Source organism: Actinomadura rupiterrae (assembly GCF_024172125.1).
GTDB lineage: Bacteria > Actinomycetota > Actinomycetes > Streptosporangiales > Streptosporangiaceae > Spirillospora > Spirillospora rupiterrae.
This window is the reverse complement of sequence record NZ_JAMZEA010000013.1, coordinates 114220-223615: the sequence shown is the minus strand read 5'-3', so window position 1 is coordinate 223615 and position 109396 is coordinate 114220. Positions and strand designations below refer to the sequence as shown.

At 70.9% G+C, this 109396-nt stretch carries 126 protein-coding genes and 2 pseudogenes (1 of these 128 cut by a window edge); 68 read left to right on the top strand and 60 right to left on the bottom strand.

Features of this window, described 5'->3' with window-relative positions; all coding sequences use genetic code 11:
- From FHU30_RS37785 to FHU30_RS37750, 8 genes are all read left to right on the top strand, one after another.
- Window positions 1–421, top strand: partial view of a hypothetical protein gene (locus FHU30_RS37785; RefSeq protein WP_253882370.1) — the 3' portion only. The gene continues 398 nt to the left of window position 1, outside the view; the window shows 421 of its 819 coding nt (coding positions 399–819); its start codon lies off the left edge, out of view; the stop codon is at window positions 419–421.
- A 60-nt stretch (window positions 422–481) separates the two neighbouring features.
- Window positions 482–1432, top strand: a complete 951-nt coding sequence (locus FHU30_RS37780; RefSeq protein ID WP_253882369.1) for an alpha/beta hydrolase — start codon at window positions 482–484, stop codon at window positions 1430–1432.
- Window positions 1419–2117 carry a helix-turn-helix transcriptional regulator gene (locus FHU30_RS37775; RefSeq protein WP_253882368.1) on the top strand — a complete coding sequence of 233 codons (699 nt, stop codon included), beginning with the start codon at window positions 1419–1421 and terminating at the stop codon, window positions 2115–2117. Before FHU30_RS37780 ends, FHU30_RS37775 begins: the two co-directional genes overlap by 14 nt.
- An 88-nt stretch (window positions 2118–2205) precedes the next feature.
- A complete protein-coding gene (locus tag FHU30_RS37770; RefSeq protein WP_253882367.1) occupies window positions 2206–2691 on the top strand; it encodes a PaaI family thioesterase in 486 nt (161 codons plus the stop codon).
- 106 nt (window positions 2692–2797) lie between these two features.
- Window positions 2798–4324, top strand: a complete 1527-nt coding sequence (locus tag FHU30_RS37765; RefSeq protein ID WP_253882366.1) for an FAD/NAD(P)-binding protein — start codon at window positions 2798–2800, stop codon at window positions 4322–4324.
- Window positions 4325–4341: 17 nt separating this feature from the next.
- A complete protein-coding gene (locus FHU30_RS37760) occupies window positions 4342–4782 on the top strand; it encodes a hypothetical protein (protein ID WP_253882365.1) in 441 nt (146 codons plus the stop codon).
- On the top strand, window positions 4779–5987 hold the full coding sequence (locus tag FHU30_RS37755) for an FHA domain-containing protein (RefSeq protein ID WP_253882364.1): 1209 nt from the start codon (window positions 4779–4781) through the stop codon (window positions 5985–5987). Before FHU30_RS37760 ends, FHU30_RS37755 begins: the two co-directional genes overlap by 4 nt.
- A 142-nt stretch (window positions 5988–6129) precedes the next feature.
- Window positions 6130–7686 carry an MFS transporter gene (locus FHU30_RS37750; protein ID WP_253882363.1) on the top strand — a complete coding sequence of 519 codons (1557 nt, stop codon included), beginning with the start codon at window positions 6130–6132 and terminating at the stop codon, window positions 7684–7686.
- 40 nt (window positions 7687–7726) lie between these two features.
- Here the strand turns inward: FHU30_RS37750 and sigJ are convergent, their stop codons facing one another.
- A complete protein-coding gene (gene sigJ, locus FHU30_RS37745; protein ID WP_253882362.1) occupies window positions 7727–8758 on the bottom strand; it encodes an RNA polymerase sigma factor SigJ in 1032 nt (343 codons plus the stop codon).
- A 33-nt stretch (window positions 8759–8791) separates the two neighbouring features.
- A complete protein-coding gene (locus FHU30_RS37740) occupies window positions 8792–9802 on the bottom strand; it encodes an ArsR/SmtB family transcription factor (protein ID WP_253882361.1) in 1011 nt (336 codons plus the stop codon).
- A gap of 149 nt (window positions 9803–9951) precedes the next feature.
- On the opposite strand from FHU30_RS37740, the pseudogene FHU30_RS47825 reads away from it, so the two are divergent.
- From FHU30_RS47825 to FHU30_RS37725, 3 genes and pseudogenes are all read left to right on the top strand, one after another.
- A pseudogene (locus tag FHU30_RS47825) lies at window positions 9952–10404 on the top strand (MFS transporter); the annotation flags it as partial.
- Window positions 10405–10474: 70 nt separating this feature from the next.
- Window positions 10475–11131: an MFS transporter gene (locus tag FHU30_RS37730; protein ID WP_253882359.1), complete on the top strand. Its 657-nt coding sequence runs from the start codon at window positions 10475–10477 to the stop codon at window positions 11129–11131.
- A gap of 33 nt (window positions 11132–11164) precedes the next feature.
- Window positions 11165–12208 (top strand): aldo/keto reductase, encoded by a 1044-nt coding sequence (locus FHU30_RS37725; protein WP_253882358.1) that lies wholly within the window; start codon window positions 11165–11167, stop codon window positions 12206–12208.
- Here the strand turns inward: FHU30_RS37725 and FHU30_RS37720 are convergent.
- On the bottom strand, window positions 12205–12759 hold the full coding sequence (locus tag FHU30_RS37720; RefSeq protein ID WP_253882357.1) for a TetR/AcrR family transcriptional regulator: 555 nt from the start codon (window positions 12757–12759) through the stop codon (window positions 12205–12207). The two genes, FHU30_RS37725 and FHU30_RS37720, sit on opposite strands and share 4 nt — an antisense overlap.
- A 163-nt stretch (window positions 12760–12922) precedes the next feature.
- Between FHU30_RS37720 and FHU30_RS37715 the strand changes: the two genes are divergently transcribed.
- Window positions 12923–13894: a zinc-binding dehydrogenase gene (locus tag FHU30_RS37715; protein WP_253882356.1), complete on the top strand. Its 972-nt coding sequence runs from the start codon at window positions 12923–12925 to the stop codon at window positions 13892–13894.
- A 23-nt stretch (window positions 13895–13917) separates the two neighbouring features.
- Here the strand turns inward: FHU30_RS37715 and FHU30_RS37710 are convergent, their stop codons facing one another.
- The 11 genes from FHU30_RS37710 to FHU30_RS37660 all read right to left on the bottom strand — a co-directional run bounded on the left by FHU30_RS37710 (window position 13918) and on the right by FHU30_RS37660 (window position 22206).
- Complete coding sequence (locus FHU30_RS37710; protein WP_253882355.1) at window positions 13918–14535, bottom strand: ATP-binding protein; 618 nt, start codon at window positions 14533–14535, stop codon at window positions 13918–13920.
- Between the two features lie 295 nt (window positions 14536–14830).
- On the bottom strand, window positions 14831–16741 hold the full coding sequence (locus FHU30_RS37705) for a HEAT repeat domain-containing protein (protein WP_253882354.1): 1911 nt from the start codon (window positions 16739–16741) through the stop codon (window positions 14831–14833).
- Between the two features lie 54 nt (window positions 16742–16795).
- Complete coding sequence (locus tag FHU30_RS37700; RefSeq protein ID WP_253882353.1) at window positions 16796–17650, bottom strand: NAD(P)H-binding protein; 855 nt, start codon at window positions 17648–17650, stop codon at window positions 16796–16798.
- Between the two features lie 254 nt (window positions 17651–17904).
- On the bottom strand, window positions 17905–18096 hold the full coding sequence (locus tag FHU30_RS47410) for a MerR family transcriptional regulator (protein WP_308211476.1): 192 nt from the start codon (window positions 18094–18096) through the stop codon (window positions 17905–17907).
- A 16-nt stretch (window positions 18097–18112) separates the two neighbouring features.
- Entirely contained in the window at window positions 18113–18502 is a 390-nt protein-coding gene (locus FHU30_RS47405; RefSeq protein WP_253882351.1) for a hypothetical protein, read from the bottom strand.
- Window positions 18499–18879, bottom strand: a complete 381-nt coding sequence (locus tag FHU30_RS37685; RefSeq protein WP_253882350.1) for a hypothetical protein — start codon at window positions 18877–18879, stop codon at window positions 18499–18501. Before FHU30_RS37685 ends, FHU30_RS47405 begins: the two co-directional genes overlap by 4 nt.
- Window positions 18880–19007: 128 nt before the next feature.
- Window positions 19008–19388: a hypothetical protein gene (locus tag FHU30_RS37680; RefSeq protein WP_253882349.1), complete on the bottom strand. Its 381-nt coding sequence runs from the start codon at window positions 19386–19388 to the stop codon at window positions 19008–19010.
- Window positions 19389–19534: 146 nt separating this feature from the next.
- Window positions 19535–20698, bottom strand: coding sequence for an NAD(P)/FAD-dependent oxidoreductase (locus FHU30_RS37675; protein WP_253882348.1), 1164 nt, complete (start codon window positions 20696–20698; stop codon window positions 19535–19537).
- Window positions 20691–20873 (bottom strand): rubredoxin, encoded by a 183-nt coding sequence (locus FHU30_RS37670; protein WP_253882347.1) that lies wholly within the window; start codon window positions 20871–20873, stop codon window positions 20691–20693. The genes FHU30_RS37675 and FHU30_RS37670 overlap by 8 nt, the downstream gene beginning before the upstream one ends.
- Entirely contained in the window at window positions 20870–21037 is a 168-nt protein-coding gene (locus FHU30_RS47400) for a rubredoxin (RefSeq protein WP_253882346.1), read from the bottom strand. The genes FHU30_RS37670 and FHU30_RS47400 overlap by 4 nt, the downstream gene beginning before the upstream one ends.
- Entirely contained in the window at window positions 21034–22206 is a 1173-nt protein-coding gene (locus tag FHU30_RS37660) for an alkane 1-monooxygenase (RefSeq protein WP_253882345.1), read from the bottom strand. Before FHU30_RS37660 ends, FHU30_RS47400 begins: the two co-directional genes overlap by 4 nt.
- A gap of 103 nt (window positions 22207–22309) precedes the next feature.
- Between FHU30_RS37660 and FHU30_RS37655 the strand changes: the two genes are divergently transcribed.
- The 3 genes from FHU30_RS37655 to FHU30_RS37645 all read left to right on the top strand — a co-directional run bounded on the left by FHU30_RS37655 (window position 22310) and on the right by FHU30_RS37645 (window position 25422).
- Window positions 22310–22903 (top strand): TetR/AcrR family transcriptional regulator, encoded by a 594-nt coding sequence (locus FHU30_RS37655; RefSeq protein WP_253882344.1) that lies wholly within the window; start codon window positions 22310–22312, stop codon window positions 22901–22903.
- Between the two features lie 301 nt (window positions 22904–23204).
- Window positions 23205–23990, top strand: coding sequence for a transposase family protein (locus FHU30_RS37650; protein ID WP_253874741.1), 786 nt, complete (start codon window positions 23205–23207; stop codon window positions 23988–23990).
- Between the two features lies 1 nt (window position 23991).
- On the top strand, window positions 23992–25422 hold the full coding sequence (locus tag FHU30_RS37645) for a DUF6461 domain-containing protein (protein WP_253882343.1): 1431 nt from the start codon (window positions 23992–23994) through the stop codon (window positions 25420–25422).
- Here the strand turns inward: FHU30_RS37645 and FHU30_RS37640 are convergent.
- Entirely contained in the window at window positions 25403–25984 is a 582-nt protein-coding gene (locus FHU30_RS37640) for a carboxymuconolactone decarboxylase family protein (protein ID WP_253882342.1), read from the bottom strand. The genes FHU30_RS37645 and FHU30_RS37640 overlap by 20 nt on opposite strands.
- A complete protein-coding gene (locus FHU30_RS37635) occupies window positions 25974–26309 on the bottom strand; it encodes a hypothetical protein (protein ID WP_253882341.1) in 336 nt (111 codons plus the stop codon). The genes FHU30_RS37640 and FHU30_RS37635 overlap by 11 nt, the downstream gene beginning before the upstream one ends.
- Window positions 26310–26424: 115 nt before the next feature.
- Between FHU30_RS37635 and FHU30_RS37630 the strand changes: the two genes are divergently transcribed.
- The gene (locus tag FHU30_RS37630) at window positions 26425–27081 is read left to right on the top strand and encodes a TetR/AcrR family transcriptional regulator (RefSeq protein WP_253882340.1); all 657 of its coding nucleotides are present in this window, start codon (window positions 26425–26427) and stop codon (window positions 27079–27081) included.
- On the opposite strand, the gene FHU30_RS37625 is transcribed toward FHU30_RS37630, so the two are convergent.
- Window positions 27068–27973 (bottom strand): hypothetical protein, encoded by a 906-nt coding sequence (locus tag FHU30_RS37625; protein WP_253882339.1) that lies wholly within the window; start codon window positions 27971–27973, stop codon window positions 27068–27070. The two genes, FHU30_RS37630 and FHU30_RS37625, sit on opposite strands and share 14 nt — an antisense overlap.
- 132 nt (window positions 27974–28105) lie before the next feature.
- Complete coding sequence (locus FHU30_RS37620) at window positions 28106–29551, bottom strand: FUSC family protein (RefSeq protein ID WP_253882338.1); 1446 nt, start codon at window positions 29549–29551, stop codon at window positions 28106–28108.
- Window positions 29552–29651: 100 nt separating this feature from the next.
- On the opposite strand from FHU30_RS37620, the gene FHU30_RS37615 reads away from it, so the two are divergent.
- From FHU30_RS37615 to FHU30_RS37595, 5 genes are all read left to right on the top strand, one after another.
- Window positions 29652–30215, top strand: coding sequence for a MarR family winged helix-turn-helix transcriptional regulator (locus tag FHU30_RS37615; RefSeq protein WP_253882337.1), 564 nt, complete (start codon window positions 29652–29654; stop codon window positions 30213–30215).
- Between the two features lie 76 nt (window positions 30216–30291).
- Complete coding sequence (locus FHU30_RS37610; RefSeq protein ID WP_253882336.1) at window positions 30292–31251, top strand: hypothetical protein; 960 nt, start codon at window positions 30292–30294, stop codon at window positions 31249–31251.
- 239 nt (window positions 31252–31490) lie between these two features.
- Window positions 31491–32102, top strand: coding sequence for a TetR/AcrR family transcriptional regulator (locus FHU30_RS37605; protein WP_253882335.1), 612 nt, complete (start codon window positions 31491–31493; stop codon window positions 32100–32102).
- Window positions 32103–32198: 96 nt separating this feature from the next.
- A complete protein-coding gene (locus tag FHU30_RS37600) occupies window positions 32199–33374 on the top strand; it encodes an FAD-dependent monooxygenase (RefSeq protein WP_253882334.1) in 1176 nt (391 codons plus the stop codon).
- Window positions 33375–33642: 268 nt separating this feature from the next.
- Window positions 33643–33855, top strand: coding sequence for a phosphotransferase (locus tag FHU30_RS37595; protein ID WP_253882333.1), 213 nt, complete (start codon window positions 33643–33645; stop codon window positions 33853–33855).
- Between the two features lie 138 nt (window positions 33856–33993).
- Here FHU30_RS37595 and FHU30_RS37590 read toward each other — a convergent pair whose 3' ends face one another.
- Window positions 33994–34395, bottom strand: coding sequence for a DUF7144 family membrane protein (locus FHU30_RS37590; RefSeq protein WP_253882332.1), 402 nt, complete (start codon window positions 34393–34395; stop codon window positions 33994–33996).
- A gap of 152 nt (window positions 34396–34547) precedes the next feature.
- Between FHU30_RS37590 and FHU30_RS37585 the strand changes: the two genes are divergently transcribed.
- Window positions 34548–35039 carry an ATP-binding protein gene (locus FHU30_RS37585; RefSeq protein ID WP_253882331.1) on the top strand — a complete coding sequence of 164 codons (492 nt, stop codon included), beginning with the start codon at window positions 34548–34550 and terminating at the stop codon, window positions 35037–35039.
- Window positions 35040–35090: 51 nt separating this feature from the next.
- On the opposite strand, the gene FHU30_RS37580 is transcribed toward FHU30_RS37585, so the two are convergent.
- Both FHU30_RS37580 and FHU30_RS37575 read right to left on the bottom strand, forming a co-directional pair.
- Entirely contained in the window at window positions 35091–35411 is a 321-nt protein-coding gene (locus FHU30_RS37580; protein ID WP_253882330.1) for an STAS domain-containing protein, read from the bottom strand.
- 249 nt (window positions 35412–35660) lie between these two features.
- Window positions 35661–35855, bottom strand: a complete 195-nt coding sequence (locus FHU30_RS37575; protein WP_253882329.1) for a hypothetical protein — start codon at window positions 35853–35855, stop codon at window positions 35661–35663.
- On the opposite strand from FHU30_RS37575, the gene FHU30_RS37570 reads away from it, so the two are divergent.
- Window positions 35785–36846, top strand: a complete 1062-nt coding sequence (locus tag FHU30_RS37570) for a helix-turn-helix domain-containing protein (RefSeq protein ID WP_308211470.1) — start codon at window positions 35785–35787, stop codon at window positions 36844–36846. The genes FHU30_RS37575 and FHU30_RS37570 overlap by 71 nt on opposite strands.
- 62 nt (window positions 36847–36908) lie before the next feature.
- On the top strand, window positions 36909–37490 hold the full coding sequence (locus FHU30_RS37565; RefSeq protein ID WP_253882327.1) for a dihydrofolate reductase family protein: 582 nt from the start codon (window positions 36909–36911) through the stop codon (window positions 37488–37490).
- A 54-nt stretch (window positions 37491–37544) separates the two neighbouring features.
- Here FHU30_RS37565 and FHU30_RS37560 read toward each other — a convergent pair whose 3' ends face one another.
- A complete protein-coding gene (locus FHU30_RS37560; protein WP_253882326.1) occupies window positions 37545–38309 on the bottom strand; it encodes a TetR/AcrR family transcriptional regulator in 765 nt (254 codons plus the stop codon).
- Window positions 38310–38588: 279 nt separating this feature from the next.
- Between FHU30_RS37560 and FHU30_RS37555 the strand changes: the two genes are divergently transcribed.
- The 3 genes and pseudogenes from FHU30_RS37555 (at window position 38589) to FHU30_RS37545 (ending at window position 41908) form a co-directional block, all read left to right on the top strand.
- Window positions 38589–40088 carry a carboxylesterase/lipase family protein gene (locus FHU30_RS37555; protein ID WP_253882325.1) on the top strand — a complete coding sequence of 500 codons (1500 nt, stop codon included), beginning with the start codon at window positions 38589–38591 and terminating at the stop codon, window positions 40086–40088.
- 231 nt (window positions 40089–40319) lie between these two features.
- A pseudogene (locus tag FHU30_RS37550) lies at window positions 40320–41129 on the top strand (DUF4184 family protein).
- Window positions 41130–41284: 155 nt separating this feature from the next.
- A complete protein-coding gene (locus tag FHU30_RS37545) occupies window positions 41285–41908 on the top strand; it encodes a hypothetical protein (RefSeq protein ID WP_253882324.1) in 624 nt (207 codons plus the stop codon).
- Between the two features lie 127 nt (window positions 41909–42035).
- Here FHU30_RS37545 and FHU30_RS37540 read toward each other — a convergent pair whose 3' ends face one another.
- The 9 genes from FHU30_RS37540 to FHU30_RS37500 form a co-directional block, all read right to left on the bottom strand.
- On the bottom strand, window positions 42036–42578 hold the full coding sequence (locus tag FHU30_RS37540) for a hypothetical protein (RefSeq protein WP_253882323.1): 543 nt from the start codon (window positions 42576–42578) through the stop codon (window positions 42036–42038).
- Window positions 42579–42646: 68 nt separating this feature from the next.
- Window positions 42647–42970 (bottom strand): MerR family transcriptional regulator, encoded by a 324-nt coding sequence (locus tag FHU30_RS37535; protein ID WP_253882448.1) that lies wholly within the window; start codon window positions 42968–42970, stop codon window positions 42647–42649.
- A 112-nt stretch (window positions 42971–43082) separates the two neighbouring features.
- Complete coding sequence (locus tag FHU30_RS37530) at window positions 43083–43529, bottom strand: Hsp20/alpha crystallin family protein (RefSeq protein WP_253882322.1); 447 nt, start codon at window positions 43527–43529, stop codon at window positions 43083–43085.
- A 242-nt stretch (window positions 43530–43771) separates the two neighbouring features.
- Window positions 43772–45082 (bottom strand): vWA domain-containing protein, encoded by a 1311-nt coding sequence (locus FHU30_RS37525; RefSeq protein ID WP_253882321.1) that lies wholly within the window; start codon window positions 45080–45082, stop codon window positions 43772–43774.
- Window positions 45079–46374 (bottom strand): AAA family ATPase, encoded by a 1296-nt coding sequence (locus tag FHU30_RS37520; protein WP_253882320.1) that lies wholly within the window; start codon window positions 46372–46374, stop codon window positions 45079–45081. The genes FHU30_RS37525 and FHU30_RS37520 overlap by 4 nt, the downstream gene beginning before the upstream one ends.
- 171 nt (window positions 46375–46545) lie before the next feature.
- Entirely contained in the window at window positions 46546–48057 is a 1512-nt protein-coding gene (locus tag FHU30_RS37515) for a hypothetical protein (RefSeq protein WP_253882319.1), read from the bottom strand.
- Window positions 48058–48169: 112 nt separating this feature from the next.
- Window positions 48170–49288 (bottom strand): TIGR03364 family FAD-dependent oxidoreductase, encoded by a 1119-nt coding sequence (locus FHU30_RS37510; RefSeq protein WP_253882318.1) that lies wholly within the window; start codon window positions 49286–49288, stop codon window positions 48170–48172.
- Window positions 49289–49392: 104 nt separating this feature from the next.
- Window positions 49393–49887, bottom strand: a complete 495-nt coding sequence (locus FHU30_RS37505; RefSeq protein WP_253882317.1) for a hypothetical protein — start codon at window positions 49885–49887, stop codon at window positions 49393–49395.
- Window positions 49888–50022: 135 nt separating this feature from the next.
- A complete protein-coding gene (locus FHU30_RS37500) occupies window positions 50023–50988 on the bottom strand; it encodes an AraC-like ligand-binding domain-containing protein (RefSeq protein ID WP_253882316.1) in 966 nt (321 codons plus the stop codon).
- A gap of 271 nt (window positions 50989–51259) precedes the next feature.
- Between FHU30_RS37500 and FHU30_RS37495 the strand changes: the two genes are divergently transcribed.
- Together FHU30_RS37495 and FHU30_RS37490 are read left to right on the top strand one after the other, a co-directional pair.
- Window positions 51260–51715, top strand: coding sequence for a hypothetical protein (locus FHU30_RS37495; protein ID WP_253882315.1), 456 nt, complete (start codon window positions 51260–51262; stop codon window positions 51713–51715).
- Between the two features lie 110 nt (window positions 51716–51825).
- Complete coding sequence (locus FHU30_RS37490; RefSeq protein ID WP_253882314.1) at window positions 51826–52119, top strand: hypothetical protein; 294 nt, start codon at window positions 51826–51828, stop codon at window positions 52117–52119.
- 30 nt (window positions 52120–52149) lie between these two features.
- Here FHU30_RS37490 and FHU30_RS37485 read toward each other — a convergent pair whose 3' ends face one another.
- Window positions 52150–53169, bottom strand: a complete 1020-nt coding sequence (locus FHU30_RS37485) for an NADPH:quinone reductase (protein WP_253882313.1) — start codon at window positions 53167–53169, stop codon at window positions 52150–52152.
- Window positions 53166–54071, bottom strand: coding sequence for an aldo/keto reductase (locus tag FHU30_RS37480; RefSeq protein ID WP_253882312.1), 906 nt, complete (start codon window positions 54069–54071; stop codon window positions 53166–53168). Before FHU30_RS37480 ends, FHU30_RS37485 begins: the two co-directional genes overlap by 4 nt.
- 178 nt (window positions 54072–54249) lie before the next feature.
- Between FHU30_RS37480 and FHU30_RS37475 the strand changes: the two genes are divergently transcribed.
- Window positions 54250–54837, top strand: coding sequence for a TetR/AcrR family transcriptional regulator (locus FHU30_RS37475; protein WP_253882311.1), 588 nt, complete (start codon window positions 54250–54252; stop codon window positions 54835–54837).
- A gap of 66 nt (window positions 54838–54903) precedes the next feature.
- Here the strand turns inward: FHU30_RS37475 and FHU30_RS37470 are convergent, their stop codons facing one another.
- Window positions 54904–55509, bottom strand: a complete 606-nt coding sequence (locus FHU30_RS37470) for a cadmium resistance transporter (RefSeq protein ID WP_253882310.1) — start codon at window positions 55507–55509, stop codon at window positions 54904–54906.
- A gap of 125 nt (window positions 55510–55634) precedes the next feature.
- Between FHU30_RS37470 and FHU30_RS37465 the strand changes: the two genes are divergently transcribed.
- From FHU30_RS37465 to FHU30_RS37425, 9 genes are all read left to right on the top strand, one after another.
- A complete protein-coding gene (locus tag FHU30_RS37465) occupies window positions 55635–56093 on the top strand; it encodes a MarR family winged helix-turn-helix transcriptional regulator (RefSeq protein ID WP_253882309.1) in 459 nt (152 codons plus the stop codon).
- A 41-nt stretch (window positions 56094–56134) separates the two neighbouring features.
- A complete protein-coding gene (locus FHU30_RS37460) occupies window positions 56135–57517 on the top strand; it encodes an MFS transporter (protein ID WP_253882308.1) in 1383 nt (460 codons plus the stop codon).
- A gap of 33 nt (window positions 57518–57550) precedes the next feature.
- Window positions 57551–57844 carry a DUF1330 domain-containing protein gene (locus FHU30_RS37455; protein ID WP_253882307.1) on the top strand — a complete coding sequence of 98 codons (294 nt, stop codon included), beginning with the start codon at window positions 57551–57553 and terminating at the stop codon, window positions 57842–57844.
- A 156-nt stretch (window positions 57845–58000) separates the two neighbouring features.
- The gene (locus FHU30_RS37450) at window positions 58001–58513 is read left to right on the top strand and encodes a methylated-DNA--[protein]-cysteine S-methyltransferase (protein ID WP_253882306.1); all 513 of its coding nucleotides are present in this window, start codon (window positions 58001–58003) and stop codon (window positions 58511–58513) included.
- 47 nt (window positions 58514–58560) lie between these two features.
- Window positions 58561–59052 (top strand): RNA polymerase sigma factor, encoded by a 492-nt coding sequence (locus FHU30_RS37445; protein ID WP_253882305.1) that lies wholly within the window; start codon window positions 58561–58563, stop codon window positions 59050–59052.
- Window positions 59049–59663: a methylated-DNA--[protein]-cysteine S-methyltransferase gene (locus FHU30_RS37440; RefSeq protein WP_253882304.1), complete on the top strand. Its 615-nt coding sequence runs from the start codon at window positions 59049–59051 to the stop codon at window positions 59661–59663. The genes FHU30_RS37445 and FHU30_RS37440 overlap by 4 nt, the downstream gene beginning before the upstream one ends.
- Window positions 59660–60874: a 2OG-Fe(II) oxygenase gene (locus FHU30_RS37435; RefSeq protein ID WP_253882303.1), complete on the top strand. Its 1215-nt coding sequence runs from the start codon at window positions 59660–59662 to the stop codon at window positions 60872–60874. The genes FHU30_RS37440 and FHU30_RS37435 overlap by 4 nt, the downstream gene beginning before the upstream one ends.
- Before the next feature lie 70 nt (window positions 60875–60944).
- Complete coding sequence (locus FHU30_RS37430) at window positions 60945–61232, top strand: Ada metal-binding domain-containing protein (RefSeq protein ID WP_253882302.1); 288 nt, start codon at window positions 60945–60947, stop codon at window positions 61230–61232.
- Window positions 61220–61735: a type 1 periplasmic-binding domain-containing protein gene (locus FHU30_RS37425; protein WP_253882301.1), complete on the top strand. Its 516-nt coding sequence runs from the start codon at window positions 61220–61222 to the stop codon at window positions 61733–61735. The genes FHU30_RS37430 and FHU30_RS37425 overlap by 13 nt, the downstream gene beginning before the upstream one ends.
- Before the next feature lie 646 nt (window positions 61736–62381).
- Here the strand turns inward: FHU30_RS37425 and FHU30_RS37420 are convergent.
- The 3 genes from FHU30_RS37420 to FHU30_RS47820 all read right to left on the bottom strand — a co-directional run bounded on the left by FHU30_RS37420 (window position 62382) and on the right by FHU30_RS47820 (window position 63795).
- Window positions 62382–62570: a DUF397 domain-containing protein gene (locus tag FHU30_RS37420; protein ID WP_253882300.1), complete on the bottom strand. Its 189-nt coding sequence runs from the start codon at window positions 62568–62570 to the stop codon at window positions 62382–62384.
- Window positions 62571–62854: 284 nt separating this feature from the next.
- A complete protein-coding gene (locus FHU30_RS37415; protein ID WP_253882299.1) occupies window positions 62855–63223 on the bottom strand; it encodes a TraR/DksA family transcriptional regulator in 369 nt (122 codons plus the stop codon).
- A gap of 242 nt (window positions 63224–63465) precedes the next feature.
- Window positions 63466–63795 carry a pentapeptide repeat-containing protein gene (locus tag FHU30_RS47820; protein WP_372504029.1) on the bottom strand — a complete coding sequence of 110 codons (330 nt, stop codon included), beginning with the start codon at window positions 63793–63795 and terminating at the stop codon, window positions 63466–63468.
- A 300-nt stretch (window positions 63796–64095) separates the two neighbouring features.
- Between FHU30_RS47820 and FHU30_RS37410 the strand changes: the two genes are divergently transcribed.
- Both FHU30_RS37410 and FHU30_RS37405 read left to right on the top strand, forming a co-directional pair.
- On the top strand, window positions 64096–64611 hold the full coding sequence (locus FHU30_RS37410; RefSeq protein WP_253882298.1) for an NUDIX domain-containing protein: 516 nt from the start codon (window positions 64096–64098) through the stop codon (window positions 64609–64611).
- Between the two features lie 66 nt (window positions 64612–64677).
- A complete protein-coding gene (locus FHU30_RS37405; RefSeq protein WP_253882297.1) occupies window positions 64678–65484 on the top strand; it encodes a hypothetical protein in 807 nt (268 codons plus the stop codon).
- Between the two features lie 107 nt (window positions 65485–65591).
- Here FHU30_RS37405 and FHU30_RS37400 read toward each other — a convergent pair whose 3' ends face one another.
- Window positions 65592–65888, bottom strand: a complete 297-nt coding sequence (locus FHU30_RS37400) for a DUF4287 domain-containing protein (protein WP_253882296.1) — start codon at window positions 65886–65888, stop codon at window positions 65592–65594.
- Between the two features lie 109 nt (window positions 65889–65997).
- On the bottom strand, window positions 65998–66960 hold the full coding sequence (locus tag FHU30_RS37395) for an alpha/beta fold hydrolase (RefSeq protein WP_253882295.1): 963 nt from the start codon (window positions 66958–66960) through the stop codon (window positions 65998–66000).
- Window positions 66961–67284: 324 nt separating this feature from the next.
- On the opposite strand from FHU30_RS37395, the gene FHU30_RS37390 reads away from it, so the two are divergent.
- Window positions 67285–67905: a CAP domain-containing protein gene (locus FHU30_RS37390; RefSeq protein ID WP_253882294.1), complete on the top strand. Its 621-nt coding sequence runs from the start codon at window positions 67285–67287 to the stop codon at window positions 67903–67905.
- 78 nt (window positions 67906–67983) lie between these two features.
- On the opposite strand, the gene FHU30_RS37385 is transcribed toward FHU30_RS37390, so the two are convergent.
- A complete protein-coding gene (locus FHU30_RS37385; RefSeq protein WP_253882293.1) occupies window positions 67984–69447 on the bottom strand; it encodes a sigma-70 family RNA polymerase sigma factor in 1464 nt (487 codons plus the stop codon).
- 444 nt (window positions 69448–69891) lie between these two features.
- Between FHU30_RS37385 and FHU30_RS37380 the strand changes: the two genes are divergently transcribed.
- The 4 genes from FHU30_RS37380 (at window position 69892) to FHU30_RS37365 (ending at window position 74553) form a co-directional block, all read left to right on the top strand.
- Window positions 69892–70269 carry a hypothetical protein gene (locus FHU30_RS37380; RefSeq protein ID WP_253882292.1) on the top strand — a complete coding sequence of 126 codons (378 nt, stop codon included), beginning with the start codon at window positions 69892–69894 and terminating at the stop codon, window positions 70267–70269.
- Window positions 70270–70579: 310 nt separating this feature from the next.
- Window positions 70580–72337 (top strand): class I SAM-dependent methyltransferase, encoded by a 1758-nt coding sequence (locus FHU30_RS37375; protein WP_253882291.1) that lies wholly within the window; start codon window positions 70580–70582, stop codon window positions 72335–72337.
- A gap of 118 nt (window positions 72338–72455) precedes the next feature.
- Entirely contained in the window at window positions 72456–73550 is a 1095-nt protein-coding gene (locus FHU30_RS37370) for an alpha/beta hydrolase (RefSeq protein ID WP_253882290.1), read from the top strand.
- A gap of 139 nt (window positions 73551–73689) precedes the next feature.
- On the top strand, window positions 73690–74553 hold the full coding sequence (locus FHU30_RS37365; protein WP_253882289.1) for an NAD(+)/NADH kinase: 864 nt from the start codon (window positions 73690–73692) through the stop codon (window positions 74551–74553).
- Window positions 74554–74640: 87 nt separating this feature from the next.
- Here the strand turns inward: FHU30_RS37365 and FHU30_RS37360 are convergent, their stop codons facing one another.
- From FHU30_RS37360 to FHU30_RS37345, 4 genes are all read right to left on the bottom strand, one after another.
- The gene (locus FHU30_RS37360) at window positions 74641–74895 is read right to left on the bottom strand and encodes a hypothetical protein (protein WP_253882288.1); all 255 of its coding nucleotides are present in this window, start codon (window positions 74893–74895) and stop codon (window positions 74641–74643) included.
- 209 nt (window positions 74896–75104) lie between these two features.
- Entirely contained in the window at window positions 75105–75755 is a 651-nt protein-coding gene (locus FHU30_RS37355; protein ID WP_253882287.1) for a TetR/AcrR family transcriptional regulator, read from the bottom strand.
- Between the two features lie 115 nt (window positions 75756–75870).
- On the bottom strand, window positions 75871–76311 hold the full coding sequence (locus tag FHU30_RS37350) for a DUF2690 domain-containing protein (protein WP_253882286.1): 441 nt from the start codon (window positions 76309–76311) through the stop codon (window positions 75871–75873).
- A 214-nt stretch (window positions 76312–76525) separates the two neighbouring features.
- A complete protein-coding gene (locus tag FHU30_RS37345) occupies window positions 76526–77458 on the bottom strand; it encodes a phytanoyl-CoA dioxygenase family protein (RefSeq protein ID WP_253882285.1) in 933 nt (310 codons plus the stop codon).
- A 164-nt stretch (window positions 77459–77622) separates the two neighbouring features.
- Between FHU30_RS37345 and FHU30_RS37340 the strand changes: the two genes are divergently transcribed.
- The 4 genes from FHU30_RS37340 to FHU30_RS37325 all read left to right on the top strand — a co-directional run bounded on the left by FHU30_RS37340 (window position 77623) and on the right by FHU30_RS37325 (window position 82046).
- Window positions 77623–79470 carry a serine/threonine-protein kinase gene (locus FHU30_RS37340; protein WP_253882284.1) on the top strand — a complete coding sequence of 616 codons (1848 nt, stop codon included), beginning with the start codon at window positions 77623–77625 and terminating at the stop codon, window positions 79468–79470.
- A gap of 146 nt (window positions 79471–79616) precedes the next feature.
- Window positions 79617–80771: an NUDIX domain-containing protein gene (locus tag FHU30_RS37335; RefSeq protein WP_253882283.1), complete on the top strand. Its 1155-nt coding sequence runs from the start codon at window positions 79617–79619 to the stop codon at window positions 80769–80771.
- A gap of 40 nt (window positions 80772–80811) precedes the next feature.
- Window positions 80812–81102, top strand: a complete 291-nt coding sequence (locus FHU30_RS37330) for a DUF6228 family protein (protein WP_308211475.1) — start codon at window positions 80812–80814, stop codon at window positions 81100–81102.
- A gap of 47 nt (window positions 81103–81149) precedes the next feature.
- Window positions 81150–82046: a class I SAM-dependent methyltransferase gene (locus FHU30_RS37325; protein ID WP_253882282.1), complete on the top strand. Its 897-nt coding sequence runs from the start codon at window positions 81150–81152 to the stop codon at window positions 82044–82046.
- A gap of 108 nt (window positions 82047–82154) precedes the next feature.
- On the opposite strand, the gene FHU30_RS37320 is transcribed toward FHU30_RS37325, so the two are convergent.
- Window positions 82155–82700, bottom strand: a complete 546-nt coding sequence (locus FHU30_RS37320; protein WP_253882281.1) for a helix-turn-helix domain-containing protein — start codon at window positions 82698–82700, stop codon at window positions 82155–82157.
- 56 nt (window positions 82701–82756) lie between these two features.
- Here FHU30_RS37320 and FHU30_RS37315 point away from each other — a divergent pair, with 56 nt between their 5' ends.
- Window positions 82757–83914, top strand: coding sequence for a pyridoxal phosphate-dependent aminotransferase (locus FHU30_RS37315; protein WP_253882280.1), 1158 nt, complete (start codon window positions 82757–82759; stop codon window positions 83912–83914).
- A gap of 66 nt (window positions 83915–83980) precedes the next feature.
- Here the strand turns inward: FHU30_RS37315 and FHU30_RS37310 are convergent, their stop codons facing one another.
- Together FHU30_RS37310 and FHU30_RS37305 are read right to left on the bottom strand one after the other, a co-directional pair.
- Entirely contained in the window at window positions 83981–84157 is a 177-nt protein-coding gene (locus FHU30_RS37310) for an SbtR family transcriptional regulator (protein WP_372504033.1), read from the bottom strand.
- 246 nt (window positions 84158–84403) lie between these two features.
- The gene (locus FHU30_RS37305; protein ID WP_253882278.1) at window positions 84404–85435 is read right to left on the bottom strand and encodes a hypothetical protein; all 1032 of its coding nucleotides are present in this window, start codon (window positions 85433–85435) and stop codon (window positions 84404–84406) included.
- 104 nt (window positions 85436–85539) lie between these two features.
- On the opposite strand from FHU30_RS37305, the gene FHU30_RS37300 reads away from it, so the two are divergent.
- The 3 genes from FHU30_RS37300 to FHU30_RS37290 all read left to right on the top strand — a co-directional run bounded on the left by FHU30_RS37300 (window position 85540) and on the right by FHU30_RS37290 (window position 88309).
- Window positions 85540–86214 (top strand): response regulator transcription factor, encoded by a 675-nt coding sequence (locus FHU30_RS37300; RefSeq protein ID WP_253882277.1) that lies wholly within the window; start codon window positions 85540–85542, stop codon window positions 86212–86214.
- The gene (locus tag FHU30_RS37295) at window positions 86211–87503 is read left to right on the top strand and encodes a sensor histidine kinase (protein ID WP_253882276.1); all 1293 of its coding nucleotides are present in this window, start codon (window positions 86211–86213) and stop codon (window positions 87501–87503) included. The genes FHU30_RS37300 and FHU30_RS37295 overlap by 4 nt, the downstream gene beginning before the upstream one ends.
- Window positions 87504–87661: 158 nt before the next feature.
- A complete protein-coding gene (locus FHU30_RS37290; RefSeq protein ID WP_253882275.1) occupies window positions 87662–88309 on the top strand; it encodes a carbonic anhydrase in 648 nt (215 codons plus the stop codon).
- Between the two features lie 266 nt (window positions 88310–88575).
- Here FHU30_RS37290 and FHU30_RS37285 read toward each other — a convergent pair whose 3' ends face one another.
- Both FHU30_RS37285 and FHU30_RS37280 read right to left on the bottom strand, forming a co-directional pair.
- Window positions 88576–89133: a dihydrofolate reductase family protein gene (locus FHU30_RS37285; protein ID WP_253882274.1), complete on the bottom strand. Its 558-nt coding sequence runs from the start codon at window positions 89131–89133 to the stop codon at window positions 88576–88578.
- 473 nt (window positions 89134–89606) lie between these two features.
- A complete protein-coding gene (locus tag FHU30_RS37280; RefSeq protein ID WP_253882273.1) occupies window positions 89607–90515 on the bottom strand; it encodes an NmrA/HSCARG family protein in 909 nt (302 codons plus the stop codon).
- 103 nt (window positions 90516–90618) lie between these two features.
- Here FHU30_RS37280 and FHU30_RS37275 point away from each other — a divergent pair, with 103 nt between their 5' ends.
- Genes FHU30_RS37275 through FHU30_RS37265 form a run of 4 tightly spaced genes read left to right on the top strand, consistent with a single transcriptional unit; the run spans window position 90619 to window position 93171 of the window.
- On the top strand, window positions 90619–91179 hold the full coding sequence (locus FHU30_RS37275; protein ID WP_253882272.1) for a TetR/AcrR family transcriptional regulator: 561 nt from the start codon (window positions 90619–90621) through the stop codon (window positions 91177–91179).
- Between the two features lie 15 nt (window positions 91180–91194).
- Window positions 91195–91356 carry a winged helix-turn-helix transcriptional regulator gene (locus tag FHU30_RS47815; RefSeq protein ID WP_372504032.1) on the top strand — a complete coding sequence of 54 codons (162 nt, stop codon included), beginning with the start codon at window positions 91195–91197 and terminating at the stop codon, window positions 91354–91356.
- Between the two features lie 50 nt (window positions 91357–91406).
- Window positions 91407–92666, top strand: coding sequence for an SLC13 family permease (locus FHU30_RS37270; protein ID WP_253882271.1), 1260 nt, complete (start codon window positions 91407–91409; stop codon window positions 92664–92666).
- 16 nt (window positions 92667–92682) lie between these two features.
- Window positions 92683–93171: a universal stress protein gene (locus tag FHU30_RS37265; protein ID WP_253882270.1), complete on the top strand. Its 489-nt coding sequence runs from the start codon at window positions 92683–92685 to the stop codon at window positions 93169–93171.
- Window positions 93172–93174: 3 nt separating this feature from the next.
- On the opposite strand, the gene FHU30_RS37260 is transcribed toward FHU30_RS37265, so the two are convergent.
- Window positions 93175–93819: an FMN-dependent NADH-azoreductase gene (locus tag FHU30_RS37260; RefSeq protein WP_253882269.1), complete on the bottom strand. Its 645-nt coding sequence runs from the start codon at window positions 93817–93819 to the stop codon at window positions 93175–93177.
- A 139-nt stretch (window positions 93820–93958) separates the two neighbouring features.
- On the opposite strand from FHU30_RS37260, the gene FHU30_RS37255 reads away from it, so the two are divergent.
- Together FHU30_RS37255 and FHU30_RS37250 are read left to right on the top strand one after the other, a co-directional pair.
- The gene (locus FHU30_RS37255; RefSeq protein ID WP_253882268.1) at window positions 93959–94360 is read left to right on the top strand and encodes a winged helix-turn-helix transcriptional regulator; all 402 of its coding nucleotides are present in this window, start codon (window positions 93959–93961) and stop codon (window positions 94358–94360) included.
- Between the two features lie 133 nt (window positions 94361–94493).
- The gene (locus tag FHU30_RS37250) at window positions 94494–95012 is read left to right on the top strand and encodes a TetR/AcrR family transcriptional regulator (protein WP_253882267.1); all 519 of its coding nucleotides are present in this window, start codon (window positions 94494–94496) and stop codon (window positions 95010–95012) included.
- Between the two features lie 877 nt (window positions 95013–95889).
- On the opposite strand, the gene FHU30_RS37245 is transcribed toward FHU30_RS37250, so the two are convergent.
- Window positions 95890–96267, bottom strand: a complete 378-nt coding sequence (locus tag FHU30_RS37245; RefSeq protein ID WP_253882266.1) for a winged helix-turn-helix transcriptional regulator — start codon at window positions 96265–96267, stop codon at window positions 95890–95892.
- Window positions 96268–96373: 106 nt separating this feature from the next.
- On the opposite strand from FHU30_RS37245, the gene FHU30_RS37240 reads away from it, so the two are divergent.
- The gene (locus FHU30_RS37240; protein WP_253882265.1) at window positions 96374–96946 is read left to right on the top strand and encodes a carboxymuconolactone decarboxylase family protein; all 573 of its coding nucleotides are present in this window, start codon (window positions 96374–96376) and stop codon (window positions 96944–96946) included.
- A gap of 746 nt (window positions 96947–97692) precedes the next feature.
- Here FHU30_RS37240 and FHU30_RS37235 read toward each other — a convergent pair.
- Genes FHU30_RS37235 through FHU30_RS47395 form a run of 3 tightly spaced genes read right to left on the bottom strand, consistent with a single transcriptional unit; the run spans window position 97693 to window position 99022 of the window.
- Window positions 97693–98418: a trimeric intracellular cation channel family protein gene (locus tag FHU30_RS37235; protein WP_253882264.1), complete on the bottom strand. Its 726-nt coding sequence runs from the start codon at window positions 98416–98418 to the stop codon at window positions 97693–97695.
- Complete coding sequence (locus FHU30_RS37230) at window positions 98415–98816, bottom strand: isochorismatase family protein (RefSeq protein ID WP_308211473.1); 402 nt, start codon at window positions 98814–98816, stop codon at window positions 98415–98417. Before FHU30_RS37230 ends, FHU30_RS37235 begins: the two co-directional genes overlap by 4 nt.
- Entirely contained in the window at window positions 98777–99022 is a 246-nt protein-coding gene (locus FHU30_RS47395) for a cysteine hydrolase family protein (protein ID WP_308211477.1), read from the bottom strand. Before FHU30_RS47395 ends, FHU30_RS37230 begins: the two co-directional genes overlap by 40 nt.
- Window positions 99023–99152: 130 nt before the next feature.
- Between FHU30_RS47395 and FHU30_RS37225 the strand changes: the two genes are divergently transcribed.
- Window positions 99153–99989, top strand: coding sequence for a helix-turn-helix transcriptional regulator (locus tag FHU30_RS37225; protein WP_253882263.1), 837 nt, complete (start codon window positions 99153–99155; stop codon window positions 99987–99989).
- Between the two features lie 51 nt (window positions 99990–100040).
- Here the strand turns inward: FHU30_RS37225 and FHU30_RS37220 are convergent, their stop codons facing one another.
- Together FHU30_RS37220 and FHU30_RS37215 are read right to left on the bottom strand one after the other, a co-directional pair.
- Entirely contained in the window at window positions 100041–100511 is a 471-nt protein-coding gene (locus FHU30_RS37220) for a DUF6069 family protein (RefSeq protein ID WP_253882262.1), read from the bottom strand.
- 130 nt (window positions 100512–100641) lie between these two features.
- Window positions 100642–101214 carry a dihydrofolate reductase family protein gene (locus FHU30_RS37215; protein ID WP_253882261.1) on the bottom strand — a complete coding sequence of 191 codons (573 nt, stop codon included), beginning with the start codon at window positions 101212–101214 and terminating at the stop codon, window positions 100642–100644.
- Window positions 101215–101405: 191 nt separating this feature from the next.
- Between FHU30_RS37215 and FHU30_RS37210 the strand changes: the two genes are divergently transcribed.
- Window positions 101406–102086, top strand: a complete 681-nt coding sequence (locus FHU30_RS37210; RefSeq protein ID WP_253882260.1) for a TetR/AcrR family transcriptional regulator — start codon at window positions 101406–101408, stop codon at window positions 102084–102086.
- Window positions 102087–102132: 46 nt separating this feature from the next.
- Here the strand turns inward: FHU30_RS37210 and FHU30_RS37205 are convergent, their stop codons facing one another.
- On the bottom strand, window positions 102133–102924 hold the full coding sequence (locus FHU30_RS37205) for a hypothetical protein (protein ID WP_253882259.1): 792 nt from the start codon (window positions 102922–102924) through the stop codon (window positions 102133–102135).
- Between the two features lie 262 nt (window positions 102925–103186).
- A complete protein-coding gene (locus FHU30_RS37200; protein WP_253882258.1) occupies window positions 103187–103849 on the bottom strand; it encodes a TetR/AcrR family transcriptional regulator in 663 nt (220 codons plus the stop codon).
- A gap of 105 nt (window positions 103850–103954) precedes the next feature.
- Between FHU30_RS37200 and FHU30_RS37195 the strand changes: the two genes are divergently transcribed.
- Window positions 103955–105229, top strand: coding sequence for a lipase family protein (locus FHU30_RS37195; protein ID WP_253882257.1), 1275 nt, complete (start codon window positions 103955–103957; stop codon window positions 105227–105229).
- Window positions 105230–105452: 223 nt separating this feature from the next.
- Here the strand turns inward: FHU30_RS37195 and FHU30_RS37190 are convergent, their stop codons facing one another.
- Window positions 105453–105647 carry a CsbD family protein gene (locus tag FHU30_RS37190; RefSeq protein ID WP_253882256.1) on the bottom strand — a complete coding sequence of 65 codons (195 nt, stop codon included), beginning with the start codon at window positions 105645–105647 and terminating at the stop codon, window positions 105453–105455.
- 115 nt (window positions 105648–105762) lie between these two features.
- On the bottom strand, window positions 105763–106095 hold the full coding sequence (locus FHU30_RS37185; RefSeq protein WP_372504028.1) for a DUF6980 family protein: 333 nt from the start codon (window positions 106093–106095) through the stop codon (window positions 105763–105765).
- A 503-nt stretch (window positions 106096–106598) separates the two neighbouring features.
- Between FHU30_RS37185 and FHU30_RS37180 the strand changes: the two genes are divergently transcribed.
- The 4 genes from FHU30_RS37180 (at window position 106599) to FHU30_RS46575 (ending at window position 109357) form a co-directional block, all read left to right on the top strand.
- Window positions 106599–107117, top strand: a complete 519-nt coding sequence (locus FHU30_RS37180; protein WP_253882254.1) for an MgtC/SapB family protein — start codon at window positions 106599–106601, stop codon at window positions 107115–107117.
- Between the two features lie 346 nt (window positions 107118–107463).
- On the top strand, window positions 107464–108288 hold the full coding sequence (locus FHU30_RS37175) for an MbnB/TglH/ChrH family RiPP precursor modification enzyme (RefSeq protein WP_301324215.1): 825 nt from the start codon (window positions 107464–107466) through the stop codon (window positions 108286–108288).
- Window positions 108288–109055, top strand: coding sequence for a hypothetical protein (locus FHU30_RS37170; RefSeq protein WP_253882252.1), 768 nt, complete (start codon window positions 108288–108290; stop codon window positions 109053–109055). Before FHU30_RS37175 ends, FHU30_RS37170 begins: the two co-directional genes overlap by 1 nt.
- A 173-nt stretch (window positions 109056–109228) precedes the next feature.
- Window positions 109229–109357: a hypothetical protein gene (locus FHU30_RS46575; protein WP_301324214.1), complete on the top strand. Its 129-nt coding sequence runs from the start codon at window positions 109229–109231 to the stop codon at window positions 109355–109357.
- The last annotated feature ends 39 nt before the right edge of the window (window positions 109358–109396 follow it).

Here is a 109396-nt window from a genome sequence, read left to right as displayed (position 1 = left end):
CGAACTGCTGGACGCCTTCAGCGCAGGCGCGGTGACGGGGTGGACGGACGACCCGGAGGCCGAGCGGGAGTTCCGCGTGTTCGGCGTCACCGGCGACGGCGGCTCGGTCGCGTTCTGGCTCGTCCACCCGGACCGTCCGATGGAGGAGCAGCCGGTGGTGTGCCTGGGCGGGGAAGGCGACGTCGGCCCGGTCGCCAGCGACCTCTGCGACCTGCTCCACCTGCTGGCCGCCGGCGTCGGCCCCTTCGAAGCCGTCACCTACGGCCCGCCCTTCGACGACGCCGTCCCGAACCCCGCCATTGCCGACATCGCAACGGCCCACCTCGGCCCCCGCGACACCCGCACCGCCGAGGCGATCCTCGCCGATGCCACCAACCGCTACTCCGACATCAAGGACCGCCTCCGCAGCAGCCTCGGATGATGCGGATCACAGTGTGACGGTGACATAGGGGTGTCGCGGCGGGACGCCAAGGTCGTGGGCATGGCGAACACGATGGTCACGACCGGCGCGGACGTGGTGCACGAAACCCGCAAGTTCAACGAGGAATACGCAAAAGCGTTGCAGGGCCAGCCACGGCTGGACGAGATGGACGTCGCGGACGTCCGCGCGATGGCGCGCCGCTCAGCCCCGCCGCAGCTTTCGCACGCCCGCGTGCGGACGATCCAAGGCCGGGCCGGTGAGGTGCCCGTGCGCATCCTGGCCCCCGACCGCGTGGACGGGGTGGTGCTGCACTTTCACGGCGGCGGCTGGGTGGCCGGGGCGGCCGACGACCGCGACCCGCAGTTGTGGGAACTGGCCGAGACCGCGCGGGTCGCGGTGGTCAGCGTGGACTACCGGCTCGCGCCCGAGCATCCCTTCCCCGCAGCGGTCGACGATGCCGAGGACGCAGCTCGCTGGTTGACCGAGCACGCATTGGAGGAGTTCGGCACCGACCGGCTCGCGGTCGCCGGTGAGTCGGCGGGCGCCTACCTGGCGGTGGTGGCGTTGCTGCGGCTCGGAGACCAGGCTCGCGGCTTCTGCGCCGCGCAGCTGACCTACGGCTGCGGCTACGACCTGTCGCTGACGCCGAGCGCCAGGGCCGGAGCCGCCAAGCTGTTCATCCCGACACCGACGCTCCGGTGGTTCGTCGACTGCTTCACACCCGGACTGCCACCGGAGGCGCGGCGTGCCCCGGAGCTGTCGCCGCTGTATGCCGACCTGCGCGACCTGCCGCCCGCGCGGTTCGTGGTCGGCGCCGAGGACCCGCTGCTGGACGACACCCTGTTCCTGGAGGCGCGCTGGCGGGCCGCCGGGAACGCGACCGAACTGGAGATCGTGGCGGACGCCGTGCACGGCTTCGCGCGCTTCCCGCTGACCGTGGCCGAACGCGAGCGGGCGCGCCAGGCCCGCTTCATCCGGCGGGCGGTAACCTCGCGGCGTGAATCGCACTGACCGCCTGTATGCGCTGGTCGAGGAGCTGCGGGCGGTCGCGCCCCGGCCGCGGACGGTCCCGTGGCTCGCCGCCCGGTTCGAGGTGTCGGTGCGGACCGTCCAGCGGGATCTGCAGGCGCTCATGGGGACGAGCGTGCCGCTGCGCTGCGAGCCCGGCCCGCGCGGCGGCTGGTTCGTCGACCCGGCCATGACGCTGCCACCGGTCAACTTCACCGCGGACGAGGCGGTCGCGCTGGCCGTCGCCGTCGCGGGCGCCGAGAGCGGCGCGCCGTTCGCCGGGCCCGCCGGCGCCGCCATGCGCAAGCTGACCGCGGTCATGCCGCGCGAGGCGCTGGACTCGCTGCGGCTCATCGCCCGGCAGATCCGGCTCACCACCACACCGATCCCGTCCGGGGTGCGCGCTGCAGTGGAGGACGCGGTGTCCGGGCACCGCGTCCTCGCGTTGCGCTACGGCGACGCCGCCGGGACGGTGTCCGAACGCGAGGTCGAACCCGCCGGCCTGCTGTCGCGCCACGGCCAGTGGTACCTCATCGGCTGGTGCCGGACCCGCCGCGCCGTCCGCGCCTTCCGCCTGGACCGGATCCAGGACGCCCGGCTCACCTCCGAGTCGGCTCCGGCGCGCGATCTGGCCGGCCTGGCGGATGTGGCGACGGTGGCTCCGGCCTTCCTAGGCGGCATGGACTGAGCCGGGCGGACGCGTCCGCTAGAACCGGTTTCGGGGTGGTGTGGGGAGTGGTTGACTGGCGGCGCTGATCTTCGCGGAGGGGCATGCCTTGGACGACGAGCAGACGCAGGCACATCGGGCGCTGGCGGGTGCGGCGGAGCAGGTCAGTGCGGAGGTGGAGGCGCGGATCCGGGACAGTTTCGGGCGGCAGGGGTTGATGCGGCACCTCGGCGCGCGGCTGGCGCGCATCGCGCCCGGGTGCGTGCACATCGCGCTGCCCGCGCGCCCCGAGGTGACGCAGCAGCACGGCTACTTCCACGCGGGCGCGACCAGCGCGATCGCCGACAGCGCGGGCGGCTACGCGGCCTACACGCTGTTCCCGGACGACAGCTCGGTGCTGACCGTCGAGTACAAGATCAACCTGCTGTCGCCGGCCGAGGGCGACCGCATCGAGGCGGTCGGGACGGTGCTCAAACCGGGCCGGACGCTGACGGTGTGCCGGCTGGAGGTGTTCGGCGTGCGCGGCGAGCAGCGCAAGCTCGTCGCGGCGGGCCAGCAGACGCTCATCTGCCTGGCCGGACGTCCCGACCACTGAAGCGCTTCGGGCTCGACACACGCCCCGAAGTCCGCCGTTCGGCCCGCCCCTTGCTGTATAAAATGTCGCGACATTTCAGGGGTACCAGAGCGCCGGGGGACCACACTTGCAAGCCAGCCATGCCCATGGTGACCTGACCCCGCAGCTGATCGGCACGCCCATCTGGTACGACCAGGCGGTCGCGGCCGCCGGTATCCCGATCTACGACGTGCCGATGGTGTCGGTCGGCGGCGGCCTCGGCTCGTTCATCCTCACCGACGTGCTGCGCATCCAGGGCGCGCCTGCGTCGGCCATCAAGGTGGTGTCCAACAGCGAGACGCCGTGGCAGAGCTGGGAGTACCTGACGCGCGTGTCGCAGCTGCCCGCGCACGAGCGGATCCGCTCCGACGCCGGCGCGCGGCCCGACAACCTGTGGGGCTTCCCGTCCTACGCGCTGCACGAGGCGTGGCAGGACAAGTCGCTGGCGCTGGTCTGGCAGGTGCTGGTCGAGCCGGTCTTCGCCGACTTCTTCAGCCCCCGGGCCGGGACGGTCTTCGCGACCGTCCAGAAGGAGGCCCAGCGCATCGGCTACTGGGACATGCTCGCGTCCGGCCAGGTGCGGATGGTGCGGCGCCGCGCGGGCGGCGGCTACTTCACCCTGGTCACCCCGCCCGCCGGGACGACCCCGACCAAGCGGATCGCGATCCGCTCCCGCTACGTGCACCTCGCCGTCGGCTACCCGGGCTTGAAGTTCCTGCCCGACCTGCAGGAGTTCCGCGAGACCCACAACGACTACCACCGCGTCGTCAACGCCTACGAGCCGCACGAGCACGTGTACGAGTTCCTCAAGTCGCGTCCGGGCGCGGTGGTGGTGCGCGGCGCCGGGATCGTCGCCTCGCGCGTCCTGCAGCGGCTGATCGACGACCGGGAGCGGCTCGGCCTGCAGACCCAGATCGTGCAGGTGTTCCGCACCTACATCGCCGGGACGCACGGACCGGGCGTCTGGATGCGGCGCAAGGGCGGCGACGGCTGGGCCTACCAGGCGTTCACCTTCCCCAAGTCGGCGTTCGGCGGCCAGCTGAAGGCGCAGTTCCGCGCCGCGCAGGGAGACAAACGCAAGGAGCTGTCCAAGGCGGTCGGCGGCACCACCACGCCACGGCTGCGCCGCTGGCAGGGACAGTTGCAACGCGGCCGGCAGGGCGGCTGGTACCACGCCGTCCAGGCCATCGTGGAGAAGGTCGAACCCACGCGGGACGGACGCCTGCTCAGCCACATCCGCAGCGACAACGGGCAGCGGAACCAGATCGCCTCGGACTTCGTCATCGACTGCACCGGCCTGGAGGCCGACATGGCCGAGCACCGCGTGCTGGCCGACCTGCTGCAGAACGGCGGCGCGCGCCGCAACGGCGCCGGGCGGCTGGCGGTCGGCCCGAACTTCGAGGTGCTCGGCGCCGAGAGCGGCGACGGCGCGCTGTACGCGAGCGGCGCGGCGACCGGCGGCAACCACTTCCTGGCCGTCGACAGCTTCATGGGCATGCAGACCGCGGCCCTGGACATCGCCGCGGACCTGGCCCGGCGAGGCTTCGTCAGGCGGCTCGGGCCGGTGCGCTCGACGGGCCAGTGGGTGAAGTGGGCCCTGGGACGACCGGTCTAGAAGGAAGTGGACGAACCATGACCCCCACGCTTTTCGGCCGGATCCAGACCCGGCTGTTCACGCTCGGCACCATCGGCGTCGTGCTCACCGCGCTGATCGTCCCGGTCCTTCCGGGCACCACCGGCGGCCTCGGCGCCACCTACAAGACCGCCTACCTGATCCTGCTGGCGGTCGCGGTCGTCGGCGTCGGCTGGGAGCTGCTGTACCACCTGCTAATGCAGTTCCGCTGGGACAAGGACTGGCCGACGCTGTTCGGGCTGGTCACCATCCTGAACGAGGGCGCGCTGATGTTCCTGCTGCTGCGCGCCGGCGTCGTGCCGGGCATCGGCGGGAAGGTCGCGGTCTCGACGTTCGTGACGATGTTCGTGTTCGTGTGGATGGGCGTCTGGCTGGTGGCGAACGGGCCGCTGCGGGTGCCGTTCGTGCAGTGGCGGCTGCGCGGCGGACGGTTCCTGTGAGCGTTCCGGGAGCCGCGATCGTCCGTCCGCTGCCGGGGGACGGGCTGGTCGGCCGGGACGGCGGGCTGTCGCTGGCCTGCGCGCTGCCCGGACGCTCCGACACCGCCGCCGTGGACGGCCTGCTGACCGCGCTGGCCGAGGCCGCCGCCGCGGGGGAGAGCGGGCACGGTCTGGTGAGCCGGACGATCCGCGTCCTGGCGGGCGCGTCGGGCGAGGAGTGCCCGTCGGCGTGCGCGGTCGCCGGCCCCGCACCGGACGGCGCTGTCGCGGTGCTGGTCGCGGGCGCCGCCGAGGCGCGCGTGCTCACCGCCGACGGCCGGGAGATCACCATCACCGGGCCGTCCCGCGACGGCTGGACCGAACGCCTGATCAGCGGCCCCGTCGCCCGGCTCGACCTGCGGCTGCCGGGCGCGGGCGAGGTCGATCCGCGGCTGCGGCTGACCTCCGGCGTGGTCCGCGCCGGCGGCCTGCGCCAGATCACCCAGTCCCCCCGAAAGCCCGCTTCACCTGCCGCTTCGTCCTCCCCGTCGTCCTCGCGCCCGTCTGCGCCTGCGCGTGCGCCTGCGCCGTCGCCGTCGCCGTCGCCGTCCGATGCGGGCGGACGGGCCGGTTCGCCCGCCCAGCAGAACTTCGTCGTGCCCCTTCCCGCGACGCGAGCCGAACAGCTGCCCACCCCGCCCAAGCCGTCCACCTCGTCCGCGCCGTCCAAGCCGCGCGGCGCGCCTGAGCCGCAGCACGTCCTCGGCGTGAACTGCAAGAACCACCACTTCAACGACCCGCGCGCGCGGTACTGCGCGGTCTGCGGGATCTCGATGATGCAGGCGACGCTCGCGCCGTTCATGGCGCCGCGGCCGCCGCTGGGGGTGCTGCTGGTGGACGACGGGCAGACCGTCCCGCTGACGACCGACGTGCTGATCGGCCGCGACCCGCGGCAGGCGCCCGGGATCGCCGAGCGCACGGCGATCCCGATGCGGCTGACCGACGACGAGGGTTCGATCTCCCGCCGGCACACCCTGATCCAGCTGGACGGCTGGAAGGTCCGCCTGGTCGACCTGGGCTCGGTGAACGGCACCGCGATCAAGACGTCCGGTGCGCCGGACTTCGAGCGGATCGCGCCGGAGACCTCCGTGCCGCTGGCGCCCGGGACCGCCGTCCGCATCGGGGTGCAGCGGACTTTCCGGTTCGAATCGAACCGGGAAGCGTGAGATCGCGTCTGATGGACCGTTGCACATCGCCGTAACCGGCACCGAACCGCCTTGGAAGGACTACCCCCCAGTGCGATCCCGCTCTTCGAGCGCCCTCACCTACGCTCACCCCCTCTTCTTCTGGGGAGGCTTTCTCGCCTGCGTGGCCGGCGTGCTCCTGCACCTGCCGATGTACCTGCACGGCAAGTCGATGCACTACCACCTGAACGGCATGCCGATGGACACGCCGATGACGGTCGGCATGGTGCTGATCGTCCTCGGTCTGGCGGCGGTCGCCTACGGGCTGGTCACGCCCGAGCTGCTGCGGTCGCGCCCGGCGACCGAGGTCCGGGTGCGGGCCCTGGAGGACGCCCGGCTCCGCCCGGCCCACCTGGCGCTCATCGCCGTGCTGACCATCGCCGTCACCATCGACGCGATGAAGCCGATCTCGCTCGGCTTCGTCGCGCCGGGTGTGGCCAAGGAATACGGGCTGAAGTCGGCGATGAACCCGCACGGGCACCCGGCCGTGGCGCTGCTGCCGTTCTTCGGCCTCACCGGCACCGTGGTCGGCTCGTTCCTGTGGGGGTGGCTGGGCGACCGGATCGGCCGCCGCGCGTCCATCCTGTTCGCCGGTGTGCTGTTCGTGACCACCGCGACCTGCGGCGCGATGCCGTCGTTCAACTGGAACCTTGCGATGTGCTTCCTGATGGGCGCGGGCGCCGGCGGCATGCTCCCGATCACCTTCTCGCTGCTCGCCGAGACCATCCCGGCCCGCCACCGCGGCTGGATCATGGTGCTGATCGGCGGCACGGTCGCGCTCGCCTACGTCCTGACGAGCTGGCTGTCGTCCTCGCTGGTGCCGCACTACTCCTGGCGCATCCTGTGGCTGGTCGGCATGCCGTCCGGGGTGGCGCTGATCCTGCTCAACCGCTGGATCCCCGAGTCGCCGCGGTTCCTGCTGGCGCACGGCCGCGAGGACGAGGCGCGCTCCATCATGGCCCGCTACGGCGCGACCGCGGTGGAGGTCACCGATGAGGAGCCGGAGCCGGGGAGCGCCGAGGGCGCGGACGAGCGCGGCGGCTACTCGCGCCTCTTCCGTCCGCCATATGCGGGCCTGACCTCGGCGGTGGTGGTGCTCGGCCTCGGCATCGGCCTGGTCACCTACGGCTTCCAGCTGTGGATCCCGTCCAACCTGCAGAAGCTCGGCCTCGCCCAGGCCACCGCGGACCGCGCGCTGCGCGACTCGGCGCTGCTCGGCCTCCCGCTGGTGTTCATCGCCGCCGCCCTGTACGGGCTGTGGAGCGCCAAGAAGACCATCATCCTGTTCACCGCGCTGGTCGGCGCGGCGCTGGCCGTGCTGGTGTTCGCCGGTGACGACCTGGCCAAGCACCGCGACTGGCTGTACGTGCTGCTGGCGGGCCCGATCGTCGGGACGAGCACGATCGGCGCGATCCTGGCCGCCTACAGCTCCGAGATCTACCCGACCAGGATCCGCTCGCGCGGCTCGGGCCTGTCGGCGGGCGTCGGCAAGTTCGGCGGCGTCGCGGTGACGATCCTGCTCATCGCGGGGATCGCCGCGCCGTCCATCGGCGTCACCTCGCTGCTGGGGACCGTTCCGCTGATCCTCGCGGTGATCGCGGTCGCGCTGTTCGGCGTCGAGACCCGCCGGGCGGCGGCGCCGAAGCCGGTCGCGGCCGAGGTCGCCCCGGCGGAGGCGTAACCACCGGTCCGCTCGCGCGGCGCCGGCGCCCTGTGATCCGTCACGGACGCGCCGGCGCCGCCGCGTTTCCGGGAGTGGTTTCGGCGTCGTCGGTGTCGGCGTCGGTGCCGTCCCAGGGGCGGAGCTTGTCGGGGTTGCGGACGGCCCAGATGTGCCGGATCCGCCCGTCGGCGATGTCGAAGGCGTAGACGCCGGTGGTGTGCCCGTCCTGCCGGACCACCAGCCCCGGCTGGCCGTTCACCGCGCTCTGCCGGAGCGTCACGTCCTCGGTGAGGTGGGTGGTGAGGGCGAGCAGGTACCGCGCGACCCGGTCGCGGCCCTCGACCGGACGGGTCGTGGTGACCACCAGGCCGCCGCCGTCGGCGGTGAGGACGGCGTCGGGGTCGAGCAGGCCGACCAGGGCGGTGATGTCCCGGGCCTGCATGGCCGCCTTGAAGCCCTTGACCACCTCGTCCCTCGGGACGGCCGGAGCGGCCGCCTGCGGAGCGGCGGCGCGGGCGCGGCGCCGGGCCGCCGACGCCAGCTCGCGGCAGGCGCCCGGAGAGCGGCCGGTGACCTCGGCGATCTCGCTGAACGCGTAGCCGAACACGTCGTGCAGGATGAGCGCGACGCGCTGGGCGGGCGTCATCTCCTCCAGGACGACCAGGAACGCCATGCCGACCGACTCGTCCAGCGTGACGCGGTCGGCCGGATCGGCGGGGGCCGCGGTGGCGGCGGGCCGTCCGCTGATCCAGCCGGTCCGTTCGGGGACCGGCTCGGGGATCCACTCGCCGACGTAGCGCTCGCGGCGGGCGCGCGCCGAGCCGAGCAGGTCCAGGCAGACGCGCCCGGCGACGCGGGTCAGCCACGCGCCGGGATTGGCGATCCCGTCCTGCTCCTCGCGGGACAGGGCGTACCAGCGCGCGTAGGTCTCCTGCACGGCGTCCTCGGCCTCCGAGACCGAACCGAGCAGCCGGTAGGCCAGGCCCATCAACTGCCGCCGCTCACTGACGACCGCAGCCAACCCGGCATCGGGCTGTTCGCTGTCGGCCGCGCTCGGCGCTGCATCGGGCTGGTCGGTTTTCGGCGTCATGGCGGCGCAAGCTCCTTCGATCGTCCTCGGAGACTACGACGAGGTGGCGGCCGGAAATGTCAGGGGCGCCGCGTCCGGAAGGCGTCCGTTGAGGAGCGCGTCGCCGAGGGGGCTGCGGGCGTAGAGGACGAGGCGGCGGTCGCGGTGGGCCGTGACCAGGTGGGCGTCGCGGAGCGCGGTGAGGTGCTGGGACGCGCCGCCGGTGGTCATGCCCAGCCGTCCGGCCAGGTCGGTGGTGGTTGCGGGCGCGTCCAGCTCGGTGAGCAGGCGGGCGCGCGAGCGGCCGAGTACCTGTTCCAACGCGCGCGGGGAGGCGGTCGCGCGCGACTCCCACAGGGTGCCGGCGCCGCGCGCGGGGTAGATCAGCATCGGCTGCCAGGGCTGGGACGTCTGCGTGAAGATCCGCGGCCAGGCGAAGACGGACGGGACGAGCAGCAGGCCGAGCCCGCGTCCGGTGCGGGTGTGGGAGTAGGGGCGGTGGGACAGGTACAGCGTCCCGGGCCGCCATTCCACCTGCGCGTGCAGGTCGCGGAACAGCAGGTCGGCGCCGCCTTCGGCGATGCGCCGCGCGCGGTGCAGGATGTCGCCTTCCAGGACGGACCGTATCCGCGGCCAGTCCGGCGCGAGCGCCGTTTCCCAGTAGCGGACGATCTCGTCGGCGAGCCGTCCCAGGCCCGCCGCCGGATCGGCGTACAGCTCGGCGAGGGCGCGTGGACGCGGGCCGGTCATCCCGTCCAGATCGCGTCGTACCTGGTCAGGGGGTGTCGCGCGGAGCCGGTCCAGCTCGTCCGCCAGGTCGGGGAGCGGCGTGCCGGGCGGCGGGGTGACGAAGTCGGGCGTGCGGTCCGCGGCCGGGACGAGGCCGTCGAGCAGCCGCAGATCCGCCTCCGGCAGCCAGTCGCGGACGTTCTTGATCCACGGCAGGTGGAGGGCGTGGTGCGCCGGGTCCTTGAGCGCGCGGACGCTCATCACGGCCTCGTTCAGGGGCGAGCATGCCAGCCGCGTCTGGGCCACGTCCTGCGCCGAGAACGCCAGTTCGAGCATGGGAAACCCTATTCGACTTAGCTGGAGCTAAGCCAATGGTGTCCGGCGCATGACGGCAGCAGGGTGGCGGCGTGACTTCAGCTCAGACGCGCCTGCCGAGGGTGTTCTGGTTCCTGTTCGCGGGCCAGCTCGCCAACCGGGTCGGCAACATGGTCGTGGCGTTCCTGGCCTTCTACCTGGGCTCACGCGGGCTGTCGCCGGGGCGGACCGGGGTCGTCCTGACGGTCCTGGGCGCGGGCGGGGTGGTGAGCCAGCCGGTCGGCGGCGTCCTGGCCGACCGCGTGGGCTGCCGGTTCACGCTGGTGTTCGGCATGCTCGCTTCGGCCGGGTGCCTGGCGCTGCTCGGCGCCACCGGCGACTTCGCGGTGCTGGTGGTCGCCGCCGGGCTGCTCGGCGTGGTGGGCGATCTGTACCGTCCGGCGTCGGCGGCGGTGATCGCCGACGTCGTTCCCCGGGAGCGGCGCGCGCAGGCGTTCGGCCTGATCTTCTGGGCGATCAACCTCGGCTACCCGCTCGCGGGCGCGATGGCGGGCCTGCTCGCCGCGCACGGCTACTGGCTGCTGTTCACCCTCGACGCCGGAACCTGCGCGGCGTTCGCGCTCCTCGTAGCGCTCGGCGTCCCCCGCGACGTCGGCGCGCCGCGCGAGGCCGGCTCGTCCCGGACGGTGACGGGTGCGGGCTCGTCCCGTCCGGGGGCGGGGGGCGGGGTACCGGACGGCGCTGACCGACCGGCTGTTCGTCGCGCTCGTCGTCCTCGCGACCGCCTACGCGACGGTCTATGCGCAGGCGACGGTCGGCGTGCCGCTGGCGATGCGGGACGCGGGGCTCGCCCCGTCCGCCTACAGTGTGATCCCGGTGGTCAACGGGCTACTCATCGTGGCCGTCCAGCCGGTGGCGGCGCGGTGGCTGGCGCGGGTCGCGCCGCTGCGGGTGCTGGCGGTGTCGTGGGGGACGGTCGGGGTGGGCATGGCGCTGACCGGCCTCGCCGCGACACCGGCGCAGTACGCGGCGACGGCGGTCGTCTGGACGCTCGGCGAGATCGGCGTGGGCGGGTTCACCGCCTCGCTGGTCTCCGACCTGGCTCCGGCGTCCGCGCAGGCCCGCTACCAGGCGGTGTTCGGGTTCGGCTGGGGCCTGTCGAAGCTGGCGGCCGCCGCGGTGTGCGGCGGGGTGTCCGCCACGCTCGGGTGGGGCGCGCTGTGGTGGGGGTGCGCGGGGCTGGGCGCGGTGTGCGGCGGCACCGCGTGGCTGCTGGTCCCGGCGTCGGAGCGCCGCCGCGCCGCGGATCCGCACGCCGCCGTCGCCGATGCCGTCCCGTCCGGGGCCTGAGTTTTCGAGGAATGACGATTTCGAGGAATGACGATGAGGATGACCACGCTGGGCGGCACCGGGATCAAGGTCAGCCGGTACTGCCTGGGCACGATGAACTTCGACCGCTGCGAGGACCCCGGCGACCCGTCCCGCCTGGTGGACGCCGCGCTGGACGCCGGGATCAACTTCGTCGACACCGCCGACGCCTACGGCCGCGGCGAGGTCGAGCGGCTGGTCGGGCGGGCGCTGAAGGGACGCCGCGACGACGTCGTCCTGGCGACCAAGGTGTTCTTCCCGATGGGCGAGGACCCCAACATGGCGGGCGGTTCGCGCCGCTGGATCACCCGCGCCGTGGAGGACAGCCTGCGCCGCCTGGACACCGACTACATCGACCTCTACCAGCTGCACCGTCCCGATCCGGCGACCGACATCGACGAGACCTTGTCCGTCCTGTCCGATCTCGTCCGGGCGGGGAAGGTGCGCGCGATCGGCACGTCCACCTTCCCGGCCGAGCAGATCGTCGAGGCGCAGTGGGTTTCCGAACGCCGCAACCACGTGCGGTTCCGGTGCGAGCAGATGTCCTACTCGATGCTCGTCCGCGGGCCCGAGACGTCCGTGCTGCCGACCTGCCGGCGCTACGGCGTCGGGGCGATCGCGTGGAGCCCGCTCGCCGGCGGCTTCCTCACCGGCCGCTACCGCAAGCAACAGCCGATGGACCTCGGCACCGGACGCGCCGCTCGCTACCCGCAGCGCTTCGACCCGAGCCCGCCGGGCAACGCGCGCAAGCTGGAGGCCGTTGAGGAGCTGCTCGTCCTGGCGGAGCAAGCGGGCTGCTCGCTGACCCACCTGGCGATGGCGTTCGTCCTGGCGCACCCGGCGATCACCTCGGCGATCATCGGCCCGCGCACCCCCGCCCAGCTCGCCGACCTCCTGGACGGCGCCGACCTGCGCCTCGACGACGACGTCCTGGACCGCATCGACCAGATCATCGAGCCCGGCACCACCCTGAACCGCGCCGACGCCGGTTCGCAACTGCCCCCGTCCCTGACCGACGCGTCCCTGCGCCGCCACCCGTTCGCGCTCCGCGGCGCCTAGGCCCAGGCGCCGGCCTCGGCGATCACGGCCGAGGCCACACCGGCGGTCTGGGCGGCGATCTGGGCCGGGGGAGTGGGCCGGTCGTTCTCCAACCACCAGGTGACGGCCTGCACGAACATCGCCGCCACCAGCGTCGGGACCAGGGCCGGACGAGGCCCGGGGTTGTCGGGAAGGTGCTGCGCGGCCATGCCGGTGAGCGTGGCGCGCATGCGGTCGGCGAACCACGGACTGCCGTTCCTGCCCAGCAGCGCGCCGTACAGCCGGTGGTACTCGGCGATGTGCTCCCAGAACGAGGTCCAGCGCTCCTCGACCGGACGCTCCTGGTCGGCCATCTTGCCGACCAGCGCCGCGATCGCCTCGTCGAAGATCTGCTCCACCAGGTGGAACTTGTCGCGGTAGTTCCGGTAGAACGCGGCGCGGCTGACCATGGCGCGCCCGGTGATCTCGCCGACGGTCAGGCGGTCGAAGCCGCGTTCCTCGATGAGTTCCACCAGCGCCGTGCGCAGCAGCGTGCGCGTCCGCCGCACCCGCAGGTTCTCCGTCTGCGGCAATTCCGGCTCCTTGTCTCGATCGGGACAGCGCGGCCGGACTGCTGCTTGCCGCGCCCGCTGCCCGGCCACCAGACTCGATCGCGGACAGGCCGTCCAGATCGGGACATGCTGTCTCCTTCGGGAGGTGCTGTCAATCGTGCCCGCAACCCGAGGGAGCCGTCGTATGCGCATCGTCCGCGTCCATGGATTCGGGCCGCCGGAAGTCATGAAGGTCGAGGAGTCCGAGCCGCCGCGTCCGGCGTCCGGGCAGGTCGTGGTGGACGTCGAGCTCGCCGGGGCGCTGTTCGCCGAGACCATCGTCCGCTCGGGCCGCTACCCGTTCCCGCTGCCGTACGAGCCGGGCATTGAGGTCGCCGGACGCGTCACCGCCGCCGGCCCGGACGTCGACCCGTCCCTGGTCGGACGCCGCGTGGTCGCCACCACGGCCGGCAACACCGGCGGCTACGCCGAACAAGCCCTGGCCGAGGTCGGAAACGTCTACGAGGTGCCCTCCGGCCTGCCTCTGAACCGGGCCGTCCCGGTGTTCCAAGCGGGCGCGGTCGCCCTCAGCATCCTGTCGGCCATGCGCGTCCAGTCCGGCGAGACCGTCCTCATCACCGCCGCCGCCGGACGCATCGGATCCCTACTGGTCCAGCTCGCCACCGCGCAGGGCTTGCGCGTCATCGCCGCCGCGAGCACCGCCGGCAAGCTCGCGATCGCTGCCGACCTCGGCGCCGCCGTCACCGTCGACTACAGCGCGTCCGGCTGGGTGGACGAGGTCAAGGACGCCACGGGCGGACGCGGCGTCGATGTCGTCCTGGACGCGATCGGCGGAGACCTCGGCGAGCAGGCCGGCCAGACCGCCGCCGACGGCGCGGGCCGCATCGGCGTCTACGGTTTCGCCTCGGGCACCTGGCTGCCGCTGGACACCCTCCAGATCGTCCAACGCGGCCTGACCGTCGTCGGCCCGCTCGGCATCACCTTCGCCAAACCCCTCGCCGACCAGCGCGCCGACACCGAACAGGCCCTCGCCGCGGCCGCCGCCGGCGACCTCGTCCCGCGCGTCCACGCGACCTACCCGCTGGACCGGGCCGTCGACGCCCACCACGACCTGGAGCAGCGCCGCAACCACGGCGCCATCCTGCTCACCCCGTGACGCGTCAGCCGTCCCGCACCCCTTCACCCGCGCCGGTCGAGCACCTCGATCACCGTCTCAGACCCAGGCCGCCGCACATACTCCGGCTGATGCGGCAACCCCCGCAACCCCTCAACAAACGCCCCAACATCCCGCGGTATCTCGGCCCCAGGACGCAGCAGGCCGTCATTCAACCGATACGACACCCGCGTCCCCTGCCTTGTGGAGGCCTCCAACACCTCAAGCGCCCCCGCCTCACCCGTCCCATCCACACGCTGCCGGTAATGCCGCCCGTCCCACCACGTCTCGGCGACGACCTCGGTGCACAACGCGGCCACCGGCGCCATCCCCGTCCGATGCACGCTCGGCCGCCCGCACAACGTCGTGGTCAACAGCATCGTGAGCAGAGGCGGCCCGTCCCGATACCCCGGCTCAACCGGAATGCCGCCCCCGTCGTCCTCCACCGAAAACCGAAGCGCCCCCTCCACAACAACCCTGACCCGCCGCGCCCCGACCTCGGTCAGCGCATCCTGCACCGCCAGCGCCAGCGCCACCCCCGCCAACCCCGGATCGTCCAACGCCACCCCGAAGTACAAAAGCGGCCGCCCCCGAACAGCCTCAAACACCGAAACAACCCTCACCGCCGCCCCGTCGTACTCCACCCCCACCCTCCCTCCGGCCAGAGCGCAGATCCCTAGAAGATGCCACCCAGCGGATCGGCCGCCAACTCATGAAGCCTCCGGGCAACGGGATGCCGAAGGCCGGGATCGATCGCCCAACCGAGCGCCGCCAACTCCGCCGGCGCCACGCTTGTCCGGCCCGCCACCCCAAAGGCGCCACAAACCCCACCAGGCTCACCACATCGGTACACCCGTGCCTGCCCCTTCGACGCACCGCAAGACCCAATCGTTGCAACTGTGGGAGACCGCCCAGGGGCTTGGGGGCGGACGCCAGGGGTCAGGTGCGTGTTAGGCGGTGGGTGAGTTGGGCGCGGAGGTCTAGGTCTTGGTGGATGGCGGTGACGCCTCCCCAGCAGCTGTGGCGGCGGTCGTCGGCGAGGACGGCCCGGATGATGGCGAGGTAGCCGTCCGGCAGGTCGTCCACGCTGGCCAGGGCGCGGGCGGCGGACATCACGACGGGGTGCGGGCGGCCTTCCAGGAGGTCGCGGAGGGGACGGATCAGGATGTGGGTTCCCTCGTCCGGGTCGCCGGTGATCTTGATGAGGGCGTGGCCGGCCTCGTGGGCGGTCCAGGGGTGGGCGGCCTTGGCCAGCAGGCGCAGGGTGGGGACGTGGGCGGCGGCGTGCGGTCCGAGGTCGCCGAGGCGGTGGGAGACGTGAGGGTCCTCGCCGAGGCGCGGGCCGAGGACGCGCAGGGCGGGCTCGGGGTCGCCGGTCACCCGGAAATGCGCCCAGGCAGTGTCCACGGCCGCCGTGCGCTCGCTCGCGCCAAGCCGTTGTTCCAGCTCGGGGGCGGCCTCGGCGGCCTGCGGGCCGATCGCGCCGAGCGCGCTGGCGACCCAGCCGCGCGGGTCGTCCCCGAGGAGAGCGACCAGGTTCGGGACGACCCGTGCGACCTCGGTGGCCTGCGTATCGGCCCATGCGGTCAGGATCTCCAGCACCGACCGGCGGAGGTCGGCGTCGGGACGCAGGTGCGGAGCGAGCGCCGGGACCAGGGAAGCGGCCCAAGGCGCGCACGGCGTCAGCAGTTCGGCGAGCGAGGGCGCGCTGGGGAAGAAAACGAACTTGTCCGCGCGCCGCTCGTAGGGGAGGAAGCTCGACTCTTGCGGGGCGAGCAGTTCGAGAAGGCCGGGGACGGCTCGGTCGTCACCCGACCAGGCCAGGCCCCACAGCGCGACGTCCGCTGATGGTCCGTCCAGGTGGGCGGCCAGCAGGTTGGCGTCGCGGGCGTCCTCGGGACGGGCGTGGGCGGCGAGGATCTGCAGGACCGGCGCCGGGTCTGGAAGCTCGTCCACGCGTGCGCGCAAAGCGGCAGGCAGGCCGGGCGCTCGCGTGCGGACCAGCACCTGGCCCGCGGCTGAGACGGCCGCAATGTGCATGCGCCGCTCAGGGTGTTCGAGCAGCGCGATGCAGACGGCCTCGCCGCACTGCGGGTCGAGGTTGTGCAGGATGTCCCGTGCCGCGCGGTCGGGGTCGCAGGCGGCCAGGTTGCTGTGCTGCAGCGGGACGGGCCCGCCGGCCAGCCCCGCGACGATCGGGGCGACTGGGACCGGACGTCCCGGAAGCGCGGTGGCCAGCGCGAGCGTGGCATACATCGCGTGGTGCTCGTCCGGGCCGTCCATCTGGTCGCGCAGGAAGGTGAGCGTCTGCGGCAGGACGGCCACCGACAGCCGTCCGGCGAGGGCGCCGAGCGCGAGCAGCGTGTCGGTCCGGACCGACACGTCGGGGTCGGGCCACGCGGCGATCAGCGCTCGGGCGACGTCGTCGGGCGCGGCGACGTCCTTGCTGAGCGCCCAGATCGCGCCCGTCCGGACGGCCGGATCCGCATCTTGCAGCAGGGCGAGCAACCCGGGACGCGCCCGCTCCCACGCCTGCGGCCAGCCGGACGCCACCTGGCGCGCGGGAACCTTCGCAGCCGTCTCCGCCAGGCGCGCGACGATCTCCAGAACGTCCGGTCGGCGCGAGACGAGCGGCGACCCGGCGGCCTCCATCAAGAACGGGAGGGCCGCCGGGGCGGCCGTGCAGATGAACCCGCCCTGGTGGTACAGCTCGTTGAGCAACTCGTCGGCGGCTTCGAACGCCTCCTGCTCCACGAGCAGCGAACGCAGTAGGGCAGGCACATCGCAGCGTCCCGAATAGGCGTAACCGAGCGCGCCCCACGCGATGTCGTCGACACCCTCAAAGACCACAAAGCGACGATAACGGGCCCCGTGGGAGCCGGCCTGTCGGCTCCCACGGGGGGATCAGTTCTTCAGCGCGGCGGCGATCGAGTCGGCGATGGTGGTGGTCGGACGGCCGATGAGGCGCCGCAGGTCGCCGGTGACCGCGGCCAGCTCGCCGCGGGCGATGCCCAGGTCGGCGTCGGCGACGCTTTCGGCATCGCGTGCCGGGACACCGGCGTCCGTCATGATCTTGCTGTACTCGGCGGCCGGCAGATGCCGGTAGGCGATCGTCCGGCCGGTCTGCCGCGACACCTCGTCGGCCAGGTCGGCGAACGTCCAGGCCTGGTCGCCGCTCAGCTCGTACACCGTCTTGTCGCCTTCGCCGGTCAGGACGGCGGCCGCGGCGGCGGCGTAGTCGGCGCGCGAGGCCGAGGCGATGCGCCCCTCACCGGCGCTGCCCAGCACGACCCCCGACTTCAGGACGAACCCGAGGTTGCCCGAGTAGTTCTCGTTGTACCAACCGTTGCGCAGGAACACATACGGCAGACCGGACTCCAGGATGAGCTGCTCGGTCGCAGCATGGTGGGCGGCGATCCGGAACGTCGCCGCGCTGCCGCCCAGCACGCTGGTGTAGGCGAGCAGCGCCACGCCCGCCTTCGCGGCGGCGTCCACCACGGCGGCATGCTGGGCAGTGTTGTCCTCCATCGCGTTGCTGGAGATCAGCAGCACCCTGTCGCCCGCCTCGAACACGCCCTCAAGCGTCCGCGGCTCGGTGTAGTCGGCGACCCGGATCCGAACACCCAGCCCCGCAAGGTCGGCGGCCTTGGCCCGGTTGCGCACAACCGCCACGACCTCGCCCGCCGGAACGCGCTCCAGCAGTTCGTCCACGACCAGGCGGCCCAGCTGTCCGGTGGCTCCAGTGACGACGATGCTCATGACGATCGCTCCAATCGGGATGCGGGCCCTGGTGGGCCGTGCTGATGACCCCAACCTCCCGGACGGCCCTGACCACCCACGCACCACCCACGCACCACACCCCCGCCACCGAACAGCCCAAGACCGTCCCGGACGAATCGCCGGATACGAATAAGCGCGAAGAATCACGTCCTGCCGGACGCGCGTTCACTGCTCCCTGCTGACGTCTGCGACCACGCAGCAGGCGCGGACCTGACGGGCAAGCAGTCTCGGGCTCAAGCTCGCAGACCTCCTGGATGCGCCCCCAGCGGCATCCCGAGGCGACGGAGCCACGCCACCAGACGCGCGCGTTCGAGCTGCGCCGGGTCATAGAGCCAGTAACCGGTCCCCGGATCGACGCGCGCCGGCGTCAGCAGCCCAAACTCGTCGTACAGCCGCAGCACCTTGGGCGAGAGGCGAGACGCCAGAGCGAACGCCCGATCGTCAGCCTGCGGCGTGCAACGGCGTGTACAGCTCGCGTTCGAGGCCGTCGCGAAGATGTTCAGGCAGGTCGGCGTACTGCTCGGCCCATTCCCGCAGTCGGTTCTGCTCCACGGTCGCGTCCGTCCGGTCGAAGGCGCCTGGCGTGATCTGATCGCGCCAATATGGCCCGTGGCGGACGGGATCTGATCCCGGATCGCCTCCCGCGTAGTCGCAGCCGTACACCTCATGCTCGATGAGCATCGCGAGGACCTGCCGGTCTGCGACTGGGCCGGGCAGCCGGAAGTGCTGGACGTCCACCCACTGGAGAGTGCTGTTGTTGAAGTTGATGAAGACATGGCGCTGATGATCAAGGCGCTCGGCGGGGCCTCCTCCAACCTCCGGCACCTTCACGAGGCCGCTACACCCTCCCCAGCAAGCAGGACGCCGAGGCCTGGAAGGTCGGTGCCATTCAGGTACAGGCCGAGCCCTTCGGTAACGCCGCACGGCACGGCGTCGAAGCCGTCCAGGACCACGAAGGAGCCGCGCGGAGCGCCGACGGACTTCATGAACTGGGTCACGACGGACAGCGTCTGCTCTGGGAAGCCGGCGACTGCAATCTCGATGTCGCTGGACAGCGGTTCACGGTCTTTGCTCAGCAACGTTCCGCCTCCGTCGATCTGGGATCCAGGAGATCGCCGGTTCAGCACCTCTTGGAGCGCGGCTTCCAGACTGTGGCGGTGCTCGGGCTGATGACTGAACGCCAGGTGGACTCTCATGTGCTGCGACACCCCCGTGATCCTAGAGTCAAGTCACGGGCGGCCCCTGGCCGAACCTGCGCCGGAGCTGCCCGACCTCGCAGTTCACCCCAGAGCGTGGGGGCCAGGCGGACGCCCAGGTCACATACCCACGCGCCGCGCTACAGGCCTCGCGCATCACCGGAATCCTGCGGCGGATCCGGGAAATGCAGCTCACTGGACTGGGGGTCGTAGATCGCGAGTCCGAGTCGTCCGGCAAGGTTCCCGACGAGACGGAGCGCCGGATCGCTTTTCGCTGAGTGGGACATGTGCAGGATGACGTGGTCGATGCCGACGTTCAGCGGTACGGACATCCACGGCGACTCCTCGCTCAGCTTCCCGTGATCGGGAAACGCCGCGCGCAGCTCGTCGCCGAAGACCGCGATCCGCTGATCGATCTCTCCCTCTGGATGGCCGCCGCCACGACAGCGTTCCAGCATCGCCTGGGCCGACTCCAGCGTCTCACCGGGCGCCAGAGCAAGAACAGCAAGATCGAAACTCATGGCAGATGCTCCCACATCCGTAGGAAGAAGCCCTCAACGCATGCGAACCAGGTGCCGGACTTGGGTGGTCTGGGCGCGAGGTGAGGGCTTCTCGTCAGGGCGATCATCCCGCTTGCCGACTACGAATGCCCTCGGAACCTGTTGGGTTAGGCGGGGGTGGTGGTGGGGGTTAGGGAGGTTCGGAGTTTGCGGAAGGCGGCGGGGCGGCCGGCGGCGACTGCGGCGATGGGGTGGCCGTTGCGGTGGGCCAGGGCGGTGAAGTCGAAGGTGTGCGGGTCGCCGGTGATGTCCAGGTGGTCGGCGTCGGTGGGGTGGCCGCAGATCTGCACGGTGACGCCGTACTGTTTCGTCCAGCACCAGGGGACGGCGTTGTAGGGGCGATCGGCGCCGAGCATGTTCGCCGCTGCCAAGGCGCCGTGGTCTTGGGCGTGGTTCCAGTGTTCGCCGCGCAGCATCCCGCCGCCGGACGGGTCGGGGTAGCGGGCCACGTCGCCGGCGGCGAAGATGTCGGGTTCGGAGGTGCGGCCGTAGGCGTCGACGATGACGCCGTCGGAGACCAGGAGTCCGGCGCGTTCGGCCAGGCGGGTGCGGGGGCAGGTGCCGACCGCGATCAGGACGGCGTCGGCTTGCCGGGTCTGTCCTGATGCGGTGACCTCCACGCCGCTGTTCAGAGGGCGCAGCGCTTGCAGGTGCGTCGAGGTGAGGAGTTCGACGCCTTCGGAGCGGTGGAGGTCGGCGACGGCGTCGGCGAGGGCGGGCGGCAGGACGCGGGCCAGCGGACGGTCCATGGCCTCCAGGACGGTGACGCGGCAGCCGAGGCGGCGGGCAGTGGCGGCGACTTCCAGGCCGACGAGTCCGGCGCCGACGACGACCAGCGAGGCGTCCGGGACGAGGGCGGTGCGCAGCGCGGACGCGTCGGCCAGCGTGCGCAGGGTGTGGACGTGCGGCAGGCCCGAGGCCAGGGAGAGCGGGCGTGGCGCGCTGCCGGTCGCCAGCAGCAGCCGGTCGTAGCGCAGGGAGTTGCCGCCCGTGAAGGTGACGGCTCCGCCGCCGATGGAGTCGACCCGGGCGGAGACCATGAGGTCGATGTCCAGGTCGTCCCAGGTGGCGGCGGGTTTGAGGCTGATGCGCTCGGGCGTGGCCGTCCCGTCGAGCAGCTCCTTGGAGAGCGCGGGGCGGCGGTAGGGGAGTTCGGGGTCCTCGCCGGCCAGGACGATCTGCCCGTCGAAGCCGTCCTTGCGCAGGGTGAGGGCGGCGGTGGCACCGGCGACGCCGGTGCCGACCACGACGATGCGGCGGGGCTCAGGCACGCGCCGACTCGGCCATCTGGAAGTCGGACTTGGCCGCGCCGCAGTCCGGGCAGGACCAGTCGTCGGGGATGTCCTCCCAGCGGGTGCCGGGCGCGATGCCCTCGTCGGGCCAGCCTTCGGCCTCGTCGTAGACGAAGCCGCAGACCAGGCATTCCCAGACCTTGTACTCGTTCATTCGCTGACCTCCTCGAAATCGACCTTCTCCCGGACGCCGCAGTCGGGGCAGCACCAGTCGTCGGGCACGTCCTGCCAGGACGTCCCCGGCGGGAAGCCCTCGCGCGGCTCGCCGGCCTTCTCGTCGTAGACGTACTCGCACACCGGGCACTGATGGCGGCTCACGAGGCGGCTCCGTGGCGGGCGAGGATGCGCGCGCGGCGGCGCGGATGCAGGTTGGCGCGGGTGATGTCGCCGCCGTAGTGGGCGAGCACCCGCTTGTCCATGACGCGGCGCCACAGCGGCGGCACGTAGGCCAGGACGATCATCGTGGCGTAGCCGGACGGCAGCTCGGGCGCCTCGTCGAAGTGGCGCAGCGCCTGGTAGCGGCGGGTGGGGTTGGCGTGGTGGTCGCTGTGCCGCTGCAGGTGGTACAGGAGGACGTTGGAGGCGATGTTGTTGCTGTTCCAGCTGTGCTGCGGGGTGCAGCGCTCGTAGCGTCCGCTCGGGGTGCGCTGGCGGAGCAGGCCGTAGTGCTCCAGGTAGTTGACGGCCTCCAGCAGCGAGAAGCCGAACGCGGCCTGGACGAGCAGGTAGGGCAGCGCCTCGATGCCGAAGACCCCGACGAGGACGGCGAACAGGCCCGGCGTCATCGCCCAGGCGTTGATGACGTCGTTGCGCGGTGTCCACGGGCCCTTGCCGGAACGCTTGAGCCGGTTGCGCTCCAGTTCCCAGCCCGACCGCAGCCCGCCCCACACGCTTCGCGGCAGGAACCCCCAGAACGTCTCGCCCATGCGGGAGCTGGCCGGGTCCTCGGGTGTCGCCACCCGGACGTGGTGGCCGCGGTTGTGCTCGATGTAGAAGTGCCCGTACGCGGTCTGCGCGAGTGCGATCTTCGACAGCCAGCGCTCCAGCGAGTCCTTCTTGTGGCCGAGTTCGTGCGCGGTGTTGATGCCGATACCGCCGACCGCGCCGATGGTCAGCGCCAGCCCGATCTTGTCGACGACGCTCAGGCCGCCGGCGCGCGTCCACAGGACGCAGGCCAGGACGAGCCCGGCGTACTGCAGCGGCAGGAACAGGTAGGTGCACCAGCGGTAGTAGCGCTGCCCCTCCAGCCAGGCCAGCAGGCTCTCGGGCGGGTTCACCGCGTCCTTGCCGACCAGCTGGTCCAGGACGGGGAAGATGCCGAACAGCAGGACCAGCCCCGACCACCAGAAGATCCCCAGCCCGGTCGCCGCGGCGAGTCCCCAGGCCAGGAACGGGAAGGTCGGCACGAACAGGCCGAGCAGCCACAGGTACCGCTTGGGATCCCGCCAGGTCGCCTCCGCCCCGTCGGGCACGCTGATCGCTGTCATGCGGCACTCCTTACATTTTTCCGCCAACTGTCCAGAAACTAGACACTTCTGTTCAAAGCGTCAAGAGTCTGGACGTACAGTGATCGATATGCTGGGGAGTGCCATGACGCGTTACCGGGAGTCCGTCCGCTCGCTGCTGCGCGAGCGGCTGCTCGACGCCGCCTACGAGCGGGTCACCGACGGCGGCTGGGACGGCCTGCGCATCGCGCACATCGCCACCACCGCAGGAGTCAGCCGCCAGACCGTCTACACCGAGTTCGGCACCAAGGAGGCCATCGGCCAGGCCCTGGTCATGCGCGAGGTCGAGCGCTTCCTGCTCGGCGTCCAGGAGCAGCTGGACGCCCACCGCGACGACCCCGAGTCCGCCGCCGCGGCCGCCGTCCGCTTCACCCTGGCCACCGCCGCCGACAACCCGCTGGTCAAGAGCATCCTCACCAGCTCGCGCGGCGGCCCCGACGACCTGCTCACCCACCTCACCACCCGCTCCGAGCCGCTGCTCACCACCGCGACCGCCATGCTGGACGGCTACGCAGCCGAGGCCTGGCCGCAGATCGACGCCGAATCCCGCGCCCTCGCCATCGAGACCGTCGTCCGCCTGACCGTCAGCCACCTCGTCCAGCCGTCCCTCCCCCCCGACCTCACCGCCGCCCGCATAGCCCGCACCCTGGCCCGCATAGCCCTCCTCCCCGAAAACTGACCCTGTCGGCGCCGCCCGCTATGAAGGCGGTATGCCAAAGCCGAGGGACTGGCCGCGCATTCTGGGCGAGGCGGCTTGCGCGACCCTGGTCGAATCACCGGACGTCGAAGCCGTCGCCCGAGCCTTCGGCGCCCGCATGCCCCGCGCCCGCCGAGCGCCACTGAACCCATTTCATCCGCCGGTGAGGTCTCGCAGGTCACAGCATGATCGCGGGTTACGGATTCGGTCCATGAGGCAGAGAAGCCCCTGGTAGACGGGTTGATCACCACAACCACCACGTCCAGGAACCAGGGGCTTCTGCGTGCTGTTCTATCGTGCTGCCGTCGATTTGTCGCGTTCAACGCTGAACTACGTCGCTGGGCTGATTCGCCGCCGTCGCAAGGCGATCGGGTCGGTGTGGCGGCTGCTCAACCCCGGCCGGCAGGCTCTGCTGGTGCTGGTCCACCTGCGCAAAGACGAGACGTTCGCCGAGATCGCCGCGGGCTTTGAGGTGTCGGTGTCAACGGCGTGGCGGTATGTGGAGGAGACCGTGATGCTGCTGTCGGTCCGCTCACCCAAGCTCACCCAGGCGCTCGGGAAGGCCCGCCGGGACGGGCTGACCCACGTCATCTTGGACGGGACGCTCATCCACACCGACCGAGTCAAGGCCGACCGGCCCTACTTCTCTGGCAAGCACCGCGTCCACGGCATGAACATCCAGGTCATCGCGGGCCCGGACGGGACGATCCTGTGGACATCGGGGGCGCTGCCGGGCAAAGCCCACGACCTGGCCGCCGCCCGACTGTGGGGCATCCTGCGCGAGTTGGAGCGGGCCGGAATCCTCACCCTGGCCGACAAGGCCTACCAAGGCGCCGAGGCCACGGTCGTGATCACGCCCTACAAGGGCAAGAACAAGCCGGAGTCGCAGAAGCAGGCCAACCGCTCGCACGCCAAGCTGCGCGGGCCGGGCGAACGCGCGAACGCGCAGCTCAAGTCATGGCGCGTCCTGCGGAAACTGCGCTGCAGCCCGAGCAAGACCGGCCACCTCGTCAAGGCCATCGCCGTCCTCCAGAACCACCGCGCCGCTCAAGCCACCACCCGAGGATGAAATGGGTTCACTGAACGAGCTGGACGATTCGTTCGCCGACGAGCCGCAGGTCGCGCTGCGCAGCATCGGTGATTGGGTGCTGGCCATCGAGTTCAACGGCTACCAGGGCAAACGGCCGGAGGTGCTGCGTCGAGCCACCGAAACCTCCCGCGCGGTGTGCGTGTATTGGTGTTTGGGCGAGGCCCGCTTTTCCTACGCGGTCGAGGGCGCGGTCTGGACCACGTTCGACGCCCTATGGCCCGACCGCCGTTTCGGTACGAGTCCGGACTGCCTGCAAGCGGAGATGGCCGATCTGCCGTGGGACGATCCGCAGCACACGACGGCGCTGTCCGAACTCGCGTCCCGGGTGACCGGCCAGAGTCCTGACCGAACCTGGCTGCAGGGTGACTTCCTCATCGTCCCGATCCAGGAGTGGGAAGAGGACCTCCCCGCCGACATCCGGCCCGACCTCGCCGCGCTGACCTACAGCGAACCCGCGATCGCCTATGCGCTGCGCCATGCCGCCCCTGAGCGGCTGCGCCGTACCGCTCGGGCGGCGGCGGGTCACGCTGCCCGCGCTTTCGGGCTGGCGGATCATCCGCTAGTGGACGCCGCCTTGCACCGACAACCGACCGCCCTCGGCGCACTCGTCCGCGGGCTGAGAGACGCCGCACGCGATCAAGGCGGCGGCCCGGCCTGGGCCCCTGCCATGGCCGTCGAGGCTGTGCGCCACGCTTGCGGACCCGACCCGCTCGCCTCCGCTTTCGGCGCGGTCGAGAAAGCCCGCTCCGCCTGCCAGTACGCCCATCATGACGTGGCTGAACTGCGCGTTGCCGTCCTCGCGGCACTGGACGATCCGACCCCGCCCGCCGGAGCGAACGGAGCGCGCGCTGCCGACACCGGAACGCCGGTGGAGCGCTATGCCTGGATCGAGCGGCACTGGCTCGGGCCCGGCGCGGCTGTCGTGTACGTCCGCACGGATGATGTGGAGGGAGTCGCGCGGGCCCTTGGCGGCGCGCTTGATCGCGCGTCGACCGGCCCGGCCGTTCTGGCCGCAGATCAGTGGGCCCTGCGGACCGCCGGCGGCTGGGTGATCGCGGTTGGCTTCGGCGACGGCGGGCTTGGTCCGCAAGTCGCCCTGCAGGCGTTCTCGGCCGGTACCACGGCGGTCGCCGCCATCTGGTCGGCGCGGGGCAATTCGATCTTCTACCGGTTCGTCGACGGCCAGGCGTGCACCGTGTTCAGAGCGCTCAGGCCGCGCGACGCATCCGGGACCGAGCCCGACGCGTTGCTGGAGGAGGTCACCGATCTCGGACTTCCCCTGGATGGCGGCCCGGCCGCGCAGGCGCCGGGGCTGCTGGCGCTCGCCGAGCGCGTGACCGGGGTCGGGCTGCGGCCGGAGGCGCTCGACGGGACGCACTGGCTGGTAGCAGCTAGCGGTAGCCGCGTTTGAGGAGATAGGTGGCGCCGGCTTGGAAGGCTTCGGGGGTGAGGAGGGCGAAGGCGAAGGTGTCGGCGAGGCGGTCGGTGATGTTGAAGGCGGCGCAGACCGCGAGGGCGTCGCGGATCTGGTCGGGGGTGGCGCCGGCGGCCAGAACCTTGCGCATGTCGTCGGCGGTGAGCGTGCGCTCGCGGGTCAGGGTGCCGAGCATGCGGAGGGTTTCGCGGAGCGGCTCGGTCAGGTCGGCGGTGTCGAGGTCGGTGAGGGCTGCGGTGACGCGGTCGGCGTCCTGGTAGGCCTGGGTGGCGGTGGCGGTGTGTGCGGCGATGCAGAACGCGGTCCGGTTCACTTTCGACACGTAGGCCGCCATCAGTTCGCGGTCGCCGACCGACCAGGCGGACGGGCCGCGCATCGCCTCGTGGGTGAAGTGCTTGGCGCGGTCGCCGTAGAAGTCGGGTCGGTAGAAGACGATCCGGGCCGCGTCCGGAACGGGGTGGCCGGAGAAGCGGCGGATGAGTGCGAACAGCAGCTTGGTTCTGCGGGGATAACCGTGGTTGAGGACGTCAAGACGCATCGGCTGGGTTCTCCTCGGCGGTCGCTTCGGCCAAGGCGGCCAGTCCGGCGTCGTAAAGGCGGGTGGATTCGCCGACGGCGGCGCAGACCACCAGTTCGAATATCTGGTCCTCGGTGTGGCCGGAGGCCAGGGCGGCGGCCAGGTCGGTGTCGGTGACCTGCGAGGCGTCCTCGGCGACTTTGGCCATCAGCGCGTCCAGCGGCGGGGGCAGGCCGTTGTTGTCGAAGGCGAGAGCGCGCAGTTCGGCGGACGCCTCGCCTTTCCCGTTCCGCACGCGATCGGTCAGGGCTCGAAGTGCCGCGCGTTTCCTGTCGTCGTCCGGCATGACGACCGCCTCCTCCACTCGCCCCCTCAGCCTAGGACGGCGGCCCCGCCGGACGGCGATTTCCCCGAGCAAAGGAATCGGACGGGTTGCGTCCGCTTATTGGTAGGGTGGGGGCATGACGGCAGCGGTACCGGCGGTGGAGCGGCTCCTGGACGACGGCTCGGGGCGGCGGCCGCGCGCCGACGCCCGGCGCAACGTCGAGCGGCTGGTCGAGGCCGCGCGGGAGGCGGCGGCGGAGGGCGGCGAGATCACCGCCCACGAGATCGCGCGCCGCGCGGGCGTCGGCATCGGCACCTTCTACCGCCGGGTCGGGTCGCTGGAGGCGCTGCTGGAAGCGGTCCTGGGCGAGGTGCTGGCGGAGATCGTCGGCAAGGCGGACGAGGGCATCGACGACGCGGACCCCTGGACGGGCCTCACCGCGTTCGCGCTGTCCTACATCCGGCTGCGCAACGAGCTGTGCGACGTCAACAAGCGCCTGGGCAACGTGCTGGACCATTCGCGCGCCGAGTTGCGCGACCGCATCCGGCACCTGGTCGAGCGGGCGCAGCGGGCCGGGGTGATGCGGACGGACGTGACCTGGGAGGACGTCGCGTTCCTGCTGGTCGCGGCGTCCTCCACCGGTCCGCACACGCTGGGTCTTCAGGCGGGCGAGCAGCAGTGGGAACGCAACCTGCTGGTCGTCCTGGACGGCCTGCACGTCACCGAGCCGGGCGAAGCCCTGCCGGGCGAGGCCCTGCCGGGCAGGCCGCCCACCGCGGTCAGCACTTCTTGATCTTCGCCTGCGGGACGACCGCGGCGGGCAGTCCGGGCTGGGCCCACAGCAGGTAGCCGAGCCCGTCCATGTCCTTGGTGCTGCCGAAGAAGATGCCGTTCTTGGACTTGTGGACGGCCAGCCCATAGTGCCCGGCGCCGGTCTTGACGCACCAGGCGCTGTTCTTGTCGCCGGGCCACCCCTGGAGCTTGCCGCTCCAGGCGGCGGACGGGGTGGACATGCACGCGCCGAGCGTCGGCTGGTCGCTGCCGGAGTACCTGGCGGCCACCGTCCCGTTGATCAGCTCGGGGTCGCCGGTAACGTACTTGGTGTACCGGACGTCGGCGGCGGACGACTCGGGCGCGTCGTCCTTGAACAGCGAGTGGTGGAAGGTCTTGCCGGTCTCCAGGTCCTGGGACCCGCCGAGGTCTTTGGGTACGGTGCCGCGCACGGCGACGCTGTCGCCGCCGGCGGCGTCGGTGACCGCGACCTTCGCGCCCGTCCCGGCGGGGACGACCACCTTGATCTGCCGCTGCCGGACGTACAGGTCCACGTGGTCCAGCTGCGCGCCGTTCACGCTGACCTTCAGGTCGCGGTCGGTGCTGAGCTCGAACACCGAGGTCTGCTGCCGCCCGCCGAGGGTCTGCTCGATCAGCAGCCAGGTCTTGCCCGGCTTCACCTTGTGGTCGATGACGTACTTGGCCAGGCTGTCGGCGGCGAACAGGCCGAGGTCGACCGCGATGCCGGGGATCGTCTCGGGCGCCAGCTCCGGCAGCACGGCCAGCACGAACGGGGAGTAGACCTCGTAGGCGTTGGCGATCCGGGTCGCGGTGCACTGCGAGCCGGGGCAGGCGGCCGCCAGGCTGGCGGTGAGGGCGACGGTGGCCGCCGCCGTCGTCGTGCGTCGGAGCATGTTCCGTCCTCGGTGGGCTCAGCGGACGGGCCTCAGCAGGATCGTCCTGCCGCCCACGCCCCCGCATGAGGAAGGCGTACTCATCTGGACGCCGCGCACCGGCCCGAGGTTCGGAGCGACTTTGCCCGGCCTTTACCTTTCGCTTCCGCTGTCCAGCAGGACGACCAGGCGGCTCAAGTGGTCGTCGATGTCCAGCAGCGCCGTCACGGCGGGCGCGGTGCTTGGCGGCCGGACGGCTGGCCGGAACTGGACGCCGGGTCTGCGGCCTAGCGTTTTGCGCACGGCGATCAGGTTGCGCGAGACCTGCGCACTGAGTGCGTCCACCTCGGCAGGGACCGGATCGGGGTATGCCGCGCTCAGCGTTACCGCCGGTGCGGCGCACGCGCGGATCTCCTCCACGACCTCCACCCCGCGCGTCCGCCCGGAAAGCCTGCGCGCGGACAGCGGGGCGCGGGCGCGCAGCGCCGGGACGATCTGCTCCAGGAGTTCCACCGCGCGCGTGAAGTCCTCGGCGTCGCGCGCGTCCGTGCCGGGGGAGAGGACCGGGCCGAGCGCGGCCAGGGCGTCGGCGGCGCGGCGGCGCAGCACGTCGCGGGTCCGGATCGGCAGCACGAACCAGGACGCGCCGACCCCCAGCAGCCCGCCGAGCGCGATGCCCGCCAGCCGCGTCCGCAACAGGTCGCCCGACGCCTCGCCGAACCAGCCGTACAGCAGCGACAGCGCGGCGGTGACGCCGCAGGCCCAGTAGGCGTAGGCCGCCTCGCGCAGCCAGGACGCGACCGCGAGGACGACGAAGATCAGCACGACCGCGGCGTCCGCGCGCGGACCGAACGACCCGGCGACCAACGTCGCCACCACGGTGCCGGCCGCCGCGCCGACCGTCCGCTGGACGCCCTTGACCAGCACGTCCCCGCGGGAGCGGGCGCCGCTGCACACCAGGAACGCCGTCAGGACGGGCCAGGGCCAGTGATCGGGCCACAGCAGATGTCCGGCGACGAACGCGGCGGCCAGCGCCGCGGCCATCTGCAGAGCCATCCGCGTGGACGGACGGATGCGACGCGCGCTCGGCTTGGGTGGTGCCTGCGGCGCGGGCGGCTCGTCCCTCGCCAGGACGGTTTGAAGCGCCGCCACCCACACGCCCGCGATCAGCGCGATCACCGCCGACCACAGCGCCGTCCGGCCGGTGACCGGCGCCATCACCGGGCCTTGCGTGATCAGCAGGGCGACGAACGGCAGGACGGCGAGCGTCCCCGCCCGCGTGGCCCGGATCCCGAACCGGCGCACCCAGACCGTGGCCGGAACCGCCACGACGAACAGCGCGAACCCCGCGTAGGCGTGGTCGGCCATCACATACCGGACGGCCGAGGCGGCGAGCGTCGCCAGCGGTAGGACGGCCAGGCCGAGCAGGCGGTCGGTGCCGTCCATCCGCCGCTGGGCCCGCGCGGCCGTCAACGCGAGCACCACCGCCTGGATCACGGTGTCCACGTGCAGATGGGCGAAATGCTCGACGACCAGGGCGGACGCGTAGGCGCCCAGCGTTGCGGCCAGACCGACCGCCGCCGCGCGCAGATGTCGCAACCCGGGATCGAATCTCAGCGAAGTACTTCGCAACATCTTGCTTTCACCGCCCCAAGATTGGGCTTTCTGCCACTCCGATATTAAGCGCTATCTTAGAAACATGGCAGAGATGAGCGAGACGCGCTTGGAGGCGGCGGCCGACGTCCGGGAGGGCGCGATCGCGCTGTCGCGACGGCTGCGGTCGCGGCGCACCGCCCAGGCGCTCAGCGCCGCCAAGCTCGGCGTGCTGGGTCGGCTGCGCCGCGAGGGCCCGGCGACCGCGGGGGAGCTGGCCGCCGCCGAGCACCAGCTCCCGCAGTCGCTCACCCGCGTGTTCGCCGACCTGGAGCGCGACGGCCTGATCTCCCGGAGCCGGGACGCCGCCGACGGGCGCCAGGTCGTGTTCGCCCTCACCGATCCGGGCCGCCGCGCGCTCGCCGACGCCGTCGCCGAATGGGACGCCTGGCTCGCCTCGGCGATGGCCGGACTCAGCGACGTGGAACGGGAGGTGCTGCGCCTGGGCGCCCGCCTGATGACCCGCCTCGCCGCCGCCGACCCGCCATCCCGCCTGGCCGCCGCCGACCCGCCGTCCCGCCTGGCTGCTGCGGACCCGCCGCCCCGGTCGGGCACCGGCGACTCGCCGCCCGGTCCCGAGCCGTCCGACGGTCGGGGCGACGGAGTGTGAGGTCTCGGATGCGCCTGTCGTTGGCCGCTGCTAACGTCCGGCGCGTCCCGCATGATCACGTTCGGAGGCTCCCACCATGTCCGACATGCAGCCGCTGTTTCCCGAACTCGGCCTGCTGGCCGAGTTCGACGCCGCGCAACCCGACTTCTACGTCCACGGTTTCGAGATCGAACGCGGCCGGTCGTACGAGGACCCGGTGCTCGGCGACCGCGTCGTCACCTTCGCGCAGGCCAACGGCAGCGGCTCCCTGTACGGGATCTGGCGCCGCGACGACCGCGCCGACCCGGCGACGCTGCCGGTGGTCGCGCTCGGCGACGAGGGCGGCCTGCACATCGTGGCCCGCGACTTCCGCGAGTTCCTGCGGCTGCTGGCCTCGCTGCCCGGCGACTGCGAGCCCGACATCGACTGGGAGTGCTTCGGCCTGCGCGAATGCGACTGGGACGAGCCGCTCGACCAGTCCGCCTTCCGCGCCTGGCTGGACGAGACGTTCGGCATCACCCCCGCGGACGACTGGGAGCCGATCGTCGACGCCGCGCAGGCCGAACTCGAAGCCGAATGGGCGGCCTGGGTCCACCCGCTGATCCCCGACGCGGTCTGGTCGCCCGTCCACGAGCTGAACCTGCTGCAGCGCTTCGACGACCGGCTGTACGAGGGCTACGCCAACGGCTTCTGGCTGCTGGACGACTACGACGAGCGCAAGCGGATCACCAACCCCGCCCTCACCGCCGACATGTCCCCGTTCGCCGAGAACGACACCGACACCGTCTTCGCCCTGGACACCGCCGGACGCGTCCTGGCCGTCGGCAAGACCGCCGGCGTCCACGTCGTCTCCCGCGACCTGCGCGAGTTCTTCCAGCTGATCGCCGGCCTGACCGACACCGAGCTCTGGTGCGACGAGCACCAGGCCGGACTGCGCCCCTGCGAACCGGCGCCGCTGCGCGACAAGTACCTGGCCTGGCTCGAGACCACCCTCGGCCTCCGCCCCGCCGCCGACCCGTCCGCCCTCCTCCAATCCGCCCAAACCGCCCACCCCTGACCACCCGCGCACAAGCGGGCCGCGCACGAGCAGGCCGGGCACGAGTGGGCCGGGCATCCCCGCCACCCGGCTCGCTCCCTCCCGCACCCGCGGGTCTCGCCTCCGTCCGCCGGTCTCGCCCCACGTCCGCCGGGATGAATCGGGCGCCCGACTCTCGCGCGCCCGACTCCCGGAAGCCCGCCGTCGCCCGGCCCGGGCCGAGGTCGGGCTAGATTCGTAGCGGACCTCGGGAGGACACCTTGACCCATGGCGCGGCGCCCGCCGCGATGCTGGACACGCCGCGGCGCAGGCTGCTGGCCGACGCGGCGATCAGCACCCTCGCCCGCTCCGGCCTGCGCGGCCTGACCCACCGCGCGGTGGACGAGGCCGCCGGTCTGCCGTCCGGTTCCTGCTCGGCCTACTTCCGGACGCGCCAAGCCCTGCTCGGCGCCGCCGTCGAACGCCTCGCCGACACCGACCTCGCCGACATCGACACCGAAGCAGCCACCGCCCCCGCATCCACCACCAGCGCACCCGACCTTGAAAGCGTCGCCGACCTGGCCGCCGACCTGGTCGAACATCTGGCGACAGCCGGACGCGAGCGCGTCCTGGCGCGCTACGAGTTGCTGCTGGAGGCGACTCGCCGCCCCGAACTCGGTGCCGTCCTGGCCCGCTCCGCGCACCGGCATCAAACCCTCATCCAGGACATCCTCACCGCCCGCGGCGTCGCAATCCCCGCCGCCCAGCTCCCTGTCCTGCTCGCCTGCCTGGACGGCCTGCTGCACGAGCGCCTCGTCGGCTCGTCCACCGCCCGTATCGACCGCGCCGAGATCAAGGACGCCGTCCTGCGCCTGCTGCGCGCCTTCGCCTGACGGCCCCGCTCCCGTGACCTCGGTCACCGCCGCACCGCCCAGCCTTCTACAGCTGTAGAGTCAGCTCGTTCTGCAGATGTAGAAGGGAGGGCCTGAGTGCCCAGGGAACTGCCCGCCAGGACCGACGTCCTGGTGGTGGGGGCCGGCCCGGTCGGGCTCACGCTCGCCACCGCGCTCACCCGCGCCGGCGTCGACACCGTGGTGATCGACAAGGCCACCGCGCCCGCGCCGACATCGCGCGCGACGGTGGTGCACGCCCGCTCGCTGGAGGTGCTGCGCGGGATCGGCGCGACCGACGTCCTGCTCAGCCAGGGGATCAAGGTGCCCCGGTACACCGTCCGCGACCACGACCGCGTGCTGCTGCGGATCGACTTCGGGACGCTGCCGACCGACTACCCGTTCGCGCTGATGATCCCGCAGCACACCACCGAGCGGATCCTCGCCGACCGCCTCGGGAGCGTCGGCGGCGCCGTGCTGCGCGACCGCGAACTGGCGCACATCGGCCAGGAGAACGGCCAGGTGATCGCGAGCATGACCGACGGCCGGACGATCCGGGCCCGCTACGCGGTCGGCGCCGACGGCATGCACAGCCGCGTGCGCGAGCAGGCCGGCATCGCCTTCATCGGCGGCACCGACGCCGAGTCGTTCGTCCTGGCCGAGTTCCGCCTGGACTGGAACGAGGCCGCCGACGAGCAGTTCCTGTTCTTCTCCACCGAAGGAACCGCCCTGGTCTCGCCCCTGCCCGGCGGCCTGCACCGCGTCGTCGTCACCGTGGACGAGGCCCCCGAGGCGCCGTCCCTGGACCAGATCCGCACCCTCCTGGCCGAGCGCGGCCCCCGGCGTCACCCGGCGACGGTGAAGGACCTGGTGTGGAGCTCGCGGTTCCGCGTCCACAACCGGCTCGCCGCCCGCTACCGCGCCGACCGCATTTTCCTCGCCGGCGACGCCGCCCACGCGCACAGCCCGGCAGGCGGCCAAGGCCTGAACACCGGGGTCCAGGACGCCATCGACCTCGCGGGCAGGCTCATCGCCGTCCTCCAGGACGGCGCCGACGACACCGTCCTGGACGGCTACGAAACCCAACGCCGCCCGGTTGCCGAAGACGTCCTCGCCTTCACCCACCAGATGACCCGCATGGCGACCCTGCGCGGCCGTCCCCTGCGCGAACTCCGCAACATCTCCCTGCGCGGCCTCGGCCTGATCCCCGCAGTCCGCCGCAGCACCGCCATGAACCTGTCCGAACTCGCCACCGCCACCACCCGCCGCCGCTGAGCCGATCCCCATGACAGCCGTCGCCCGCTCACCGCTGCACCGGCACCCCCATCCGCCCACCGCGCCCGATCCAGGTACCGGGCGGCTGGGGGAACCAGATGTGGCGCCTCGGGGACGAGCTGGCAGTCCGAATGCAGCGCATGGAGCCACCTCCTGGAGGAGCAACATCCCGACCTTGCCGGGCTGACCATCCGGACGTTGCCGCCGAAGTCGGACGGTCTGGAAGGACGCCGCTGCGGCCGGCGCATGGGAAAGGCCGCCGGTATGGGTGCACGGCGACCTCCACCCGGCCAACGTCGTCGTCTCGGACGGGACGCTCGCAGGCATCGTCGACTTCGGTGACCTGCTCGCCGGTGACCCGGCGTGGGACCTCGCCGCCGCCTGGGTGCTGCTCCCCGCAGGCACCGCATCCGGTTCTTCGACACCTACGCACAAGCAGACGAGGCGGCGATCCGGCGCGCCCGCGGCCTGGCCGCTCTGAAGAGCCTGTTCCTGATGCTCATGGGCCAGAACGGAGAACAGGGCCTCCCCGGCGGCAAGGCCCACTGGGGCCCTGCCGGCCGAGCAGCCCTCGACCGCGTCCTGAAAGGCATGTGACACAGCCCCGAACCAGAAAGGGTCAGCCGGTAGCGTCCCTGGGCGCGGCGACCAGGCCGTAGATGACCAGGACGGCGAGCACCATGTTGATGATCGACCAGATCGGGTAGGCGCCGAGGAAGGCGAACTGCCCGATCATCGCCAGCCCGGCCAGGAACACGCCGGCCCACCGGGCCCAGGCCTTCCCGGTCAGGATGCCGACACCGACCGCGATCTGGACGATCCCGACGATCAGCCAGATCCAGCCCCAGGCGGTGTAGCTGAACACCAGCAGGTTCCCGTCGGGGGTGACGAAGTACTCCTTCTTGAACAGGGCCACGATGCCGTCGACGGCGTTGAAGATCCCCAGTAGGACGGCGAGCATCCCGGCGAAGGCGAGCCACCCCGAGTGGGTGCTATGCCGAACAGGTGCGGTCGTCATCATGACCCCTTTCCTGGCGGAACGTCCCTTAAGTCGCCGTTACTCCAGATCGCCACAAGAGAAGGCCACCCCCCGGTAATCCTTCGGCAGCCCCCCCGCAGCTCCACGCCTCTTAACGTGATGCGCAGCCACCACCCACCGGCCACCATGTGCCCATGCCAAACCTGCACTGGGACAAGGCCAAGAACTTCTTCGACCCTCGCCTGATGGGCGCGCTACCCGACCTCTTCATCACCGACACCACGGTCGAGGACTGGCAGAAGGTGTTCGACCTGGTGTTGAGGCGCGGCTGGGATTGGAAGTTCCAGGAAGGGACGACCGAACGCCCTCTGCCGACTGCGGCCGAGGCCCTCAACCGTCCCGCCGACGCCGAAGTGGTCGTACTCCGAGTTTGGCCGACGCCAGGAATATCGGTCATCTTCCGACCGTGGACGCCGACCGAGATCAACTTCGACATCGACCTGCGTGAGCTGCACGGCCAACAAGGCGTCGACTCGCTCTGCCGCTTGCTGCGCGATCTCGGCCGCGAGCTCGGCAAGCCCGTCACGATGACCGCAGAAGGCGGCCGCCCCGAACACGCCGTCCTCGGCTACGACCCCGTCGGCGACCGAGTCGTCCTACTAGCCGACCCGCTCGCGCCGCGTTGATCCCCTCCGAAATCGACCAGAAGTCCGCCGCCCGAACGCGTGGGTGGGGGCCTATAGCGCCGGCACGACTTCGAGGAGCTTTTCGGTGCCGGTGAGCTGCAGCAACTGCAGGACCCGGGGTGCGGGCGCGGCCACCAGCAGACGCCGGTTCTGGATGTGAGCCTGCTCGTCGGCGAAGAGGAGGGCCGTCAGGCCGCAGCAGTCGATGAACCCGACCGCCGACATGTCCACGGTGATCTGCCCGCCGGGGTGGTTCAGGATCCCCTGCAAACAGCGTTCCAAGATGGTCGCGGTGGCCAGGTCGAGTTCCCCGGCCACGGCGACCAGGCTGCCGTGGGGCTGTGGGGTCACGGTCAGACGTAGGTGTTGCATGGCGGTCCTTCCGGCTCACGCAGAGACGAGCTCATCCGCCGAGGACGTATGAGCTGGTGCTGGATGTGCCGGAACACGTGCAGCCGAGGTCTGGGGCAACAGCACCACGGCGTCGGAAGGAGCAGGACGCCGCGGCCCGTGAAGTTGTGTCCCGTGTGAAGCGGTTCGTAGTTTAGTAACCGCACCTCAACACCGGACGTGATTTTCCCAAGCCCCCTCCCGAACACGCCGTCCGATCACGGCCAGCACCTACATCCGCAGTCGGGATTCCAGGGCCGTGACGAGGTCGCTGACCGAAACCCGGCTCTGTTCGCCTGACTCCATGTCGCGGACGGCGACCGCGACATCGATCCGGTCTGCCTGGTCGTCAGCGGTGACGTCGTCCACCAGCTTCTCGGCAGTGGCCTGGCCCAGCCCCCGCGCCGCCGTCAGCTCGGCGACCACCCGCGCCAGCGGGATCGAAGCAGAACCGGCCAGACATCCAATCCAGGTGGACCTTGCAGAGGCTGGACGAGTCGGCCCGTGGATCGGCGTCGGTTCGTTGCCGACGGGGGCGGGGCCGGGCCGTCCTGGACGGGGCGTCGGTGATGATGTGGGTGTGGAGTATGTGTCCAGAGTGCCGCGCCCGCCGCTGGACGGGATGATCGACGACATCTATTACCTGGAGGGCGTCCCGCCGTACTCGCGGTTGTTGCTGCCGGCGGCACCGGCGCCGTTGCTGATCGTCAACCTCGGGGCGCCGTTCGTCATCCGCGCCGGCGCCGCCGTTGAGGCCCTGGAGTACCCCGACGGGTGCGCGGTCACCACACCCACCTGCGCGTGGGAGTTCAGCTATCCGACGCCGACCTGGTCGGTGGGTGTCCACTTCAAGCCGTGGGGTCTGGCGCCGTTCCTTCCGATTCCCGCGGCCGAGTTGTGTGACCGACCCGCGACGGTGGAGCAGATCTGGGGCCGGCCTGCCGTCACCGAGTTGCGGCGTCGGCTGAACCTGGCGGACCCGCACAAAATGCTGATGTTGCTGGAGGACGAACTGCAGCGACGGCTGCGGGTGATCGACGGTCTGGACCTGGTCCGCCGGACGAGCAGCGCCATCGCGGCGACAGGCGGGACGGTACCGATCAGCGACCTCGGCGTGGCGGCCCACGCCAGCAGCACTTACCTAGCCAAGCGGTTCAAAGCCATCGTCGGTGTCACGCCGAAACGGCTGGCCCGCAGCTACCGATTCAGCTCCACCGTGCTGGCGATCGACGTCGCTGCACCGGTCGACTGGGGAGAGGTTGCCGCTGGCGCCGGATACTTCGACCAGGCCCATTTCGGGCACGAGTTCAGGGAGTTCACCGGGCTCACGCCGACCCGGTACATCGAAGTCCGGCGGCGGTTCCTGCGCGAGCATCCCGGCCACGCACTGGACGGCTGGCCGCTACCGGCCGATTGATTTCTTACAAGAGCGACGTCGCACGCCACACAAGAGTGGGGGCTCCGAAACAAGGAGGAACCATGGGGAAAGTCGTCATGAGCGCGTCGGTCTCGGTGGATGGGTTCATCGCGGCCGACAACGACGATCCCGGACCGATCTTCGCGTGGCTGACCAGCGGTGACGTGCCGTTGGACGACGGTGGCGTCCTGAAGGTGTCGCAGGCGTCCTACGACTACACCCGGCCGTACTGGGACGAGATCGCAGTGACGATCGCCGGCCGCCACGTCTTCGACATGACCGACGGCTGGGACGGCACGCCACCGTCCGGGGTCGACCACGTGGTCGTCGTGACGCACCGGCCCAGGCCCGAGGGCTGGGACGCCCAGGCGCCGTTCCACTTCGTCGACGGCATCGAGGCCGCCATGGCCGAGGCGCAGAAGCTCGCGGGCGACCGCACGGTCGAGGTCGCCGCCGGCGACGTCGGCGGCCAGATGCTTGCCGCCGGGCTGGTCGACGAGGTGCGGATGGACGTCGCGCCCGTCGTGCTCGGGTCCGGCAAGCGCTACTTCGGCTCCGTCGACGCACAGCACCTGTTGCAGGATCCAGACGTGGTGATCCAGGGCAACCGGGTGCTCCACCTGCGCTATCAGGTGCGCCGGTGACCGGTCTGAGCGGGCACACGAAAAAGCCACTGGGACGGTGGCGCCACAAGTGAATTAGTCGGCAGGGTTGGTGGTGCGGCGGTTTTTATTTGCCGACAGGAGGACGTCGATGCCGTCCAGGATTCGTGTTAGGCCGAAGGTCAGGTCGTTGTCGTCGATATCGTCGGAATAATCATCGCCCACCATCAGGGACGCCACGATGGGATATCCGTGCTCGTGCAGCAGTGGCAGTAGGAATTCCTGCACCGCAGACGATTCGACGGACTCGGCGTTGCTCTGCTTGAGGTCGCGGCGCATATCGGCGATGCGGCGCGCATATACATCGAGCAGCAGCGCGCACTGAATCGCATCCTTGGGGCTGAGTCCGGCGCCGGTCAGGGCTTCCAGGATGGCCTCGGTCCAGCGCAGCAGGTTCGGCGTCATCGGCGCGCCCCGGACGGGCAGGTCCACGAGCCAGGGGTGGACGTCGCACCGGTCGATCATCGCCAGCGTCCAGGTCGTCGCCGCGGCCCGCCAGTGATCGGCGCCTGTCGCCAGCTCCGGTGGGGGACCCCAGCCGGTCTCGGCGAGCAGCACCAGCAGCTCGTCCCGGGACCGGACATATCGGTAGATCGCGTTGGCGGTGAGGCCGAGTCTCTTGGCGAGCTTCGGCATCGACAGCGCCGCGAAGCCGTCCGCGTCGGCCAGCTCGACGGCCGCCTGGACGACCTGCTCGACGGTCTGGGACGGCGTCCTCCCGAGCTTGCTCGTCTTGGTGGGCAGGCCCCAGGCCAGGGCAAGCCCCGGTGGCAGCTCCTGTGGATCAACGCCGGTCGGCATCAGTGGATCTTCCTCGCGAATCTCGCCGGACGCTTGACTTTGTGCGTCCCTTACACTTTTATTCGTGCGTACCTTACACAAAGACGATCGGGGTGGGGGATCTTGAGACGGCTCATGCACGGCCCAACGCGGGGCCGCGACCGTTCGCGGCGCATTGTGCCAGGTCACATGGGGACACTACTCGCTACAGCGCTGGTCTTCGGCACTTCGGCGTGTGCGGGAGCGGCGGGTGCCAGCTCGGCGAACCGGGTCGCCGAGACGAGCCGCGATGACGCCACGGTGATCTCCACCGATGCCGGCGCGGTACGTGGCAGGCTCACCGCGAGCGCGCGGCTGTTCCAGGGCATCCCGTACGCGGCCCCACCGACGGGGCCGCTCCGCTGGGCCTCCCCTCAGCGTGCCGCGTCTTGGTCGGGGGTCAGGGACGCGACGAAGCCCGGCAACCGGTGCGCGCAAGCGGGCGGGTTGATCGACGACGCCAGCGTCACTGAGGACTGCCTCTACCTCAACGTCACCACGCCCCGCCAGAGCAGCGCCCGCAAACTCCCGGTGATGGTGTGGTTCCATGGCAACGGCTTCATCAACGGCGCCGGCAGCCTGTATGACGCACAGCGCCTGGCGAACACGGGCAACGTGATCGTGGTGTCGCCCAATTACCGCCTGGGCATTTTCGGCTTCCTCGCACATCCCGCCCTCGATCACGGTGGGGCCCGGCACCTGTCGGGCAACTTCGGGCTTGAGGACCAGCAGGCTGCGCTGCAATGGGTCCAGCGTAATGCCTCGGCATTCGGTGGCGATCGGGCGAACGTCACCATATTCGGCGAGTCGGCCGGCGGTACGAGCGTCTGCTCCCATCTGGCGGCCCCCGGCTCGGCGAACCTCTTCCAGAAGGCGATCGTGCAGAGCGCGGAATGCACCGGTGAGAAATGGTCCCCGGGTCCGCCGACCTGGTTCCCGCTACCACGCGCCGAGCGTGAGCGGCACGGGCTTGAAGTCGCCTCCAAGCTTCACTGCCCGGATGTCCGCAAAGCCGCGTCCTGCCTCCGCGGCCTGCCAACGGAAGTACTCGCCGAGTGGTCCGACAAGGGCATCGGATCCGGGCCTACCACGGGCGGCGGCGTGCTTCCCCTCAGCCCGCAGAAGGCGTTCGCCACAGGTCGTTTCAATCGCGTGCCGATCATCCAGGGAATCACGCGCGATGAGCATCGCCTCTTCACCGCCGCCATCGAGGCCGCGACGCACCAGCAGACGACCGAGGCCAGCTACAAGAAGGAAATGCACACCCTCTTCAACGCGGCGGACGCCGCGCGGGTCCTGGCCCGGTACCCGAGCAATCACTTTCACTCGCCCGGAGAGGCGCTGTCGACAGTCGTGACCGACTGGGCGTGGGGCTGCCCCGTCCTCGATCGAAACCGCGCACTGTCCGCACACGCACCCGTCTACGCCTATGAATTCAGTGATGCGAACGCCCCATGGTTCACCACGCTGGCGAAGCCGAATTTCCCCACCGGCGCGTTTCACGGTGGCGAGCTGCAGTACATCTTCGATGACGAGCAGCTTCCCGGCCCGGCGACAACGGCGCAACGCAAGCTCTCCGATCAGATGATGCGCTACTGGGGCCAATTCGCTCACACAGGCAACCCGAACGGGCGCAATCTGCCGAAGTGGTCGCCGTTCCGAGGAAGCGACCACGTCCAATCCCTGGCGCCGAATGCGATCGGGTCGGCGGATCTCGCCAAGGAACACCAGTGCGCCTTCTGGGCCTCGATCGGCAACTGATCGCCTGAGGCGAACCGTGCGCACCGGGACGGACCCGACGAACCGTTAACCGTCCCAGCCTCCATCGGTGCTTCCCGCACTCACGACGGGAAGCACCGATGGCGCACGGCGACACACCAAGGGCCGACGACCCCCCAAGGGCGGCCGCGAAATGAGCACCAGGCGTTGATCACCATGGACGATCGCCGATGGGACTTGATCGCGCTCTAGGAGATGCCCTAGGCATGGCGTGTGCCGTTCACCCTGAGCCATCCAGCCGCTGTCATTCCGCTCGCACGGGGCCGACTCGTCCCCTCAGCGCTGGTAATCGGCTCGATGGCCCCCGACCTTCCCTACTTCGTTGGACTGCAGGGCCGGTTGCGGGACGCGACGCACGTCCCGCTGGGGATCGTCACCAGTGACCTCGCCCTCGGACTGGCCTGCTTCGCCGTGTTTCACCTGCTCTGGAAGCGTCCGCTGCTGGCGCTCGTCCCAGAACGCGCGCACGTCCGCCTGGCGGGCCCGGCGACCGGCTTCGCCCGCTCCATGCTCGCCTGGGTGCCGTTGTCGATCGTGATCGGAGCGGCCACGCACGTCCTGTGGGACGCCTTCACCCACCAACAGCACAGTTTCGCAGGCGCCCTACCCTGACTGGTCACAAAATCATGGGCTGGCCTGGAGCTGTTCCGCTGGCTGCAGTACCTCAGCGGTGTGTTCGGCGCGGTGACCATCGTGTGGTGGACGCTCCGCTGGTTCCGGCACGCGCCGTCGATGGCGAACCCTCCGCACCGCTTGCCCGCCCGGGCCGCTGCCCTCGCTGTCGGGAGCCTCCTGGCAGGGACGGCCGTGGGCGGCCTGCTGGGCGCGGCCACTCTGATCAACCAGCCCGACCTCCCTCGCACAGCGCACATGACCATCGTCTCCGCGGTCGAAGGCGCAATCGCCGGACTCGCCCTCGCACTGACCACCTACAGCCTGACCTGGCGCGCCGCGGACCTTCGCTCAGGCGGACGTCCCGGAAACGCGCAGCAGTATGGGCTGTCGCGCAGGCGCGGATCTTGAGCCGGACGTGGGGCCGGTCGGCTGGGCGATCCGCAGCCTGATGAACCGACTGTGGCCAGTGTGCGTCCATGAGTGGTGACCTTGCTCAGGAGAATGCACGCCAGGGAGCGTCGGCCCCAGGTCCGCCCGCGTGCCGGGTTATCGAAAGGGTCCTCATGACACCGCCCCCGTATGGACGCGCCCCCCGACATCGCCTGCCAATTGCGGGCAAGGTTTTTCTGGCAGTGTTCCCGGTCGTTGTGGTAGCCGGGTTAGTCGTCCAGCACTTGTGGAACGCCGGGACGTTCTCTGCTCCCGAGACCAAGTCCATCCCGGATCCGTGCCTTGTCCTGAACGCTCAGGTCCAGCAGATCATCGGTGGGCCGCCGGTGACCGGCCTGCCGACTACCTCCGACATCGGGGGCATTCAGACCAGAAGGTGCGTCTGGTCGCAGTCTGCTTCGCCCAGCGGCTCACTGAGCGTGGAGTACGACCTTCATCGTCGAGCCGACGGGATGAGCGGGATCAACAGCGCCCGCATCGGGATGGACGCCGACGTCCGGGTCGACGGGAGCTTCCCGAGCCCGACCAGCAGCACCACCATCGCGCACCTGGGCGATGAAGCCCACCTCCTGATCGGCCGCTTCGGCGACACCGCGGGCGAATTGACCCAGACCACGGTGGTCGTGCGACGGGCCAACGTGGTGATCGAGGTCCAGGGCACCGGATCGCCTGGCCCCGCAGCCGACCGGCTCACGCAACTCGTCGCCACGGCCTTGGCCGGGATCGCGACGCCGTGAGGCCGGCAGCCGGCTTTGGGCTCGATGCATCGACTGCGCTGAACAAGGCCACCCCGCGTCCGAGCGCGTAGCGGACGATGCGCTAACGCCGCCGCGGCCTGGCGTGGCTTGCCCCGGTCGCGCGTTGTTAGGGAGTGGGGGAGTGGTGGGGGCGATCTGGTTGGTGCTTGTGCGTGATGATTGTGCCTGGTCGGCGGCCTGGTGTTCTGGCATCGGACGGGAGTGTTCTCGGGCGAGCGGGATCGCCAGGGGTGTGTCGCGCTCGTGGCGGTGCTTGATCTCCGTTGCGAACGCTCTGACGGGATGGCGGGGACTGGCGGGCGTTGTCCTGTCGTGCGGCTGCCGCTCTCGCGTCGGCGATGGTGCGGTAGAGCGGCAACAGTGCCAGCGCGTTCGGTGTCGTCGCATCCGCCGCCTGCTCGGTTGCGACTGTGCCTAGGATGCGTCCGGCGGTGGTGAGGCGGAGGGCGTGCGTGGTGATCACCATGGCGGCGTCGGCACCGACGCGGGCCACCCGGCGCAGGTCCAGGATCACGTGTCGCCGCTGGTGGGACGCCTCGTGCAGCACGGCGTCCAACTCGGCGCAGGCTGTGATGCCGAGCTCGCCGGCGGCACGCACCAGTGCGGTCCACCGGTCGCGCGGGTCGATCAGCAGCCGCAGATGGTGCACGACGACTGTTCTCCTTCTTTCGCTGTCAGGGCCCGGCGAGGATGAGGTCGCGAAGGCCGGAGGCGGCTCTAGCGGGAGTTGCGATGGTGTTCGGCCAGCTGCCGGGCCAGCTCGTCGCGTTCGCGGGTGATCGCGGCCAGCTGATGCTCCAGCTCGATGATGCGGCGGATCGCCGGGAGGGTCATGCCCTCGTCCATCATGACCACCACCCGTTGGACGCGGCCGATCTCGTCGCGGCTGTAGCGGCGCTGCCCGCCGGGCGAGCGGGCCGGCGACACCACCTGCATCTCGTCGATGCGGCGTAGGAACGCCCGCTGGACGGCCAGCATGTCGGCGACCTGCCCGACGGTGAACAGCGGCGCGTGCTCGTCATCGAGCCACGACACGTCCATGGCCACTCACCCCCTTCCTTCCAGCATCGCAGGGCCTTCGCGCCGCCGGCCGGGGCCGGGCGTCTCCCTGCCACCCGGCCCCGGCCGGCCCTCGTTCACCGGGGAGACGTGCTCAGGCTTTGATCGCCTTGCCCTGGCTGCGCTGCACCTCGACCTTGCGCGGCTTGGCCTTGTCCAGGACCGGGATGCGCACCGCGAGCACGCCGTTGTTGTAGGCGGCCTCGATCGCGTCGGCGTCCAGGTGCTCCGACAGGTAGACGCGCCGGGTGAAGGCGCCCATCGCGCGTTCCCGGACGAACAGCCGGTCGCCCTCGTCGTACTCCTCCTCGCGCCGCGCGCTGACGCTCAGGACGCCGCGGTCCACCGTGACCTCGATCGAGTCGGGGTCGATGCCGGGCACGTCGAACCGCAGCAGCACGTCGTCCTTGCGCCGCAGGCCGTCCATGGCCATCGCGGTCCCGCTGCCCTGCCCGGCCGCCTGCCCGAAGGCCTGGCGGGCCGCCCGGTCGAACTGCCGCTCGAACTCCTGCACGAAGGGGTCGATCGATGTCAGCAGCATCGTGCTTCACCTCCGATGATCCCGGAAGCCCTCCTGCTTCCGGTGCCGGTCCGATGAGGAAACCTCCTAATCCAGTTGTAGATTTCCGGTGGCCTGGTGTCAAGTTCGGAGCGCCTCGCTTCTGTGAGCTGCTGCTATATGTGTCTCGACTCCTCTGCACCTGGCCTCACTGCCGAAGGCGCTGGCGGTTTCCTGCGAGCGGAGTTGCAGAGCTGGTCCCGCACTGCCGCCCGACGCTGCGTTCAGTTGATCGTGACGACGCGGGCCCAGGCGGGTGGCGCGTCGGGGACGTAATCGGGGTCGTCCTCGTCCACTTCGTGCGGGGGACGAGGGAAGAGGCCCACGACGGTGCGGCAGGGAGGCTGCTGGGCGGGCCAGGGGGTCTGGCCATCGGTCAGGGCGACGATCACGTCCGGGCGGGGGCGGCGGCGGAGCGCCCGGGTGAAACCCGAGCGCAGGTCGGTCCCCCCGCCGCCGATCAGTTCGAGGTTCTCGGCTCGGCAGAGGGGGACCGCGACCCCTGCGGCGGCGTCGCAGGAGATCACCGACACCAGGTCGCGCCGTCCGCCCACCGCGCGCGAGATCGCCGCCACCTCCAGCAGCGCGCTGCCCAGTTCGGCGTCGCTGACCGATCCGGATGTGTCGATCACTACGCAGACCTGGGGCGGTTTGCGGCGCAGGCTCGGCAGGAGGACGCCGGGGATGGCGGCCGCGCGCCGGGATGGACGCCGGTAGCTGTGGTCCTCTCCTGCCCCGGGGGCTCCGGCTGCCGAGCGGACCGCCGCTCCCAGCAACTGCCGCCACGGTTGCGGCGGATGGAACGCCTCGTCGGCCCAGCGGCGCCAGCCTTCCGGCGCGTCGCCCGGACGGCCTTTGATGCCCTCGGCGACCCGGAAGCGCACCGCGTCGCGCTGCTGCCGGCTCAGAGCGTGGGCGCCGTCCGGTCCCAGCTCCCACGGACGGGCCCGCCCGTCGGCCCCGCTGCCGCAGTCCAGCCAGGCCAAACCCGGTGGGAGCCCGGACAGCGAGGTCGTCCGCAGGTACTCCTCCATGAGCATCCCTTCGGGCAGCCTCAGCATGGACGGCAGCACCGCCCCGGCGGGCCGGGGGAGGCCGTCGCCGTAGATGTCGTCGTTGATCTCGAAGTCGGCGGCGATGTTCCGCCGCAGCCGATCGCCCGGCCCGTTCCTGCCCTGTTCGGCCGCATGCCGCTCTCCCCGTCCGTGGTGGTCGCGCAGCAGGTGGGAGACCTCGTGCACCCAGACGCCGGCCAGCTCCTCCACCGGGGTGCGCGCGACGAAGCCGGGGGAGACGTAGCAGCGCCAGTACGCGTCCACCGCCATCGTCGGCACGGAACCGTCCGGCACGATGTGCAGAGCGAAGAGCGCGCTGGCCAGGTAGGGACGGACCTTTACCGCATGCAGTCGAGCGGCCAGCAGCTTTTCCAGGTCCAGGGCGAAGGCGGATGGTTCACCGGAGCCGGGCGCCGGTGCCGGGGCGGCGGCAGGTGCGCGGCGCGGCGGCGCGGGACGGGGGCGGGGCATCGGCGTCATCGGCCCACCTGCGCCGTGCGCTTGGCGACGGCCGATGCGGTGGCCCGCAGCACCGACTGATCAGCCCGCCGGGCGAGACCGATCACTTCGGCCAGCCGTTCCACCGACTCGGGGACGTCCCAGTCGTCCCGCCGCAGCGAGGCCAAGACCTTCGCCGGGGCGACCAGCAGATCGGCGGGACCGGTCTCCAGCGCCCGGACGAGGACCGCCCACCCCGCCTCCCAGCGCTCGCGCTGTGGCCGCGCACCCACGGCGGCCACCACCGACTCCAAGGTCGCCTGACGCAGGTCTCCTCGTATCGGCAGTTCGGCGGATGCGGGGTCGGCCAGCAGCGACTCGGGGTCGGGCAGTTCCATCCGGTCCAGGTGGGCGAGGAGTTCGAGCCCGGCCCCGTCGCCCACCGCGCCCCGGATCAGCAGCGCCAGGACCTCCCGGGAGACCGACGCCGCCGTGCCGAAGGCCAGCAGTGTCAGCGCGGCTTCCCAGCTGCGGGGTGATGGCCAGGCGCCGCCGCGACGGGTCTCGGTGGTCGGCAGCCGGTGGATCAGCGTCGGCCGCGCCTGCAAGAATCCGCAGACCGCGCGCCGGGCGTAAGCCACCGCTTCCGGCAGCTCCTCGGGCACCAGCTGGGGCAGCTGCGCTCGCGGCCAGACCCCGCCCAATCCGCGTACAACGGTGTCCTGGTCGTGGACCCAGTACAGGTGGACGAACCGGTTGGCCAGCGGCGGGCTCAGCTCCCATCCGTCCGCCGCCGAGGCGCGCGGGTTGGCGGCGGCCACGATCCGTACCGCCGGCGGCAGTTGCAGCGCACCGACCTTCCGCTCCAGGACGACCCTGAGCAGCGCGGCCTGGACGGCCGGGGTGGCGGTGGACAGCTCGTCCAGGAACAGCAGTCCCCGTCCGGCCCGGACGAGGTCGACCGCCCACTGCGGCGGCGCCATCGGCACTCCGCGCGTCGCGGCATCATCGCCGAGGATGGGCAGCCCGGAGAAGTCGGTCGGCTCGTGGACGCTGGCGATCACCGTGGTCAGCGGCAGGTCGAGCGAGGCGGCGAGCTGCGTCAGCGCCGCGGTCTTGCCGATGCCCGGCTCGCCCCACAGCAGCACGGGCAGGTCGGCTGCCACAGCCAGGGTGAGCGCTTCGAGCTGCTCGTCGGGACGCGTCTCGGTGGTGGTGGTTCGCAGCAGGGTCAGGAGGTCGTCCGCGAGACCGAGTTGCCGGTCGGTTCCGGACGCGTCGGCGGACATCCCGGTCGTCAGGACCGAAGCGGACGAAAGGGCACTAGAGATCATTGGCATCACCTGGGAGAAGTCGAAAGGGACGGCAGGCCGCAGTGCGGCCAGGCCGTACGGAGTGGGCCTAGCGAGCGCGGGACGGTCGGCATGGGCGGAACGGGCGCAGGACGGTCGGTACTGGCGGAGCGGGCGCGGGACGGTCGGCATGGGCCGCCGTGCTGAGAGCGGTCAGCGCACCCGTGCTGGACGAGGACGCGCCCGACTGCCTTGAACGGGGAGCGTCGCGGGACGGGAGAAGGGGCGCAGACCGGACCGGAAGAGACCGTGGTCGAGACGGCGGGCCGCCGACGACTCCAGCGTCTCGCGCAGCGGCCCGTCGCGCAGGACCGCGGCAGGACCGAGCAGTCCTTCGACCACGGCCAGCGCCCCGGAGACATCGCCGTGCCCGAGCCGCTCCTGGACGGCCGGCAGCGCCTCCGGGGAGCGGTGCACCGCATCGATCGCGCGAAGGCACGGCAGCCCGGGGCCACCCAGCGCCACCAGCAACTCTTCCCGGCGCAGTTGTGCCGGATCGTGGTCGACCGCCGTCAACACCCCGTCCCGCAGCGCGATGCGGTGGACCTCGCCTCGGCACTCCACCACGTGAGGATCGCCAGGTTGAGGCACAGGACCGGGCGCGGACTCTGCTTCAGCCACCGGCAACGCTTCAGCTACCGGCCGCGCCTCGGCGACCGGCCACGCTTCGGCGACCGGCAACGCTTCGGTCACTAGCGGATGCAGCCGGTCGGTGGTAATCAGTCCGGCCCGCAGCAAAGCCAGATCCGGAAGGGTCCGGGCGGCGGCTTCCGGTAGCAGCGGCAGCTCTGCGTACGCCTGCGGCGGCAGCGCCTCTCGAAGCGGCCGGAATGTCGGGACGTGGTGGACGTCGGGAGCGACCAGCTCGAACGCCCGGCGATCACGGGCGCTGAGCCGCACGGTGAAAACCCCGCGCGAATCGCCCTCCGCGTCCAGCAACAGCTCGGCCTCGGCGGCCCACCGCGCCGACGCCCACGAGTGGTGATCGTTGAGGTCGGAGGGATGCGGCTGGACCGGGTCGTCCAGCCAGGCGAGCGGGTCCGGCCGACCGGCGGGCGCCAGGACCGGCGCGATGTTCGCACCGCTGCGCGACGCCAGTTCGCCGCACCGGCTGGAGTCCCACAGATGCCGGTGCAGGTCGAGCCGGAACCGCCGGTCGGGATGCGGGTGCGGATGGTGCGCGGGCGCACTGCCGCCGTGCCCGCCGCGATGCCCGCCGCGATGCTCGTTGCCGTGCTGGTTGCCGCCGCGCTCGTCCCAAAGCGCCAGTGACATCCGCTGGCCACCGTCCGCCCACGCCGGCGGTGTGCGCACCACCAGCTGCACCGGCGAGTTGCCGGAACTGCCATAACGGCTGAGAGAGACGGTCAGGCCAGGGCGGAGCCGTCCGTGGGGAGGGATGCGAGGCATGTGCCAACGCAGCAGATCCGGTGCCAGCCGACGCAGATCCGCTCGAAGGCGGGTGACGAACTCGGTGCCGTAGCGGTGACGTACGGCGCGCAGATCGAAATCGATGTCGATCCGGGCGGCGGCGCAGGCCCCCGCCCAGTCACCGACAGCACGTCGCGCTGTCGCAGTCTCGATCATGGACGGTGGCACGGCGTACTCGCGCACGCGCTGCCACATCAGCAACTGGGCCGGAATGTCCGCGAAGTGGAGTGCCATCAGCACTCACCTTGCGCGAACGATTCCCCCATTCCACATGAGGAGGTGTTCTTCATCGCGGACATCATAAGCACCTGAACGCGTCGGCACCACCAGGGGCGGCGGTCGCCGTTCAGGCGAGGAGTTGGTCGAGGATGTGCGGGGCGAGGCCGAACGCGGTGGTCATGCCTGCGCCGGAGGTGACCGACACCAGGCCGACGCCTGGCATGGGGACGCCGGTGAGGAACGGTTCGGGTGCCGAGGAGTAGACGCCGCGCCAGCGTTGCTTGACGGTGAGCGGGCCGGCGCCGAGCAGGGAGGCCGCCTGTTCAAGGATGGCCTGGTCCAGATCCTCGGACCGGAACGGATCGTGGGTCACGGCGTAGGCGTGGGTGTCGCCGATGAGCAGATCGCCGTCCGGGCACTGGGTGAGCATCAGGTTCAGACCCGCCTCAAGCAGACCCGGATGTTGTTCGGTCAGCCGCGCACGCAGTGCGGGGACGGTCGGGCACGCGCGGAAGGCGTCGTACCGGACCAGCGAGAAACCGCTGAGCACGGCGGGGTCGATCACTCGTCCGTGGGGGTCGCCGACCTTCAGCATGTGCAGCGCGCAGCGCCGGTGCTCTGCCTGCTCGGCCAGGTCGGGGAAGTGCCGGTCGATGTCGTGGCCCACCGCCACGACCGTCGCTCCGGCTTTGATCTCGCCTCGGGAGGTGACGACCAGGCCGGGTTCAACGGTGTGCATGGCGGTCGACCAGTGGAACCGCACGCCTTGACCAGCCAGCCAAGCAGCGAGCGCAGGCACCGCGCGACGAGGGTCCACGCGCAGGTCGAGCGGGAACCACGCACCGCCTACCGCATCGTCGCCGGTGGGTACGCGCTGCCGCAGTTGCGAGGCGTCCAGCAAGACCACATCGTCGCGGACGGCCTGGAACTCCTCCAGAACGGCGTACTCGTCCTCGGCCCGTGCCACCACGACCGCACCGGAGTCGCGGACCCACAGCCCAGCCTGTTCGGCCAGTTGAAGCCAGGTCTGCCGGGCCGTCGTCGCGTACTCCAGCGCCGTCGCGGTCTGGGCAGTGAGGCAGACGTATCCGAAGTTGCGGACGGACGCCCCGACCGGACGGTCATCGCGCTCCACGACGACCACCGACAGCCCTCGCCGCACCCCCTCCACGGCATGGGCCAGGCCGACGATCCCGGCGCCCACCACCACGAGGTCGGCCTGGTCCAGGCGAGGAGTAGAAATCATGACGATCAGGATTCTGGACAACGAATCCCAAGGTCAACACCGCGGCGATGCCCGTCACCGGCCGTTCGCAGGCCGGTAACCCGTGGCCTCCCGGCACCCGCCGCCTACACGCAGTGGCGGACGATGGATGACGCCGGTGGTGAGCCGGTGTAGTTGAGGCCCCAGTAGTACTGGATGTAGACCGGGTTCGGCGGCGGCGTCCCTGGTGTCTGGACGAGCGCCGCCCGAGACCATGCTCCGGTGCCATCGGCGTTACTGGAGCGCTGGAGGTAGGCGCCGCAGCCGTCCTGCCCGCCGCTCCAGCCGGTTTGGGTGGTGTGCCGGTTGTAGGAGTTGATGGCGTAGACGACGTAGCCGGCGCACGATCCGCTGTAGACGCGCAGCACGGCGTAGTCGGAGTCGTACTTCGTCCGGTACTGGCAGGCTGGTCCCTTCCCGCCCGACGGCCACCCGTACATCAGCTCCGTCCAGCTGCCGGTGTACAGCCTGTACTGGAAGACGGCGGCGGCGTGGGCCGGTGCGGCGGTCAGGGGCACCGCGGCCAGCGGGGTCGCGAACATCACGGCGGCGCCGAGAGCATGGGGCAGACGTAGGCGCATGATGGCCTCCAGGGATCGAGAGGTGCCCCCGCCGCCATTGGACTCCCGTTTCATGAACGTTGGTAGACGCCGGAGGGCCCGCCTTTTCCGGAATCCTCCGCGGGCGTGGGTGGTCCGTCGCGCCTGCGAGCGATCTCAAGGACGGGCGGGGCCGCTGCCGGTCATGCGGACCTGGGCCGGGGTGCGGCCGAACTCGCGCCGGAACGCGCGGTGGAAGCTGGTGACGTTGGGGAATCCGGCCTCGACCGCCACATCGACGATCCGGCGTCCCGCCCGCGCCGGGTCTTGGAGCTCTCGCCGTGCGTGCTCCAGCCTGCGGCGCCGGACTTCGGTGGCGTAGCTGTGGTCGCGGTCAGCGAACAGCGAATACAGCAGGCGCACCGAGATGCCCAGCCGCCGGGCGGTCGCCGGCGCCGACAGGTCGTCGTCGCCGAGATGCTCATCGATGTCGGCCAGCGCGCAGGCGTGCAGGCGGTCGTGGCGCATCGGTGTGGCCGCGGTATCGTCCCGGACCCGTTCCTCCAGCGCGATGGCCAGGATGGCGCAGGCGTGGACGGCCATGCGCGCGGCGTTGCCTTCGGTGAGGTCGCCCTTGGTGAGCGCGGTGAGCACATGGCGCACCGCGGCGCCGGGGCCGGTGGCCGTGGCGAGCCGGGTCGCCGTCCGGACGGGCGCGCTGAGCTGGTCGTCCAGTAGCCGCTGCGGCACCCAGAGGGAGAGCTGGCGGAAGTCGCCACCGAACTCAAAAGCGCCCTGCTCGGTGGCATCGACGATCCCGAGGTCTCCCGGACCCAGGACGGTCGAACGGCCGTGTTGGACCATCAGGCTCGTCCCGCGCAGTTGCAGGTTGGCGCAGTAGCCGTGTTGCGGGACGCGCTCGATGTCGCGTGCCGTGCGCCGCACCCGCTGCCGCTGGGAGTCGATCCTGGCGATGCTCAGCTCGGCGAGCGGCCATTGGGTGACCGTCCCGGCGAAACCGTCGCGCAAGTCTGATTCGGGGGTCAACGCGAGGAACGCCTCGCAGATGACTTCGCGCCAGCGCGTGAACTGCGTCGCCGGCGGTGCCGTCAGCGTGGACCACCGTTGCGCCGTTTGCTCCATGGGGATTCCCCGTCCCGCTCCCGGAGGGCCCGTGCTCGATGTGCAGCGTGGGCAATCGGGTTCTGCACGTACGGCGACACCTCGGCGGTTCGAATCGTGGACGGTTGGCAGCGTCGGCAACGGCCGCAGACATCCAGTCCGGCGCTGGCCGCCAGAGGAGGAGAGCCAGATGTACAGACGCAAATCGGTGTCCGCCGCGGGTGGGGCACGCCCCTGCCCGACGGGACGAACACGGACGTCGGGTCGCCGCTCGGGCCGGCCTCGGCTGCGGTTGCCGGCGCGGGCGATCGCCTGCGCCGGTACGGCGGGGCTGCTCGCCGCCCTGACGGTCGTGCCCGCCGAGGCCACCGCCCCCGCCCGAGCTGCCGCCCCCGCCCGGGTTGCCGCGCCCGCCCGGGCCGCCGCGCCTGCTCGGGTTGCCGCGCCTGCTCGGGTTGCCGCGGCGGGCGCGCTGGTCAGGTGCAAGGACGCGCAGACCGACCTGGACTACGCCGGCGACTCGCCGCCCCGCGTGATCGCCCAGGGCGAGTGCTACAACCCCGAGAACGACGGATCCGGCGCCGGGCTGTGGGTCACGATCTACCGGAACGGGAGCGTGGTCTGGAGCGGCGGTAACGGCGTGGGCGTCGTCACCGCCATCTACGTCTGCCAGGGGAGCGCCTGGAGCGACTTCCGGACGGTGTGGAGCACCGGGGACTCCGACGAGCAGTGGTTCTCCTGCGGCTGACCGGGACGCACGGTCCAGGCCGGTCGGGGTCCCACAAACGGCCTGGACCGTGGCCCGTCGGCGACCGCTCCCGCTGATCGTCCGCCAACAACCGACACCGGAGAACCCCGATGAAGATTGACAAAGCCCTCGCCATCGCGGCGATCACGACAACGCTCGCAACCGGCGGCCTTGTGGACGCCACCCCGGACGCGGCCCAGGCCAAGCCGAAGGACTGCGCCAGCCGCTACCGGGATCTGGCGTATGCGCAGTACATGTCCGCGCAATGGGGGCAGTACTGGGTGGACCTCGTCGACGACGGCTCGCCCCAGCCCGACACCGACCGGGCCTATAACAACTGGGCCGTCTATGACCAGGCGGCCTCGTTCGAGCAGGAAGGAATCACCACCCACTGCTCGGCCTGATTCCGGGTGGCACGCGGCTGGACGCGGCCTTCATGACGTGACGTCGATCAGGACCTTGCCGACCGCGCCGCCCTCGACTGCCCGGTGCGCGTCCGCGGTGCGGGCCAGAGGGAAGCGGACCAGAGGAAGGCCGTGCTCTTCGCCGACCGGCAGGGCGCCGTCGCGGACGGCCGCGGCGACATCCTCGACGGCCGCAGCGCGGACATCAGGACCGGCGGTGTAGAGCACCAGGAATTGCAGGCGGGTGTTCAGCACCATGTTCTGCAGCACGTTCAGCTCGACCGGCTTGCCGCCTTCGTTGGCGAATGTGGAGATCGTGCCGCGCGTCCGCAGGACGGCCAGGTCAAGGGCGAGATTCGCGCCGAGCGCGACCTCGGTGACGATGTCCACGCCGTCAGGAGCGGCCGCGCGGATCTCGGCGGCCGGATCGCCCTGGCGGTAGTCGATGACGTCGTGGGCGCCGGCCGCCTTGGCCAGCCGGGCCTTGTCCGGGCTGCTAACCGTGCTGATCACGGTGGCGCCGGCCCAGCGGGCGAGCTGGATCACCGCGTGCCCGACCGCCCCGGCCCCGCCCGCGGCAAGCACCACCCTGCCGGACAGCGCGCCGGGCCGCAGCCGGCGAGGCCCGTCCTCGGCGACGGTGAGCGCCCGGTGCGCGGTGAGTGCGGGGACGCCGAGGGAGGCCCCAACGTCGAAGCCGGTCTCGTCCGGCAGCGGCACGGCCTGCGCAGCCGGTACGACCGTGAACTCCGCGGCGGTGCCTGTGGGCCGTCCGGCGGCGGCCATGAACAGCCAGACCCGCTGGCCGACCCGGCTCGGATCGACCCCCTCGCCGACCGCGTCGATCACCCCGGCGCCGTCCAGGTGCGGTGTGATCTCCGGGAACGCCTTGGCGTGGGCCCGTCCGGCGCGCGCCTGCCAGTCGGTGGGGTTGACCCCGGACACGGCTACCCGGACGCGGACCTCACCGGGAGCCGGGACGGGCCGTTCGCGGTCGACGACCTGGAGAACCTCGGGACCGCCGTTGTCGCGGTAGACGACGGCCTTCATGACGCCGCGCCGAACGGGAGGTTGTTGGACCGGGACTCGATGGCATCGAGCGTGGGCAGCAGGTCCCCGTTGAGGGTGATCTCGCTGACCGCCATGTTGGCCTCCAGGTGAGCGGGGTCGGCGGTGCCGGGAATGAGCAGGATGTTCGGCGCGTGGTGCAGGAGCCAGGCCAGGCCGATCTGGGACGGGGTGACGCCCAGGGACTCGGCCGCGGCGAGCACGGCCGAGTCCTCGGTGACCTTGGGCAGGCCGGTGCCGGCGCCGCCGAGCGGGAAGAACGGCACCCACGCGATGCCCTCGGCGGCGCAGAGCCGCAGCATGTCCTCGTCGTCCCGGGAGGCCAGGCTGTAGGCGTTCTGCACGCAGGCGACGCCGGCCGGGATCGCGCGGCGCAGGCCGTCGATGGTGACGCCGCTCAGGCCGATCGCGCCGATCTTGCCCTCGTCGCGGAGGGCGGTCATCGTCGCGAGCTGGTCGTCCAGGTCGACGATCTGGACGCCCTCGGCGCGCAGGCCGGGGCCGGTGTCCAGGCGCCGGAGGTTGACCACCGGGAGCCGGTCCAGGCCGAGGCTGCGCAGGTTGTCCTCGACGCTGGCCCGCAGCTGCTCGGGCCGCTGCGCGATCCGGAGCGGTAGGGGCCCGCCGGGGTCGGGGTCGGCGCCGACCTTGGTGACGATCAGGACGTCGTCCTCGGGGCGCAGGGCTTCGCGGATCGCGGCGTTGGCGAAGCCGGAGCCGTAGAACTCGGCGGTGTCGACGTGGTTCACGCCCAGCTCGACGGCGCGCCGGAGCAGGGCCACGGCCTCATCGCGGCGATCGTGCAGGCGGTGCAGCTGGAGCGCGCCGTAGCCGATCCGGAACACGGAGCGGCCGGCGAAGCGGGCAGTGGCGGTGTTGATCACGGGTTCCCTCTCGGTTGATCACGGGTTCCCTCTCGATCGAGGTGCGGGCGGTGACACCCTACAAACTTGTGCTGACAGATTTCAATATTTGTCAGCGCGGTGACAGAATTTGACCGGCCACTCCGCCGCGACGTACGTTCGCCAGGCGGACGAGGTGACCAGCCGGCAAGGAGGCCCGATGCGCGGGGAGCCGCTCGACGCGGAGACGATCGTGTCGGCCACCGAGGAGGTGCTGCGCCGTCACGGTCCGGAGAAGACGACCGTGCTCGACGTCGCGCGCGAGCTGGGCGTGAGCCACGGCAGCGTGTACCGGCACTTCGCGTCCAAGGCCGCGCTCCGCGAGGCCGTGATCCGCCGCTGGCTCGACCGGGTGCGGGACGAGCTGGCCACCGCGGCGCACGCCCCCGGACTGCCTCCGGCTGAGCGGTTGCGAGCCCTGCTCACCGCCATGTTCGCCACCAAGTGGACGAAGGTCAGGGAAGACCCGGAACTGTTCGCCACCTTCCAGGCACTGGCGGCCGAGCACAGCACCGTGTCCTCCGGGCACGTCGAATTCCTGGTGGCCCAGGTCCGGGACATCATTATCGACGGTGTTGCCAGCGGCGACTTCGCCGCCGGCGAGCCGGACGTGCTCGCGCGAGCCGTCCTGAACGCGACGAGCCGCTTCCACGACCCGACGCACGCCGCGGAATGGCACGTCCCGGAGACCGAAGCGAACTCCGCCGCGGTCGTCTCGCTCATCCTTGACGGCCTCCGCGCCCGCTGACCCGGGGCGCCCCTGGTTCTCTGCGCCTCTAGAAGCGCACGGGCTCGGTACCGGGGTTTTCGGCGCTTAGAAGATCTTGCCGAGGACTCCGGAGTCGATCACGATGAGGCCGCCGATGACGACGAACACGGCAGGCACAAGCCACTGGCCATAGCGTTCTACGACCCCGATGACCTTCTTGTGGGAGCCGGGCCAGGAGGCGGCCAGGCACCACAGGGCCACGCCGAGGATGAAGACGCCGATCGTCACGGCGGTCGGAGCGGCCCCGATGGTGCGGAAGACCGGCGTGTAGACCGAGATGTTGTCGGCGCCGTTGGCGATCGTCACTCCGGCGACCGACAGCAGGCCAGACGCGACCGCGGGAGAGGTGTTTTCACCCTCGTTGCGGGCCCGAATAGCGATGACCAGGCCTTTCACGCCGAGGACGAGCGGGACCAAGCCGAGGAGCCCGACCCAGTCATCGGGCACGATGGTCAGACCGAGCGCTGCGATCACCGACACCAGGACCAGGGCCGCGATCCCGAGGTACTGACCGCCCCAGATCTGCCACGGTCGGGGGCTGCCCGACGCGCGCGCGGACAGGAACAACACCGTCAGGATGATGATGTCGTCCACATTCGTCCCCGCGAACATGCCCGCGGCCGTCGCGATGATGCCCGTGATCCCGTCCACGACGAGAACCTACCGGGCCGCCGCGTCCCGCCGAGCCTCGCTCGCCAGCCCAGCGCAACCACCGGAGAGTCCGCGCCTCCGACCACTTCCATAAGGGATATATATAAAAATGCTATGCTTTGCCGGTGAGCCGTCAAGACAGTGCTTCTGAGGCATCCCCGGCCATCGGGGCGGCCCTCTATGGCCTGGCCACCAGGGCCGCGAGACGCCTGCCCCGGGACATGAGCCTGACGTCCGCCGCCACCCTGGCCACACTGGACCGGACCGGCCCACGGCGCATCACCGATCTGGCCGCGGTCGAGGGCGTCACCCAGCCCGCGATGACCGCCCTGGTCCGGGTGATGGAGGAGTCCGGGCTGGTCGAGCGGAAGGGCGATCCGTCCGACAAGCGGGTCACGCTGGTGTGCCTGACCGAGGCCGGCGTCTCCTACGTCCGGACGCGTCGCCAGGCAGGCGTCCAGGCGTTCGAGCGGCTGATCGGTGAGCTCAGCGGGGACGAGGTCGAGGCGCTGGTGGCGGCGCTTCCGGCGCTGGAGCATCTGGCGGAGCTGCAAAGCCAGGACCGCCAGGCCCCGAGGCAATGAGCGGCCGGCCGGTCGAGGGGGCCGGGGTAACGACGCTCCCGGTGGCGCGTTCCGAGACGCGGCTGCTGGTCCCCGCCCTGATGTTCATCGCCCTGGTCGTGGCGGCGGTCGGCAGCCTCGGCACGCCGCTCATCACCAGCGTGGCGACCTCGTTGCACGTCTCGCTCGGCAGCGCGCAGTGGACGCTGACGGTCGCGCTGCTGAGCGGCGCCGTCGCCACACCGGTGCTGGGACGGCTCGGAGCCGGTCCGCACCGGCGGACCACGATCCTCGCCACGTTGGCGGTCGTCGTCGCCGGCAGCGCGCTCACCGTGCTGCCGCTGCCGTTCGCGTGGCTGCTGGCCGGCCGGACCGCCCAGGGCGTCGGGCTCGGGCTGACGGCGCTGATGATGGGCGTGGCCCGCGACCACCTGCCCGAGGAGCGCAGCGCGGCCGTGATCGCCCTGATCTCGGTGGTCTCGATCATCGGGGCCGGTGTCGGCTACCCGCTGGCCGCGCTGCTCGCCGAGCTCGGCGGACTGCGGGCCGCCTACGGCCTCGGTCTGGTCGTCACCGCCGCCGCCCTCCTGACCGCCTGGCGCTCCATCCCCCAACCCCCGCAAGGACGCTCCGCCCGTCTGGACGTACCGGGCGCGGTCGTCCTGGCCGCTGCGCTGCTCCTGGTGCTTTTCCTCGCCGGCGAACGGAATCTGTGGAGCCGACACCTGGTCGTGGCGGCGGGCCTTGCCGCCGTCGCGGTGGTGCTGCTCGGCGTCTGGGCCGTCATCGAGCTGCGCAGCACGACACCCCTGATCGACGTGCGGGCGGTGCGGCATCCGGCGGTCGCCGGCGCGAACCTCGCCATGTTCGTCGCCGGGATCGGCATGTACCTCCTGCTCACGCTCATCACCCGGTACGCGCAGACCCCGCACGGCGCCGGCTACGGCTTCGGGCTGACGACCTTCGTCGCCGGGCTGGTCCTCATCCCGTTCTCGGTGCTGGGGTTCGTCGCCGGGAAGCTCACCCCGCGCGTCCGGACGCGGATCGCCGACCCCTTGCTGCTGGCCGGCAGCGCCGTCGTGGTCGGCGGCGGGTTCGCCCTGTTCGCGGCGGCCCGGTCGGACCTGGCCGAACTGTTCGCGGCGATGGGCGTGCTCGGCTTGGGCGTCGGCGGCTTCTCGGCCGCGATGCCGGGCGTCATCCTGGCCGTCACCCCCAAGAGCGAGACGTCGAGCGCCATGAGCTTCAACTACGTCGTCCGCAGCGTCGGGTACTCCCTGGGCAGCGCCATCGGCGGCCTGATCCTCGCCGCGGGCACCGGCCCCGGCCACCTCTTCCCCGACGACGGCGCGTACACCACAGCGGCGCTGGTCGGCATCGGCGCCATGGCGATCACGACGCTGATCAGCCTCGCCCTCGCCCGCCGGCACTCGTCCAAGCCCTAAGTCCGATGCGCTCATCCCCACACTGGAGGTCCCATGCCCAAGGGCTACTGGGTCAGCGTCTACCGCACCATTTCCGACCCCGAGAAGCTGGCTGCCTACAACGAACTGGCCCGCGTCGCCGTCGCGGCCGGGGGTGGACGGACCTTCGTCCGCGGCGGCCGGACCGAAGCGTATGACGCCGGAATCGCCGAGCGCGTCGTCCTGATCGAGTTCGACACCTTCGAGCAGGCCGTCGCGACCCGCGAAAGCCCGGCCTACCAGAAGGCACTCGCCGCCCTCGCGGACGGCGTCGAGCGCGACTTCCGCATAGTCGAAGGCGCCGACTAACCGCTCTAGCCGGGGCGCCCGGCACCAAGAGCTGAACGACGCCCTCTCCATCTCGGCGACGGATCGGCCAAGGAATACAGATGTGAGCTGAGTCACATCTCACGTTTGCGGGGTGGCGTGCGTCTTCCTGGCAGAGACCGAGGGAGGGGAACAGGGATGAACGTACGCCACGCGCTGGTGGAGACCGCGCTCGGACAGATCACGCTCGTCGCGAGCGGCGACGTGGTCACCGGACTCTACTTCCCGCACCACCTCCGCATGCCCGCTCGGGAGAGCCTGGGGGAGCAGGTCGCCGTCGAGCATGACGCCTTGCTCGCGGACGCGGCGACGCAGCTGGAGGAGTACCTGTCCGGCGGCCGCCGCGCGTTCGAGCTTCCGTTGGGCGCGGACGGTGATGCCTTCCAGCACGCCGTGTGGAGCATCGTCGCGGAGGTGCCGTTCGGCGAGACCACGACCTACGGCGCGATCGCCGAACGGCTCGGTGACAAAGCGCTCGCCTACCGCGTGGGCCAGGCGGTCGGCGCGAATCCGCTGTGCGTTTTCGTCCCGTGCCACCGTGTCGTCGGAGCGAACGGCAAGCTCACGGGGTATGCCGGTGGGCTGAAGCGAAAGCGGGCCCTGCTGGAGTTGGAAGAACCCGCTCCGGTGAGCGCGGGGCGATTGTTCTAGTGGAAGCGCATGAAGGACGCGCCGTCGCCGTAATCAACGAGATGAAGATGAAGCAACCCTTCGAGGCAGTGGTCGAGCAGCACGGAGCCACCGTTCTGCGGGTCTGCCGCGCGCTGGTCGGAGTGAACGACGCCGACGACGCGTGGTCGGAGACCTTCATCGCCGCGCTGCGCGCCTATCCGGAGCTTCCGGAGACCGCGAACGTCGAAGCGTGGCTGGTGACGATCGCGCGCCGCAAGGCGATCGACATCCACCGCGCCGCCAAGCGCAACCCGCTGCCGGTGCCGGAACTCCCCGAAGCGCCGACCGCGGACGGCGCCGTCGGCGCGGACGGCGCCGAGGTGTGGACGCTGGTCGGCGAGCTTCCCGAGAAGCAGCGGCAGGCGATCACCTTCCGCTACCTCGCCGGGATGTCGTACGCGGAGATCGCGACGGTGCTCGGCGGCACGGTCGAGGCGACCCGCCGTGCTTCGGCGGACGGCCTCAAGAATCTCAGGAAGAACTATCCGGGTGCGACCGCGAAAGGGGCACGATCATGAGTGACATTCAAGGCGATGACCTCCTCTCGGGCACCTTGTCGCCCGTCGAGGCGGAGATGCTGGCGATGCTGCACCGACGGCTGGAGTCCGCCGCCGAGGCGGAGGGCCTGATCGACGTGGCCTACACGACCGTGGACAGCCCGGTCGGGGAACTGCTGCTGGCGGCCACCCCGAGAGGACTCGTCCGGGTCGCCTACGAGGCCGAGGGCCACGACCGCGTCCTCCAGACGCTCTCGGAGAAGATCAGCCCGCGCGTCCTGCGTTCCCCGAAGCGCCTGGACGTCGCGGCCCGCGAGCTGGATGAGTACTTCGGGCACCGCCGGCAGCGCTTCGACGTGCAGTTGGACCTGTCGCTGTCGCACGGGTTCCGGCAGCTCGTCCAGCAGCACCTGCCCGACATCGGCTACGGCCAGACCCGCAGCTACAAGCAGATGGCCGAGATGGTCGGCAACCCGAAGGCGGTCCGCGCCGTCGGCACGGCCTGCGCGACCAACCCCCTCCCGGTGGTCGTCCCCTGCCACCGCGTGCTCCGCACCGACGGATCCCTCGGCGGCTACATCGGCGGGCTAGAGGCCAAGTCGACCCTGCTAGAACTGGAGGCCGCAGCATGAGCCCCCAAACGCCCCGGCCGACCACCCCCGAACGACCCCGCATCGAGCCGCTGAACGCCGAAAGCGCCCGTGTCGAGCCAGCAGACGCCGAGCGAGCCGAGGTCGCCGCGGCGGACGCCCGACGCGCCCGCGTCGAGCCGGCGGACGCGGAACGAGCCGAGTTCGACGCGGCGGACGCCGGAGGCACCCGTGTCGAGTCGGCGGACGCGGAGCGTACCGACGTCGACGCAGTGGATGCCGGGCGTGCCCGTGTCGAGTCGGTGGACGCCGAGCGTGCCGAGGTCGGCGCAGTGGATGCCGGGCGTGCCCGTGTCGAGTCGGTGGACGCCGAGCGTGCCGAGGTCGGCGCGGCGGATGCCGGGCGTGCCCGTGTCGAGTCGGTGGATGCCGGGCGTGCCCGTGTCGAGTCGGTGGATGCCGAGCGTGCCGAGGTCGGCGTGGCGGATGCCGGGGACATCCGCGTCGAGTCGGTGGACGCCGGGTGGGCCCAGCCTGGGGCGGTGGACGCCTGGCGGGCCCGTGTTGAGTCGGCTGACTGGGCGTCGGTGGCTGCCGAGTTGGACGAGTACGGGGGCGCGCTGCTTCCGCAACTCCTGACCTCCGAGGAGGCCGTCGAACTTCGCGATCTGTACGAGCGCGACGAGATGTTCCGCAGCACCATCGACATGGGCCGTCACCGCTTCGGCGAGGGCCAGTACCGGTACCTCCGGGCTCCCTACCCCGAGCCGGTCGAGCGGCTGAAGCAGGCGCTTTACCCCCGGCTGCTGCCCATCGCCCGGGACTGGTGGACGAAGCTGGGCCGGGCGGCGCCCTGGCCGGACACGCTGGAGGAGTGGTTGCGGATGTGCCACGACGCCGGCCAGACCAAGTCGACAGCGATCCTGCTGAAGTACGGCGAGAAGGACTGGAACGCCCTGCACCGCGACCTCTACGGCGACCTGGTGTTCCCGCTCCAGGTCGTCATCAACCTGAACGAGCCAGGGGTGGACCACACCGGTGGCGAGTTCCTGCTGCTGGAACAGCGTCCGCGCGCCCAGTCCCGCGGCACGGCGACGCTCCTGCCGCACGGGCACGGCTACGTCTTCACCACGCGCGATCGTCCCGTGCGGTCGGCGCGGGGCTGGTCGGCCGCGCCCGTCCGGCACGGTGTCTCCGCGATCCGTTCGGGCGAGCGGTACACGCTCGCTCTCGTCTTCCACGATGCGGCGTGAACACCGCGCGGAGCTTCACACATGAACACCGCGCGGGAGCTGCACACGTGAATACCGCACGGAGCTTCACGTGAACACTGCGCGGGGCTTCACGCTCATTGGCGCGGACGGCCACCCCGAGGCATCGCCCGTCAAGGGCGCCTGGGGCGGCAACCGCGCGGAGAAGATCTACGGATGCCTCGACTGCCCCTCCGCGCTCCGCGCGATCGCCCGTGGTGGCTACGTGGGCAATCGGGTGTTCTTCGCAGACGAGGCGACCGCGCTCGCCGCGGGCTACCGACCGTGCGGAGTTTGCTGCAAGGACCGCTACCAGGCATGGAAGAACGCTCAGGAACGAGGGGAATCATGGACGCACTGACGAGCCCGCTCCTGCGAGCACGTGCGGCCCCGCCGCCGGAATCCTCGGTCACCGACAACGAGGTGGCGGCCCTCGTCGCGCTGGCCCGCAGCCGAGGCGCGCAAACGCTCGCGATCGGCTCGGGCCGAACCCCGCCCGCCCGCGACGCCGCCCGTACCGTCGCCGCGGCGTGGGAGCACGCCGGAGGCGACATCGCCCTGGAAATCACCTGGCCCGAGACGGCCGCCTCATGGCTCCGCCAGGCCACCCGGTTCGCCGCCGCCCAGGCCGACCTGTGGATCATGCTCGGCCCGCCCCTCGGCTGGGCGCAGATGACCAGGCGGCTCCTGTGGTCCACCCCCTGGGACCCGGCCCGCGCCGTCCTCGCAGCCGCGGTCTCCGACACCCGGGCGCTCGACCTCGTCGGCCGCCACAACCTCCCCGGCATCTCCGGCGTCACCCGCGACGGCCACCCCTGGCACCTCGACGCCGACGACCAGATCGTCCCCCGAACCAAGACCTGACGCATGTCGCCGTCCTCACCCCCGCCACATGCGACCCGGCCACGGCAGGTCCAGACCCCCGCCGGATGCGGTGTGGTCACGGCTTGGCCAGGCCCCCGCTGGATGCGACGTGGTCACGGCAGGTCCAGACCCCCGCTGGATGCGGTGTGGTCACGGCTTGGCCAGGCCCCCGCTGGATGCGGCGTGGTCACGGCTTGGCCAGGCCCCCGCTGGATGCGGCGTGGTCACGGCTTGGCCAGGCCCCCGCTGGATGCGACGTGGTCACGGCTTGGCCAGGCCCCCGCTGGATGCGACGTGGTCACGGCAGGTCCAGACCCCCGCTGGATGCGACGTGGTCACGGCAGGTCCAGACCCCCGCTGGATGCGGCGTGGTCACGGCTTGGCCAGGCCCCCGCCGGATACGACGTGGCCACGGCATGGGCAGGTGGCTGAGGGCGTGCGGCTTGGCCGGGCGGTTGAGGGCGTGCGGTTGAGGCCGTGCTTGGTCGGGTGACGAGCGGGCCGCACGCCGCCCCACCCTGCTGCGGGGACTTGACCTTGAGGCGGGCCGCGCCCAAACGGGCGGCTCGCGCTGGCCCGCCCCAGGTCAGCGCCTGCTGCGCTCCACCGGCAGCCAATAACTGAGTTGACTCTTCTCCGACGCCCTCTAGATGAGGTCGGGCTCACCAAGATTGATGGCGAATGCGAGATCGGCGGCTGTGGCGGGGGCTGGGAGGGGGTGGGGGCGGTGTGAGTCCTTGGAATCCCGGATGCCGAGGTGGCGCGCCAGGTTCGCGAGCTTGATGCAAACGCTCTGGTTGCCACCTGTCGCGCTGTAGGTGGACTTGCGCCACACGAGAGTCGTGCAAGTTCTCCAGTGGCCGCCGGGTCAGGGCAATCGATGTGCGCGCGGGGAGCGCCGCGGGAGGGGGCTACGCCTCCGATGTCGGACCTTGCTCGGTGTGAGCGTATGCCCGCGTGCAGCCCGTGCCGGCTTTCGATGGCCTAGCGCCGGGGCATCTGGCGGTGATGCCTCGCCGATGCCCGCCGTCCGCGCCCGGCTTTGGTGACGCCTCTAGCGATGTTTCTGGACGGCGGTGGGAGCTCGATACGGGTCGACCTGGGGGGCTGTGCTTGCTGCTAGGTGCTGGCGCAGCGGAAGCAGGTACGGGCCGCCGGTCTTGCGGCGAGGCGGTCTGGGGCGATCGGCCCTCCGCACTGTTCGCAGGTTCCATAGGTCCCGATGTCCAGCCGCCGCAGCGCGTCCTCGATGTCCGCCAACTGGGCTCGGGCGCGGGTCAACGACGCTTGGACGCGGGCGCGTTCGAAGGCGATGGTGGCCCCTTCCGGATCGTGCTCGTCATCGCTGTTGGCCTGTGCTGAGGCCTCGACCACGCCGTCCCAGTCGGCACTCAGCGCGGCAATGAGCCGCTGTGCATCGATGCGATCGCCGTTCAGCCGCTCCCGCGCAGACGCCGCCTCGTTGAAGTCCTGCCGCCGTCCATCCATATCTCATCCCTATCTGGGTACTCCTGCGCTGCCCGTTGAGCTGTGCCCCGGGTCCGAGGAACTGCAGAACTGCCCGAGGGAACCGTTCTAGTACTGCCCAAGCGCAGTGAGAATCCACTCTACTCCGGCCGCTCGTGCGAAAATCTTCCGCATATCGAAGCGTGCTCGACCGAACTCGCCACCTGCAGAGAAGGCGGCCCGCCCGCAGAACTCCGCAGGCCAGATAGGCCGCATCGGTGGCTTCATGGCGAACCGGAAGACTCGCAGGAAGGACGCCTGGACGAAGGCGGCCTCCTCGATGGTCGAGCCGGTGAAATTCGCCTCAAGCTGCCCATCTTCTTGCCAGCCAGTGCGCCACGGAAATCGGCATTGCCGAGATTTGCGTCACTGAAGGCGACTTCGTCGAATATCGCATCGATGAGGGCGGGATTTCGGAAGGTGGCACCGCTGAAGCCGCACGGCTGCTGAGGTGTCTGCCGCGAAGCCGCTTCGCCGTTCGAGTGAAGGCCGTGCCGCGGAAACGCGGCGGGGCGAAGCAAGACCACCTGCCTCCGCGAGTGCGTGCACGTCATCGGGTGAGCCGATCTGTCACGACGCACCGCCGTGCAGAGGCCTTCGAAACGCGCCCGGGCTGCTACGGCGCCAGCGAGCCGTCGCCGCGCGTGGGCGCGAGCAGGGCGAACACTGTGGCGTGGCAAGTTCGTACAGCAGGTGGGCGGTCAGGTCCTTGGCGTGCGTCTTGCGGGCGTAGTCGTTGGTCCGCTCGTTCAGGCCGGTCGGCGGCAGGAACAGGTATTGGGCGGGCGGTCGCAGCGTCGAAGCATCAGGATGGCGATGGGGGCTCCAAGGGGGGACGAGGGGAGTGGTCGGCCATGGCTGAACCGTCCGGTGAGGCGCTTGCCGCACTGGGGGCTTCTGGGTGGTTTGGCACCTGGGTTGCTCCGCACATGTTGTTGCGGCGGGACGATGACGCGGTGTTGCTGATTCGGCGTGCCAACACCGGATACCGAGACGGCTGGCTGGCGCCTCCGGCCGGTCGGATCGAGCCCGGCGAGGACGTCCTGGCTGCGGCGATCCGTGAGACCGCCGAGGAGGTCGGGGTGCACGTCCGGCGCGATGACGCCCGGTTCGTCCACCTCATGCACCGGTACGCCGACACCATGCCTGGGCCGTGCCATGCGGTCATGGACTGCTATTTCACGGCGCAGGAGTGGACCGGCGAACCGTTCGTCGCCGAGCCGGACAAGTGTTCCGAGATCCTCTGGGTTCATCCCGAGTCGCTGCCGCCGCGCGTGATCCCGCATGTGGTCGAGGCGCTGACCGCCGTCCGAGAACGGCGTCACTTCAGCACTCACAATTGGGCCCCGGAGGCGCGGTTCAGGCTTTGAGGGCGGTTGTCGAAACGGAGGGGTGGGTTCTAGCGTGCGCGCATGAGTGGGGGACATGCCTATGTGGTGACCGTGCAGGAGGACGGGTATCGCGTGGTTGGACGGCGACGCGGGACGCGTTCTTTGTTCTGGGAGCTGCTGGCCGGGCCAGAAGGCTTCGACGCTGAGGGTGAGGAATGCGGCTGGGTCAATGCGATCTGGTGGAACGGCGTGGTGCTGCTGGACGAGCGGCATCGGCTGTTGCTCGTCCACTTGGCCGACGACCCGCCCTTCCCGCGCGGCGACTTGCTTGAAGTGCGGGCGTGGTTGGAGGCGGTCGCCGCTCGTTGGCCGCGGTGGAGAGTGGAATGGGCGGCGCGGGGGCTGCGTCAGGTTCTCGACTATTTGCGGCTGCCTTACGACGCGGTTCCGGACCTGGAGGACGTGTCGCAGCCGGTGCGTGCCGGGTGGGCCGACTCCCCGACCGAGGACGATGACTTCGGACGCGTCGCGCCGGTGCTGGTCGCGGTAGGAGAAGGGGACACAGGCGACTGGTTTGCCGGGTATTGGGCTCCAGGGTTGGAGCAGATCCTGCTCGCCGGGCCGGACGTGGTGGTGGGCGAGCGGCACCAAGGGCAGCGCAGTGCGGTGCTGGAGGCCGTCCCCTGGAGTGGCGTCTACGTCGATGTCCCAGGGCAGCGGCTGGACTGGTGGTCACTGCAATGCGGCACCGAGGCTCCGGCCGTGGCGGCGCGGTGGCCCGGCTGGACGCTGACCGACCACGGCGATCGTTTCGAGGACGTCGCAGACCTCATCGGATCCGAACTGTGCATCGACGCCGGTACGCAGGCCGAGGCCGCCGAGCGGGTGCTTGCGGGTCGTCCGCGGCTTTGAAGTCCGGTTCCGATCGCCGGATGTGCTCGTGCGCTACAGCGAGCGGTTCGAGGGCGGTCATCCGCGAGGGCAGGTCGTCGGACGACCTGCCCCTGGTGAGGGGCCGATCAGTTCGGTTGCGGTCGGGTGTCCTTCCCGTCCAGCCACAGGGTGTCGGTCTCGTCGCGGTGGGAGCCCGAGCCGCCGACGTGCTTGGCGTCGATCTTCGGGCCCTTCTTGATCACGTGTACCAGCGCCATCGCGTGACCGCGGCCCAGGTCATAGTCCTGCTTCAGCCAGTCGATGATCGTCCCGGCCTTGGTGCCCGGGTCATCGAAGCCGCGCTCGGCCGCCAGGGCGATGAACTGCCGCGGCGTCAGCCCGGTCTTGGTCTCGATGTTGTCCAGGTACGCCTGAAACGACATGGCTCTCACCGCTCATCAGGGGATATATCGGACAGAGTTTCCCACAGGCGAGCAGGTGGACCGTCCTCGGACCGGGCGCGCGGGGCGGCTCGTAGGGCTCGGCGGTCGTTCAACTCTCCTTGAGGAACTCGATCAGCAGCCGGTTGACCTCGTCGGGGCGCTCCTGCTGGATCCAGTGGCCGCAGCCGTCCAGCAGGTGGCTGCCGGTGAGGGCGGGCAGGGTCTCCGGGTAGGCCTTGATGGCGTCGGCCAGCCACATCGTCGAAGCGTCGCGGGTGCCGCCCAGGAACAGCGACGGCTGGGTGATCGGCGCTCCGGCATAGGAGCTGAGGTCCTCCCAGTCGCGGTCCATGTTCCGGTAGCGGTTCAGGGCTCCGGTCAGTCCCGTGCGTTCGAACTCGGCGGCATAGAAGTCCAGCTCGTCCTGCGACAGCCAGGACGGCAGCGGCCCGGTGGGGAACCGCTCGCGCAGGGTGCCGCCGTCCCTGGTGACGAAATGGGGGTCGGGGGCGTCGGGGCCGGGCATCGTGTCGGCCGACAGGGCGCGGTAGAAGCCGGCGAGCCAGCCGCGCACGTCGGGTTCGATCTCGGCCTCGGCCCGCCCGGGCTCCTGGAAGTAGGAGACGTAGAACTCCTGGTCACCGCCCATGCCCGCGAACACCTCGCTCGGCCGCGGCCCGCCCGGCGGGGTGTAGGGGACGCTGAGCAGGCCGACGGCCCGGAACACCTCGGGCGCCAGCAGCGCGGAATGCGCCGCGATCGTGGCTCCCCAGTCGTGGCCGATGACGACCGCCGAATCGGCGCCCAGCTCGCGCACCACCGCGACGTTGTCGGCGACCAGGTCGAGCATGCGGTAGGCGGCGACGTCCTGCGGCTTGGACGAACGCCCGTACCCCCGCACGTCCAGCGCGATGGCCCGGTAGCCCGCCTCCGCCAGCACCGGCAGCTGCCGCCGCCAGGAGTACCACGACTCGGGGAACCCGTGGACGAGCAGCACCAGCGGCCCGCTGCCCTGCTCCACCACATGGATCCGCCCGGCCTGCGTCGCCACCATCCGGTGTTCGACCTTCACCGTCCACCTCCCCGAGACGTCCTCCGACCATCCTTAACGATCAAGGTCGGCATACCCAAACCGCGTTGCCATTTCAGCAACAGGAGGGAGACGGTTTCTGCTGGTTGGCAGGGGGACGTGCCGAATCCTGGTGGTTTCTGTTATCCGGGGCGGAGGGGCGGGTCTCCCAAGGGACGGAGCAACACGACGTCCTGAAGGAGATGACCTCAGTTGAAGATTTCGTCCGGGCCGGACAGGGGCCAGGGGATGCGCGAGGCCGGCGCCGGCGGCGGTCGCCACGGGCGATCGCGGACGCGCCGGTGGACCGTCGCCGGGGTCGCGAGCGTGATCGGGGTCGGTGCCGTCGCTGGCGTCGGGTACGCCGCGACCGGATCGGGCGGTTCGAAAGCGCCATCCCGGTCGACGCCGGTCGCGGCCGATGCCGCCGCCACGCCCGCGCACAAGAACGCCGACCGCGGATGGACGCCGTCCACGCTCAAGCCCGTCCGAGGCGAGAAGCGTCCGCCCGCCAAGCGCAAGAGCCCGACCAAGAAGAAGCCCAGCGCTCCGACTGGGAAGGGGGCGACCTACGCCGCGCAGGTGCTGAGCCTGGTCAACGCCGAACGGGCCAAGCACGGGTGCGTCGCCCTGAGCGTCAACACCAAGCTGCGGGCCGCGGCGCAAGGCCACTCCGAGGACATGGTCAGCCGGCACTTCTTCGATCACACCAACCCCGATGGCAAGGGCCCCGGCGATCGCATCGCCGCCGCCGGATATCCGCGCGCCGCGTGGGGCGAGAACATCGCCTACGGCCAGGCGACACCCGCCTCGGTGATGGACGCCTGGATGCACAGCCCCGGGCACCGCGCCAACATCCTCAACTGCGCGTACCGGGCCATCGGCGTAGGCGTGGCGTTCCGTTCCAGCAGCCCCTACTGGACGCAGGACTTCGGTTCGGTCCGGTAGGGACGTCGAGACCGCCGCCGTGACAGCGCGCCCGCGATCGCTGTCGCGGCGGCCACTCGCCCGAGCGTCAACGTGGTGTCAGCGGGACGTCCCGAAATCCTGCGTCCACCACGGGCCGCCCGGTCCGTAGGCGACGCCGACGCCGAGATCCCGGTAGCGGCAGTTGAGGATGTTGCCGCGGTGCGCCGGACTGTTGAGCCAGTTCGACATGACCTGCGGCGGCGTCGGCGAACCGGCCGCGATGTTCTCCGCCCACGCGCTCCAGGGGTACCCGGCCGCCGTGATGCGCTCGCCGGGCCCCTTGCCGTCGGGGTTGGTGTGGTCGAAGAAGTGGCGCGCGGCCATGTCGTCGGAGTGTTTCTGCGCCGCGCTGTGCAACCGTGGATCGGCGTGCACCGGGCCGCAGCCGTTCTTGGCCCGCTGAGCGTTGACCAGGCTGATGACCTGCTGTTCCACCCGGCGCGAGCGGCTGCGATCCGGTGCCGGGGGAGTGCTGGGAGACGCGGGGGTGCTGATGCGGGGCAGCGCGGTCGGCACGGCGGGCGTGATGGTCGGCGGCGCCGCGGACGGCGTGAGCGCGCGCTGCTGATCCGGCGGGGACGAGACGGGCCAGAACAGGATCGACAGGACGGTGACCGCCACCCCCACCGCCACCGCCGCCGAGAACCAGACCGACTTGTGCAGCGGCGGCCGGTGCATCAGGAGATGAACGTCCGGACCGGACGGGCTGTGCGCTGCGGTCGGCGTGAACGCGGGCGCGGGAGGCGGCAGCGGCACGCTCAGCAGCAGAGGCGGCACCAGCGCCAACCCCACCAGCAGCGCCTCGGGCGGAACCAGCCCCCGGCCATGTGCCGAACAGGTCGAGCAGCCGCGGATGTGCCGGGCGAAACGCTTCCGCCACAACGGCGACGGGCGACCGTCCCAAGAGGACGACAGCCGGGACAGCTCGGTGCAACCCGGATCGGCCTCCAGCGCGCGGACGATCAGCCGTCCCGCCTCCAGGCGCTCCTTCATCCGCTGCACCCGGACCGCGACATGCGCGGCCGGGCTTTCCAGCGCCCGGGTGAGCTCGGCGCGGCTCAGCCGTCCAGCCGCCTCCAGCCACCACAGCGCGAGCAGGTCGCGGTCGTCGTCGTCCAGCCAGCGCGTCGCCTGCGCGACCTCCTTGCGCTGTCCGGACAGGCCCAGCCGCAGGATGGTCACCTCGGCGAAGTCGCCGCCGGTGTCGGGGACCTGCTCGACGCTGTCCAGGCTCACGGCGCGTCCGGTCCGCGCTCGCGACCAGTGGCGCCGCACCTGGTTCATCGCGATCGCCACCAGCCAGGAGCGGAACCGTGCCGGATCGCGCAGCCCGCCGAGCCCGTCGACGGCCCGGACCAGCGTCTCCTGGACGAGGTCGTCCACGTCGGCATGGCCGTCGAGCGCCCGGCCGATGATGTTGTAGACGAGGGGCAGGCAGTCGGCGACCAGCCGGTCCCGGGCCCGCTCGTCGCCGGACTGTGCCGCCACGACCAGCAGGTCCTCGCCGCCGTCCGCGCGCATCCGCATACCTCCTCCGGCCGGTCCCCGCGACTTCGGACGGGGTCCCACTCCGGAGACCCGGCACGCCGCCCTGAATAACAGAAAGTCCGACATGCCCGCGACGTCAGGCATCGCCGAAACCGCGTTAGCGGCGGCGGGCGTCTGCGCGGAAGCCCCATGAGAGGGAGCCTGCTCTCCGCCGCTGGGACGACGGAACCGGTGCCCAGAGGGGATGCCCGCCATGCGGCCGCCTCGCCAGGATGATCACATGAGTCGATCGACAAGCGGTGTTGCACGGTGCGACGCCCCGTCCAGGGCCGTGCTCTGGACGGCGCTCGCCGGCGCCGCCGGAACCCTGCCCTACCTGGCGATGAAGATCTACTGGCTGTCGGGTGGGACGGCGGGCAAGCCGGCCGGGTTGAACATGGCCGACGAGTTCGCCAGGAACGGGGCGCCCCGGTCCTGGTGTGGCTGGAGCGGCACGGCATCGACTTCACCGTCGTGGGGATCGCGCTGGGGGTCGTCCTGCTCGGCGCCCTCGTCCGGCCGTGGGGCCAGGTCTACCCCCGCTGGGTGCCGTTCCTGCGAGGCCGCCGCGTACCGCGATGGATCCCGCTGACTCCGGGGTGGATCGCCGGGCTGAGTCTCGCCGTCTACGGGTGCATGGGCATGTCGGTGATCCTCACCGGCGGGCTCGCGACGGCGCACACCGCCGGGCTGGCACCGGGAGTGTTCGTCATCGGGTTCATCAACTTCACCTCCATCGGGGTGTCGCTCAGCATCTGCTCGCTGTCCTACCAGCGGCGGACCCGAACCCAAACGCCGCACCCCATTCACCCTTAACCCCCGAAACGAAGTGCGGCCGGGCTATTCGCCTGGGGCACATCCCACCAACGGCATGTTTTGGCCTGCAGTGCGAAAGTGGCTGTCTGCTGCTGTCAGAGGTTCATAAATGCTCGGCGCGAGAGGCGCGGAATTCATCTATAGAACGGCCGGGAGGTCGGAATACGGTGTGGGATGGCTCCGGCCGGGGCCGTTGTACCCGGAGGTGGCGATGCGTCGCGATGCGTGGTCGTGGATCCCTTCCGTCGTGGCGCTGGGCTTCCTCGCTGACGGCGCCTGGCGAAGGAGACGGGCCGCGCGCCTGCCCGTGTTGACCGATGAGTCGGGCTCGTCCGATGCGCGGAGCTGGGCAGGGTTCCATTTCGTCACGGCGGCCGGTGTGACCGTGGACGTGACCACGCGGCGGGCCGCCGGCGCCCACGCCAGCGCCAACGGCCTGGACGTGGTGGAGCTGGTTCCGGCGGGCCTGGACACCGGACGTGCGCTGGAGCTGGCACGGCAGCTGGACCCGGCGACCTTTCGCACCACCCGGTTCGTGGCGGACCCCGGCGCCGGGCACGCGATCCTGGTCAGCGACGATGTGCTGGCCCGCGCGGGCGTGACCGTCCTGGACGGGCTGACGGCCGCGCAGATGCACGCGCTCAGCGCCCGGCTCAAGCAGTACGCGCCGGTCACCACCGACGTGGTGGTCGCGCCGCGGCTGCGGGCCCTCCCCGCCTCGGCGGTGTCAGCGGCCGACCGCCGCGCCGTCCTGCGGGACCGCTGGCAGCTGGAGGTGCCCGCCTACCTCACCGCGATGCTGGGCGGCGCGCTGGGCGGCCTGGGCCTGCTGGCCGGGCTGACCGTCCGCCGCCCGCTCGCCGGCGCCGCGATAGCCGCCGCCGCGTGCGCGCACCCCTTCCTGGCCACGGCAAAGACCCCGCTGCGTCCGGACGATCTGCTCGGGTTCGCAGTGCGGCGGCCGGTGGCGGGACCGCTGCGACTGCTGCGGGTCGCGCGGGCCGTCCTTCCGCCCGACCCCGAGCTGACACGGCTGCGCGCCGAGTACCGGGACCTGCTCGCCGGGGGAGTGGAGCGCCTGTTCCACCAGCCCCGCACCGACTGCCCGTGGTGCGGCGCGACGGTGCTGCGCCGACGGCTGGTCAGCGGCGACTACCAGCAGCGCAAACCCGGCACCTTCCGACTCGACCAGTGCGCGGCCTGCGGGCACACCTTCCAGAACCCGCAGCTGTCAGAGGACGGCCTGGCCTTCTACTACCGCGACTACTACGACGGCTTGGGCACCGCGGAGGTCGAACGCGGCTTCCGCCTGGGCGTGCCGCACTACCGGGCGCGGGCCCGCATGCTGGACGGCCATGCCGAACCCGAGGCGTGGCTGGATGTGGGCGGCGGTCACGGCCACTTCTGCAACGCCGCCCGCGACATCTGGCCCCGGACCCGCTTCGACGCGCTCGACCTGGGCGCCGGGATCGAGGAGGCCGAACGGCGCGGATGGGTCGATGTCGCCCACCGCGGCCGGTTCGTGGAGCTGGCCGACAAGCTCGCCGGCAGCTACGACGTGGTCAGCATGCACCACTACCTGGAGCACACCACCGACCCGGTCGCCGAGCTGGAGGCCGCCGCCCGGGTCCTGCAGCCCGGCGGGCACCTGCTGATCGAGATCCCGGACCCGCAGTCGCCGATCGGACGCCTGGCCGGGCGATGGTGGCACAACTGGTTCCAGCCGCAGCACCTGCACCTGATCCCGCTGGCCAACCTGACCACGGCGCTGGCCACGCGCCGGTTCCAGATCGTGGCGGTCGACCGCGGCGACGCCCACCAGTCGCTCGACCTGCTGATGGTCACGATGCTGATGCTCAACCGGATCGCGCCGCCCCACCCGGACCGTCCGTGGACCGATCCCGGACGGCGCCGGCTGCGGATCGCGGCCCGGGCCGCGCTCACCCTCACCGGGCTGCCCGTCATGGCCGCAGCCAGCGCCGCCGACCAGCTCACGCTGCCGCTCATCCGCCGCCTCGGCGGCGCCAACACCTACCGCATCCTGGCCCGCCGCCTCGACGACCAGTAGCCCGCCCAGGCGGCCCGTCCGCCGACCAAGCCGCCGCCAGAGCGCCGGACTCGCCCGGCCCGAAGCCCCGCTCCCAGCCTGTCGCGCTGAACCACCCCACCCGGAAGGACAGCCGGAGATGAACCGACCGAGGCCGCTGGCACGAGCGGCGGCACTGATGGCACTGGCGCTGGGCCCCGGGCTCGTCCCGCTGGTCGCGCCCGCCGCCGCCGCGGCGAGCCCGCCCAACAGCGCGTCCGCGCGGGCCGTCCTTGCGCCGTCGCAACCACGGCAGGCCGCCACCGACACCGTCCCCGCCGACAACGGTGCGCGGATCACCGCCGAGACATGGCTGAACGACTCGACCGTGGACCTCACGATCGACTCCCGCGCGGTCGCCAAGGCGGTGACGGTCCGCGTCCAGGTGCCCCGCGGCTGGCAGCCCGACGCGACCGGCACCTGGCCGGTGGTGTTCGCGCTGGGCGGCGGCGACGCCACCGACACCCAGACCATCTGGACGGACCGCACCGGCATCGCCCAGGTGGCGGCCGGGTGGAACGTGCTGCTGGTGATGCCCGACCCGTCCCCGGCCGGATTCACCGACTGGTTCAACTACGGAGCCTTCGGGACGCCGGCCTGGGAGACCTTCCACACCCTGGAACTGCGCCAGCTGATCGAACGCAACCTGCACGGCAGCGACCAGCGCGCCGTCATCGGCGTGTCCTCCGGCGGCCACGGCGCGCTCACCATGGCGGGACGGCACCCGGGCATGTTCAAGTTCGCCGCCTCCTACAGCGGACCGCTCAACATCACCCTGCCCGGTGTCGACGCCCAGCTCGTCCTGCTGAACCTGTCGAACGGGGACCCTTTCCGCGTCTTCGGGATCCCGTACCTCAACTACGCCAACTGGCAGGCCAACAACCCCTACGACCTGGTCGGCAAGCTCCGCGGCGTGAGCCTGTTCGTCTCCTCGGGCACCACCGGCAACCACGGCCCGCTCGACCCGGACATGTCCTTCCCGGACGCCGTCGCCGCGCGCCTGGTCGGCGGCGCCAGCGAGCAGATCGTCGGGCTGACGAACATCTCCTTCATCAGCCACGCCCAATCCCTGGGCATCCCGGTCACCACCGACCTGTACGGCGACGGCTGGCACCAATGGGCCTACTGGGACCGCGAGATGAAACGCTCCTGGCCCCAAGCCATGCAGGCCATCGGCGCTACCAAGACCCCCTGAACGCCCCTCGCCACGGGCCACCGGCGGACGGGCGTGAGAGCGCACGGCATCAGCGCGGCCCGTCAGCCCGGCGCGTTCCCAGGGCGGCCCGTCAGCCCGGCGCGTTCCCAGCGCGGGCCCGCGGCAGTAGCGTGCGGGCATGGGCATGGTGGACACGGTCGGGCTCGTCCTGCACCCGCAGCGCGACTCGAAGATCGCGGTGGACACGATCGTCGGGTGGGCGGCCGGGCGGAACCGGACCGTCCTCGGGCTGCCGGAGGAGATCGGACGCATCGACTGCAGTGCGGTCCCGGTCCCGGCCGGCGCCCTCGTCGAACGCGCCGACCTGCTGGTCAGCCTCGGCGGGGACGGCACCATGCTGCGGTGCATGCGGCTGGCGTCCGGCGGCGCCACTCCGGTGCTGGGGGTGAACCTGGGCCGCCTGGGCTTCCTCGCCGAGATCGATGTGGACGAGCTGCCCGGCGCGCTGTCCGCCATCGACGCGCACCGCTACCAGATCGAGCCCCGCATGGCGGTGACGGCCCGGCTGCCGGACGGCCAGGAGGTCAACGCGTTCAACGACATCGCGCTGGTCCGCGTCCCGGGCGACGGGCTCGCGACCGTCCAGGTCGGCGTGGAGGGCCAGCCGTTCGTCCGCTACGCCGGCGACGCGGTGATCGTGGCGACCTCGACCGGCTCGACGGCCTACAGCTACTCGGCGGGCGGCCCGATCGTCTCACCCGCCGTCGAAGGGTTCCTGGTGGTCCCGGCGGCGGCGCACTCGACATTCAACCGCGCTCTCATGCTGTCCGCCGACGAGACCGTCACGCTGGACCTGCTCCCGGGCTGCGGGACGCTGGCGGTGGAGGTCGACGGCGCGGTCGCTGCCCAGCTCAAGCCAGGTGACCAGGTCACGGTGGCGGCCCGGCGAGCCGCCGCCCAGGTCGTCCGGCTCGGCTACACCACCTTCTACGAGCGCGCCCGCCGCAAGCTGCGCGTCAGCGGCAGCGCCGAAGCCGACTGACACCACCGCAGCTCGATCGCCCAGACGCCCCTCGTTATGCGGCGGCCCTGGTCAGGCGGGGTCGGAGGCGGCCACCAGGTTCAGCTGTCAGGACGGGAGCCGGGACGCCGTCTCAGGGCGCCTTCCGTCGGGCCGGGGGCCGGGGCCGCGCGGGCGCCCGTTGGGATGCAGGCGCAGCCGTCCGGCGACGACGTCTCCGGCGACCTCGTTCAACGTGCGGCCGCTGCTGTAGGCGTGGCTGCGCAGCGCGACCAGCGCGTGGCGCAGCGACAGCATCGCGTCCTCCCGGTCGGCGACGGCGTTGATCGCAGCCCAGACCAGCGACGTGCGGTCCTCACTCATCGACCATCGCCTGCACAGGTCAGGAGACACCAACAAGCGCCCGGATCCGCCGACCAAGCAGGCAGTAACGGCCCGTCAACCGAAACCGCCCTAGCCGCTGACCGCTTCACCCCGCCGACCGCGTCGTGTCATGCGAACTCTGTGAAAGACGTCGGGGGGTGCGGCGAGCGTGGGTCCCGGGAGCATCCGGGGACCCGCCGGACCGCGCGTCAGGCGAACCGGTCCTCCAGGTAGCAGCGCAGCACCCGCTTGCACTCGGCGATCAGCACCGGATCGCCGTCGGGGTCGTTGCGGAACGCCAGCTTGAGGACGGCGTCGGCGCACTCCAAGGCCACCCGCCCCGCCACCTCCAGTTCGGGCAGGTCCGCGGCCCCGAGCAGGCCACCGACCAGGACCCGCAGCCGAGCGGCGACGGCGGTGTTGTTGTCCACGGCGGCGTCCAGCACATGGTCGTCCTCGACGAGGCCGGCGTCGGCGCGTCCGCCCGCACCGAAGTCCACCACGCCGAAGCCGGGCACGGCCCGCTTCATCGCGACGAACTCCTCGACCGCGAGATCGACCACCGCGGCCACGCGGTCGGGGGACTCGGCCGCGAACCGCTTGGCCAGCCGCTCCAGATACCGGTCGAGATTGCGCGCGGCCAGCGCGGAGACCAGGCTCTCCTTGCTGGCGAAGAACTGGTAGAGCGTCCCGATCGGCACCCCGGCTCGGCGCGCGACCTCCTTGGTGGTCAGGCCCCGGTAACCGGTCTCGTCCAGCAGTCCCGCGCAGGAGTCCAGGATCCGCTCGACCCGCTCGGCGCTGCGGCGCTGGACCGGCCGGCGCCGAACGGCCCCCATCGCCCCCGGATTCGCACTCACCCCACCATCATGCCGCTCGACCAGGACGAACGGCAAAGCAACATGAGACCAACTCATGTTCGCGCGCGCTCAATTGGGGCTCGCTGCCGGCGGGCCCCGGTTGGGCTGCCTCGGGTCAGGAGGTCTGCTCGGCGCAGTAGTGCTGGTAGGTGGTGAGGTCGTTCACGCAGGCAGCGGCCGGCCAGGGGCTGTAGATCTGGTCGCTCCAGTGGACGATGCCGGCGCCGGAGAACCGGTAGCCCTTGTACAGGCCGTCGCCGGCCCACACGTTGTCCTCCCGCCATACCGAGATCTCGTACAGGTCGCCGTTGGCCGGAGTGAATTGCGTCCAGTTGGTGGAGCGGTCGGGTCCCCACCGCAGTTCGAGCTTGCCGCCGAAAACGGTGACCGGCGTCGGAGCCGCGTTGTAGTTGTTGTGGTCGCACCCGGTCTTGTACGGATCGCCGCCATTGCAATCGTCGCCGGAGCAAGTGGCGGCGTAGGCGGACGGTGTGACAGCGAGCATTCCGGATGCGGCGGCGACGACAGCCGCAAGGCCGAGACCGACCCGCCTCATGTTGATCACCATGGGCAACGTCTCCTGTCTTCGAGACGAACGACCCCCGATCGGGGGTCCTGCCGGTGTTCTAAACGCCGCATTGTTCATCCGCTACAGGCCTGGACAACCAACACCCGCCGATTGTCCATGCCAGTGTGCTTGGACATGGCCGACGCCGGAATCGGAGATGCCGACCAGATCCACTACGTTTCCCCAAGACGGTGGGGTGCGATCAAGACTGTTGGGGTGCGGACGCGGAGGTCGACCACGGGGTGAGGTCGAGTTCCGGGTAGCGCAGCGCCATTCCGGCCAGCGTGTGCGGCGTCCAGTAAGGATGCCCGGGCGGGGGAAATCCGAAGGCCTGGAGTTGGCGCGGGGTGGCTCGGTGGACGAAGGCGACCCACTCTCGTTCGAAGCTGCGCGCTGCCCACCCCACCCGCTGCCCCCAGGTGAGTTCGGCCGGACGGAAGCCCAGGTGCATGCTGTAGCGGGCACCGCGCGGCGCGGTCAGTTGAGTGCCGCGGTGAAAGGTGCCGGCCTCGAAAGCGATGACCGTCCCGGCGGGCCCGGCACCAGAAACCTCGGCCTCGTACATCTGCGGACTGCCACTTTCATCGGCGAAGCGCGAATCGCTGCTCTGTCCGGGCCGCAGGAACCAGTTCGGGACGGCGGCCAGGTCGGCGGTGTATTGGCGCGACAGCAGATGCGGCGGTCCGAGCTCCTCGGGGACGTCGCTCAGGAAGACGAACATCTCCACCTGCAGGCACCCCGGCGTCGCGCTGGGGACCAGCAGGGTGTGGTTGAGGTAGTCGCGGTGCAAGTCTTGGTCGTAGTCGCATGCGCCGGTGTATTTCGCCCAGGCCTCGGCGGTGTAGATGTGGACGTCGGCATCGTCCAACAACGCCCGCGCGAGCTTCAGGATGCGTTGGTGCACCGCCAGCAGGCTGATCTCGGTGCTGGCGAACGGGAACGTGTCGATCCCGGCGAACTCGTCGCCGAGGAAGCGTGCGCGGCGCGGGTCCGTGCCGTCATGGAAGCCTTCGGCGGACGGAAACAGCAGGCCCAGTTCGCTAACCGCTGCCGACAACTCCTCCGCGGGGATGAACCCAGGGAGGATTGCGAAGCCGTCAGCCCGCCAGTCCCGCGCCGCGCTCTCCAAGTCCATCCATCCAGGATCATCCGCGCGAGAGTCCCAGCCAATCGATTTTCAGCAGGGGCCGGTGGCTCGGCGCCTCCAGCTGAAGGTGTGCGCGGGTGGTCAGGCGCGGTCGATCCCTGCGAGGATGGCCGACCGTTGAAAGAACACCTGCGTTCTTCTGGGGGTGCGGCGTGCAGGCGTTGCGGACGGGCGATCCGGCGCAGGTCGGACGGTACGAACTGACCGGACGGCTCGGCGAGGGCGGCCAGGGCGTGGTCTACCTCGGCCAGGACCCGGACGGCCGGAGCGTCGCGGTGAAACTGCTGCGCGTGCACGCCGACGACGACACGGCCGTCCGCGAGCGCTTCGGCCGCGAGCTGGCCGTGCTGCGGAGGGTCGCCGGCTTCTGCACCGCGCGCGTGCTGGACGCCGACATCGACGGCGACCAGCCGTACATCGTCAGCGAGTACGTCCCCGGACCGTCCCTGCAACGCCTCGTCGCCACCGCCGGGCCGCTCGATCTCGCCGCGCTGGAACGCCTCGCCGCCGGCACCGCCACCGCGCTCGCCGCCATCCACCGCGCCGGAATCACCCACCGCGACCTCAAACCCGCCAACGTGCTCATGGGCCCGGACGGTCCGCGCGTCATCGACTTCGGGATCGCCCGCGTCCTGGCCGGCGCGGCGACCCTCACCAGCGCCGCCGTCGGAACCCCGGCCTACATGTCCCCCGAACAGGTGGAGGGCACCCGCATCGACACGCCCTCGGACGTGTTCGCCTGGGCGGCGACCATGCTGTTCGCCGCCACCGGGAAACCCCCGTTCGGCAACGACTCGATCCCCGCGGTACTGAACCGCGTCCTGCATCAGCAGCCCGACCTCAGCGCGCTGCCCGCCTCGCTCCGGGAGATCGCCGCGTCCTGCCTCGCCAAGGATCCGCAGCGGCGGCCGACCGCGCAGCAGATCCTGCTCGGCTTCCTGGACGAGGTCGGCGGGACCGACCCGTCCACCATGCTGGAGGCCGGCGCAGCCCGCGCAGTCGCCCCCGCCCCAGAACCGCCCCCACAGACCAGAACCGAGCCGCCGCCGCTTGGCCTCCCGGCTCCGACGCCGCGCAGACCGCCAGTGCCGCTCATCCTGGCCGCGGCGCTTGGCAGCGTCGTGATGCTGGGCGCGGTCGGGACGGTCGGCTGGTGGACGCTGGCCAAGTCCGGAACCGACAAGAAGCCCCCCGCGACCGCTGCCCTCCCGCCAGACGCCCAGGCAGCGGTGACCGCCGCTACCGCCGACCTCCCAGCGCTCGAGAACCACGACTACAGGACGGTCACCAGCGACGCCGCCAGGGCCCGCGCCGTGATGACAACGGAGATGCAGCAGCGGTACGAGCGGTTCGTCTGGAGCCTCACAGCGACCGTGACCAAGCAGCACTCGGTCGTCCAGACCCAACCCCTCAACGCCGGGCTGATCTTCGCCGATGCCGGCAAGGCCGGCGTCCTGGTCTTCGCCAACAGCGCGACCAGCACCTCGTCGGGTTCGGCGACGACCTCTGCCCTCGCCGTCCGCATGACCATGGTCAAACAGGGCGGCCGATGGCTGGTCGACGGATGGAACGACTTCACCAACCCCCTCGCGGACGAATCGCTCCCCAAGGCGAACTGGCCCGACCCGCCGTCACGCACGCTCCTCGACGACGCCCGGAAATGCCTCATCGCGCAGGTGGAGACCAACCCCGCCAGCGTCGACGCCCACCTCGCCCAAGTCGAGCGCTGCACCACCGGCGAATCCCTCAACTCCTGGCGGACGAGCGAACCGACCCTCCGCCAGACACTGACCGTCCAAAAGCGGTACACGACGGTGAAATTGGCGACCATCGGCCTGACCCGCACGCAAGGCCCCGACCAGGCCACCGTGGTCGCCTACCTGAAGTCCACCACCAGCACGTCCGACCAGAAGGACACCGACCGGACCTTCCGCATGATGCTGGAAATGAAGCGCCTGAACGGCCACTGGCTCATCGCAAAGCAGAACCTGGTCACCTGACAGAACAACCCCCGCCTGGCCATCGCACGCTCACCGAAGTCACACCACACTGCGTACCCGTTCGTGGGTGGCGCGGGTTCGGCGAATGCGCCGTGCCCGGCAGCCACCACCTCCGCCACGACGCACACCCGCCCTGGAGGCTCTCCGTGAGCGAACCGCCGGCCTACGACCTGACCGCGACCACCTTGGTGTTCCGCCGCGATGAGGACACCCGCGCGTGGGTGACCGGCCTTGCAAACCACCGTCGCCTCGGCGGCTACCTCCCTCCGGGCGGTCACCTTGAGGCCAGCGAGACGCTGGCCGAATGCGCCTTGAGGGAGGTCCGCGAGGAACTCGGCTGCGACGCGGTGATCATCCCGGGGCCGTCGATGCCCATTCCGCCCGGATATCCGCACACCGTCTGCCCCGCCCCGTGGTGGATCATCGACTGCCGCGCCTCCGCCGACAACAGGACACCCCGTCCCCACCGTCACCTCGACCACACCTACTGCGCGATCGCCGCAGGCGACGTGGGCGAGCCCGAGACCACCGCGGTGTGGTGGACCGAGCAACAGATCCGCGACCACCCCGACCTATCGAACGACAGCCGCCCCCAGCTACTCGCCGCGTTCCCTTTGCTCGACCACCTCACCACCGACCTACACATCGCCGACGGCGACGCCTGGCACGCTCCCGGCGCGCTCGCACCGATCCTGGACGACCTGGCACGCGAACGTACGGCGCAGGACGTGCTCTTCGGACGGCAGGAGTTCCCCGACGGCACCGGAGGCCCGGGCACGACCGAGGCAGCCGACCGCGCCAAGCAGCAGGTCGCCGACGCCTGGCAGACCGGCACCCTCACCTGGCGGCACATCCTGGAGGAAGAGTTCCTGGAGGCGATGGCCGAAACCGATCCCCAAGCGCTGCACACCGAGCTGATCCAGACCGCAGCGGTCGCCGCGAAATGGGCAGCGGCACTGCAAAGACGCCACGGCCGCATCACTCACCACGTCAAGACCACCGGCGGTCGCAGCGAACACCTCATCCGTGACCACGCCGCCCCGAAGGGAGAGACGGTCCGCGTCGCCACGCCCGGCGAAAGGGACGGGATGCTCATGGTCGCGGCCTACGCCGCACTCGGCCAAGTCATCGCCCACTCCGACCCGGCCGCCCTCATCGACCTAGCCGAACTCCTGCACGCACTGGCCCCCTCCTGCGGCATCAACCCCGCAGACCTGGAATCCCTACGATCCACCACCGCCCAAACCCTCGGCCCCTTCACCACCGCCCGCATAGCCCAAAACCCACCCGAACACCCCTAGAGCCCACCATCCAAGCTCAGGCCGACGGGCTGCAGCCACAATCCCCGACGTCACCGTCGCGGTTTGGGACGGCGCAGGTGACCTGGCCTCCTTCCTGCAGGAACTCGCGGACGACTTCCGCGGATGGACCGGTGAACGGACCTGGCATACCAACCAGCTCGTGCTTCAGGCCGTTTTCCAGTCCGGCGGTCGCATCGAGCTGACCTGGAAGCTTCGCGCCTGGGCAGCCCAGCAGGCCGCGTGGGAGGCATCCGTCACCACCTGGATCGAGGGCGGGCAGCAGCTGACCGCCTTGGCCTCCGACGTCGAGGCGTTCCTGGCCAGGAACTGAAACCTGCGCCATTTCGACAGCACTTCACTGCGGTCGGTCCTGGTCACATGGCCTTGTGTCCGGGGCGCGGCGGGTGGTGCTGCTTGCCATTGCGGTGGTGTCGGCAGCGGCGCGACAGGACGGTGCGGTGGTGGGTTCGGGGCGAGGCGAGCTTGGTCGCGTGTTCAACGAGGTGCCGGAGCTCTACGATCGGGTCCGGCCGAGATATCCCGACGAGATGTTCTCCGACCTTGTCGCCATCACGGGCATGGACGAGCGGTCGTCGGTGCTTGAGGTTGGGGTGCGGTACCGGTCAGGCGACGCGCTCGCTGGCGGCGCTGCGGTGTTCGGTGACGGGGATCGAGCCGGGCGTGGAGATGGCCGCCCTCGCTCGCCGACGGCTTGCCCCCTTCGGCAACGTCTCGGTTGAGACGTCGAGGTTGGAGGAGTGGGACGACCGTTGTCGGCGTTTCGATGTCCTGGTGGCCGCGTCGGCGTGGCACTGGGTGGATCCCTCGACCGGCTGGCGGCGAGCGCACGATGTGGTCCGTCCGGGAGGTTGGATGGCGCTGCTCGGCTACGTCGTTGTCCGCCGGCCGGGAGAGCCGGAGGTGTACGCCGAGACCGCTGATCTGCATGAGCGGTACTGCCCGGGGAACCTCGACTGGGGGCATCCGCCGCTTGAGGGCGACGTGCGCGCCACTGCTGAGGGGTGGGGGCCGGTCGAGGATCCCGGCGGCTTGTTCGGCCCGCCGATCGTCTGCTGGTATCCGATGGTTCAGTGGTTCGACGGGGACGGTTTTGCCGATCTGCTTCGCTCGACGTCGCCGTATCGAAGGCTCGATCGCGACGTCCGTGAGCCCCTGCTCGACGCTGTCGCCGAGCGCATACGCACGCGGATGGGCGACCGGGCAGCGCGCCGCCACCTGGGCGTCCTGCGTATCGGACAACGCGCCGGGCGGTAGCGCCCGGCCGGTGGTCCATGGACGCGGTCGAGCGATACCTGGACCGATGACGGTTGGCGCGGGAGATGTGGTGGTCGGGTGCGTGACGACTCCTGGGGCGGTGTTCGGTTAGCTGTCGGGGTGCAGCATTAGGAGGATGGCGCGGTTGTCGGCGGTGTGGCCCTGGTAGTGGTGGGGGCTGGCGGCGTCGAAGCGGATGGAATCGCCTGCGGTCAGGTCGGTGGGGGAGTCGGCGGGGCCGACGGTGGCGTGTCCGGTGGTGAGGACGAGGCATTCCTCGACACCCGGTAGGTGGGCGTCGGAGTGCTGGGTGTTCCGGCCGATGGCGATGTCGTAGACCTCGACGGTGCCGCGCAGGCTGATGCGGTGCAGCAGGCGCGCGCTCACCGCCTCGCCCTGGACCTGCGGGCGGCTGTCATCGGCGCGTACCACCTCGACGGTTGGGGCCGGGCTGTCGAGCAGTTCGCCGAGGGATGCCTTCAGCGCGGTGGCCAGGGTCCACAGGGTGCTCAAGGTCGGGTTGCCCTGGCCCTGCTCGATTCCGTGCAGCGTGGTCTTGCTGATGCCGCTGGCGGCCGCCAGATCGGCCAGCGAGATCCCGGCCGCGGTCCGGAGCCGGTGCACGTTCTGTCCCACCGCTTGCGCTAGATCCATGCGTATCAGCATAGTGGTATGTCCGTACCGGCAGAAAGAATGACTTTGGAGGCGACATGACGGTGGCGCGGCTACGCGACATCCCGGGCATCGGCGTGGACGCTGTCGGTGACGCGGCCGACGCGGCCAACGACCCCGAACTGCTCCGCTTGGAGAACCTCGACACCGACCTGCGGCCACCCGCCGTCGCCCTAGCTGTCACCCATGCCGCCATCGACACCGACGCGGCCAACAGCTACCTGCCGTTCCAAGGCCATCGGACACTCCGCGTGGCCGCCGCAGCCCACGTCGGCCGAATCGCCGGACACACCTACGACCCCGACACCCAATGCGTCAGCACGGCCGGCGGACTCAACGGCATTCTCAACACGCTGCTGGCCACCGTCGAGCCGGGCCAGGAGGTCGTACTGTGCGACCCCATCTACGCCGGGCTGGTCAACCGCGTCCGCCTCGCGGGCGGCATCCCCCGCTTCGTCCCCACAACACCGACCCCAGGCGGCTGGACCGTCGATCCCGAACAACTCGCCGCCGCCGTGGGGCCCGCGACCGCCGCGGTGCTGATGATGGGCCCGGCGATGCCGACCGGCCTGGTCCTGGACGAGCGTCACTGGACGGCCCTGGCCGACGCCTGCGAACGCCACGACACCTGGCTGATCTACGACGCGGCCATGGAACGCATCCGCTTCGATGGCCGTCCTCCCAGTCACCCCGCCGCCCATCCCGGGCTGGCCCAGCGCACCATCACCGTCGGTTCGGCCTCCAAAGAGTTGCGGCTCATCGGCTGGCGCGTCGGCTGGGTCGTCGGCCCCGCCTCCATCGTCGATGACATCCGCCTGGTCGGCCTGACCAACGTCGTGTGCCAAGTCGGCCTCGCCCAGCAAGCCGTCGCCGCCGCCTTGGACGCCCCCGACGCCGAAGCGGACGTCGCCGCCGCAACCGCCGAGTGGAAGCGGCGCTGCGGCACCGTCCTGGACCAACTCGCCGCCTACCCCGTCGTCCGCCCGCACGGCGGCTGGTCACTTCTCCTCGACGCCCGCCCCCTGGACCTGACCGCCGCCGAGCTGTCCCAGCGCCTGTTCCACCGCGCGAAGATCGCAGCCACCCCCATGGACGGCTGGGGCCCCAGCGGCACCCACTACCTACGACTGGTCTTCGCCAACGAACCCGCCGACCGCCTCACCACCCTCACCGACCGCTTCCGCGCAGCCCTCTAACGAGGCCGCCCACGACCTGCTGCGCTCACCGACTGCACGCAGCAACGACGACCCGCGCACGGGTCTTCACGGGCGGACCGTGAGGCCGTCCAGGGTGAGGTCGAGCAGGCGCTCCGCTTGCTGTCGGTGTTCAGCACCCGCCGAGGTGAGGGCGATGCCTTCCAGGGCAGCGCTGATGTCGGTGGGCTGGATATCAGTGCGGATCGCCCCGGCGGCCGCGCAAGCGTCCATGAGTGAGGTGATGGCGGCCTCGCCTCCGCCATCGGCTACGCCATCTCACGGCCCATGTGGAGCTGTGCTGAGGTCCACGTTGTCCCAGACCTCGCCGCCGCGACCGCCGAGTGGAGGGTCGCATGGGCGGCTGGGGCCCCAGGAGTGGAGTTGTCTCCCGGGATAAACGCAGCGACCGGCCAGGTCGGGGCTTGGGTTCGGGACCTGGCCGGTCTGCGGCTGTTGGACGTGGCCCGCTTGGTGTGCTGCTCGGTAGGTCTAGTGGGTGTTGGGCTTTTGGTGGAGCCAGGGGGAGGAGGTGGCCCAGAAGAGGATGTCGGCGCCGAGGTAGTTGTTGGCGAAGTCGACGAATTCCTGGTGCGTGTACGGCTTGCCGGTGCGCGGGTTGCGGTAGGTGAAATCGGGCTCCTGGACGGCCATGGCGACCATGTTCAACCGCTTGCTGTACTTGTGGATGAACGGGTAGGAGTTCTGCATCTGGGGCTTCCAGTAGGGAAGCAGGTCAGGGCCGCCGACTCCGATGCCGTGCTGCTCGGCCCAGTCGAACGAGCGCTGCATGAGGCCGTGGTCGTTGTTCCAGTCGCCCGGCCAGAAGTTGATGTATTGGATGACTGAACTGGTGGGGAAGGCCTTCTTCGCGTAGGCCATGTTCTCCAGCTCGGCGTTGAAGTAGGCGGCGTCGGTGTAGTGCGTCTTGTCGGTCTTCGGGTCGACGTCGACTGCGGACTCGGGCAGGTTGAGGCCGCTGATCTTGCCGTCGAAGCGGTGGCCGAGCGCCTTCAGCAGGCTCTGGAAGCGTTTCCGGACGTTTCCGTTCCACTGCGCCGCGATCGCGCCTTCCGGCTGTCCGGAGCTGTTCATCGTGGGTGCCGCGCCGCCGCCGTAGGCCGGGTCGGTGAGCAGGTACTTCGGCAGACCCGGGGGAAGCTGGAAGAAGCGGTCCTGCAGCTGCACGAACAGCTTCTTGTGCTGGGCCCCGACCACCTTCTGGACCCGCTCGATCTCGGAGAAGTCGTAGTGCCCCTTCTGCGGCTCCAGCATTCTCCAGGGGAAGAGGACCTGGACGCCGCTGATGTCGCGGCGCCCCAGCAGGGGCTTCGCGGTGGTGTCGAAGTCCCCGATGGAGGTGTACAGGTAGTTCCTGGCGTGGGTTCCGTGGGCGGGAGGCTGGGCTGCGGCCGTGCCTTCGCTGATCACGCCGGTTCCGACCAGGCTGGCTCCGGCCAGCGTCGCGGCGAGAACCGAGACCAGCTTCCGGCGGCCCTGCGGCTTGGATTTCGAGATGTGCATGCTCAGCAGCGTGGCAACCCAACATAAGCGGTTTCTAAGAGGATCTCTCGGGTGTCCGGCATGGGCGGCGCGGGGCGGCGCGGCTATGTGCGTAGGGTTCGCGGATGGACATCTGCGTGCTGGTGGTGGACGACGAACCCGCAGTTCGCGAGGGCGTCGTCGATCTCCTGGAGCTTGAGGGGTACCGGGTGGAGTCGGCCGCGGACGGCGCCGAAGCGCTGCGCGCGGTGGAGCTGGTGCAGCCTGACGCGGTCGTCCTGGACGTCCTGATGCCGGGGATGGACGGCCTGGAGGTGTGCCGCCGACTGCGGGCGGCGGGGGACCGGACGCCGATCCTGGTGCTGACGGCGCGGGACTCGGTGACCGACCGGGTGGACGGCTTGGACGTCGGCGCCGACGACTACCTGGTGAAGCCGTTCGCGCCGGAGGAGCTGCGGGCCCGGGTCCGCGCGCTGCTGCGGCGGGCCTACGCGCTCGGGTCGTCCGAGGGCGAGCTGACCTACGGCGATCTGACCCTCGACCCCGAGACCCGCAGGGGACGGCGGGGAGACCGGGTGCTGGAGTTCAGCGAGACCGAGTTCGCCCTGCTGGAGCTGCTGGTCCGCAACGCCGGGCAGGTCCTGCCCCACGAGGTGATCATGGAACGGGTCTGGGGATGCGACTTCGGGCCGGGGTCGAACTCGCTCGCCGTCTACATCGGATACCTGCGCCGCAAGCTCGGCGAGCCCAAGCTCGTCCGGACCGTCCGCGGAGTCGGTTACGTGCTGGACGCGTCGTGAACCTGCGGACCAGGCTCGCGGTGACGGCGGCCGCCGCGGTGGCGGTCGCGATCGTGGGGGCCTCGGCGGTCGCGTACGTGATCGTCGGCCGGAGTCTCGATCGCCAGCAGGACTTCGTCCTCGCCCAGCAGGCCCTTCAGGCCCAGCGGGCGCTCAACTCCGGGACGTTCGCGCCGGACTGCTCGTGGCCGATCAGCCAGTGCGCCCAAGTGGTGCGCGCCTCGGGCGCCGTCGAGCCGCCCGACCTGGGCCTGCCGCTGACCGCGCAGGCCGCCGAGGTCGCCGCGGGCCGCCGCGCCGCGTTCTACTCCGACAAGGTCCGGGCAGGCGCCCCCGTCCGGATGCTGATCACGCCCATCGGCGGCGGACGCGCCCTGCAGATCGCGATCCGGTCCGCCGAGGTGGAACGACGAATGGACCAGGCGTCCATCGCCCTGGCCCTGACCTCGCTGGGCGGCGTCGCGGTCGCCGCCCTGCTCGGATTCCTGGTGGCGCGCAGCGGGTTGCGCCCGGTCGCCCGGCTGACCGGCACCGCCGAGCGGGTCGCCGCGACCCGCGACCCCGGCTACCGGATGCAGGTGACCGGGCACGACGAGCTGGCCAGGCTCGCCCGGAGCTTCAACACCATGCTCGGCGCGCTGGAGGAGTCGGTCACGGCCCAGCGCCGGCTCGTCGCCGACGCCTCGCACGAGCTGCGGACACCGCTGACCGCGCTGCGCGCCGACCTGGACCTGCTCGACCGCGTCCCCGCCGACCGCGGACCGCGGGTGACCGCCCGCCTGAACGCCCAGGTCGGCGAGCTGACCAACCTCGTCAACGACCTCATCGAACTGGCCAGGGGCGACGAGCCGTCCGGCCAGTTCGAGGACCTGCGCCTGGACCTGCTCGTCGCGCACTGCGTGGAGACCGCGCGCCTGCACTGGCCCGAGATCACCTTCGAGACCGACCTGGCGGAATGCGTCGTGTCCGGCGTCCCGGCCCGCCTCACCCGCGCCGTCGCCAACATCCTCGACAACGCCGCCAAGTACAGCCCCCAGGCCGGGACGGTCGAGGTGCGCCTGCGCGGCACCACCCTGACCGTCCGCGACCACGGCCCCGGCATCGACCCGGACGACCTGCCGTTCATCTTCGACCGCTTCTACCGCGCCACCGCCTCGCGCGGCCTGCCCGGCTCGGGCCTTGGCCTGGCGATCGTCGCCCAGGTGGCCCAGGCCCACCACGCCGACCTGCGCGCCGAGCCCGCCCCCGGCGGCGGAACCCTGGTCAGGCTGACGCTCCCGTCCGGCTGAGCTCCCGCGCGAAACTCGCCCTGCAGAGCGCCATGGGGGTGCGCTGGTCAGCCCAGATGGCCAAATCATGCAGGCCGACATCGCTCTCTTCAGGACGGGGGATTGTTCCGATCTGCCCCGATCGTCGAGCGGATTTCCGACCTCGCTAGCCTGCCGGTATGACCGAAGAGTCGTCCCTGTCGGTGTCCGAAGCGTTCGACCTGCTGCTGGCCGGCAACCAGCGGTTCGTGAACGGCGCCCAGCAGCATCCGAACCAGGACGCGGCGCGCCGCGCGGAGACCGCGCCGGGCCAGCGTCCGTTCGCGGTCCTGTTCGGCTGCTCCGACTCCCGCCTGGCCGCAGAGATCATCTTCGATCGGGGGCTGGGCGACCTGTTCGTGGTCCGCACCGCGGGGCACGTGGTGGGGCCCGAAGTGCTGGGCAGCATCGAGTACGGGGTCAGCGTCCTGGAATGCCCGCTGGTGGTCGTCCTCGGCCACGACTCGTGCGGCGCGGTCGCCGCCACCCGCGCCGCCCTGACCGACGGCGTCGCCGCGACCGGCTACGTCCGCGACGTCATCGAACGCGTCACCCCGAGCGTCCTGGCCGCCCGAGCCGCCGGCCTCACCCTGGACGAGGACGTCGTCGACGAGCACATCCGCCACACCACCGGCCTGCTGCTGGACCGCTCGCGGCTCCTCGCGGACAGGATCGCCACCGGCCAGACCGCCGTGGTCGGCATGTCCTACCGCCTGGCCATCGGCAGCGCCCACCTCGTGACCGCCCATGGCCTCCCCGCCGAACCCACAAGCCCCCTGACCGCCTAACAGCTGAACGAAACAACACTGTCGGCGCGCGCACGCGACCGCCGCCGCCCCAACCTCGCGGCAGCGTTGGCGTCACCAACGGCTGGGGGCTAGGACCTGTTTCGAAGTGGCCTCGGCCACGCGCGCGAACGCGTGACCAGCGCGGTGCCGCGACGCCGGAGGCGAGCGGCACCGCGCTGATCGCGAAGCGATGCCGCGTTCGCCCAGGCACGGTCACGTAGCGAGCCGCTAGGCGAGCGCAGTGGGCCGGGACTTTGAAACACAGCCTAGCTGTCGGCCGGCACGTACACCAGTTCGAGGATGCCGAGCGGGAAGGCCGTGCTCTTCACCAGGCGCAGCTTCAGCGGCTCGTCCAGCTCGGGGAACAGCGGCGCGCCCTTGCCGGTGGCGGCGGGCAGCACCCACAGCCGGTACTCGTCCACCACACCGAGCCTGATCAGCGAGTGCATGAACGCGGTGCCGCCGCACGCGACCAGGTCCTTGCCGGGCTCGGCCTTGAGCTTGGCGATCTCCTCGGCGGTGTCGCCGTCGGCGATCCGCGTCTCGGGCCACTCGTCGGCCGACTTCATGGTCCGCGAGAACACCACCTTGGGGATCTCGTTCATCGCCCGGGCGGACGGGTGGTCGGAGGTGGGCCAGAACGCCGCCATGGCCTCGTAGGAGTTGCGCCCCATGAGGAAGGCCCCCGCGTCCCACAACCGGCTGACGAAGTACTCCTCTTGCTCGGGGTCGTCGATGCTCATCATGACGTCCCGGATCCCGTTGTCCGCGTCCGCGCTCTTGCCGTCGAGTGAAACGTAGAACCCGAGGATCAACTTGCGCATCGGTCGTCTCCAGCCTGTCCTCCCGCGCCCGGACGGTCCCGGCGCGGGCCTCACCATGGGCGTCTGCACGTCCCCGGTCGAACGCCCCCACGATGGAACGCTCGCCACTCAGACCGCGACCCCGCCGAAAACTCATCGCCCGGGACGCCGCGCACGTTGCGTGGGCGCCGGGGCGGCGACGCGCTCGTCCTCGAAGCCGAGGAGGACGGCCGGGTCCTGCTCCGCAGTGGGTTGCGCTGGTCGGCCCGTGCCCGCTGGGCGTCCGAGGACCGCCTCGCAGTCGCCGATGGCCGCACCGCCGACGGCACCGCCCCGACCCGGCCGCCACCTACGCCTACCTGGGCGGGGCCCGCGCTCCTGCTGCCCCGCGACCCGGGACGGCGCCCTGCGCTGCCTGGCCCCCACAGCGTGAGCCCGGGCACTCCGCGCAGGGCCCGGCTAGCCCCGACCAGAGGCGGCGTTTGGGCCGGGGGTTACCTGGCGTCGGTCAGGTGGTCGCGCGCCCAGGTCTGGAAGGTGGTGAGGGGTAGCCCGAGGTCCCGTGCGTATTCGGGACGGGCGGGCTGGGGATGTTCGTTGACGCGGGCTTGCGCGAAGCCCATGGCGGGCATCCCGGCAGCGGTCGCCTCCTGTTCGGTCATGTCGGGCGCGGTCAGTTCGGTGCCCAGGACGCGGGAGAGGATCTCGGCGATGTCCGACATCGTCAGCAGGTCGCCCGCCAGTTCGAGCTCGACCGTGTGGAAGCGTTCGGGGGCGGCGATGGCCGCGGCGGCCGCGGTGCCGATGTCGTCGACGGCGATCAGGGACAGCCGGGTCGCAGGTTTCAGCAGGCTCACCAGGCCGCCGTCGATCCCGCGGGGGAACATGATCTGCTCGCGGGGGTGGAAGTTCTCCATGAAGAAGCCCGGTTTGATGAGCGTCCAGTAGGTGAAGCCCGCCGCGCGGACCCGGTCCTGGATCCCGGCCTTGGCGGCGTAGTAGGGCTCCATCCAGGCCCACCGGTCCTTCACCCAGTCCACGTGCTGTCCCGCGCCGGAGACGGACGTGTGCACGAACTGCGCCACCCCGGCGTCCCGCGCGCCTTCGATGAGGTTGACGGCCTGGGCGACCTCGCCTTCGAAACCCCGGCCGTTCAGGTCGGGCATCTGGACCGAGAAGACGGCGCGCGTTCCCGCGGCGGCCCGGCTGACCGACGTCCGGTCGTCGAGGTCGCCGGTGACCAGTTCGGCGCCGAGCGCCTCGACCGCCCTCGCCCGGACGCTCGCGGGGTCGCGGACCAGCGCCCGGACGGGGGTGCCCGCCGCGAGCAGGGCGCGCGCAGTGGCACCACCCTGCCGACCGGTGGCGCCGACGACCAGAACGGGAGCGGGCTGTGAGGCCATGCTGCTTCTCCGATCACATCAGAGGTAAATGGCGGGGTCCGCCGTTTATCTCTCGTCTACGATACGGAGGGCCCCGCCACTTAGCAACGGAGGAGACGGCGCCATGACGGTCCAGCGCGCGGACGCGCGCCGCAACTACGCGTTGATCCTCGCCGTGGCGGAGCAAGAGGTCGCCGCGCACGGCGCGCAGGCCTCCCTGGAGCAGATCGCCCGCACCGCTGGAGTCGGTTCGGCCACCGTGCGCCGGCATTTCCCCACCCGCCGGGCCCTGCTCGAAGCGGTGTTCAGCAGCCGGATCGACACCTTGTGCGACCACGCCAACGGACTCGCCGACGCCGACGACCCGCGAGCCGCGCTGCTGGAGTGGCTGAGCGCACTCACCACCTACGCCACCTCCGCACGCGGCATGGCCGACGCGCTGGCCGGGGGCGGGGCGGACGATGCGGACCATGTGAACGCCTGCTCGGCACGGCTGAGCAGCGCGGTCGACCCGTTGCTGCACCGCGCCGCCGGCGCCGGTGCCGTGGCGCCCGAGGTGACCACCACCGACCTGATCTCGCTGGTCACAGGCATCGCGCTGGCCACCGAGCACCATCCGACCCCCGACGCCGAAGCGCACCGCCTGCTCGCCCTCGCCGTCCATGGAATCAGCCCGCAACCATGAGCGGCGGACCCTGTCATCGAGAGGGCTGACGCCGTCGGACGCCGCTGGGCCGCGACGGTGCTGCGTGGGCTGCTCGGTGGCGCCGTCCGGTTCAGCGACATCGCGGCGGCGGTCCCGGACATGACGCACAAGCTGCCAAGGCCCAATCCACGGCCTCGGCGGTCTCGTCGTGGATGATGATCAGGTTGTCGGCCACCGTTGCGCGGACGGCCGGGGGGAGGGACATCGTGCACGGGGTGGTCGCGGAGGCGCTGTCGGTCGGTCTGCTGGTGCTGGTGCTGGCGAGTGCGGTGGCCCGTCCATGGGGGCTGCCCGAGGCGGTGGTCGCCGTCCCCGCCGCGGCCCTGCTGGTCGGCACCGGGGCGATCCCGCTGGCGGACGCGCAGGCAGAGGCGGCGCGGTTGGGTCCGGTGATCGGTTTCCTGGCCGCGGTGTTGGTGCTCGCGCAGCTGTGCGAGGACGAGGGGGTCTTCCAGGCCTGCGGGGCGTGGATGGCCCGCAGCGCGTCCGGGCGATCCAAGCGGTTGCTGGTCGGGGTGTTCGTCGCCGCGTCCGTCATCACGGCGGTGCTGAGCCTGGACGCCACGGTGGTGCTGCTCACCCCGGTGGTGTTCGCCACCGCGGCCCGGTTGGGGGCCCGTCCCAAGCCGCACGTGTTCGCCTGCACCCACCTGTCGAACACCGCCTCGCTGCTGCTGCCCGTCTCCAACCTGACCAACCTGCTGGCCTTCGCCGCCAGCGGGCTGAGCTTCATCCGCTTCGCCGCGCTGATGGCGCTGCCGTGGCTGGCCGCCATCGCCGCCGAGTTCGTGGTGTTTCGGCGGTTCTTCGCCACCGACCTGGCCGCCGGGGCCGAGGCTGACAGAACGGCCCGACCCGCTCCCGAGGTGCCAGTGTTCGCGCTGGTCACGCTGGCGGGCACGCTGGCCGGGTTCGCGGTCGCCTCGGCCGCGGGGATCAATCCGGCGTGGGCGGCGCTGACCGGAGCGGTGGTGCTGGCCGTCCGCGCCCTGGCCCAGCGCCGCACCACACCCGTCCAGATCGGACGCGCCGCCGCCGCCCCGTTCCTCGCCTTCGTGCTGAGCTTGGGGATCGTGGTCCGTGCCGTGGTCGACAACGGACTGGACGGCGCCCTCGGGCACCTGATCCCCGACGGCACCGGCCTGCCCGCGCTGCTCGGCCTCGCGCTGCTGGCCGCCGTCCTCGCCAACCTGATCAACAACCTGCCCGCGGTGCTCGTCCTGCTGCCGCTGACCGCTCCCAGCGGCGCCGGCGCGGTGCTCGCCGTGCTGCTCGGCGTCAACATCGGCCCGAATCTCACCTACGCCGGGTCGTTGGCCACGCTGCTGTGGCGACGTATCGTCCAGCACCACGACCACGACGTCGACCTGGGCGAGTTCACCCGGCTCGCGCTGCTCACCGTGCCCGCCGCCCTGCTGCTGTCCGTGACGGCGCTGTGGTCCGCACTGCACCTGATCGGCACCTGAGAGGAGACCGAGACCGATGGCCGTCATCGTCTGGATCGTCGAAGGCATCTGGTCCGCGGCCATCGACGCCGCCCGCACCCGCACCCCGCAGGACGCCGACATCGTGCTGCTCCACATCACCGACCCCGACACCGCGGACGCCGCCCACGGCGCCTACGCCGGACTCCTCGGCCGCCAACGTCCCGAACGCGACCCCGGAACCCGCATGAAAAACCTGGCCGCCACCTCCGCCGAACAACTCCTCCGCGCCGCCGCCGACCGACTCGGCCGCCCCTGCACCCAGATCCAACGTGTCGGACGCCCCGAGGAACACGTCCTGGCCGCCGCCGAGGGCGCTGACCTGCTCATAGTGACCCGCGACGGCGACCGCAGCCACCTTGGACCGAAAAGCCTCACCCCACCCAGCCGCTTCGTCCTCGACCACGCCCCCTGCCCGATCCTGCTCCTCTGGCCCGAACCCGCGCCCGACCGCCGCCGGGGACCGGTAGACCTCCCGCCGGGATAAGGGTCAGGCAGCGGGCGGTGCCGCGATGCTTGTGGCAAGGCCGCGCACCCGCTGATGGGCTTCGGTCATGGACGCCTCGTGCAGGGGGAGCAGCGGAGCCAGGACGGGAATGTGCGGGGCCATGGTCAGCTCGGGAGTGACGGTGGTGACGTCCAACCCGAGGAGGGCTTCGTGGCCCAGCACCGCCTCCAGCGCGGGCACCACGAAGTCCAGGCCGTGCTTGGGGGTGCCGGGCCCGTAGCCTCCGCCCCGCGTGGAGATCAGCACGGCCGGACGGCCCGCAGCAGGCGAGGGGCCGCCGAGGTCGAAGGTGCGGCCCTCGACGAGGATCTGGTCGAGCCACGCCTTGAACACCGACGGCATCGTGAGGTTGTACATCGGCACGGTGAACAGGTAGGCGACGGCGCCGAGGAACTCGGTGATCAGCTCGTCCTGGACGGCGGCGGCCTCCGCTTGCGCGGCGGTGCGCTGGGCGGGATCGGTGACCCGGGCGGTGATGCCCGCGGCGCTGAGGTGCGGCACCGGCACTGCGGCAAGGTCGCGGTGGACGACCTTCCCCCGCCAGACATCGCGGAACGTCTGGGCGACCTGGCGGGAGACCGAGCCTTCGCCGATCGATGAGGAGTCGATGTGCAGCAGGTACGACATGGCTGTGAGGCCCCTTTCGATCGATTCCTACTTTTCGTTCGTAACGGTTCCTACTTTTTGTTCGCAGCCTCACGGTAGGGCAGTATTGAGGGGCTTACAAAAGGCACTTCGCTGTGCGTCACGGAGAGGAATGTGCGTAATGGAGCACGCGGCGGGACCTGTACCGGCGGCCGGCTTCGGGCCCTGCGCCGCGATCCCGGCCGAGCACATGGACTTCATCCGCCAGATCCTGGACCGGATCGGCGACAAGTGGAGCATGCTGATCATCGCTCTGCTCGAAGACGGCCCCATGAGGTACACCGACCTGCAGCGCAACGTCCCGGGCATCTCGCAGCGCATGCTCAGCCTCACCCTGCGGCAGCTCACCCAGGACGGGCTGGTCACCCGGACCGCCTACGCCGAGGTCCCGCCCCGGGTCGAGTACTCCCTGACCCACCTCAGCCAGGGCCTGCTCGACATCGTCAAGCAGCTCATCGGCTGGGCCTCCGACCACCACGAGGAGATCCGCCAGAACCGCACCCGCGCCGAACCCACCCACTGAACCCACCCACCCCCGGACACCAACCGGACCACAAGTGGCGGCGCCGTCGCGAGTGCACCGAGCAGCGCGGCCAGACCGATGGCGGCCGCGTGCCGCTGCACCGTAGTGGGCCGGTGGAGGGACATGGTCGGCGGTGACGCTGGAGGACGTCGAACGCGCCGCCGGGGTCGGCCGCAGCCAGCTCTACCACTACTTCGACGACCGCGACGACCTCGTCCGCTCCGTGGTCCACTGCACGGTGGACAAGGTGCTGGCGGCGCAGGAACCGCTGCTCCTGCGGGTCGACTCGCAGGCCGGCATCGACCGCTGGTTCGAGGCGATCGTGGCCAACGGAACGCGCCAGGACGCGGTCGGCGGCTGCGCGATCGGCTCGCTGGCCAGCCAGCTCAGCGGCCACGACGACCTCACCCGGCAGGCGTTCGTGGACGCTTTCGCGCACTGGGAGGCCCCCCTCATCTCGGGGCTGAGCAAGATGCAGGAGTCGGGCGAGCTGCGTCCGGACGTGGACGTGACCGAGCTGGCCGACCTCACCATGGCCGCGATCCAGGGCGGCCTCCTGCTGGCCCAGGTCCGCCGCGCACCCGACCAGCTCCGCCTCGCACTGCGCGGTGCGCGAGCGGCACTGGAGGACGCACTCACCCCCTCGGCGTGATGCGCCGGAACCCGCACGATCCGCAGGCCCTGCACGCCCCCGGCCGGTGAGCCGACCCCATCGGTCTCAACCGGCCCAGAGCGACCGGGTGGCCTCGACGGTCGTGGCGTCGGGGCGCGCATCGCGGTCCGGATCGGGGCTCGCGAGCATGTCACCTCGGCGGACGGCTCGCCCCCCTACGAGGTGCACTGGCGACGGTTCAGGAACGAACCGGACCGTAGACCTCCACGGGAGCCGCCCCCCTCCTCCTGCGTGGATGGGGCGCAGGGCCATGACGGGATGCACGGAACGTGGGTCAGGCCTCTGGAGGGCGCCCATCCCTGTGGCTACAGGGTGCGGCGAGGCGTGTGCGGAGGCGGTCGGGCTCGGCGTCAGAAAGGGCCGGTGGAGGGTCGGCCGGTAGGGTGGCCAGGTCCTTGGCGACCTCGTCGGCCTGGAGAGTCTCGCCGATCCGGATGTAGCCCTCGATCGGTGTCGGTTGAAGCGGGGTCGCAGGGGCCGTCATGGCCGCCCCTTCGACCCAATATGTGTGGTCAACCACTCACTCATTGGCCCGAAAAGGGCCGCCGGTGTCAGGGGGGGGGGCGGCATCGGTGCATGAACGGCGCCATGTCCCGACCTGGAGTACCCCAGCTCGGCGAAAGCGCTGACCACCGCTTGCAAGACGGCCTTCTGCGTTCCTCGGCGGTTGAGAGCTGTCGTCGGGACACTGAGGTCGAAATGTGAGTAATAAACCACTCACACATCGCCCTGTCAACGCCAGGCGCGCAGCTCGGGCTCGCGCGGGCGGCAACGCACTATCCCTGAACCGGCCGAGCAGCGGGCGGTGCTCGCGGCCGCCCGCTGCCCGTCGGCCTTGACTCCGCCACGGATGGGATCAGGCCGAGGACGGCGGGCCTGCGGCCGGCCGTTCGGAGGCGCGGCTGCCGAGTTCGGCCGCCCAGCGGTCAGACCAGGCGACCAGGCCCCGGAGTTCGACATGGGCGTCCCGGCCCAGGGCGGTCAGCCGGTAGGCGCCGTCGGTGCCGCGTTCGACCAGCAAGGTCTCCTGCAGCTCGGTGAGGCGCTGCTGCAGGACGCTGGAGGACATGTTGTCGCAGCGCTGCTGCAGCGGCCGGAAACCGAGCGGTTCGTCGCGCAGTTCCCACAGGATGCGCAGGATCCACCGGCGGCCGAACAGGTCGAGGGCGGCCATGAGCGGACGGCCGGTGCTGGAACCCCGTACGGGACGGTTCGGGCGGGGTGGAGGTGTCATCCGGGAGTCCTTCGGCACGGGTGGGGTGGTGCTTCGGATTTCGAAACACTACCCTCCTCCCTGGTGCTTCGAAATTCGAAGCACCTTGCAGGAGGTGCCCATCGTCATGGCTGCCCGAATCGCCCCACTGTCGGCCCCCTATCCCGAGCAGGCCGCCGCGGTGCTGCGGCGCATGATGCCCGGTGAGGAGGAGCCGATCGCGCTGTTCCGCACCTTCGCTCGCAACCTTCCGCTGGCCGGGGCGCTGCACGGCTGGGGCTCCTACCAGCTCAGCCGCCGCCTCGGCCTCGGCCTGCGGGAACGGGAGATCCTCATCGACCGCACCTGCGCGCGGTGCGGGTGCGAGTACGAATGGGGCGTCCACATCGCCCGCTTCGCCGACCGCGCCGCACTGACCGCCGAGCAGATCACCTCCCTGACCCATGGCTCCAGCGCCGACCCCTGCTGGAGCGACGAGCGCGACCGGCTGCTTCTGGACACCGCCGACGCCCTGTATGACGACAACGACCTCGACGACACACTGTGGGCCAGGCTCAGCGGTCACTTCAGCCCGGAACAGATCCTCGATGTACTGATGCTGTGCGGCTGGTACCACGCCATCAGCTTCACCGCCCGCGCCACCCGGCTCCCACCCGAGCCAGGAGCGCCGCGGTTCGACTCGTTCCCTCCGTCTGCATAACGGCCTGCTCGAACACCCACCTCACGACGACCGTCCCAACCAGCCCACCCCTCCCTCCGCCAGCCCCTCTCCCAGCAAGCAAGCCGCCGCCCGGCGAACTCCCGCATGGCGGTCCACCGACCGATCAGCCACCCGAGCACCCGCCATGAGGGCCAGAACGGTGAAGCGGGTGTTGGGTGAGCGCGGTGTCGTCTTGCTTGAAGGGGGAGGGGCAACGCGCCTCTCGCCCCTACTGTCTTCCAGGCCGATGAGGCGTGGCGGCTGCCGGTTCGCTCGTGCGGGGGAGGGGGCTCGCTCTGGCGGGGGGAGGAGCGGCGGGATGCCCCGATGCGATCTTGGAGGGGTAGGCCGTACGGTGCCGCGCGCGGCCGGCGCTGTCCCCGCCGCGCTGGGCACCCTCATCCTGACGGTGTTGTGGACCGCCCTGACGGTCGGTTTCCTGTCCGCCCGCACGATCACCGGGAGGCCGCTGCCCGGCGAGTTCCCCGTCGACTACCCCCACTGGCAGGGCGTCCCTGGCCCTCGCCACTTACGCACCGCTGATCCTGTGGGGCCCGCTGCTCGGCATTCTCACCATCGCCTACTGGCGCCGCCGGGCGCACCCGTGAGGCGTCTTCGGTGATCGCGCGCATGGGATTTGAACCTGGATTTGCGCGCGTGGTGCGGGCAAAGCGTTTTCGAGGACGGCCAGAAGGGCACCCGTTTCCGCGGCCTTCACGTTCAGGGCCGCCCCGTCACGAATGCGCTCACCTCCGATCGGGCCGCGCCGTGTACTCAGGAACGGGTTGCTTCATTGCTGGTGAGTAGCTGGTCGGCGCGTCTGGGGCAGTGCCGATGTTGAGGGGTTTGGCGAGGGGGGTCGTCCATGAGCGGTGCCAGGCCAGGATGCGCAGGGTGAAGGCGGTCATCGTGGTCGCGGTGGTGGCGAGGCCTGGGCCGGTGCCGTGCCGGACGACCAGGAAGACCGCGGCGGCCGGGAGGGCTGAGGCGATGTACCACGAGCCCACGCGGACGATCGCGAGCCGGTCGCCCAGCAGGACGTCGCGGAGGACGCCGCCGCCGGTGCAGGCCGCGATGCCGACCAGGACCGACGCGGTGATCGGCAGCCCGGCGTCGTCGGCCTTGCCGATGCCCAGCGCCAGGTACAGGCCGATGGACGCGGCGTCCAGCACCGTGATCGCGGCGGTGGCGCGGGTGACCAGGTGCGCGAACGCCATCCCGGCGGCCGCGGCGGCCAGGGCGACGAGCAGGTAGCGGTCGCTGCGGAGCGCCGCCGGGACCTGGCCGAGCAGCAGGTCGCGCAGCATGCTGCCGCCCAGGCCGGTGGCGATCCCGATGATCGCCACGCCGATCACGTCGATGTGCTCGGCGGCGGCGCGGCGGGCGGCCGAGGCGGCGCCGGCGGACGCCCCGACCGCCACCGCCGACAGGTCCAGGCCCGCCGGGATGTGGGGGAGGGCCGCGCCGGTCACGGACGAGCGGCGGTGGTGCTGGCGTAGATGCCCGAGCGCTCCAGCTCCGGTCCGCTGTCGATCGCCGCGATCCACTCCTTGGTGGTGGCGACCGCGGCGAAGCGGGACTGCATCACGACCAGGACGGCCTCGTGCAGTTCCTTGGCCTCGATGCTGCCGGTCTGGTTGGCCAGCTTCAGCGTTCCGGTGGCGTCGGACAGGAACTCCACCGCGAACCCTCGGTGGACCGCGTCCCGCGCGGTGGACTCGTCGCAGTTCTGCGTCATGTAGCCGGCGATGGCCACGGTGTCCACGCCGCGCTCAAGGAGCCACTCGGCAAGGCCCGTCCCGGCGAAACTGGACGGCAGGGCCTTCTCGATCAGCAGGTCGGACGGCCGTTGCGCGACGGTGGGGTGCAGCTCGAAGCCCCTGCTGTTCCGGGCGAAGATGGGGGAGTCGGCGGGGCGGCCTGCTGGACCACCACCACGGGGATCGCGGCCCGCGTTGCGGCGTCCATCGCCGCGCCGATGTTGGCAAGGCTCACGTCCAGCGGCGGGTAGGCGATCGGCAGCTTGCCGGTCACGTACTCGTGCTGCACGTCGATCACGATCAGGGCGCGGTTCATCGGAGGTGTCCTTTCGACGGTCCGCCACGTCTCGCGGCGGCTGCGCTCCCCAGCTTCGGGGGACGCCGGAGCCCGACCCAGGACCGCGTTCAACCCGGGGTCCGGCAGACCCCCTTTAAGATGGCCGATCGTGGGTGAAACCTCGCAGATAGCAGCATTTCTCCGGTCGCGGCGGGCCCGGCTGCGTCCCGAACAGGTCGGGCTGACCCCCTACGGGTCCCGGCGCCGGGTCCCCGGCCTGCGCCGTGAAGAGCTGGCGCAACTGGCCGGGATCAGCGTGGACTACTACATCCGCTTCGAGCGCGGACGCCTGGACGGCGTTTCGGACGCCGTCATCGACGCCGTGGCCACCGCACTGCGACTTGACCAGGACGAACGCACCCACCTGTACAACCTGGCCCGCCCGTCCCTTGCCGAGGCGGCAGCGCCCAGCCCCCAACTACGCCCCGGGCTGCGCCAACTGCTGGACGCCATCGACCCCAACCCCGCCTACCTGGTCGGCCACCACACCAACATCCTGGCCTGGAACCGCGCCGCCACCACGGTGTTCGCCATCGACTTCGACGCCCTGCCCGGCCCCGAACGCACCTGGGCCCACCTGATCTTCCTCAACGACGCCGTCCGGCAGCTCACCGCACCGAGCTGGGCACAGATCGCCCGGACGGTCGTCACCTACCTTCGCCTGCGCGCCAGCACCCGTCCCCACGACCCGGAACTGCAAGCGCTCATCGCGACCATGACGGACGCCAGCGAACAGTTCCGCTACATGTGGGACAGCCACGACGTCACCGACCTGGCCTTCGGCCGCTACCACCTGCACCACCCGCAAGCCAGCGACCTGCACCTCGACTACGAGTTCCTCGGCCTCCCCGCCGACCCCGGCGTCCGCGCCCTCGTCGCCTACAGCGCCCCACCCGGCTCCCCGTCCCACGCCGCACTCCAAGCCCTCACCCAGCCCCCGCAATAGGACGACCGCCGCGCAGCCGAAGCGTGCCGACCTGCTGGCGTCCGTCCCGCGCTACTCCATGTGAAAGTGGTGAGCGAGTTTCCGGCTCGTGATCGGCACGATGATGGCCGCAGCCAGAAGGTGAGTGGCGATCAGGGTCGCTTTCGTCCCGGTGGAAGTGGCGGCGGCGGCCAGTGGGGGGAGCAGGGAGACCAGCACGAGCGCGCTGGTGGTGATGCGGTAAGTCCGGACCGGGCGCCGTCCATACCGGTTGATCAGTACGGCGAGGACGGTGCCAGGGATCATGCACATCACCAGGGCTATCGTGCAGGCTCCGGCGCCCACCGGCACGAGGTCGGCGGCGGAGCCGCCGGGGTCGCCGACCTCCAGGCGGATGCCCGCCGCCCGGACGAGAGCGGTCAGCGTCTCGATCGCCGCGGCAGCCAGTACGGTGGCGAACGCGCTGGTCTTCAGCAGGACGGGCATTGGGACTCGGCGGCGAGCGCCGGTGACGGTGGCGCCGGCGGCGGGTGCGATGGACATGAGGGCTCCTCAAGTTTGAAAGAAGTGATCGGAGGCTCGCGGTGAATCGAGCCGGGACCCTCCGTCAAGGGCGTCGCGCAAGCGACGGCAACTTCCCACGCAGACGGGTTTCCGCCGTGGTGCGATCTGGCTAGTGGAGAACGTCGAGGATCTGCTTCTGCAGTCCGTTGCTGTAGACGGCGTGCTCGACGAGCTTGAGCTTCTGAGTGTCCTTGTCGGTGGTGCTGAACAGGCGCTTGCCCGCGCCGAGCAGCAGCGGGAAGACCAGCAGGTGGTAGCGGTCGATCAGGCCTGCGTCCGACAGGGCATGGTTGAGCGAGGCGCTGCCGTGCATGATGATCGGCCCGCCGTGGGTCTCCTTCAGGGCGGCGACCTCGTCCAGCGAGCGCAGGATCGTGGTGTCGCCCCAGTCGTCCACCAGGTCGTCCTCGGTGAGCGTGGTGGACACGACGTACTTCGGCAGCGTCTTGTAGCGGGCGAACTCCGCCATCCCCGGCCAGACCTTGCTGAACGCCGCGTAGCTGACGCGGCCAAGGAGCATCGCGCCGGCCTCCTCCTGCTCCCGGCCCTTGATCTCGAACGCTTCCGGGACGAAGTCGACGTCCTTGAACGTCCAGCCGGAGTTGCGGTAGCCGGGCTCCCCGCCGGGCCCCTCCACGACGCCGTCGGTGGAGATGAACGCGGTGCTGATCAACGTACGCATGGCAGATCCTTCTGTGTATCGGGGGTGCGGGCGCAGCGCCCGGTGCTGTCGTGTCACGCCGCCGAAGCGGTCGGCCAGCGGGGCGGTCATCCATCTGACCAGCGAGAACGCCATGTGGATGGCGTCCACATCTTGGCACGGGAGGATCGTGGCATACTTATGTGGACGTTGTCCACTTGAGAGGTTCGGTCATGCCCGTCCGCTCCGGCGAGCCCACCCGCGACACCTACCGCCATGGCAACCTGCGCCAGGCCCTGATCGAGGCGGGGACCGAACTGGCCCGCACCGGCGGCCCCGCGGCGATCGCCCTGCGCGAGACCACCCGGCGTGCCGGGGTCGCGCCCAACGCCGCCTACCGGCACTTCCCCAGCCGGGACGCCCTCGTCCAGGCGATCTCCCTGCGGGCCATGGCCGAACTGGCCCACGCCATGGAGGAGGACATCGCCGCCCTGGCCCCCACCGACGACTCCGTCCAGGCCGCCCGCGACCGCTTCCGCGCCGTCGGCACCGGCTACCTGCGCTTCGCCCGCACCGAACCCGGCCTGTTCCGCACGGCCTTCTACGTCCCCGACGACATGACCCGCGCCCAGGACGACCTCTCGGCGGGGCCCAGCGGCCTGACCCCGTTCCAACTGCTCGGCGAGGCCCTGGACGGCCTGGTCGACTGCGCGCTGATGGCCCCCGAGCGCCGCCCCGGAGCCGAGTTCCTGGTCTGGTCGTGCGTGCACGGCCTGGCGGTCCTGCTGATCGACGGACCGCTACGCGGCCTCCCCGACGAGCTCGCCGACCCGGCCGTCCACGACCTGATCACCCTCATCGACAAAGGACTACGCCCCGACCCCTCCCCGGCGAACGCCCCGACCCCAGCCTGACCAAACCGCCTGATAGCGAGCCCCTCGCCCTGCTCAGCCGGGCTCCCTAGCCCCAGTCGGTGGAGTACCCGTAGTGGTCGACGCCGACGGGATGACCGGGAGGGAGCGGTTCGCCGGTCAGCGGCGGAACTGTCACCGCGTCCCAGTCGACGCGTCCGTCACGGTCGAGGTGGTCGTCGAGTCGGACGACCTCCTGCACCTCTCCGTTCCCGTGGACGAAGAGGTGCAGCTCGACGCCGAGGGGCGGTCCGCCGACCTCCGCCAGGACCGGGGCCAGGAGCCGGGCGAGAGCCCAGCGGGCCTCGTCCAGGTCCGTGGTGATGACGGTCTCGGAGTGGTTGAACGAGCCCGACCCCATCCCCAGCTCGACCGAGTAGAACCAGTAGGGCGGCTCTGCGTCCAGCACGTCGCCGCCGGTGTTGTCCTCGCCGTCGTGCGCCCACGCCACCAGCGTGGCGAGCCCTACGCGAGCGGTCGGATCGTCGGGATCGTCCGCGAGGACGCGCTCGTACAGGGCCCGCGCCTCGGCCTCCCGGCGTTCCAGGGTCTCCTCGTCCTCCCCGTGCTCTTCCGCGTAATCGGGGTCCTTGCTCCAGTGCGCGATCTGCTGGACGAGCCGCCCGGCGAGCAGGACGGCGGCCACCCGATCGTCCGGACGGGCCTGGACGGCGGCACGCAACCACTGCTCCTCCGGCCAGGTGTGCTCATCTATCTCGACCTGCTCGTCGACGTCCGCCCGAAGCATCGACAGCAGCCGTCCCAGCTCACGAGCCGCCCCGGCGTCCCCGCCGTCCGCCGCGCCCCGCAGCCGCTCCACCCGCCCCTCAAGATCACCCATGACCGCGCATGCTAACCCCCCTCACGGTCGCGACTGGTGACCGCGCCGGGGATGGCCGACAAGGCGTGGAAGCCGGGGTTGTCGCCGTTTCCGAGGCGGCCGCGCGGCCCAGCGCCATGGCGACATGATGTGCGAGCAGGACTTCCACAGTCCCCTGCTCGGCCAGCAAGACGTCGCCGCGTCGCTGGGACTCCAGGACGGCGGATGGCGAGGGTGCCGTTCGAGTTTCTGGACGCCGGTCGACGGACGTGAGGCGTCTGGCTCAGGTGGGTGGGTTCTGGGGTAGTTCCTGCATGTACCAGCGGTAGGTGAGGCCGGCCAGGGTGAGGGTGAGGTCGATGATCTCGTCGAGGGTGGCGTCGAGGTGGCCCAGGACCTGGTCGGTCATGAGCTCGTTGATGGCGCCGATGATCTGCGTGGTGCCCATGCGGAGCACCTTGGTGGGCGGGACGCCCTCCAGCCGGGTGAGGACGTCGGCGATGAAGTCCGCGAACTCGCGCTTGGCGCGCTGGTAGCGCTCCTCGGTGGCGGGGGACGCGGCGCGGATGATCTCGCAGAACACGATGCGGGTCACGCGCGGGTCCGCGCCCACGGTCCGGAGGAACGCCGAGAAACCCGCCGCGGCCTGCTCCTCGGCGGTGGGCGCGGCGTCGCCGAGCGCGCGCAGGACGGCCAGCTGCGCGCGGTCGATCTCGGCGTCGTAGATGGCCAGCAGCAGGGCCTCCCGGTCGCTGAAGGACTCGTAGAAGAACTTCTTGGCCATGCCCGCCTGCCGGCAGACGTCCTCGACGGTGCTGGCGTTGTACCCGGCGGTGCCGAACAGCTCCAGTCCGGCGGCGAGCAGGCGCTCGCGGCGCGCGGACTCCCGCTCGCCGCCGTCCATGCCGCGGTAGCGGCGCTTGTTAGCTGGTTTCGGGTTCGTCACCGGTTTTTCGTCCTCGCCGTTATGGGATCCCCGGGCGCCATCTGGAACATTGGCGTTCCCCATATCGGAGACGCCCCCGTCTCCGATACGGCCGAGGAGGAGCCCGTGAAGATCAGAAGCGTGCTCGCCGCACTGAGTCTAGGTGCGGCGGCCCTGACCGTCCCGCTCGTGTCCGCCGGTCCCGCGGCCGCCGGCCCGGCGGGCTGCACCGCCGGTGAGGCCGACATCTACACGCCGCCCGCGAGCGTGTCCGGAAACCCCGGCGACATCCTCGCCTGCCGCGAGACCACGCTGTGGTTCGTGCCGAACCTCAAGCCCTACAAGGCGTGGAAGGTCCAGTACGTCACGACCGACGCCAAGGGCAACAGGGTCGCCGCGTCCGGCACGGTCGCGATCCCCACCGACGCCTGGACGCAGGGCGGGCCGCGGCCGACGCTGGCCTACGCGCCGTTCACGCACGGGTCCGGATCGTCCTGCTCGCTGTCCAAGCAGATGACCACCGGCTTCCAGGACCAGTTCGAGGCGCCGAACCTGTCCGGCTACCTCAACGAGGGCTGGGCGCTCGCCGCCACCGACGGCGTCGGCTACCTGGACGGCCAGACCCACTACTACGTCAACGGCAAGGCCAACGGCCCCGCCACCCTCGACATCGCCCGCGCCGCCCGGAGGATCCCCGGCAGCACCCTCACCGCCGGCGGCAAGGTCGGCATCTCGGGCTACTCCGAAGGCGGCAACACCGCCGGGTGGGCCGCCCAGCTCGCCGCGTCCTACGCCCCCGACCTCGACGTGGCCGGCGCCGCGTCCGGCGGCATCCCGGCCGACCTCAAGGCCGCCGCCAAGCAGCTCAACGGCAGCGTCTTCGCCGGGTTCCTCGCCGACACCCTGATCGGCCTCAAGGCCCAGTACCCCGAGATGCCCTTCGACCAGCTGATGAACGACGCCGGGCGGCAGGTCGAGAAGGACGTCAAGAACAACTGCCTCCTCGGGACCCTCGGGGTCTTCGCGGGCGCCAGGGTCGAGAACTACACCACCCAGAAGCTGTCCCTCGACCAGCTGTACGCCGTCCAGGGACCGGGCGGCACCACCTGGGGCCAGATCGCCGACAGCCTCAACCTCGGCGTGGACGTCGGCGGCCCGAACTCCTCGGCCAAGTACAAGGTCGCCTTCCCGCTCTTCCTCTACCGCGGCTGGGCCGAGGAGATCCTCCCGCACGAGCCGATGGACCGGCTGCACGCGACCTACTGCCAGACCGGCGTCCAGAACACCTACAAGATCGCCTACCCGACCGAGCACGCCACCACCATGTTCGGCGCCGCCGGCGACGTCCTGAACTTCTTCCGCGACCGCTTCGCCGGCAAGCCCTTCCAGAACGGCTGCTGACCTGCCGCACCACCCGTCCGCTCACCCCGGTGAGCGGACGGGTCCGATGGAATCCCAGGCGGCGCCTGCCTCAAGCCAGGATCAAGACCACCATGCCGAGCACGAGGGCCGACGTCGGCCGCCCGGTCGCGACGTCCACTCCCGCGCGCCCTGATCAGACGCCGACGAGCCCGCGACGGCCAGTGGCCGGAACGTGTCAGAGGTTCCGGCCACTGGCGTGAGGTCACTTTTCGGTGCTCTTGCGGACCTCGCGAGCGGCGTCCTTGGCCTTCTCGCCCACCTGCTTGGCCCCACCGGCGACACGGTCCTTGCGTCCCTCGGCTTCCAGGTAGGGGTCGTCGGCAGCCCGTCCGGCGGCCTGCTCGCCACGCCCCTTGCTCTGCTGCGCCTTGTTCTTCAGCTTGTCGAGGAAACCCATGATTCCTTCCTTCGATTCGCCGTACGGGCCTGCCCCTGCCCGGAAGGCCCCGAATCATGCGAGATCCGACCTTCGGTCAGGGAAGGCGGGCGGGTGGGCGGTTGATGCTGAGTGCTCAGGTGACGGCTCCGTCGCGACCAGGATGCGCACGCCCGGCGCGCCAAGCCCCGGTCTCGAAGTCAGAGGGCACCTGGTCTTCCCAGGGGTCGATCCCGAGTGCCTCGATCTCGTCGAACCACACATCGCGCCACGACTGCGGCAGCTTGGTCCCGCACCAGGGGCAGAACGAGATGGACGAGACCGCCGACCCGCCATCGTGGATGATCAACCCGTACTCATCGAACCGCTCGCTGTATGTCACGAGCGCGTCCGCGCATTCGTGGGGATCGGGATGCATCGCGCACTGATGACCTAGCTGACGTTCCATCGCTTCGCAGCAGTGCCTCAACGCCTCTGACGCTCCCGCCCGGTGTCGAAGAACCGCGTGAGGTAATCGTCGGCGGGGAGCTCCGAGTCCCGGATCAGCGAGAAGACCTCAGTCACCATACGACCCCAGCGCCGGGGCGAGGAAACACCGCACCCCGTACCAGCCCGACCTGTCCATGCCGTCCCCTTCCGAGAGGCTCATCATCACGGGACGGGGTGTCTGCGGTCGACCGAATAAGCCGGGGACCGAGTTTCACATGCTCGTCTGCCTGGTCTCGCCGACGTGGATCGGCGAGGTAGATCATGACGTTTTCGGCGGACATCCGAACGCGACGGCCACGATGGTGCAGTTCGCGGCCCCTGGCGCGAACTGGGCCTGCAGGAGCCGGGTCAGACGGTAGACGCGCAACAGCGGCGGGCTGGGGACGATCGTCAGTTCGCAGGGACGACGGTGAGGTCGAGCGTGTGCGACACGGTCGCCGCGCTTCGCACTTCGCGCAGGTGACCGGGTATACAGTGCGGCTGGTGCTGAGTTCGTGGACCGACCTGCTGGACCTGCTGCTGGGGCTCGTGCTGGCATTCGCTCTGGGTTTTGAACGTGAGCTTCGCGGTGCGGGCGCGGGGATTCGCGTGTTCTCGCTGATCGGCATCGGCGCCGCGTTGGCGGCGATGCTGGCCCACCACGGTGCCCCGAACGCACTCGCCGGCGTGATCACCGGTATCGGATTCATCGGCGGCGGTCTGGTCGTCAGCCAGGACCGCGGCAAGGCGCACATGATCCACGGCATCACCACGGCGTCGGCCATTTTCACCACTGCGGCGATCGGTGCCACTGCGGGGCAAGGCCGCCCCCTCCCAGCGGTGGCGGGGACCGTCCTCGCGATTTTCGTCCTGGAGCTGCGGTATATCCGTCCGCTGGGCTTCCTGGACCCTCTCCGTTGGGCCGATCGTTTCGACAACGACCCACCGGCAGTCCTTGACCATGCCGAGCAGAGCGGCCAGACCCGCACACCCGGATTCGGCGCCTTCGGCGGCGACATGTAACGCCGCGTTACAGCCGACGCTCCGCGTCGGTGCGGTGCAAGGTTCGCCCCGATGGGCGCTGGTGGGCGATGCGGTGCACCACAAGGCTGCTCTGCGGGCGCACGGGTGAGCGCGTCGCGCTCGGGGCGCCGCTGGGTCGGGCCTCGGGTGGTGCTCATGCCGCCACTGCGGTGCGACAGCCACCGTGGACGGCTTGGACCGGCCGAAATCCCGGTGCGCCGGGCAGCGGCGGGAGGTTGGGAGCGTTCTGCCTGCCTCTGCCGTGTGATCACGACTTCATCCGGGCAGTCACTCTCTGGAGTCATGTAACGCCAGATCGTGAGGCTTGAGGGATGGTGCGATCGCGATGTTGGGGTCTGGGCTGGGATACAGGGCGGAGTTGGCCGAGGAGATCGACCGGCACGCCGACCGGATCGACTGGCTGGAAGTGATCACCGAGCACTACCTGTTCGCCGACGAGGCACGCGAGAGGCTGCGCCTGCTGGCGCGGCGGTGCCCGATCGTGCCGCACGGGGTGGAGTTGTCGATCGGTTCCGACCGGGAACCGGACGCGGCCTATGTGGAGGCGCTGGCCGGGCTGGTCGAGGAGATCGACGCGCCGTGGTTCAGCGATCACCTGTGCTTCACCCGGACCGACCGGGTCGCGCTCGGGCTGCTGGCGCCGCTGCCCCGCACCCGGGAGGTCGCCCGCCGCCTGGCGGGCAAGGCGCAGCGGGTCCAGCAGGCGGTGGGACGGCCGTTCCTGCTGGAGAACATCACCTACTACGTGGATCTGGCCACGCCGCTGACCGAGGCGCAGTTCATCGCCGAGGTGATGGAGCACTGCGACTGCGGCCTCCTGCTGGATCTGGCCAACCTGGACATCAACGCGCGCAATCACGGCTTCGACGCCATCGAGTTCCTGCAGACCATCCCGCTTGAACGTGTCACCCAGGTCCACCTGGCCGGCGGGATCGACGGCGAGGACATGGCCCTCGACACCCATGGTGAAGCGGTGCCGTCCCGGGTGTGGGACCTGCTGGACGAGCTGGTCGCGCGGACACCGATCCAGGCGACGCTGATCGAACGCGACACCGACTTCCCCGACGACTTCACCGAGCTGCTGACCGAAATCGACCGGGCCCGCACCGCACTGACGGCTCGTCCCGCCGAACTGGCCGGCGGCGCGTGATGGCGTTGCCGGACGCGCTGGCCGCGATGCTGACCAATGACGCGGAGCTGGCTCTGCTGCAGCGAGACCCCGCCGGCCTGCGCGAACGGTACGCGCTGACCGACACCGAGCTGGCCATGCTCGTGGGCGCGAGACCCGCCGGCTACCAGGTCACCCGCCGCAATGTGCAGGCCAAGTTGTGGCGCGCTGTCAACACTCGTCTCCCGGTCACCGCCGCGCACCTGCGCGATCACCAACCTGACCTGTGGGACGAGTTCGCATCCACTGTGGTGCGTCCACCGCGCCCGGTGCACGAGCACGGCATCTGGGAGTCAGAGCGCCTGACGACCTGGCTGGTGGCACAAGATCACGGCCCCCTGGCCGCCTATGCCCGCTACGAGCTCGAACGCGCCAAGCTGGGACGCACCGGCACCGGCACTCCTGCGGGTCTGCGCCCGGCGATACACCGGCGGCGCGTCAGCGCCGACCGATTGCTGACCCTGGCGGCCGGTGCGCGGGTGGTGGTGTTCGACTACGACGTCACCGCCGGTCCGCCGATTCACCAGCTCCCGGAACGGCGTACTCACGTCGCCCTGCATCGGCGGGCAAGGGACGCCCGCGTGCTGGCCTACCGGATCAATGCGGCCACGGCCTCGCTGCTGGCCTGCTGCGACGGCACGCAGACCGCCGACCAGATCATCGAACGCATCGGCCACGGCGAGGACCAGGCCGCCATCCGCGCAGCTCTGGACGGCCTGCTGGCCGCAGAACTGGTACGGCTCACGTGAGCGTGAGCATGCCGTCCGCTGTGCTGCTGTCGTGCCCGCCGCGCGCTCGGCACGGCCTCACCGACTCCCGCACAGGGCACGCGCGAGCCGCGTGCAACTGCGGGACGCCGGGCCCATCACGGGACCGGCGACACCGGCCCGTCAGACAGCGGGCTACTAAGAAGGAGAAGGCGATGGAAGCGGTAAACAGCCAAGGGGAAACCGGCAGCCCGGAATTCGTCCTTGAACTCATCGAGGACCAGGCCGTCACCACCAATGGCGATGCCCACGGATGTGGCGCCTGCACCTGTGGCTGCAGCTGACGCACGTTCCTGACCGGCGAGGACGGGGCGACCACGGCC

Bases quoted from the DNA above. Each gene is read 5' to 3' on its own strand.
- FHU30_RS37780 (WP_253882369.1), top strand. From the start codon at position 482: ATGGCGAACACGATGGTCACGACCGGCGCGGACGTGGTGCACGAAACC.
- FHU30_RS37760 (WP_253882365.1), top strand. From the start codon at position 4,342: ATGACCCCCACGCTTTTCGGCCGGATCCAGACCCGGCTGTTCACGCTC.
- sigJ (WP_253882362.1), bottom strand. From the start codon at position 8,758: ATGACGCCGAAAACCGACCAGCCCGATGCAGCGCCGAGCGCGGCCGAC.
- FHU30_RS37740 (WP_253882361.1), bottom strand. From the start codon at position 9,802: ATGCTCGAACTGGCGTTCTCGGCGCAGGACGTGGCCCAGACGCGGCTG.
- FHU30_RS37725 (WP_253882358.1), top strand. From the start codon at position 11,165: ATGAGGATGACCACGCTGGGCGGCACCGGGATCAAGGTCAGCCGGTAC.
- FHU30_RS37715 (WP_253882356.1), top strand. From the start codon at position 12,923: ATGCGCATCGTCCGCGTCCATGGATTCGGGCCGCCGGAAGTCATGAAG.
- FHU30_RS37700 (WP_253882353.1), bottom strand. From the start codon at position 17,650: ATGAGCATCGTCGTCACTGGAGCCACCGGACAGCTGGGCCGCCTGGTC.
- FHU30_RS37680 (WP_253882349.1), bottom strand. From the start codon at position 19,388: ATGAGTTTCGATCTTGCTGTTCTTGCTCTGGCGCCCGGTGAGACGCTG.
- FHU30_RS37670 (WP_253882347.1), bottom strand. From the start codon at position 20,873: ATGAACGAGTACAAGGTCTGGGAATGCCTGGTCTGCGGCTTCGTCTAC.
- FHU30_RS37660 (WP_253882345.1), bottom strand. From the start codon at position 22,206: ATGACAGCGATCAGCGTGCCCGACGGGGCGGAGGCGACCTGGCGGGAT.
- FHU30_RS37655 (WP_253882344.1), top strand. From the start codon at position 22,310: ATGACGCGTTACCGGGAGTCCGTCCGCTCGCTGCTGCGCGAGCGGCTG.
- FHU30_RS37645 (WP_253882343.1), top strand. From the start codon at position 23,992: ATGGGTTCACTGAACGAGCTGGACGATTCGTTCGCCGACGAGCCGCAG.
- FHU30_RS37640 (WP_253882342.1), bottom strand. From the start codon at position 25,984: ATGCGTCTTGACGTCCTCAACCACGGTTATCCCCGCAGAACCAAGCTG.
- FHU30_RS37635 (WP_253882341.1), bottom strand. From the start codon at position 26,309: ATGCCGGACGACGACAGGAAACGCGCGGCACTTCGAGCCCTGACCGAT.
- FHU30_RS37630 (WP_253882340.1), top strand. From the start codon at position 26,425: ATGACGGCAGCGGTACCGGCGGTGGAGCGGCTCCTGGACGACGGCTCG.
- FHU30_RS37625 (WP_253882339.1), bottom strand. From the start codon at position 27,973: ATGCTCCGACGCACGACGACGGCGGCGGCCACCGTCGCCCTCACCGCC.
- FHU30_RS37615 (WP_253882337.1), top strand. From the start codon at position 29,652: ATGGCAGAGATGAGCGAGACGCGCTTGGAGGCGGCGGCCGACGTCCGG.
- FHU30_RS37610 (WP_253882336.1), top strand. From the start codon at position 30,292: ATGTCCGACATGCAGCCGCTGTTTCCCGAACTCGGCCTGCTGGCCGAG.
- FHU30_RS37590 (WP_253882332.1), bottom strand. From the start codon at position 34,395: ATGATGACGACCGCACCTGTTCGGCATAGCACCCACTCGGGGTGGCTC.
- FHU30_RS37585 (WP_253882331.1), top strand. From the start codon at position 34,548: ATGCCAAACCTGCACTGGGACAAGGCCAAGAACTTCTTCGACCCTCGC.
- FHU30_RS37580 (WP_253882330.1), bottom strand. From the start codon at position 35,411: ATGCAACACCTACGTCTGACCGTGACCCCACAGCCCCACGGCAGCCTG.
- FHU30_RS37565 (WP_253882327.1), top strand. From the start codon at position 36,909: ATGGGGAAAGTCGTCATGAGCGCGTCGGTCTCGGTGGATGGGTTCATC.
- FHU30_RS37560 (WP_253882326.1), bottom strand. From the start codon at position 38,309: ATGCCGACCGGCGTTGATCCACAGGAGCTGCCACCGGGGCTTGCCCTG.
- FHU30_RS37545 (WP_253882324.1), top strand. From the start codon at position 41,285: ATGACACCGCCCCCGTATGGACGCGCCCCCCGACATCGCCTGCCAATT.
- FHU30_RS37535 (WP_253882448.1), bottom strand. From the start codon at position 42,970: ATGGACGTGTCGTGGCTCGATGACGAGCACGCGCCGCTGTTCACCGTC.
- FHU30_RS37530 (WP_253882322.1), bottom strand. From the start codon at position 43,529: ATGCTGCTGACATCGATCGACCCCTTCGTGCAGGAGTTCGAGCGGCAG.
- FHU30_RS37525 (WP_253882321.1), bottom strand. From the start codon at position 45,082: ATGACGCCGATGCCCCGCCCCCGTCCCGCGCCGCCGCGCCGCGCACCT.
- FHU30_RS37520 (WP_253882320.1), bottom strand. From the start codon at position 46,374: ATGATCTCTAGTGCCCTTTCGTCCGCTTCGGTCCTGACGACCGGGATG.
- FHU30_RS37515 (WP_253882319.1), bottom strand. From the start codon at position 48,057: ATGGCACTCCACTTCGCGGACATTCCGGCCCAGTTGCTGATGTGGCAG.
- FHU30_RS37510 (WP_253882318.1), bottom strand. From the start codon at position 49,288: ATGATTTCTACTCCTCGCCTGGACCAGGCCGACCTCGTGGTGGTGGGC.
- FHU30_RS37505 (WP_253882317.1), bottom strand. From the start codon at position 49,887: ATGCGCCTACGTCTGCCCCATGCTCTCGGCGCCGCCGTGATGTTCGCG.
- FHU30_RS37500 (WP_253882316.1), bottom strand. From the start codon at position 50,988: ATGGAGCAAACGGCGCAACGGTGGTCCACGCTGACGGCACCGCCGGCG.
- FHU30_RS37490 (WP_253882314.1), top strand. From the start codon at position 51,826: ATGAAGATTGACAAAGCCCTCGCCATCGCGGCGATCACGACAACGCTC.
- FHU30_RS37485 (WP_253882313.1), bottom strand. From the start codon at position 53,169: ATGAAGGCCGTCGTCTACCGCGACAACGGCGGTCCCGAGGTTCTCCAG.
- FHU30_RS37475 (WP_253882311.1), top strand. From the start codon at position 54,250: ATGCGCGGGGAGCCGCTCGACGCGGAGACGATCGTGTCGGCCACCGAG.
- FHU30_RS37455 (WP_253882307.1), top strand. From the start codon at position 57,551: ATGCCCAAGGGCTACTGGGTCAGCGTCTACCGCACCATTTCCGACCCC.
- FHU30_RS37450 (WP_253882306.1), top strand. From the start codon at position 58,001: ATGAACGTACGCCACGCGCTGGTGGAGACCGCGCTCGGACAGATCACG.
- FHU30_RS37445 (WP_253882305.1), top strand. From the start codon at position 58,561: ATGAAGCAACCCTTCGAGGCAGTGGTCGAGCAGCACGGAGCCACCGTT.
- FHU30_RS37440 (WP_253882304.1), top strand. From the start codon at position 59,049: ATGAGTGACATTCAAGGCGATGACCTCCTCTCGGGCACCTTGTCGCCC.
- FHU30_RS37435 (WP_253882303.1), top strand. From the start codon at position 59,660: ATGAGCCCCCAAACGCCCCGGCCGACCACCCCCGAACGACCCCGCATC.
- FHU30_RS37425 (WP_253882301.1), top strand. From the start codon at position 61,220: ATGGACGCACTGACGAGCCCGCTCCTGCGAGCACGTGCGGCCCCGCCG.
- FHU30_RS37415 (WP_253882299.1), bottom strand. From the start codon at position 63,223: ATGGATGGACGGCGGCAGGACTTCAACGAGGCGGCGTCTGCGCGGGAG.
- FHU30_RS47820 (WP_372504029.1), bottom strand. From the start codon at position 63,795: ATGACGTGCACGCACTCGCGGAGGCAGGTGGTCTTGCTTCGCCCCGCC.
- FHU30_RS37410 (WP_253882298.1), top strand. From the start codon at position 64,096: ATGGCTGAACCGTCCGGTGAGGCGCTTGCCGCACTGGGGGCTTCTGGG.
- FHU30_RS37400 (WP_253882296.1), bottom strand. From the start codon at position 65,888: ATGTCGTTTCAGGCGTACCTGGACAACATCGAGACCAAGACCGGGCTG.
- FHU30_RS37385 (WP_253882293.1), bottom strand. From the start codon at position 69,447: ATGCGCGCGGACGGCGGCGAGGACCTGCTGGTCGTGGCGGCACAGTCC.
- FHU30_RS37370 (WP_253882290.1), top strand. From the start codon at position 72,456: ATGAACCGACCGAGGCCGCTGGCACGAGCGGCGGCACTGATGGCACTG.
- FHU30_RS37365 (WP_253882289.1), top strand. From the start codon at position 73,690: ATGGGCATGGTGGACACGGTCGGGCTCGTCCTGCACCCGCAGCGCGAC.
- FHU30_RS37360 (WP_253882288.1), bottom strand. From the start codon at position 74,895: ATGAGTGAGGACCGCACGTCGCTGGTCTGGGCTGCGATCAACGCCGTC.
- FHU30_RS37350 (WP_253882286.1), bottom strand. From the start codon at position 76,311: ATGAGGCGGGTCGGTCTCGGCCTTGCGGCTGTCGTCGCCGCCGCATCC.
- FHU30_RS37345 (WP_253882285.1), bottom strand. From the start codon at position 77,458: ATGGACTTGGAGAGCGCGGCGCGGGACTGGCGGGCTGACGGCTTCGCA.
- FHU30_RS37325 (WP_253882282.1), top strand. From the start codon at position 81,150: ATGGCCTTGTGTCCGGGGCGCGGCGGGTGGTGCTGCTTGCCATTGCGG.
- FHU30_RS37320 (WP_253882281.1), bottom strand. From the start codon at position 82,700: ATGGATCTAGCGCAAGCGGTGGGACAGAACGTGCACCGGCTCCGGACC.
- FHU30_RS37315 (WP_253882280.1), top strand. From the start codon at position 82,757: ATGACGGTGGCGCGGCTACGCGACATCCCGGGCATCGGCGTGGACGCT.
- FHU30_RS37305 (WP_253882278.1), bottom strand. From the start codon at position 85,435: ATGCACATCTCGAAATCCAAGCCGCAGGGCCGCCGGAAGCTGGTCTCG.
- FHU30_RS37300 (WP_253882277.1), top strand. From the start codon at position 85,540: ATGGACATCTGCGTGCTGGTGGTGGACGACGAACCCGCAGTTCGCGAG.
- FHU30_RS37290 (WP_253882275.1), top strand. From the start codon at position 87,662: ATGACCGAAGAGTCGTCCCTGTCGGTGTCCGAAGCGTTCGACCTGCTG.
- FHU30_RS37285 (WP_253882274.1), bottom strand. From the start codon at position 89,133: ATGCGCAAGTTGATCCTCGGGTTCTACGTTTCACTCGACGGCAAGAGC.
- FHU30_RS37280 (WP_253882273.1), bottom strand. From the start codon at position 90,515: ATGGCCTCACAGCCCGCTCCCGTTCTGGTCGTCGGCGCCACCGGTCGG.
- FHU30_RS37275 (WP_253882272.1), top strand. From the start codon at position 90,619: ATGACGGTCCAGCGCGCGGACGCGCGCCGCAACTACGCGTTGATCCTC.
- FHU30_RS37265 (WP_253882270.1), top strand. From the start codon at position 92,683: ATGGCCGTCATCGTCTGGATCGTCGAAGGCATCTGGTCCGCGGCCATC.
- FHU30_RS37260 (WP_253882269.1), bottom strand. From the start codon at position 93,819: ATGTCGTACCTGCTGCACATCGACTCCTCATCGATCGGCGAAGGCTCG.
- FHU30_RS37255 (WP_253882268.1), top strand. From the start codon at position 93,959: ATGGAGCACGCGGCGGGACCTGTACCGGCGGCCGGCTTCGGGCCCTGC.
- FHU30_RS37245 (WP_253882266.1), bottom strand. From the start codon at position 96,267: ATGACACCTCCACCCCGCCCGAACCGTCCCGTACGGGGTTCCAGCACC.
- FHU30_RS37240 (WP_253882265.1), top strand. From the start codon at position 96,374: ATGGCTGCCCGAATCGCCCCACTGTCGGCCCCCTATCCCGAGCAGGCC.
- FHU30_RS47395 (WP_308211477.1), bottom strand. From the start codon at position 99,022: ATGAACCGCGCCCTGATCGTGATCGACGTGCAGCACGAGTACGTGACC.
- FHU30_RS37220 (WP_253882262.1), bottom strand. From the start codon at position 100,511: ATGTCCATCGCACCCGCCGCCGGCGCCACCGTCACCGGCGCTCGCCGC.
- FHU30_RS37215 (WP_253882261.1), bottom strand. From the start codon at position 101,214: ATGCGTACGTTGATCAGCACCGCGTTCATCTCCACCGACGGCGTCGTG.
- FHU30_RS37210 (WP_253882260.1), top strand. From the start codon at position 101,406: ATGCCCGTCCGCTCCGGCGAGCCCACCCGCGACACCTACCGCCATGGC.
- FHU30_RS37205 (WP_253882259.1), bottom strand. From the start codon at position 102,924: ATGGGTGATCTTGAGGGGCGGGTGGAGCGGCTGCGGGGCGCGGCGGAC.
- FHU30_RS37190 (WP_253882256.1), bottom strand. From the start codon at position 105,647: ATGGGTTTCCTCGACAAGCTGAAGAACAAGGCGCAGCAGAGCAAGGGG.
- FHU30_RS37175 (WP_301324215.1), top strand. From the start codon at position 107,464: ATGTTGGGGTCTGGGCTGGGATACAGGGCGGAGTTGGCCGAGGAGATC.
- FHU30_RS37170 (WP_253882252.1), top strand. From the start codon at position 108,288: ATGGCGTTGCCGGACGCGCTGGCCGCGATGCTGACCAATGACGCGGAG.
- FHU30_RS46575 (WP_301324214.1), top strand. From the start codon at position 109,229: ATGGAAGCGGTAAACAGCCAAGGGGAAACCGGCAGCCCGGAATTCGTC.